The organism is Salinicola endophyticus, assembly GCF_040536835.1.
Classification (GTDB): domain Bacteria; phylum Pseudomonadota; class Gammaproteobacteria; order Pseudomonadales; family Halomonadaceae; genus Salinicola; species Salinicola endophyticus_A.
This window is the reverse complement of sequence record NZ_CP159578.1, coordinates 1990926-2106268: the sequence shown is the minus strand read 5'-3', so window position 1 is coordinate 2106268 and position 115343 is coordinate 1990926. Positions and strand designations below refer to the sequence as shown.

Genomic DNA, 115343 nt, shown 5'->3' with positions numbered 1-115343 from the left:
GAAGCTGCCGGTCTCGACGAGCATCATGAAGGTACGAAAATACTGGGCGTTGAACATGGAAAAACGCGATTCACTCACGCAGGCAGGGTAGGAAGAGCCAAAGAACGCGAAAACGTCGCGTCACCGGGGCTGGATAACGTCTGATTGTCATCATAGCCGCTTACCCATCATAGCAATTTATGGCTCGAGACGCACCGCCGCCGGTGTCACTGCGCCGTGCCAACACCCGTGTTAGCATGCCTGAACCCATTTGTTCGGATAGTTCAGAATCCTATGTCAGATCCCTTCGCGCAACGCGCCCAGGCCGTCCAGCGCACCCTGCTCGAGATGGAAGAGAACGCCGCGGAGAACGACCTGTTCGCTCTCGGCTACATGATTCCGCAGATCGGTCTGGTCCAGGAGATGGCCGACTACGATCCTGCCGAGGTGGTGGCGGAGGATTTCGACGCCACCTACTGGCAGTGGCTCGAGAGCACCTTCGCCCAGGACGGCATGAGCGACGCCGATCGCGCGCAGATCGCCGCGCTATGGCAGCGCGCCGTCGACCGTACCCCCCAATAATCCCCATATCGCCCGCCGCGGCGGGCGCTCTCTGCGCAAGGAAATGGCCATGCCCGAGACGCTTTCCACCATCGTCTCCCCAGAAGGAAGCCTCGAAGTTCTCTCCCAGTCCGAAGTCAACCGCCTGCGCGATACCTCGAGCAGCGGTCTGCACGATCTGCTGCGGCGCTGCGCGCTGGCGATCCTCAACTGCGACACCCCTACCGACGACGGCCTGGCGGTGATGCAGGCGTATCACGATTTCGATATCGAGGTGCTGCAGCAGGACCGTGGCATCCGCCTGAAGCTCTCCAACGCCCCGGCCTGCGCCTTTGTCGACGGCCGCATGATCCGCGGCATCCGTGAGCAGCTCTCCTCGGTCCTGCGCGATATCGTCTACGTCTACAACGAGATTCAGAACAACCCGCGCTTCGACCTCGACACCAACGAGGGTGCCACCAACGCGGTGTTCCATATCCTGCGCAACGCCAGCACCCTGCGTACCGCTCACGAGCCGAGCATGGTGGTGTGCTGGGGCGGTCACTCGATCAGCCGCGAGGAGTACGACTACACCAAGGCGGTGGGCTACCATCTGGGGCTGCGTGAACTCGACATCTGCACCGGCTGTGGCCCGGGGGCCATGAAGGGCCCGATGAAGGGCGCCAACCTGGCCCACGCCAAGCAGCGCCGACGCGGCGGTCGCTACCTGGGGATCTCCGAACCCGGCATCATCGCCGCGGAGTCGCCCAATCCGATCGTCAACGAGCTGGTGATCATGCCGGACATCGAGAAACGCCTCGAGGCCTTCGTGCGCGTGGGTCACGGCATCGTGGTGTTCCCCGGCGGGGTCGGCACCGCCGAGGAGATTCTCTATCTGCTCGGCATCCTGATGCATCCGGACAACCGCGATATCCCCTTCCCGGTGATCCTGACCGGGCCGGCCAGCGCCAGCGACTATTTCCAGCGCATCGACGAGTTTCTCTGCTATACGCTGGGTGAGTCGGTGCGTCGCCACTACCGCATCATCGTCGACGACCCGACCAGCGTCGCCCGCGAGATGCGCCGCGGCATCGACGATGTCGCCGAATTTCGTCGCGCCCAGAACGACGCCTTCTACTTCAACTGGCGTCTCAATATCGAGCGCGGTTTCCAGCAGACGTTCGAGCCGACCCACCAGGCCATGGCAGGCCTGGCGCTGCATCGTGACCAGCCGCGCCACGAGCTGGCCGCCAACCTTCGCCGGGCGTTCTCCGGTATCGTCGCCGGCAACGTCAAAGAGCCGGGGGTGCGCGCGATCGCCGAGCACGGCCCCTTCCGCCTGCATGCCGAGCCCGAGCTGATGGAGCGCCTCGACGCCCTGCTCACCTCCTTCGTGGCCCAGGGACGCATGAAGCTGCCGGGTAGCGAATACGTGCCCTGCTACACGCTCGCCCCACCGCACTGAGCCAGCACCCGCGCGGCGCGGGCGGCAGGCCATGACGCCAACGGGCGACGGGGATCTCCCCGTCGCCCGTTGGCTTTGGTCTCTGCGTTGGCGCCTGCGCCCTTCCGTACTGCTACTCTCCGCGACGCCGCCATAGCCGCAGCACCACGTGCAGCACCAGCCCCAGCGCCATGCCCTGGGAGAGGGTCACCGCCCAGACCACGCCGGCACCGCTGAGCATATGCCAGCCGGCCACCACCACCAGTGCCACCACCAGGCAGATCAGCAGATGACGGATGGCCCGCGGGCAGCGGCCGCGCTCCGCCGTCGACATCAGCCGCCAGATCACCGCCAGCGCCACACTCACCGCCACCACGAAGGCGCCCAGCAGGGCCAGACGGGTCTGGTCACCGAGCAGCCAGTAGCGCGGCAGCGAGAGCAGCATCACCAGCCATAGTCCCAGCAGCGTGCTGAAACGGGTCGCGGTCAATGCCCGCGCCGAGGTGGTGGTGTCACTCATACGCCCAGCCCCTGCTCGGCGATCCACGTCTCGACCCACGGCAGCGCGGCGTCATCCGCCATGAAGGTCTCCATGGCATCGATCTCCAGGCGCTCACACAGACGCTGCGCGCCAAGGTCGGTGAGGATGTCGTCGAGCGCCCGACCGGAGCCGCAGAAGGTGTCGCCATAGGAGCTGTCGCCCAGCGCGATCAGACCGTAGCGCAACCCGTTCAGCGCCGGCGGCGTCTCCTTGAGGGCACGCGCGAAGGCCACGAAATCACCGGGGAAATCTCCACTGCCGGTGGTCGAGAGGCAGAACAGCGCCAGATCGGGACGGTCGTCGACCAGATCGGCCAGCGTCGGCTGCTCGATCACGGCGACCTCGTAGCCGGCCTGCTCGAACAGCGGCGAGATTTGCTCGGCGACATCGAGCGCGCCGCCGTAGACGGTTCCTACGTAGATCTTCAGTCTGGGCATATCAATTCGGTCTAGAGTGGGTGAAAAGCTCGCGCCCACGGCGGCCGCCCGCCGTGGGCGCGAGCTTAGAGTTTGTAAGCAACGTCGGCGAGCGCAGGCATTTTGCGCGCAAAGCCTAGCACAACCGCCCGGGGCGGCTCATCCGACGCCGTCTCAACGCAAGACCGCCCGCCGGGGCTGCCGGCAGGCGGTCTTGGAAGTCGGAGTCGCGCTCAGGGCTCCTGCAGCTCGCCGTCGAAGCTCTCGACCTTGGCCTTGAGCTTCTGCCCGGGTCGAAAGGTGACCACGCGCCGGGCGGAGATCGGTATCTCCTCGCCCGTCTTCGGGTTGCGTCCCGGCCGCTCGCGCTTGTCGCGCAGGTCGAAGTTGCCGAACCCCGACAGCTTCACCTGCTCGTTTTCGCGTAGGCAGCCACGAATCTCCTCGAAGAACGTCTCCACCATGTACTTGGCTTCTCGCTTGGAGAAGCCGAGCTCCGTATGCAGGTGCTCGGCGAGTTCAGCCTTGGTCAGCGCTCCCATCATCGCTCCTTCGCACAGGACGACAGATCAACTGCGCAGCCTGGCGCCGAAACGGGACTCGGCTTCGTCCACCACGGCTGCAATTAACTGATTGATTTCATCGTCATTGAGAGTGCGCGAAGGATGCTGCCAGGTCAAGCCCAGGGCGATGCTCTTGTGCCCCTCGGCAACCCCCTGCCCCTGGTAGACATCGAACAGCTGCCACTGGGTTAGCCACTCACCGGCACGTGCCCGGATCGCTTCCAGCAGCGGTGCCACACCCACCTCGGCATCGACCACGAAGGCCAGATCGCGACGCACCTCCGGATAGCGCGACAGCGGCTGGAAGGCCGCGATCCGCCCTTCGAGCACCGCCTGCTGAGCGACTTCGAACAGATAGACCTCCGGCTTGATGCCCAACTGCGCGCGGATCGACGGGTGCAGCGCACCGATCCAGCCCTGGGCCTGGCCACCCCGGTAGAGTTCGGCGGTACGCCCCGGATGCAGCGCGGGATGGCTGGCGGCGACGAACTGCCACTCGTCGGCGCAGCCGCCGAGCGCCAGCAGGCTTTCGAGGTCGCCCTTGAGATCGAAGAAGTCGACGCTCTCACGCCCCGCGGCCCAGCCCTCGACGTCGCGACTACCGCACACCAGACCGCCGATCATCGGCGTCTGCGTCAGCGCATCGAGCTCGCCCTGGAACACCAGCCCGGTCTCGAACAGGCGCACCCGCTGCTGCTGGCGATTGAGGTTGTGCATCAGCGCCTTGAGCAGCCCCGGGAAGAGGCTGTGACGCATCACCGACATATCGCTGGAGATGGGGTTGGCCAGGGTCGGCGATACCGCTTCCGGCAGCAGCAGCGACTGCAGCTCGGGGGAGACGAAGCTGTAGGTCACCGCCTCCTGATAGCCACGTGAGACGAGATGACGACGCACCCGGCGCAGCGGCTGCAGCGCCTCGTCGGCCGGCTTCAGGCTCAGCCGCGCCTGGGGCCGGCGTACGGGCAACCGGTTGTAGCCGTGGACGCGTGCCAGCTCCTCGATCAGATCCTCCTCGATGGCGATGTCGAAACGCCAGCTCGGGATCTGCACTCGCCAACGGTCGCCGGGCGCCGACGCGGTCATGCCCAGGCCGCGGAAGATACGCTGAATCTCTTCGTCGGGCAGGCGCACGTCGAGGCAGGCGGCGAGGCGTTCGCGGCTCAGCGCGACGTCGTCACGCTGGGGCAGGTGTGCCGGCTTGCGCACCTCGGAGATCGGCCCCGGGGTGCCACCGACGATCGCCAGCAGCAGCTCGGTGGCACGCTCCATCGCCGGACGCGTGATGTCCGGGTCGACGCCGCGCTCGAAGCGGTGAGAGGCATCGGTGTGCAGCCCGAACTCACGCGCCTTGCCCGCCACCGCGAGCGGTGCGAAGAAGGCGGCCTCGAGGAACAGATGGCGGGTCTCAGCGCCGACGCCGCTATCGTCGCCCCCCATGACGCCGGCGATCGCCAGCGCCTTGGCCTGATCGGCGATCACCAGGGTGGTGCCATCCAGCACTACCTCCTGACCGTCGAGCAGGGTCAACCGCTCGCCGTCGTGGGCCCGGCGCACCTCGATGCCCCCTTCGAGCACGTCGAGATCGAAGGCGTGCATCGGCTGCCCCAGCTCGAGCATCACGTAGTTGGTGACATCGACCGCCGGATCGATACTGCGAATACCGCTGCGGCGCAGGCGTTCACGCATCCACAGCGGCGTCTGTGCGCTCAGATCGACGTCACGGATCACCCGGCCGAGATAGCGCGGACAGCCCGCTTCGTCGCTCACCGCGATCGGGAACTGGGCATTGCTGCGCGCCACCACCGGCGCGATATTCGGCTCCACTACCCGGGTCGCGGTAACGCAGCCGACTTCACGGGCGATACCGCGCAGACTGAGACAGTCACCGCGGTTAGGGGTCAGGTCGACATCGATGGTGCTGTCGTCGAGCGTCATCCAGGCACGGAAGTCCTTGCCGACCGGCGCCTCCGCGGGCAGCACGTAGATCCCCTCGGAGTGACCCTCTTCCAGCCCCAGCTCGGAGGCGGAGCAGATCATGCCGTGGGACTCGACGCCCCGCAGCTTGGCACGCTTGATCTTGAAATCCTCGGGCAGCACCGCGCCGACCCGGGCGAAAGGCACCTTCTGACCCACGGCGACATTGGGCGCACCGCACACCACCTGCACCGGTTCACCGCTACCGTCCTGAACCTTGCAGACATTGAGCTTGTCGGCATCCGGATGCGGCGCCTTGGCCACCACCTCCGCGACCACCACGCCTACGAACACCGCCCCGACCGGCTCGATCGCATCGACCTCCAGGCCGGCCATGGTGATGGCATCCGCCAGGGCCTGGGTATCGAGCTGAGGAGAGACCCACTCGCGCAGCCACGCTTCGGAAAACTTCATCTTGATACTCCTTGACTGGCGAAGAACTCAGTTGAACTGGCGCAGGAACCGCAGATCGTTGTCGAAGAACAGGCGCAGATCGTTGACGCCGTAGCGCAGCATCGCCAGACGCTCCGCCCCCATGCCGAAGGCGAAGCCAGTGAAGCGGCTGGCATCGATACCCGAGTGGCGGAAGACCTCGGGGTGCACCATGCCGCAACCCATCACCTCCAGCCAGCCGCTGTGCGAGCAGACCCGGCAACCCTCGCCGCGGCACATCACACACTGGATGTCGACCTCGGCAGAGGGCTCGGTGAATGGGAAGTAGGAAGGCCGGAAGCGGACCTGCAGATCATCACGCTCGAAGAACGCCTGCAGGAAATCGGCGATGGTGCCCTTGAGATCGGCGAAGCTGACCCCTTCATCGACCAGCAGGCCCTCGACCTGGTGAAACATCGGGGTATGAGTCAGGTCGGAGTCGCTGCGATAGACGCGTCCCGGGCAGACGATACGGATCGGCGGCTCCTGCGTCTGCATGGTGCGCACCTGGACCGGCGAGGTATGGGTGCGCAACAGCCGCGTGGCGTCGAAGTAGAAGGTATCCGCCATGCCCCGCGCCGGGTGGTGGGCCGGAATGTTGAGCGCCTCGAAGTTATGGAAGTCATCCTCGATCTCGGGGCCCACGGCGACATCGAACCCGATGTGCTGGAATAGCGCCTCGATGCGCTCCAGGGTCTGGGTCACCGGGTGCAGTCCGCCATTGACCTCTCCACGCCCGGGCAGGGTGACGTCGATACGTTCGGCTTCGAGCTGTGCCGACAGCGCCGCCTGCTCCAAGGTTTGGCGGCGCTGCTCGAGCTCCTGCTGCAGCGCCTGCTTGGCCTCGTTGATGCGCTCACCGGCAGCCGGTCTCTCCTCCGGAGGCAACTGGCCGAGCCCCTTCAACAGCGCCGTGATCTCGCCTTTCTTGCCCAGATAGCGCACACGCACCTGGTCCAGAGCCTGGGCGTCCTCGGCCGCGGCGATGGCCGCACTCGCCTCGTTGACCAGGGCAGGAAGATGATCCATCCGTCGAGCTCCGCTTGTCTCTCGTGACGCACCGCGTATCGCTGCTGCAGTGCACTCAAAAACAGGGTATGGGAAAAAAACAGGGGAAGAGCAGCTGCTCTTCCCCTGGATCGGTCACGCGATTACTCCGACCCGCGAGGGGCCGGGGATGACCGGCTTATGCAGCCTTGGCTTTCTCGACGAGCGCCGTAAACGCGGCCTTCTCGTGAACAGCCAGATCGGCCAGCACCTTGCGGTCGATCTCGATACCCGCCTTCTTGAGGCCGGCAACGAAACGGCTGTAGGACAGGCCGTTGTTGCGTGCCGCCGCATTGATACGGGTGATCCACAGCGCGCGGAACTGACGCTTGCGCTGACGGCGGTCACGATAAGCGTACTGACCGGCTTTGATGACCGCCTGCTTGGCTACACGGAAGACGCGCGAACGCGCACCGTAGTAACCCTTGGCCTGCTTCATGATCTTCTTGTGACGACGACGTGCGACGACACCACGCTTGACGCGAGACATAGTACTCTCCTGACGTTAAAAAAGGTCGACCAACGGGGCTCAGAGGTTCGGCAGCATGCGGGCCACGAGCTGCTTGTCGGCAGCGTGGACCTGCTTCATACCGCGCAGCTGACGCTTACGCTTGGTGGACTTCTTGGTCAGGATGTGACTACGGAAAGACTGCTTGTGCTTGAAGCCATTGGCGGTCTTCTTGAAGCGCTTGGCAGCGCCGCTGTTGCTCTTGATTTTCGGCATGAGTAGAAACTCCGATCCGATTTCTTTAGAAAACCCGAGGCCGGGCGTGGCGAATAGACGCCACACCCCGTTCGACTTGCCCGCGGATCACTTCTTCTTGGGCGCAAGGATCATGATCATCTGCCGGCCTTCCATCTTGGGGAAGGATTCGACAGTCGCCATCTCCTCGAGATCGCCGGCGATCCGTTCCATCAGTCGACGACCGATGTCCTGGTGCGCCATCTCGCGACCGCGAAAGCGGAGCGTGACCTTGCCCTTGTCGCCACCTTCGAGGAAACGTATCAGGTTCTTGAGCTTCACCTGATAGTCACCCTCGTCCGTGCCAGGTCGGAATTTGACTTCCTTGACCTGAATCTGCTTGGTCTTCTTCTTCTGAGCCGATTTCTGCTTCTTCTGCTCGAAGAGGAATTTACCGTAGTCCATGATCTTGCAGACGATGGGGTCGGCATTGGAAATCTGCACGAGGTCCATACCGGCTTCCTCGGCACGCTCCAGCGCCTCCTGCATGGGAACGACTCCCACCTGCTCGCCCTCGGCATCGATAAGGCGAACTTCGTCTGCACGAATACGGTCATTGATGGGCGCGCGCTTTTCCTGAGGACGCCCGCGCTGATTATTACGCTTGATCGTTAGATCTCCGTTTGGCGATTCACGTTGCTGCTCAGTGCTGATCCGGCTTGCCTGCCTGCTCGAGCTGCGCCAGCAGCGTCTCTACCGACAGGGAGCCCAGATCCTCGCCGGACCGAGTACGCACGGCAACGGCACCCGATTCGACTTCCTTATCTCCGACAACCAGCAGATAAGGGATCTTCTGCAGCGTATGTTCGCGAATTTTAAAGCCGATCTTCTCATTCCTCAAGTCCGCTTCGACGCGGAAGCCCGCTTCACGCAAGCGCTTCAGGAGATTCTCGGCATATTCGCGCTGTGCATCGGTGATGTTCAACACCACCGCCTGGACCGGCGCCAGCCACAGCGGCAAGGCACCGGCATAGTGCTCGATCAGGATGCCCACGAAGCGCTCCATCGAGCCGACGATGGCACGGTGCAGCATGACCGGGGTCTGGCGCGAGCCATCTTCGGCCACGTACTGGGCGCCGAGGCGGCCGGGCATCATGAAGTCGACCTGCATGGTACCCACCTGCCACTCGCGACCCAGGCAATCCTTCATATGGTACTCGATCTTGGGACCATAGAAAGCACCTTCGCCGGGCAGCTCCTGCCATTCGACGTCGCAGTTGGCGAGCGCGGCACGCAGCGCACCCTCGGCCCGATCCCAGGTCTCGTCGCTACCCAGGCGCTTGTCCGGGCGCAACGCGATCTTCACCGCGATATCGTCGAAGCCGAAGTCAGCATAGACCTTGAGCGCCTGACGATGGAAGGCAGTCACCTCGGGCTCGATCTGCTCGGGCGTACAGAAGACGTGGCCATCGTCCTGGGTGAAGGCGCGCACGCGCATGATACCGTGCAGCGCACCGGAAGGCTCGTTGCGATGACAGCCGCCGAACTCACCATAGCGGATCGGTAGCTCGCGGTAGCTGCGTAGACCCGAATTGAAGACCTGGACATGGCCGGGGCAGTTCATCGGCTTGAGCGCATACTCACGCTTCTCCGACTCGGTGAAGAACATGTTCTCGGCGTAGTTGTCCCAGTGGCCGGACTTCTTCCACAGCGACACGTCCATCACCTGGGGACACTTGATCTCCTGATAGCCGCCGCTCTTGTAGACCTGGCGCATATACTGCTCGACCACCTGCCACAGGGTCCAACCACGGGGGTGCCAGAACACCATGCCGGGCGCCTCTTCCTGCATGTGGAAGAAGTCGAAGCGCCGCGCCAGCTTGCGGTGGTCACGCTTCTCGGCCTCTTCCAGACGCTGGAGATAGGCCTTGAGCGCTTTCTTGTCGGCCCAGGCCGTGCCGTAGATGCGGGTCAGCATGGGATTGGCGGAGTCCCCCCGCCAGTAGGCGCCGGCCAGCTTGGTCAGCTTGAACGCCTTGAGGTGCCGGGTGTTGGGCACATGGGGCCCGCGGCACATGTCGATGTACTCCTGATGGTGGTAGAGACGAATCGTCTCGCCATCGGGAATCCCCTCGACGATTTCCTGCTTGTAGGGCTCGTCGCGGGAGACGAAGGTCGCCAGCGCCTCGGCCTTGTCGACGTACTCGCGCACGACGTCGTAATCCTGGTCGATCAGCGCCTTCATGCGCGCCTCGATCTGCTCCAGATCCTCCGACGAGATCGACTCGCCAAAGTCGATGTCGTAATAGAAGCCGTCTTCGATGACCGGGCCGATCGCCATCTTCGCCGCCGGATAGAGCTGCTTGATCGCATGCCCCATCAGGTGGGCGCAGGAGTGGCGGATGATATCCACCCCTTCCGGGTCGCGCGCGGTGATGATGGCAACCTCGGCATCGTGTTCGATCAGATCCGCGGCATCGACCTCGACCCCATCGATCTTGCCGGCGATGCACGCCTTGGCCAGACCCGGCCCGATGGACTCGGCCAGCGCCATGATGCTGATGGGGTGCTCGAAGGTTCTCTGACTGCCGTCGGGCAGCGTGACAATAGGCATGAAGACATCCTTATGTTCAGTGGTGGTCCACACCAAGGACCACGTGAACGGTTCGATACGGTGACGTCGCTATCCACGATCAGCCCGCATACGGGCAGGCCGATGTTCGGCGGAAAGGCTTCGACTTGACGATATCGCCGTGAGGCGAGTTTGGGGCCGATAGCGTATCAGTGCCGGCGGCACGACGCCATCGATTACGCGATCGCCCTTGTCTGGCCTAGTAGAAGAGCGGGCGTGGGTGGAGAGCGGGCATGGCAGGAGAGATAGCACGGGACAGGGCTACCTAAAACGACAGAGGGCGCCCGAAGGCGCCCTCTTGATCACATCGATCTAGCGGAGAGCTTACTTCCACTCGTCCAGTTCGACGCGACGGTTCTGAGCACGACCTTCAGCGGTGTCGTTGCTGGCGATCGGATCGCTCTCACCGTGACCGTAGGTCATGATGTTGTCAGCATTGAAGCCCTTGTTGACCAGGTACGCTTTGACGGAGTCAGCGCGACGCTGGGACAGCTTCTGGTTGTAGTCAGCCGGACCCACGGAGTCAGTGTAGCCGTCGAGACGGATACGCAGCTTGGCGTTGGTGTTGGAGCTGGCCATCAGCTTCTGGGAGATACCGTCGAGGATCGACTCGGCCTGCGGAGTCAGCTCAGCGGAATCGAACTTGAAGTTGACGTCACGCAGAATGACGCTCTCTTCACAGCCCAGAGAGTTGACCTTGGCGCCAGCCGGGGTGTTCGGGCACTGGTCCTGGTAGTCAGGCACGCCGTCACCGTCGGAATCCAGCGGGCAGCCTTGAGCGTTGACTTCGACGCCAGCCGGGGTACCCGGGCACTGGTCCATGTAGTCCGGCACGCCGTCACCGTCGGTGTCCAGCGGGCAGCCTACCGCGTCAACCGCGACGCCAGCCGGGGTGTTCGGGCACTGGTCGCGATCGTCCGGCACGCCGTCGCCGTCGCTGTCGACGACATTGGAGGAGTAGTCGGCACACAGCAGGGCACCTGCCGTCGCGCCGGCAACGCCACCCACGGCTGCGCCAGTGTCTTCGTCGGAACTACCGCTGGTTGCGTAGCCCAGACCACCGCCGATCAGACCGCCAGCGATGCCACAGACGAACGGCGAGTTGTACCACGCCTGATCGGAAGAGCTACCGGTGGACTCCATGCCAGAACTGGCACAACCAGAAAGACCGACTACCAGAGCAGAGCCCAGCAGCAGGCCAGTCGTTGATTTTTTCATGTAAGACTCCTTCTTAACACAGCGCTAGTCGTAACGGGCGTTACCCAGCGGCTTCGAGTATAGAAGCCGATTTCGTTGGGAGAAAGTCATTCCCCTCCCTCAACGACAAAGAAATCTCTTGCGATGGAAAGCCATCGAGTCGAGTAGCGGTCAATGTTCCCATTGTCCCTTTTTTCTTTGCAGCTCCGTAACAGCATTGTCGATTCCTTACCGGGATGCAAACCCGCGTCGGAAACACTGTTCTTTTTTAGCATCATTTACGAGATTGGCAAAGCGTGGCGGCGAAAAGTTCATGCCGTTTGCGTGATTGCCGCCCCCTTCTCGGGCCAATCGGCACACAGCGTCTGCAGCGCTCGGGCAGCGTCGTCCAGCCGTCCTTCGTACTGCTCGGCGATCGCCACCCGAGCGAGATCCTCGCGGTGGCGTTGACGCGGCGTCAACTCGCGCCGCGCCTCGTGCGTGCGCAGGTGCGCCGCCTGCGCCTGAACCTCGGCGATCACCTTGAAGCGCTCGTGTGTCACCAACTGGTGATCGACGATGTCCAACAGCACCTTGCAGCGCAGGGCGCCCTCGACCAGGTCTACCTGGCGTTCGAGCATCGCTTGCGAGATCGCCGCCAGGCTATCGATACAGTTGCGATTGGCGCGCGCGATCTCGTCGCGGCGAAACGCTTCGCGTCGCCGCACCTCGCGCCACAGCCGGCGGGCGTACAGGGCAAGCCCCACCACCATCGCCAGAGCCACCAGCAGCAGCGCGCTCACTCCCCATACAGACATCACACTCTCCTGAACCGATCGGTTGTCTTCACTGACGTCGCCGCGCTCACGGCGCCGCCTGCCAAGCCGCCCGCCAGGCTCCCTGGCGGTCGGCACAGGCGACGAAATCCGGGTTGAGCAGTGACGCTTTGGTGTTGTAACGCAACGGTTGCCAGTCTCGTGGATCGACCAGCGCCCCGCCTGCGCCTTCCAGAATCGCTTGCGCCGCCGCAGTGTCCCACTCGCTGGTCGGGCCGAAGCGCGGGTAGAGATCCGCCTCGCCGGCGGCAATGCGGCAGCACTTGAGCGAACTGCCGAAGGCCTCCACCCGGGCTCCAGGCAAATGCTCGAGCAATGCCCGGGTGCGCGCATCGCAGTGATGGCGGCTCACCATCACCCGCGGCGGCGTATGCGACTCGACCGCGAGCCGAATCCAGGCAGCCCCGGCGGCTGGCTGATACCAGGCGCCGCATTCACCGCCGCCGGCCCACACCTCGCCACTCCCGGGCCTGGCGATCACCCCCAGCACCGTGCGCTGATCGCGAATCAGCGCGACATTGACACTGTATTCGTCGGAGCCGCGGATGAACTCCTTGGTGCCATCCAGCGGATCGATCAGCCAGTAGCGCGACCAGCGCCGCCGCGCCTCCCAGGGGGTGGCGGCCGCCTCCTCGGAGAGCACCGGCAAGCGGACATCGCCCAGCATCGGCAGCGCCGCCATCAATACCTGGTGGGCGGCGAGATCGGCCGCGGTCACTGGGCTGGCGTCAGTCTTGAAGCGCGTCTCCAGCCCGTCGGCGGCGATGCTCAGGATCGCCTCGCCGGCACGCCTGCAGAGCGACGCCAAGGCGTCGAAAGAGGGATAGAGAGAAGCGCTCATGCAGTCATCCTAGGTCACCGGCGGCGCTACCGCCGTCGCCGTGCTGCGGGTGGGCGGCCGACCCGAGGACGGCCGCGGCGTGCGCGCATGATATTAGACCACCGCACACACCGCACCCTCGGCGGCAGCCGGCACGCCAGGTGCAGCGTGAAAATCTGTTGATAGACTGGAGTCAATGGGGTTCGAGATGGGGCGCGTGGCCTCCCCCTCGTCATCCGCCCCAACGCTCAGCGCCATCGCCCTGTCAATCGGAGAGACGTCATGACCACCACTCGCACGGAAGCGCATTCGCCCCCCTCCCTCGCCGCCAGGATAGGGCTGATCCTGGGGCCGCTCTGGGTGCTGGCGACGCTACTGCTGCCGCCGCCCGCCGGGATGTCATCCGCTGCCTGGCACTGTGTCGGCCTGGCGCTGCTGCTGGCGACCTGGTGGGCCACCGAGGCGATCCCCATTCCAGCGACCTCGCTGCTGCCGATCCCGCTGGCTCCCGCGCTGGGAATCGCCGAGCTCAAGGGCACCGCCGCCAGCTACGCCAACCCGACCATCTACCTGTTCCTGGGCGGTTTTCTGCTTGGCATCGCGATGCAGCGCTGGAATCTGCATCGCCGGATCGCCCTGCGCATCCTCGCTCTGGTGGGTCAGAAGCCGCGCCAGCAGATCGCCGGCTTCATGCTCGCCACCGGGTTCATCAGCATGTGGGTCTCCAACACCGCCACCGCGATCATGATGCTGCCGATCGGCATGTCGGTGGTGTCGCTGTTCGCCAGCGCCGACTCACGCGAGGTCGAGCGCTACGCTACCGCCCTGCTGCTGGCGATCGCCTACGCGGCGAGCATCGGCGGCATCGCCACCCTGATCGGCACACCGCCCAACGCCATCCTCGCCGGCTACCTCTCCAGCGAGCAGAACATCGAACTGGGCTTCGCCGAGTGGATGACCGTGGGGCTGCCGGTGAGTCTTGCGATGATGGCCGTGGCCTGGTGGTGGCTGACCCGCGGCGGTTTCGATCTGCGCCTGCAGGAGAGTCAGAACAGCAGCGAGAACAACGACGAGGACAAACACGGCCAGGACGGTAACGTCATTCGCGACGAGCTGAGCAAGCTGGGCCCGCTGAGTGCGGCAGAAATGCGTGTCGGCGTGGTCTTCCTGCTCGCCGCGCTGGCCTGGATCACCCGGCCGCTGCTCAACGACATGGGCGTGGGCTGGCTCTCCGACACCTCGATCGCGCTGATCGCCGGGGTCGGCCTGTTCCTGATTCCCAGCGGCAACGAGCCGCACCGTCCGCTGCTGCTGTGGGAGGACACCAAGGATCTCCCCTGGGGCATCCTGCTGCTGTTCGGCGGCGGTCTGGCACTGGCCAGCAGCATCAGCAGCTCGGGGCTCGCCGACTGGATCGCCAATCAACTGAGCCTGTTCGACGTCCTGCCGCTACTCCTGCTGATCGGCGCCGTGGTGCTGGTGATCATCTTTCTCACCGAGCTGACCTCCAACACCGCCACCGCCGCCGCCTTTCTGCCGCTGCTCGGCGCGCTGGCGATTTCACTGGGCGTCGACCCGCTACTGATCACCGTACCGGCTGCGATCGCTGCCAGCTGCGCCTTCATGATGCCGGTGGCGACACCCCCCAACGCCATCGTCTTCGCCACCGGAAAGATGAAGATACAGTCGATGATACAGGCCGGCTTCCTGCTCAATCTGGTCGGCTCCGTGCTGGTGACATTGATCAGCGTGGGGGTGATCGAAGCTCTCTGGCGATAACCCGGTATGAGTCGCGCAGCGTGAAAGCCTTGGGCAAGCCAGGACCTCTTCGGCAGAAGCGCCGGGGCCGCGTGCTCCTTGGCCCAGGACACGCGTTACCTCACCCGCGCACGACGCCCCATGTCGGCGCAGCGACAAACAGTCGGACAGAGAAATCGACACATAAAAAAATGGCCAATCGAAGCGAATCCGATTGGCCATTTTCTCGATTTGGTCGGAGCGACAGGATTCGAACCTGCGACCTCTGCAACCCCATTGCAGCGCGCTACCAAGCTGCGCCACGCTCCGGCTTCACCCGGGCTTGCCCGTGGGCTACCCTGCGAAACGCTGCGTATACTACCTTGCGTTTCCGGAAATGAAAAGCGCTTCTTTCATCTTTTTTATCAATCGCTTGCAGGGCAGCGGCGGGATGCACTTGGTGATCGCCACAATCGACGTACAATAGCCCCCTTTCTGGGCGCCCGCCTGTCATCCCCCCACGCGCGCAAGAGGTCACCATGTCCCTGATCATCGGCATGAGCATTCTGCTCGGCTGTCAATTTCTCGGTGAGGTACTGAGTCTGGCACTGTCGCTGCCGATTCCCGGCCCGGTCATCGGCATGCTGATCCTGCTCGTCGGCCTCGTCATTCGCGGCAGCGTTCCGGCCAGTCTGCGCAGCATGGGTGAGGGCCTGCTCAAGTATCTCACCCTGCTGTTCGTGCCCGCCGGCGTCGGGCTGATCGAGCACGTCGGGCTGATCCAGCAGGAGTTCTGGATCCTGCTGATCACACTGGTGCTCTCGGCGGCGGTGACCCTGTGGGTGACCAGTCAGGTGATGCAGCGGCTCGCCCACCGCAGCGGCACATCCCAGGAGGAGGACGCATGAGCCCGCTGCCTCTCGGCCAGGTGTGGGTCTACCTCGCCGCCAGCCCGCTGCTGCATCTGTTCGCCACCCTGATCGCCTTCGTCATCGCCAGCCGCATCAATCGCTGGGCCGGCGGCACGCCGCTGCTGCACCCGGTGATCCTGTCGATCGCGCTGCTGATCGCCTTTCTGCTCCTCACCCATACCGACTATCCCACCTACTTCGCCGGCGCGCAGTTCCTGCACTTCCTGCTCGGCCCCGCGACCGTGGCACTGGCGATCCCTCTGTTCGACCAGCGCGAGCGCGTACGCCGCCTGCTGTGGCCGGTGTTTGCCGGCACCCTCGCCGGCGTCGCTACCGCGGTGGTGTCGGCGGTGGGTATCAGCCTGGTACTGGGTGCCGACCACGCGACCGTGCTGTCGCTGGCGCCCAAGTCGGTGACCTCGCCGATCGCCATGGGCATCGCCGAGAAGATCGGCGGCATTCCCTCGCTGACCGCAGGGCTGGTTCTGCTCACCGGGGTCATCGGCTGCATCATCGGCCCCTGGGTCCTGCGCCTGGGCCGAATCACCGACCCTGCCATCCGCGGTTTCTCCATGGGCCTGGCCGCCCACGGCTTCGGTACCGCCTACTGTTTCTCCACCTACGGGGCCATCGCCGGGGCCTTCTCCGGCCTGGCCATGGGGCTTTCGGGGCTGGTCACCGCCTTCGTGCTGCCCCCCCTGGTACAGCTTTTCGGCCTCTGATTCCCCAGCGTTAGCGCGGGCACTGCCGGTGGCGGATACGCACCTCCACCGCCGGCTGACAAAACCACACCAAGTCGCAAAAGAGCGTGGGTGGCGAGTCGCGGATAATACTCGGCAAGTTCACGACGCGAGAGTGCGCCCTCATGGAAGTCAAAACCTTCTTCGCCCAGCGCGCTGACGGTCGAGCGCTACCACGCGCCGCCGTCAGCGTCCTGCCCCAGGGCAAGGAGACGCTGGCAGCCGGCCTGGAGGATGGCCGCGGCCAGCCGCTGTCCAACCCATTCCACGCCGATGCGGATGGCCGCATCCAGTTCGCCGCCCCCAACGGCCACTATGTGGTGGAGGTGGCCGATGGCGCCCAGCAGCAGCGCCTGCACGCCCAGTTCTTCGACCAGGGCGAGATTCATTCCGCCTCGGGCACCCAGCCGCTGGCCCAGGCGCTCGATCAGCGCCTGGTGGTGGTCGATAGCGTGGACACCCTGCGCGACTGGCCGGGAGCCCGCGTCGCCGACGGCTGTTGGCTGGTCTGCCGCAGCTTCTATCGCGATCGCCCCTTCGAACTGGATATCCAGCTGCAGCGTGTCACCACCCTTGACGACCCCACGCGGGCCAACCAGATGGCGTGGCTGCCCATTGATCATCCACACCACGACGACTTCCACCGCTTCACCCTGTGGGCCGCCGATGGCGCCGCCTATGTCCAGCCCGGCGACGACATCGACCTGCTCAAGGTGGGCTTTCGCGCCGACTATATCGACGCCGAGGGCCGCGGCAGCGACGAGTCGGCCTGGTTTCAGGAGACCCTGGACAAGACGCCCTATCGCACCAAATACCTGCCCGACCTACCCCAGGGCTGCGCCCTCTATCTGGGCAAACGGCGTATCACACTGTGCTCGGGCACCCGTCTGGTGGGTGCTGGCGCGCGTGCCAACAGCCGCCTGGTCAGCGACTATGTGGCCAGCGGTTTCCGCGACGGCCTGTTCCTGCTGCGCGAACCCCACGTGATCGCCGCCTGGGCCGAGGGGCGACCGCAGGGCGATCTGGAGGCCGCCTTCAGCCACGACATTCATTTCAGTGGACTCACCCTGGAAGCGCGCGACTTCTGCCGCGGCGCGGTGACCCTGGTCTGCGTCCGCGACGTGGTCTACCGCGATATCCATCACGTACGCTGCGGCGGCCTGAAAGTGTTCCACGAACTGGAGCTCAACCGGCGCTATTCCACCCATGAGGAGGACCCGGAGAGCGACAACGCCGTGACCGCCGGCTTCAACCCCGAGGTGCCCGACGACCTGAGCGAACGCATCCGCATCAGCGACCTCTCCGGCGGTGCCGGTCGCTACACCCTCAGCCCCGGCGACAGCAGGCGCGCGGGTGCCGTACGCCTCAATTTCGTGCGCGACTTCAGCATCTCCCATGTGCACATGGACTACTGCAACGTTTCCGGCTGGGGCGGCTCGGCACGCCCGGGCAAGGGCGGCGAACTCAGGTGGATGCGGCGCCTGCGCGACGGTTTCATCCAGGACGTCCACTGCCGCTGGACCAATGGCGCGATCTATTTCAACAATGCCCACAACATCAAGGTCTACGGCTGCAGCGCCAAGGAGGTAAGCGACACCGCCTTCGACCTCGAGGGCTGCACCTACTGTCTGTTCGACGGTCTCTACGCCGAGAACGCTGCCAATTTCGGCATCTCGATCTTCTATGCCACCCGCGGCAACGTGATCAAGAACTTTGTCGCCCATCAGAGCGCCAGTGCCGGCACCCTGCATGAGCGCCTCGAGGAGTCCAAGTTCGGTCCCGGTCTGGGCCGCACCCTGTTCCGCCGCCTGGCCGGGTTCGAGGATCCCGATTTCAGCCAGGACGTGACCCTCGATACCGGCGCCTTCGTCTATGAGGGCGAAGGCTTCGGCGCGGTGATCGTCGACTCCTGGGCCGACGTCACCTATCGCAACATCAGCCACCATGACGTGGTCATGGACCTGCGCGGTCACAGCAACGCCCAGTCGCCCTATCTCAAGGATTGCCGCTTCACCTTCACTCGCCCCGCGCGTGACGGCGATGTACTGGTGGCGCTGGGCACCAACCGCAGCGACTACGGCTACTGGAAAGGCGGCGCGATCGTCTCAGAAGTGCCACAGCCGGCTGGCGTAGTACCACTGCTGGGGCAGCTGCGTGCCTATGCCGGCACCGCGATCTTCGATCTCGACGACCTGCGCATCGACGTCCCCGGGGTCGAGACCGCGATCGCCTTGTGCGATGCGCGTCAAGCCGGGCGCCGCCCAGGACACGCCTTCCGCCTCGGGCGCAATCTGATCCCGGCCCGCAGCGGCATCACGGATCTCGCCCTCAATCGGCAGTCGGGTGGCGATGCCCTGCAGCTCAATGCCGGCGACAATCGCACCCTCGACTTCTCTCCGGTGCAGGTGCAGGCACTGGACGAGGGAGGCACCCGGCGCTATGCCGCGCTCGCCTTCGGCCTCGACGTGGCCCGCGGCGGCGACTGACGCCGACGGCCGCAGTCACCCCGGCACCAACGCAAGACGCCCGCCGAATTCGGCGGGCGTCTTGTGTCGGACGAGCCTAGCGTGCTGGCAGCGCATGGCGATGGCCATGCGCATCGACTCAGCCAAGCATTACCCGATTGGCCTCCCCCACGATTCGCAGGCCACCGGATAGCGGCCGCACCGCACGCTCATCCGGAAGCGTACGCCTCGGCCCTGAGAGCATGGGCACCGCGGTGGTCGCGGCCACGGCCAGCATGGCACTGATGAATTGACGACGTGTCAGACTCATGACCCCTTCCTCGGTATGACGGGTTTAGCGCCCTGGGGCGCACCGGCGATCCAGTGACCCGCGTCCGCCGCGGCGAACGCGGCTTCTGCTCGCGCTAGGGTACGGGCGATACGCGGCGCCGCCAGCTGCGAAAAGGTATTGGTGATGTGATGGTCGTCGCGGTAGAGCAGCACCTTCCCCTGCCGGGGCCGACACAGGCGCTCATCGCAGAACAGATCGCTGATGTCCGCAAAGTAGACGTTGCCGAGGTGATAATCAGCGGTGGGCGAGCGCCGACTGAGCAGCGCATCCCGCGGCTTGGCGCAGGCATCCGGGGCATCCTTGTGCAGATCGACACACTCGGGCACGTCGAAACCGAACCAGGGATTGTCGCGCAGTGCCAGCACCCGCACGCCGCCTTCGGCCAGCGCGCGCCACGCCGCCAGGTAGCCCTCTGGCACATGCTCCGCCGCGCCCTGCCCACGGGTCGAGTTGGTGAACACATAGTCGGGCTGGATCTGGCGGATGCGCTCGATCACCCGCTCGTTCCAGGCGTGGCAGGAGGGATACGCCATGTAATCGGCATCGGCGTCGAGGGAGAGCATGCAGCCCCCCTTGGTCAGGGTGACCAGACGGAAGCGCTCACGCGCCGCCACTCGCTGCAGCGCCGCCAGCCACTGCTGGGCATGGGAGCCGCCGGCCAGCACCACTGTCTTGTCGGCGTCAGGGTCACCGTAGCTGCACTCCACCAGCTCGGCATCCGTCGCGGTCTGATGGCAACCATCCCGGGACGACGGCGGCAGATCCATGCTGGCAATCAAGGTCGGCGGATAGACCGTCGCCTCTGCCGGCCGGGCGTGATGCAGGAACTGATCGAGTGCCGCCTCGGCGCTGGCGCGGCGCCCCTGGTAGTCATGATACCAGCCGCCCAGGGCCGCCATCGGCAATGCAAGCAGCGCAGCGCAGGCCGCATAGGTGGCGAACCTGTGCCGCGACAGCCACGCCGAACGGCGTACGGAGTTCTCGAACCCCCAGGTGGTCAAGCCCGCCAGCAGCGCGGCGCCGCCGATGATCGCCAGCCCCGGCAGCAGCCCGACATCGAAGCCGCCGGTGGCATAGCGATAGCAGGAGAGCAGCGGCCAGTGCCACAGATAGAACGCGAACGAGAGATCACCGAACCACACCACGCCGCGGTTGTTGAGCAGCCAGATGTCGCACTGGTTGCGCGCCGCGATAATGATGCCGCAGGCCGCCAGCACCGGAATCAGCGCCACCACCCCGGGGAACGATGACGACACCTCGAGAAACAGTGCAAAGGTGAGCAGGACCGCCAGCGACACCCAGCCGAGCAGCTTCGCCGCCAAACGCGACAGCGTCATCCGCGTCACCGCGAAGGCGAGCAAGCCGCCGATGGCGAACTCCCAGGCCCGCGCACCGCTATCGAAGTAGGCCCAGGGCTGGTTGCGCGCGGTCATGTAGACGCTGTAACTCAGCGACAGCAGCCCGATCAGTGCCAGCGCGACGATCACCCGTCGGCGATAGCCGTGCTGGTCACGCCGGCCGACGCGGCCCGCCGCCCACAGCAGCAGCGGGAACAGGCAGTAGAACTGCACCTGCACCGCCAGCGCCCACAGCTGCTGGAACGGCGACGGCGGCGAGCCCTGCTGCAGATAGTCGGTGGCGGTGAAAGCCAGCGCCCAGTTCTCGACGAACAGCGTCGAAGCCAGGGCGTGCTTGATCTGATTGCGCCACATCGAATCCGGCATCAACCACAGCGACAGCGCCACCGTGGTCACGATCACCACCGCCGCGCTCGGCACCACCCGGCGCAGGGTCTTGGCGTAGTAGTCGAACAGTCCGCCCAGCGTGGGTGGCCCGCCGCGGGTCAGCGAACCGACGATGAAGAAGGCGGCGACGACGAAGAACACATCGACGCCGCCGGAGACCTTCTGGATCCAGATGTGATAGACGGCGACCATGAGCGCCGCCACCGCGCGCAAGCCCTGAATCTCGTACAGGTAGCTTGAGTGTCTAGCCAACGTTCAGCTCCTTCGAACGTAACGGATGAGGGGTCAAAAGCGCCGTATCAGTAGGCGTTCTGACCGGTGAAGCCCTTGAAGACGGTGAGGAAGATGATCTTGAGGTCCAGCAGCAGCGACCAGTTGTTGATGTACCAGAGATCGTGCTCGACCCGGCGCTGCATCTTGTCCAGGGTGTCGGTCTCACCGCGATAGCCGCACACCTGGGCCCAGCCGGTGATGCCCGGCTTGACCATGTGCCGCTGCATGTAGGACTCGACCAGATCCTTGTAGTAGTCGTTGTGCGCCAGGGCGTGCGGACGCGGCCCGACGATCGACATGCGCCCCTGCAGCACATTGATGAACTGGGGCAGCTCGTCCAGCGAGGTCCGGCGCAGGAAGGCGCCGACCCGCGTGATGCGCGGATCGCGCCGGGTCGCCTGGGAGATATGGCCGGCGGACTCCTGGTGGACCTTCATCGAGCGGAACTTGTAGACCTGGACATCGTGGCCGTTGGCCCCGGTGCGCAGCTGCTTGAACAGCACCGGCCCCGGAGACGACAGCTTCACCGCCAATGCGCAGGCCAGGCACACCGGCGCGATCAACAGCAGAATCAACCCGCCGATCACGATGTCTTCCAGGCGTTTGGCCCACTGCGCGCTGCCGGCGATGGGGCTGACGCTGAGATCGAAGGCGTGATTGCCGGCGACCTGGCTGACCCGATGATTGAGCAGCGGGATATCGGCGAAGTGCGGGATGAAGCGAATCTCCAGCGGCAGATGGCGCAGGTTGTACATGATCGCCTTGACGTGGGCGCCTTCCGAGACCGGCAGGCAGATCCACACCTCGTCGGCGCCCGACTTCTCCACCCGCTGGGCCAGATGGCGCGGCGTCTGCTGACTGCGCAGTACCCGCGCGCGGCAGATACCGGCGAGCGCATAGCCCTGCTCGCGGTGGCGGCGCAGCGAGCGTGCCACATCGAGCAGGTTCTCCTCGGGGCCGACCAGGAACACCTTGCGCCGGTTCTTGGCGCTGGCGTTGTGATAGAGCGTCAGCATCATCAGCAGCGCCCGCGACGCACACACCAGGCAGAACGACAGCAGGAAGGTGAACACCAGCCACTGCCGCGACACGCTCTCGGAGAGCTTGAACAGATAGAGCAGGCTGGCGAGCACCGCGAACACCGCCGCCCACACCCACAGCAGCCGGTAGATACGGCTGCGCAGCCGGGTCGAGCGCCACTTGCTGTAGCCGCCGCCGAACAGATTGATCAGCACCACCGCCAGCGCCACCAGCACCAGCACCAGGGCGTTGCCGCTGTCGAGCCGCGCACTGCCGAAACGCACCTCGCTGGCCAGCACGCCCGCCAGCACTATGGCCATTACATCCATCAGCGGCGCCAGGCGCCGGACCGGATTCAGGCTTTTCATCGTGGTTCTCCCTTGAACGCGTAGGTATTCCGTAACGCGTAGTTCTCCCTGAACGCGTGATTGTCAAAGACCGCTCGCACTCGGTTCGCCATCGCCGGCAACGCCCGTCGCCTCATACGCAGCGCCGGTCCGCGAGGTAATCCACCACCTGCTGCGCCATCGCCGCCGGCGAGCGGCTGCCGTCGTTGTGCAGATGCACCTCGGGCGCCTGGGGCGGCTCATAGGGCGAATCGATGCCGGTGAAGTCAGCGATCTCGCCGGCCCGTGCGCGCCGGTAGAGCCCCTTGGGATCGCGTGCCTCGCAGGTCGCCAGCGGGGCATCGACGAATACCTCGATGAAGTCCCCCGCCGCCAGCCGCCGGCGCACCGCGGCCCGCTCGCTGCGAAACGGCGAGATGAACGCTGACAGCGTGATCACCCCGGCATCCACGAACAGCCCGGACAGCTCGCCGATACGCCGCACGTTCTCGACCCGATCGGCGTCGGAGAAGCCGAGGTCGCCGTTCAGCCCCTGGCGTACGTTGTCGCCGTCGAGCAGATAGGTCAGCTTGCCAAGCTGATGCAGCCGCTCCTCGACCAGCCCGGCGATGGTCGACTTGCCGGAGCCGCTCAGTCCGGTGAACCAGAGCAGGCAGGCGCGCTGAGCGTTGAGCGCCTCGCGCTGCTCCCGGTCCACACGGTGGGCATGCCAGACGGTGTTGTCGCTCATGCACGCTCCTTCTTCTTTGCCTTGCACTGCCTTGCCCTGCACTCCCGCCTCCCTCATTTCTTGAACACACCGACCAGGCGCTCGTGATCGAACACCAGCAGCACACTGATCTGCTTGCTGTCCATCAGCGCCAGTGCATCCTCGACCCGGGCAGTGGGCGCAATCCGCGACGCCTGTGGGGTCATGAAGTCGAACGCCCGGCGGGTGAACACGCGCTCGCCGTACTTCTCGATCGCCCGGCGCAGATCGCCATCGGTGATGATTCCCCAGCGCTCGCCGTGGCGGACCACGGCCATGCCGAGCTGGCCCCGCGACATCGCCTGGATCACGTCGAGTACCTGGGCGTCGGCCTCCACCAGCGGAAGGTTGTCGCTGCGCATCTCGTGCTCGACCCGGCTCAGCAGACGCCGCCCGAGCGAGCCCCCGGGGTGAAAGCGGGCGAAGTTCTCGGGCTGGAAGTCGCGCGCCTTCATCAACGTCACCGCCAACGCGTCGCCCATCGCCAGCGTGGCCGTGGTCGAGGAGGTCGGCGCCAGCTGCAGCGGGCACGCCTCCTCCAGCACGCCGATGTCGAGATGGCTGTGCGCCGCCTGTGCCAGGGTCGAGCCGGGGCTGCCGGTCAGCCCCACCAGATAGTTGCCGTTGTCCTTGAGGAACGGGATCAGCTTGACCACCTCCTCGGTCTCACCGGAGTTGGAGATGGCCAGGAAGACGTCGTGCTCGGTGACCATGCCCAGGTCGCCGTGGTAGGCCTCCCCCGGATGCATGAAGAAGCTCGGCGTACCGGTGCTGGCAAGAGTGGCGGCGATCTTGCGTCCGACGATGCCGGACTTGCCCATACCGCACACCACCACCCGACCCGGCGTGCGCAGGATGGCGTCGACCGCGGAGATCAGGTCGTTGTCGAGCTTGCGCGAGACTTCGAGCAGGGATTCGGCTTCCTTGGCGAAGACCTGCCGGGCGGTATCGAGATAGGTGAGATTCATAGGGACCTCCATGTGTCTCCTGAATGTGTCTCATGAGCGACTGCATGACCGATGGGTAACCCGCGTCAGAGACGCCCGGCCGCGCAGCGGCGCACCCGCCCCGGAATCGGGCAAGGCACGCCGCGCCGGTGCCGGCGTCTGTTGGGGTAGCGCGGGGTCGTGCTGAGTGATGACTGAGTGAGTACCGGATAGCGCGGGATCAGCGCGGGGGTATGCCGTGGCTGGCGCAGGGGCTTGGCCCTGTTGCCCTGGTGGCGATACCCGATGAAAACGTTAGAGAAACGCCGTTTTTAGGCGGGCCCGAGTGGCTCGATCCATTCGGCATTGGCTTGGCGCTGCCACCGCCAGCGGGCGCTGGGCGGTGGCCTGTCCGGCCCCCGTTGGCACCTGGCGCCGTGGGGGGCACGGGGTCGATGGAACGGGGATGCTGGTCGTAGATGCTAGATGTGACCGATCGACTACTGCACCAGATCGCCCAGCGCGTCATCGTCCTCGAGCAGATGGGCGTACATCTCGGCCAGGCTCAGCCCCCGGGCCGCGAGCAGATCCTCGGCGATCTCGCGCGCCACACCGCGGCCGCCGCGACTGGCGGTCACCTGCGTGGCGACCTCGCGCACCAGCGGATGGGCATCCGCCGGCGCATAGGCGACCCCGACCCGGCGCATCACCGGAATATCGATGATGTCGTCACCGGCGAAGGCGATGCGCGCCGGCGGAATCTGCCACTCGGCGCTGATCTGGGCGATCGCCTCCAGCTTGCGACTGAAGCCGAGCTTGACCACGTCCATCCCCAGCTGAGTGGCGCGGGTGAGCAGCGGCTGGCTCGACTTGGCCGAGAGCACCCCGCTCTTGATCCCGTGCTGGCGCAGCAGCCCCACCGCCACGCCGTCGCGGACGTTGAACGGCTTGAGTGCCTCGCCCTCGGGACCGATCAGCAGCGTGCCGTCGGTGAGCACGCCATCGACATCGAACAGCACGAGCTCGATGCCGCTGCGCACATCGCCATAGTCGCCCCCTGCCATCAACGGATCTCCAGCGCGGGGAAGCCCTTGACCAGATCATCCAGCGCCTTGATCTGGGCCAGGAACGGCTCGAGCTGGTCCAGCGGCAGCGCGCTGGGGCCATCACAGCGGGCGCGATCCGGGTCCGGGTGCCCTTCCAGGAACAATCCCGCCAGCCCCACGGCCATGCCGGCACGGGCAAGCTCCAGCGCCTGGCGCCGGCGTCCGCCGGAAGCCTCGCTCGACGGGTCGCGACGCTGCAGGCTATGGGTGACGTCGAAGATCACCGGCGCATTGCCGCTGACGTCCATCATCTCGCGGAAGCCGAGCATGTCGACGACCAGGTTGTCATAGCCGAAGCAGCTGCCGCGCTCGCAAAGCACGATCTGCTGATTGCCCGCCTCGGCACACTTGTCGACGATGTTCTTCATCTGTCCCGGGCTCAGGAACTGCGGCTTCTTGACGTTGATCGGGCGGCCGGTACGCGCCATCGCCACCACCAGGTCGGTCTGGCGGGCGAGGAACGCCGGCAGCTGGATGATATCGGCGACCTCGGCCACCGGTGCCGCCTGGGCGACTTCATGCACGTCGGTGATCACCGGCACGCCGAACTCGCGCTTGACTGCGGCGAAGATCTCCAGCCCATCGTCCATACCGACACCGCGGAAGGAGTGGATCGAGGAGCGGTTGGCCTTGTCGAAGCTGGCCTTGAACACATAGGGGATGCCCAGTCTGCGCGTGACCTCGACATAGGTCTCGCACGCCTTCAACGTACTCTCCCTGTCCTCGAGCACGTTGATGCCACCGAACAGCGTGAAAGGGGCATCGTTCGCAACCGTCAGACCGGCAATGGGTACGGATTTCATCAAGCTACCTCGCTTCGATCCAAAATGGGCAATCGGGCTCTTTCCATCAGCTTGGCGAAGTTCGCCGCGCTGAACGGAGTATCCCGAAAATAGTCTTCGTTCACTAGGTAATGGTCGACATAGGCCGCCAGGCGGCGCTCGTCGAACTGCGCATAGAAGGTGTTGCCGAGGAAGGTGACCGGCTTGTCGAGCAGCTTGGCCTCGAGCCCCACGGTAGAGTTGATCGTCACCACCGACTCGGCGCCATCGAGCAGGCGGAAGGTGTTCTCGTTGACGATCTTGAAGCCATGCTCGCGGCGCAGCCGGGCCAGCACCGCCGGAATCGCCTGATTGATCTCCGCCGGATGCGGCTTGATCACCAGCTCGAGCTCCCTTTCCGCCGCGATCTGGATCGCCCGCTTGAGCCCGTCGATCACGCTGCCCTGGGGGTAGTTGAGAATGATCTGGGCGTCGGTGCTCACCTGCATCGGAAAGAACAGATAGGGGGTCTGCCAATCCATGGTGTCGAGCGCGACGTCATCGGCCTTGCGCAGCTTGGCCAGCTCCGACAGCCCATAGGCGTTCTCGCCGGCGAGCCCGAGCAGGGCCTCGAGCCGGCAGCCGGCCACCTGCACGCACTTCTGCAGCACCGTCTTCAAGTCCAGCTTGCGCGCCTGCCCGATCACGTGCTTCTGCATGCGAGCCTGGGTGTAGTCGCGCTTCCAGCGGCGGAAGGCGTCGAGGTCGACCGCATAGTCGTCGAGCAGCTCCACATGGGCGTAGAGATAGGACTGCATATCGGTGCCCTGGGGGTCGGCGAAGGTCTTGTTGCCGATATTGCCGTACCCCGTGTAGAGCACATCGATCCCCTGGGCACGGGCGTGGGCGGCCAGCGCCGACTGCGACGCCAGCCGGCCGCTGGGGAGAATGTAGAGCTCCCAGCCGCGGCGCGGCTGCTCGCGCTCGATGAAGTCGGCGAAGCCCGAATAGACCCGGTCCGCCTGGCGCTGCGTCAGCCGCCCGGTCTTGATGCTGAAGTTGTCCTCGCGGCAGTGCCGGCCATGGCCGCGGCGCGGCATGAACACCGTCTCGCGCTTGAGCTTCAGGTAGACGTACATGATCAGGTTGTTGGCCACGAAATCGACGCGGCACGCCTGCGCCCCGGGGGCGGCGAAGACCCGTTTGAAGAAGCGGTAGTCTTCGGGGTTGGAGATATTGATCAGGATCCGACTATACATAGCAGTGCTCGCTCGAGCGGTAGAGTTTGAGAAGCGCCGCATTCATGCTGGCGGGCGAGAATTCACGCTCGTAGCGCTCCCGGCAGCGACGCCCCATGGCCTCGCGGTCGCTCGCCTCGAAGCGCGCCAGGGCGGCATCCAGCGACGGCGTGAAATCGTCGAAATCGAACACCTGGCCGGTCTCGCCATCGCGCACCAGCTCCGGCAGCGCACCGCGGTTGGAGCAGATCACCGGGGTCGCGTTACGGTAGGCCTCGAGGACCACGAGGCCGAATCCCTCCCAGCGGCTGGGCACGATCAGCGCCTTGGCCCGGGCGATCAGGCTATCGAGGCTGGCATTGTCGAGCCAGCCGAGCAGGTGCATGTTCGCCTTGGGGGCGAACGCCGTACCGGCATCCACCACGCTGCCGCCGACCACCCGCAGCTCCCCATGCGACTCGCCCCAGCTGGCATAGAGACGATCGAAACCCTTCTGACGATCGAAGCGTCCGATGAACAGGTAGAAACCCTCCTTGTCGGCGCCGATACGCGGTTCACGGGTGTCGCGCACGCAGTTCTTGATCAGCAGCGTGCGCTCGCCCATGCCCGCGGCGTTCAGCAGCGTCTGCTCGTATTCGGAGATGGCCACCAGCGCATCGCTGCGCGCATAGAGTGCGCGCTCCACCCACTGGATCGCGCGGCGCTTGAGCCCGCCGACCCGATGCGGGTCGAAGGCCACCCCGTGGGGCTGGTAGACCAGCTTGGCCCCGCCCAGCGACAGCGGCAGCCCGCGGCAGACGAGTCCGGCGAAGGTGCTGTGGACATGGACCACGTCCGGCCTCTCTGCCGCCACCGCCGCCGACAGCCGCGTGGCCAGGTGGCGCAGGCGGTGCAGCCGACTCTCGCCGGGAAAGTCGTGGATGCGCACCGCCGTCCCCAGCGCGAGCTCCTCACGCTGTGCCGCCGGTAGCACCACAGAGACCCCGCTGACATCGGGATGGCGCAACTGCTCGCCCGCGACATTGTTGAGATAGGTGGCGATGCCGCCCGTCACCGTCTCGCATACATGCATGATTTTCATGGGATCACTCGCTGAAGGAGAGCATTACCAGCAAAGAAAAGATGAGGAAGGTCGGCACCAGTACCAGCGCCGCATCGGAGAAGGTGGCTACCCAGTACATGACGCAGCCGATGCAGGCACCGCGACTCACGGGACGCGAGGGGTCGAACAGGCTGCGTGCCATCACTACGTTGGCGAAGAACAAGAGAAACGGCAGCAGGCCGATCAGCCCCACGAATTCGGCGATCGAGACGTAGGGAATCTCGTAGGACCAGTAGAGCGGCGTGTGCGAGATCAGACCGGCGTCGAAGAAGTACTGCAGGTATCCCGCGCGTCCCCCCAGATCGCTGTCGAACAGAAAGGTCACGTCGCGCCCCATCAGTCCCAGCAGACCGACGATGCCCGGCACCACCAGGCACAGCGCGAAGCAGATCAGGATCAGCTTCTTGACCGAGATGGCACGGTTGAAGAGCAGATATTCGAAGATGCAGTAGACCAGCAGCAGCGCCCAGGCGGTGCGTGACAGCGTCAGCATGATCGTCAGCATCAGCCCCAGCACCCACAGGCGGCGGGTCTCGATCACGCTGTAGAGCGGCAGCAGCATGATCATGCACACAGCGTAGATATTGCCGTTGTTGTAGGTCGAGAAGAGCTTGAACAGGCCGCCGCGGTCGTTCATCTTCGCCTCCAGCGTCAGCTCGGCCCCATAAGTGGTGGTCAGCATGGGGATCGAGAAGTACTGGCCGGTGGCGATCTTGTAGAGGAACAGCGCCAGGCCGAAGACGATAGCGAAACGGATGCAGTGGCGCAGGCAGACGAGCAGATAGGCGATATGCTCTGGCCCCAGGCGTTTCGACCAGACGTAGACGAAGATCGGCACCACGATCAGCGCCATCACGTAGCCGAAGTAGATGCCCACGTTGGCGATACCGTTGAGCAGCGTGACCGCCAGAAACAGCAGCCAGAACGGCACCAGCAGCCACACGTAGCAGGCGTAGCGATCCTGGCGAAAGAGCTTGCCACTCCCCAGCATCGCCTTGAGGAACAGGATCGGGAACGCCACCACGATCAGCAGATAGATGGTATTGAGCGGAATGCCGCCGAGGGCGACACCCGACTTGGGCAGCGCGATGGCGAAGATCGCCACCAGCGCCACGAAAACGCGCTTGGCATCGATGACCAGCATGTCTCGGGTCCATGAGTACGAAAGGGTCATGCGGCGCTCAGGGCGTGTAGCCGAAGATCTCGAAATCGCGCCGGTAGAGGCGTGAGGCGATCGCGGTAAGCTCGCTGTCGTAGTAATCGCGATAGTCCCGGCGTGCAGTGGCGTTGACCACCGCCAGCGGCGCCACGCGACTGATGCGCAGATCGGCGGCGATACGCCGATAGTCGGCATCGATGTTCTCGTAGCGCCCGACATAGTCGACCAGCGGCTGGCCCTGGGCGTCGCACAGGAACTCGGCCTGGGGCCGGAAGTGGACCCAGCGCATCACCCGGCGGCGATAGCGCGGCCGCGACGCCAGCCGGCGCAGAAAATCATCGAAACCGGAGACGCCGCGCAGATACTTGTCACGGAAAGCGCGGTCGTAGCGCCCGATACCGCCCTTCTCGAGGTAGACGTAGGCGGAGACCAGGCGATCCAGCGGATGGCGCACGAAGCCGAACTTGTAGTAGCGCGCGAAGCGCTCGGCATCGAAGCGGCGATAGCGCTCGGCCGGATCGTGGCCGTGGGCCGGCACTCCGAACAGCGCCTGGAAAATACTGTTGCCGGCGGTCTTGGGCACATGCACGAAGACCACGTCGTTGTTCTCCTCCTGCTCCGAATAGGGGTCGACCAGGTGACGATAGAGGCGATCCTTCACCTCCAGCGGCAGGCGGTCGTTGATACCCAGGATCAAGGATTTGGCCAGGGGGCTCTTTTTCAGGCGATAGCGGGTCTGTATCAGCAGGCTCATGGCACTCCCGTCGATGAGTGATCGCAGTGAATCGAGGCGCCCCGGCGGCGTCGGGCGACGCGCCGGAGGCTTGGCATGGCGGTGGGGTTGGGCTGTGTCGCGGCGCGGGTCAGTCGCCGATGCCGCGCAGCACGGTGCGCAAATCCTTCGCTTCCCAGTGCGGGAAGTGCTTGCGGATCAGCGCGTTGAACTCGACCTCGAAGGCCTTCCAGTCGACCTCGCCGCTCGCCTCGCGGCCCGCCGCCGCGCCGCGGATCAGCCCCGCGCCCACGGTGACGTTGCTCAGCCGGTCGATCACCACGAAGCTGCCGGTCCCCGGGCTGCGCCGGTAGTCGTCCAGCGGCACGCTCGCGGTCAGCTCCACCCGGCAGCGCCCGATGGCGTTGAGCGCCAGCTGCTCCGCCGGCAGCTGCGCCAGGCTGTTGACGTCGATCTGGTATTCGATCTCGGCCACCCGCCCGGCCACTTCCTGGGTACCCAGCTTGAAGTCGTAGAGCCGTCCGGGTTCGAGGGCGTTCTCGTGCATCCACACGATGTCGGCCTCCAGCGCGCTGGCCTGGGTCACCTCGGCATCCGCCGCCACCAGCCAGTCACCGCGGGAGAGGTCGATCTCGTCTTCCAGGGTCACCGTCACCGCCTGCCCGGGGTACGCCTCTTCGAGGTCACCGTCGAAGGTGACGATACGCGCCACCCGCGAGCGCTTGCCCGAGGGCAGCGCCTTGACCGCCTGACCGGGGCGCAGGATCCCGGCTTCGAGCGTGCCGCAGTAGCCGCGGAAGTCGAGGTGCGGGCGGTTGACGTACTGCACCGGCAGACGCAGATCAGAGAGGTTGGCATCGTGCGCGATCTCGACCGTCTCCAGCAGGTCGAGCAGTGCAGGGCCCGTGTACCACTCCATCTGCTCGCTGGGGTTGACGACGTTGTCGCCCTCCAGCGCCGAGAGCGGCACGAAGCGGATATCGCGAGCGTCGAGCTTCTCGGCGAAGGCGCGATACTCGGCGACGATCTCGTCGAAGCGCGCTTCGGCGTAGTCGACCAGATCCATCTTGTTGACCGCGATCACCAGGTGCTGGATACCCAGCAGATCAGCGATGAAGCTGTGCCGACGGGTCTGCGTCTGCACCCCGTGGCGAGCATCGATCAGGATCACCGCGAGGCTGGCGGTGGAGGCACCGGTGGCCATGTTGCGGGTGTACTGCTCGTGCCCCGGGGTGTCGGCGATGATGAACTTGCGCTTGTCGGTGGAGAAGAAGCGATAGGCGACATCGATGGTGATGCCCTGCTCGCGCTCCGACTGCAGGCCGTCGACCAGCAGCGCCAGGTCGACCTTGTCACCGGTGGTGCCGCTGGTCTTGGAGTCGCGGGTGATGGCGGCGAGCTGATCTTCGTAGATCATCTTGGAGTCGTGCAGCAGCCGCCCGATCAGGGTCGACTTGCCGTCATCGACGCTGCCGCAGGTGATGAAGCGCAGCAGGTCCTTGTTCTCGTGCTCGTGCAGGTACTGCTCGATATTGTCGGCGATGAGCGAAGACTGGTGGGCCATGTTGAAATCCCGAAATTCAAGAATCAGACGCTGAGCGAAAAGTCAGCGAGCGATGGCCAGACAAGGCGAACAGCGGCGAAAGCGCGGAGTTTACGGGGTGTAAATGAGCAGCTTGAGCCGATGTTCAACACCGTCTGGCCGAGCACAGCGAGTTTTCGCCAGCGGCTAGAAGTACCCCTCGCGTTTCTTCTTCTCCATCGACCCCGCCTGATCGCGGTCGATGGCCCGGCCCGAGCGCTCGCTGGTGCGGGTCAGCAACATCTCCTGGATGATCTCGGGCAGCGTCGCCGCCCGCGACTCCACCGCCCCGGTGAGCGGATAGCAGCCGAGGGTGCGAAAACGCACCCACTTCTCTTCCGGCACTTCACCCGGTGCCAGCGGCAGGCGCTCGTCGTCGACCATCACCTGCATGCCGTCACGCTCGACCACCGGGCGCGGCGCGGCAAAATAGAGCGGCACGATGGGGATCGATTCGAGGTAGATGTACTGCCAGATATCCAGCTCGGTCCAGTTGGAGAGCGGGAAGACGCGGATCGATTCGCCCTGGTTGACCTTGCCGTTGTAGAGCCGCCACAGCTCCGGGCGCTGGTTCTTGGGGTCCCAGCGGTGGTGCTTGTCACGGAAGGAGTAGACACGCTCCTTGGCCCGGGACGCTTCTTCATCGCGCCGCGCGCCGCCAAAGGCAGCATCGAAGCCGTACTTGTCCAGCGCCATCTTCAGCGACTGGGTCTTCATGATGTCGGTGTACTTGGCGCTACCGTGATCGAAGGGGTTGATGCCGGCGGCGCGCCCCTCCTCGTTGATGTGTTCGATCAGCTCCATGCCCACGCTGGCCGCCATGCGGTCGCGGAACTCGATCATCTCCTTGAACTTCCAGGTGGTGTTGACGTGCATCAGCGGAAACGGCGGCGTCCCCGGATAGAACGCCTTGCGCGCCAGATGCAGCATCACCGAGGAGTCCTTGCCGATCGAGTAGAGCATCACCGGGTTGCGGAACTCGGCCGCGACCTCACGGATGATGTGAATCGACTCCGCCTCGAGCTGCTTGAGGTGGGTTTGACGTTCCGGTGTGATTTCCAGCATGAGGGGTTCCGTACGGTTTGATGTCCCTATCCGCGCGAGCCGGCACTCGCGACATCGCGAGCGGCGGCACGCGCCACGGTCAGCGTGCGCGCTGCAGCGCGCTTTCCCAGCGCTCATCGCGCTGCGCACAGACGATGAAGGCAGGATTGACGTAGCTCTCGCCCTGGGTGCAGCGCAACGGCGCCAGCGTCTCGGCCTCGAGCACCTCGCCCCCCGCCGCCAGCACCACCGCCTGGGCCGCGGCGGTGTCCCACTCGCAGGTCGGGGCCAGGCGCGGGTAAAGATCGGCGCTCCCCTCCGCCACCAGGCAGAGCTTGAGCGAGCTGCCGAGGCTGGTGAGGCGATGTGCCGGCAGCCCGGCGCAGAAGGCCTCGAGCGCCTCGGCGGCGTGGGAGCGGCTGCCCACCACCACCCAGGACTCGGCCGCCGGGTCGGGCAGCGCACGCACGCCGATGCGCTCGACCACGCCCGCCCCGATCTGCTTGAAGGCACCCTCTTCGCCGCCCCACCAGGTGGTGGGCCCGGCCGGCAGCGCCGGGGCGTGGACGATGCCGAACACCGGCACCCCCGCCTCGATCAGCGCCACGTTGAGGGTGAACTCACCGTTTTGCTTGAGAAACTCCTTGGTGCCATCGAGCGGGTCGATCAGCCAGTAACGCGGCCAGCCGCGACGGGTCTCGAACGTGGCTTCGGCGGCCTCTTCCGAAACCACCGGATACCCCGGGGTGAGCCGTTCGAGCGCCTGCACCAGCGCCTCATGGGCGGCCAGATCGGCCGCCGTCAGCGGCGAGTCGTCGGTCTTCCAGGTGACCTCGGCGTCGCCGCGATAGATCGCCATGACCCGCTCGCCGGCCGCGTGCACCGCCTCCAGCAGCGCCGCCAGCGGCAGGGTCGCGATATCGGAGGCGCCGGCGGACGAGGTAACGGGCGTTTCCGGCGCCCTGCCTGTCGCGTGTGGGTATCGGCACATGCTCGAGGGACTCCTTGTCTTTCTCACGTATAGGTCTTGCTCACGGATGGGTGTGGCGACGCGGCGTGTCGGCGGTCGCCGCACGCCCGGGCAGCGGCAACGGCAGCATGACGATGCCCATGTCGCGCCAGACGAAGAATGCCGCGACGGCGTTCTGCAACGAGAGCACCAGCGCCAGCGACAGCGCCGCCCCCAGCGCACCCAGCAGCGGGATCAGGACCAGAAAGGCAATCAGTCCCAGGGTGGCGCAGATCAGTGAGATGTTACGCATCAGCCGCTCGCGTCCGGTCATGGTCAGCAGAAAGGCCACCGATCCGGTTGCGACGTTGACCAGATGACCTAGGGCGATGATCCGCAACAGCGGCGCGGCGGCGCCGAATTCGGGCCCGAACCAGCCCAGCACCCAGGCAGGGAAGATCAGGCAGAGCAGCGCCAGCGGCAGCGCCATGGCCGTGGCCACGCGGCTACTCTGACGCGCCAGCCGCGCCAGCGCGCGGTGGTCGCCCTGGTGGTATAGGCGCGAGAAACGCGGCGGGAAGACCGCGTTGATCACCAGCAGAATGAAGCTGATGATCATGCCGACGCGCTCCGCCGACTTGAACAGCCCCAGGTCGACGTGGCTCAACAGCGCCCCGGCGATGAACATCCCCAGCACCTGCTGCAGGAACATCGACAGATTGAGCATGATGAAGCTCTGGGCGGTGGCGAAGAAGGCGCCCTTGTTCGCCAGTGTGGCCGGATCCGGCGCACCGCTGACCGCTGCGGCGTGCCGGCGCAACCAGCGCAGGGTGTGCAGCGCGCCCTGGGCGAAGACCAGCCAGGCGGCGGCGCAGAAGGCCCAGCTCGCCAGCACCAGCGAGCGCGTGTCGCCGACGAGCGCCAGCGCGAGAATGGCGATGGCCGCCCACAGCGAGATGGCGCCATTCTCCTGCAGGCTGGCACGCGCCGGCATGCTGACCCCCTTGAGGAAACCGGCGAGGACGAACGACAGCGTGAAGGCCGGCGTGGCCACGGCGATCGCCGGCAGCATCTCGCCCAGGGTCGGTGCGGCGAAGACGTTGGCGATCGGCGCACGCAACAGCCAGATCGCCAGGGCGAAGAGCACACTCAGCATGAGTGCCCGAAGCAGCGCCCAGCGCAGATAGCAGCGCACGTTGGGGCTATCGCTGTCCTGGCTGACATAGCGCATCAGCGAGCCGTTGAGGCCATAGCAGGCGATGATGCCGGCACCGAAGATCAGGCTCTGCGCCAGCGCGAACAGCCCCACCCCCTGGGCCCCATAGAGCCGGCCCAGCACCACCCCGAGCATCACCGTGCCCAGGGCGGCCACGCCGCGTGCGGCGAAGGTACGGCAGAGGTTGACCACGAGTTCACCGCGCAGCCGGGTGCGGATCGCCGCGAATGCAGGCGTCATGGATATGCCCTCGCGGCCCTTGTCCGCGCCGGAAGAGACGGGCTCCGGGGTCCGGCGGCGTCGACGGTGGTGGGTTTCATGGCGGCTCGCGGGATCACTGATAGTTGTAGTGGTAGTAGCCGTAGCCATAGGCGGTTGCCGCCTTGCGCTCGACCGCGTTGAGGATGGCGCCGCGCGGTTCGACCCCGGCGGTGCGCAGACGACCGATCGCCAGCTCGAGCTCCTTGACCGGATTACGCTCGAAGCGCACCAGCATCAGCGACGTGCCGACCTGCTTGCCGATGATCGCGGCGTCGGTGACCGCCAGAATCGGCGGCGAGTCGACGATCACCAGATCGAAGCGCTCACTGGCTGCGGCGAGGAACGCGCTGAAGCGCGGCCCCATCAGCAGCTCCGAGGGGTTGGGCGGCGCCGTACCCCGCGCCACATAGTTAAGCCCCTCGCACTCGTCCACCCCGCGGATCACCTCATCCAGCGCCAGCCGGCCTCCGAGCACGTCGCTCAGCCCTGACTCCGAGGTCGCGCCGAAAACGTTGTGCACCTGCCCCTTGCGCATATCGGCATCGACCAGCAGCACACGTTGCCCTGCCTGGGCGCAAACCGCCGCCAGGTTGACACTGACGAAGCTCTTGCCCACGCCGGGGCTGGGGCCGGTGATCATCAGACGGTTATCGCTCGCTTCGAGCATCGCGAAGTGCAGACTGGTACGCAAGCCGCGCAGGGCCTCGACCGAGACGTCGGCCGGATTGCGCAACGACAGCAGTCCCCGCGGATGGCGCGGATCGCGCCGCGTGCCACGGCGGCCACGCTGCTCGCGGCGATTGAGCTTGCGCTGTTCGTCCGACAGCGGCACCGTCGCGTAGACTGCCAACCCGGTCTCCTCGATCTGCTCCTGGGTCTCGATACCCCGATGGAAGAGCGCACGCAGGAACACCCCCGCGACGCCGACGATCAGGCCGACGATCACCGCCACCGCCAGCAGCAGCGGCTTGTTGGGTGCCACCGGAGTCGCCTGGACCTGGGCCGAGTCGAGCACGCGGACGTTACCCACGGTGCTGGCTTCGGCGATGCGCGTCTCCTGCACCTTGTTGAGCAGCTGCACGTAGATCTCGTTGTTGACCTCGGCATCGCGCTTGAGACGCAGGATCTCCTGCTGGGTCTTGGGCATCGCCTTGATCTGCTGATCGAGATTCGCTCGCTCACGCTGGAGCTGGGCCTTCTTCTCAAGCAGCGCCTGATAGGTCGGATGACTCTTGGTGAAGCGCTGGGCGATCTCGGCCTCGTTCATCTCCAGCTCGTTGAGCTGGGCTTCGAGATTGACCAGACGGTCGAGCACCGACTTGGTCTCCAGCGACAGATCGACACTGTCCTGGGACTCACGATAGCGATTGAGCTTCTCCTCCGCGCGATCGACCTGAGCGCGGATCTTGGGCACCTGGCCATCGAGGAATTCGAGGCTCTTGCGCGCCTCCTCGGACTGGCGCTGAACGTTCTGCGAGTAGTAGATATCGGCGATGGTGTTGAGCGTTTTCTCGGTCTCCTGCGGATCGGTGCCGGTGAGGCTCCAGCTGAGGATCCCGGTCTCGCTACCCGCCTCGGCCACCGCCAAGCGCCCGCGCAGGGCATTGATGGCGGCGAGATGCGAGCCGTGGCGCAGTTCGAAGGTGGCGCCAGCAGCGGCGTCGATCGAAGTCACCCGCAGCGCCACGCCGCCATGGGCGAAGTTGCTCAGCTCGCCCAGCTTGCCCTCGCCCAGGTCATTGCCGTCGGCATCGAACAGGCGGTAGCGATAGCTGTCGAGCACCCGCAGCCGGAACGGCTGCCCCTCGTAGGCATCGGACACCGGCATCTCGCTGACCGCGATCGACTCACCGCTGAAGGCATAGTGCCAGCCGGCGGCGAAGCCGGGCCGCGAGACATGCTGGCGCTCGAGCAGCCCGCCGATCACCGGCAGCGTCACCGGGTCCACGGAGATGTCGAGGTTGAGCAGATCGACCGCACGCCCCAGGACCATGCGCGACTGGATGATCTCGATCTCCGACAGCGTCGGCGGCTCCTGGCCCAGCAGCGTCGAGACCTCCTTGAGTGGATTGTTACCGGGTGACGAACTCTCGATCTGCACCAGCGCATCGGCGCGATAGATCGGGGTCGCCACGCTGACATAAATCAGCCCCAGCAGGGCGAAGGCAGCGACGCTCGCCAGCACCCACTTCTTGTGATCGACCAGAATCCCGAACAGACGCCGGATATCGATCTCTTCGTGGCTGCGCGGCGCGCTCACCGGGGGCGTCGAGGCTTGAGTTCCCGACAGAGGGTTCGAGGCGTGAGTCATCGTGGGTCCTTGCATCCTTTCATCGTTCCGGCATCTTGCCGATCCAGCCGTCGGCAGCGCTCACCATCAGGCGATGGACGTGCGCGAAGGCGCTCTCGCTCTTGTGGTAGGGATCGGGGATCTCGGGCTCGGCGAGCCAGCGCCCGAACAGCAGGGTCTTGCCCGAAGCCGCCGGTTCGCGCTCGGCGATCGCGCGGCGCTGCCCCTCGCTCATGACCAGGATCAGCTCGGCGTCCTTGAGCATGTCGCCATCGAGCTGACGCGCGATGTGGCCTTCGAGGCTCAGACCGTCGCGCTCGCCCAGCCGCCGGGCCCGCGGGTCGACGCCCTGGCCGACCAGCGCGCCCAGCCCCGCGGACTCGATCTGGCGCCCGGGGAAGCGTTGGCGCAGCAGCGCCGCTGCCACCGGGCTGCGGCAAACGTTGCCGATACAGACCACCAGAATGCGCTGGAACATCGTTCAGTTACCGTCCCGGAGTTCGTCGAAGTCGCGCGTGGCACGGGTCACCTGATAGACCGAGGTGATGGTCGGGGTGAGCTGATTGATCACCCGGTTCCAGCGGCTCAGCGGCGCGGCGGTGACGTAGACGATGTCGGTGGGCTGGAGCATGAACTGGGTACCCAGCACCAGCGCGGTGGCGTTGCGCGCATCGAGCTGATAGACGGTCGCCAGCTTGCCACTGGCGGCCGGCGCCTGGCGGATCACGAAGATGCCCTTGGCGTCGGCTTCGGCCTCGTTCATGCCGCCGGCCTGGGAGAGCGCATCGGTCAGTGACAGCCGTGAATTGCCCATCGGCAGCGAGACCGGGTCGACCACTTCGCCCATCACGAACACCTTCTGGTTGCCCAGGTCGGGCACGTGCACCACATCGCCGTCGCGCAGGCGACGATTGGCGCTGAGGTCGCCGTCCTGGAGCATGGCGTGGACATCGATATGCTCGATCTCGTCGCCGCGGGTCAGCACCACGTCGTGCCAGTTGGCGGTCTCACGCATGCCGCCCGCCTGATTGATGGCGTCGAGCAGCGTCAGCGGCACGTTGGTCACCGGCATGACGCCGGGCTTGTCGACCTCACCGGTGACATAGACCTTCTGGGAGTTGAAGCCGGCCACCTTGACGTCGACCTGGGGTGAGGCGATGTACGCCGTCAGCCGCCGCTGCAGCTCGTCGCGCACCGCGTCCACGGTGCGCCCGGCCACCTTCATTCGGCCCACATAGGGGTAGAAGATGGTGCCATCACTGCCGACGGTGCTACCGGACTCACTGCTGGGGCGCTCGCCGCCGGCGGGAATGGTCAGCTCAGGGTGGTCATAGACGGTCACCGAGAGCACATCGCCTACGCCGACGCGATACTGATAGGCCGAGGCCGGCGACGCCTCTCCGGCGTCTTCGAGCGCGTGGCTGAGCGCTGACGGATCGGGCTTTCCGGCGCCAGCCGCACCGGCCTGTTGGGTCCGAATCAGCCCCAGCGTGATCGGTTCGACATCGACCAGATCGTCGATGGGCGCCGAGTCGGTCTCATAGCCGATATGACCACCGGGAGCGAAGGCGCAGCCACTGAGACCGCTAACCAGCAGCAGTACGGCGAGACCGGCAAGGCCCCGTCCAACGCCGGCCATCCTCATCGAAGATCCGCCTCGCAGCGGCCAGACTACGGCCGACCCCACCCTTTGATGCTTGCGTCTCATCCCTCTCGCCTCTGCCATTGCACCATCCCTGTCGCTCGGTGCCGCTTGCCCGCGGCAGCATTTTCCTTGCCCCTGAATCCCTATTTGCTGACGCCGCTTGCGTGACATCAGTGCATTGACTCAACACGTCAACAAAAACACAGGGCCGACAACTTTAAATTTAAACACGCTACCGCCCCGAGGTTGTCATGGCATTCCCCGAAGCCCTTCATGAAGCTCTATATCTAGTGCATCGCCCAAATCCGGCGCGATTTAAGCTGCGCTATCCTTGGCGGCAACCCGACTTCATTCAAGCAATGCCAAACCCGTGCCAACTTCATAAAAAGATACTTTACTGAAACATTCGAATTACGTAACCACCGACAGAACGGCATGGCATCGGTTAAAAATCATTTTCTTGCGTATTTGACGCCCCCCTTCGCGTTAGCCAGCTGTAACGAAATGGCGACAGGTTATCTGTGACAGGCACCTCGCAGGGGCGACATCCCGACACTCGCGTGACCAACAGCGCGCCCGGCAGCGCCGCCGAGCCCTACCGAAGAAACCTCCATTGCAGCCAATTTTCAATGGCTTACAAGCCATCAGAAGCCACGCCAGGCGGCTTGGCCTTTGGTCTTACTTCCCCTCGCAGCCCGGCGTGATAATGTCGCAACCCTGCCTGCGAATCGGCCCTTTTTGGTGCACGCCTGCCGGCGACAGCGTCGCTGTCGCCAATTGCTGACAATTCGATTTAGGTTTTTACAAAACCCGTTAAAACGTTGCCAAACGACACGCATCAGCGCCCACTCCGGTCGCCGCGATACCGCCTGCTGTCACCGTCCCGTAACAATAACTCGCGATTCCCTTCTCAATGACGCAACACGTTTTTGGATAAAATGACCTATCTGTTGGGGTCACCACTATTTGCAAATCTCTTGGCATCAATGATTTGACAACTTCCGATTGCCCCGCCGCATAATATTGGCAAGAATGTCATCGGTCTTCGGGCCACGGGCGAGGCGTCAATCGCACTCGTTTAACTTTCCACTCAACCAGGAGCTATCTATGAAGAAGCGAGCCATCTTGGCAGTCGCCTTCATGGCGGTCTCTTCGCTCGCTGCAGCCCAGGAAGTCGCCACGGGCAGTGCAGCCGGCGTTGGCACCGCTGCCAGCGCGTCGACGGCCTCGGCCGTGGGCGCCAGCACGACCGCCTCATCGGTGGGCGCGCTGGCTGCCGCTGGCGGCAGCGACGGAAGTGGTGGTACCGGTACCACCGGCACCACCGGTACGACCGGCACACGTTGATGAGCATATCGGCTCAGCGTTGCCGGGAAGGCCGCCCTCGGGCGGTCTTCTTCATAGTTCTCGCGCTGGCGCTGTCGGGCTGCACCATCGGCAGTCAGCGCTCCCCCGGCGATGTCGTCGCCGGCCTGCGGGGGCCCGACGTGGCCGCCCAGGCCGCCGCCCTGCCCTACGCCTCGCTGGCGCTGGACCTGGCCGGCCACGGTGGGCTGGTGGTGCTGGCCAGTCAGCAGGCCAATACCACCTACTGGCAGTTTCGCGATGGCGCTACGCTAGCGCTCGAGGATGGCTATCCGGTGACCACTGCCGGGCTGCGCGACGAGCTGCTGGGCACCCGCATTCTCAGCGCCGAGGGTACACCGCCGCCGCCCTACCCTTGGCGTCGTCCGGGCAGCGAGACGCACTACCGGATCGAACGCCAGTGGCAGGATGCCGAGGGCGATCTGCACCAGGATAGCGCCCAGGTAACGCTCAATTGCGCGGCACCGGCAGCGGTCGAGCTGCCGCTGACCCGGCGCCGACTGGCGCGCTGCCAGGAAATATCGCACTGGGCCGGCGGCGCCATCACCGAAGCGACGCTATGGCGCGACCCCGAAGATGAGCGGCTATGGGCCTATACCGGCCAGCCGTGGCCGGACGCACCGACGCTGACGTGGCAGATCGCCCGCCCCTGGTGACTGTCATGCCGAAGGATCGGCACGCAGCGCCTTTTCACCGTCAGGGAAACGACCGACACATGCGATCCCCTCTCCCCTTCGCGCTTGGCCTGCTGGCGCTGGGCACCCTCGCGTTCGATGCCGCGGCCACGCCGCCGGCCGACGAGGCCCCCGTGACCATCGAGATTCAGGGCCGCACGACCGTGGCCACGACACTGCTGGAGGCGTGGTCGGCACTGTCGCAACAGGCCCGAGTGAACTGGCCATTCGCCTATGTGGGCGCCGAGCGCACCGACATCGCGACACGCCAGATGCAGCGGCGCCTGCGCGCCGAACTCGACGGGCTCGCCATGCAGGCCCGACTGCAGCGCCAGACGGGGCTGGCCGACGGGCTTGGCGAGTGGTCGCGAGCACTCGATGCCCAGGCGCCTGCACGTATCCCTGGGCGGGTCGACCCAAGCTGGCTGATGGCGCATCCGCGCCACATGCCGGCCCTGGCCGATCTCGATCGTGTTGGCTGGTGCGAGACGCCGAGCTGGGTCGAGGCGTGGACGCCCCAGGGGGTGACGCGGCTCGACTGGCACCCCGGCATGACCACCGAGACGCTGCTGAACGCGCTGCCCGAGGCCGCCCGCGCAGAGAGCGAGCGCCTGGCGCTGATCGATCCGCGTGGCGGGATACGTCGGCTGGGCATGGCCGCGTGGAATCGCCAGTCGGCCACGCTGGTGCCGGGTAGCCGGGTGGTGTTGCAACTCCCTCTGGACGAGGTGAGCGCGCGCTGGGTCGACGCCCGCCTGCCCGACTTTCTGGCCACACGTCTGCCCGGCGATACCTGCCACACCTTTACCCCGGACGCCGCTTCACGCCTGACCACCGCCACCGACTGACGACGCCCCGAGCATGATGCTTCCGATCTCCCGCCGTTCCCGCACGCTGCGCCGTGCGACTCCCGCCATGGGGCTTTCGCTGCCCCTGCTGCTTGGCGCTGCGCCCCACGCCGTGGCCGAGCTCGGCTCCGCCCAGAGCGATTTCGGGGGCGTTGGCCTGATGCAGACACCCAGCGCGCGCATGGCGCCGCTGGGCGAAATCTCGCTGCACTACAACCACGTCTCGCCCTATTCGCGCTACCAGGTCAGCGTGCAGCCGATGGATTGGCTCGAGGCGGGTTTCCGCTACACCTCGATCGGTAACCGCGACTACCGCGCCTCCGGCGACGCCGAACGGGACTACCTCGACAAGGGCATCGATTTCAAATTCAGACTGCATCAGGAAGATCGCTACACCCCGGCGCTGGCGCTGGGTTTCCGCGACTTCGGCGGTACCGGGCTGTTCGGCAGCGAGTACCTGGTGGCGAGCAAGCGCTGGAACGATTTTGACTTCACCCTGGGCCTGGGCTGGGGCTATCTGGGCGCCGGCGGCGGGCTCGGCAATCCGCTCTCGGCGCTCTCCGGACGCTTCGACTCGCGCCGCAGCGAGAACCCGGAAGAGGCCGGCGACTTCGAGTTCGGCGATCTGTTCAGCGGCGATATCGGCGTGTTCGGCGGGGTCGAGTACCAAACTCCGTGGGAGCCGCTGACGCTGCAGCTCGAGTACGACGGCAACGACTACCGCTCGGAGCCCCTGGACAACCCGCAGCGCCAGCGCTCACCGCTCAATCTGGGGGCGCGCTGGCGCCTCGGCGACAATCTCTCGCTGGCGGCGGGTTGGGAGCGCGGCGACACCGCCATGCTCGGCCTCACCCTGAGCGCCAACCTGGCCGGCGCGCGCCAGGCCAAGACCGGCGACCCGCGCCCGGTCGCGGTGGCCGAGCCGCCGCCGCGCACCACCGACGACTGGCAGGCGGTCAGCCGCGACCTGCAGGCCAACGCCGGGATGCGCGTGCATCGCATCACTCGGCGCGACGACGAGCTGGTGGTCGAGGCGGAAGCCACGCGCTACCGCTCGCTGCTGGTCAGCGAGGGGCGCGCCAATCGCATTCTCAACAACCATACCGCCGACGATATCGACACCTACCGCTACCGCTGGCAGAGCGTCGGCATGGGTCTGCGCGACGACGTTCACGACCGCCACGCCTTCCGTCGCGCCGCCGCTTCGGCCGCCTATGATCAGCAGTATCACTACGGACTCTACGCCTCCGCCCTGACCCAGCCCGACGACCGCGCACCGGATGGGGAGCGGCTCTACGCCGACGATCTCGAAGGCTTCGACTGGCGGCTGGCGCCGGGGCTCAACCAGAACATCGGCGGCCCGGACGGCTTCCTCTACCAGCTCTACGCCAAGCTCGATGCCAACTACCGCACCGACGCCAACGGCTGGTTCAGCGGCCAGCTGGCGCTCAACCTGTTCGACAATCTGGACCGCTACGACTATATCGCCGACTCCAAGCTGCCGCGGGTACGCACGCGTATCGGCGACTATCTCGACCGGACCAGCCTCGGCATCTACAACCTGCAGTACACGCGTACCGCGCGTCTGGGTGAGAACTGGTACGGCATGGCCTACGCCGGACTGCTGGAGATGATGTACGTCGGCGGTGGCGGTGAGGTGCTCTATCGCCCCTTCGACAGTCCGGTCGCCTTCGGCGTCGATCTCAACTGGGTCAAGCAGCGCGACTTCGACCAGCGCTTCGGCCTGCGTGCCTACTCGACCTGGACCGGGCACGCCACCACCTATATCGAGACCGGGGTCGAGGACGTGCTCGCCCAGGTCAGCGTCGGGCGCTATCTGGCCGGCGACCTGGGGGTCACCTTCGATCTCTCGCGCCAATTCGACTCCGGGGTCCGCGTGGGCGCCTGGTCGACCTTCACCGATGCCGGCGATGACTACGGCGAGGGCAGCTTCGACAAGGGTTTCTACGTCTCGATTCCGTTCGACGCCTTCTTCGACACCTCGAGCCGCAATGCCACCACCATCGCCTGGCAACCGCTGACCCGTGACGGCGGGGCGCGCCTGGCGCGGCGCTACACCCTCTACGGGCTGACCCAGGATCGCGAGATGGGGCACTACTGGCAGGACTACGAGCGGATGTGGGATGAACCCTGAAGGCGAGCTGTTTCACTAGGTGCTGTCTGAAAAGTCGACGAGCGAAGGCAAGGCCGGGGCGCGCAGCTAAGGCAAAAATCGGCGAAAACGGACCGGGCTGGCGCTCCAGTTTACGGGGTGTAAATGAGCATTTTTGACCGGGCTGGCGCTCCAGCCGATTTTTAACGCCGTATGGACGAGCGCAGGCATTTTTCAGACAAAGCGTAGGGTGCCGAATCCGGCGAGTTCGCGCGCTTCCAGGCGCTACACTGGGGTCACCCGCGAACCGCCGGACTCGTAATCCATGCACGACGCTTCCCAACTCAACGTTACCGACGCCAGCACGTCTCTGCCCGACGCCGCCCGGCTAGGCGCCTCGCCTCCCCAGGCAAGCGAGCTCGAAGCGCCGTTCTCGCTCGCCCCCGAGCAGTGCCGTCGGGCGCGCCTGGCTCGCGACGCCCGCTTCGATGGCCGTTTCTTCATCGGGGTCGTCACCACCGGCATCTACTGCCGCCCGATCTGCCCGGTGACGCCCCCGCACGAGGAGAACGTGCGCTACTTCGGCTCGGCGATCGCCGCCGCTGCTGCGGGTTTCCGGCCCTGCCTGCGCTGCCGCCCAGACAGCGCCCCCCGCTCGCCCGCCTGGCGCGGCACCCATACCACCCTGAGCCGAGCGCTGGCGCTGATCGATGCCGGTAGCCTGCAGCGCGGCAGTGTGGCCGCGCTGTGTCGGCGTCTGGGTATCGGTGAACGCTATCTACGCCAGCTGTTCCAGCGTCACCTGGGGGTATCGCCCAAGACCTATGCGCTCTATCGCCAATGTCTGTTCGCCAAGCAGCTGCTCCACGACACCGCACTGCCGATCACCGATATCGCCTATGCCAGCGGCTTTGGCAGCCTGCGCCGCTTCAATGACGCCTTCCAGCGCCAGCTGCACCTCAGCCCCAGCGCGGTGCGCCGCCGGCGTGGCGATCCACAGGCGCCACTGACACTGACGCTCACCTATCGCCCGCCCTACGACTGGGCGCGTCTGCGCCACTTCCACGCCCTGCATCAGCTCACCGGGCTGGAGTGGATCGATGACGAGCGCTTCGGACGCACCTTCCGTCTGGGCGCGGTTACCGGCCATTTCACCGCGTACCACCTGCCCGAGCGCCACGCCTTCGCCGTCAGCCTGGCGCTGAGCGATCTCGCCGCGCTCGACGAGGTGGTCCGCTGCCTGCGCCGGCTGCTCGATCTGGATGCCGATACCCAGACGATCGAAGGCCATCTCGCCGCGGCGCTGCCGGGGCTCACGCCGAGGCCGGGGCTGCGTCTGCCCGGGGTCTGGGATCTATTCGAGGCGGGCGTGCGTGCGGTGCTCGGCCAGCAGATCTCGATTGTCGCCGCCACCCGTCTACTGCAGCAGCTGATCGACCATCTGGGCGAGCAGGATGATGCCGGCCGCCGTCGCTTCCCCACGCCGGCGGCGATCGCCGCCAGCGATCTGGCCTTCCTCAAGCTGCCGGGGGCGCGGCGCGAGACGCTGAAGCGCTTCGCCACCGCCTATCGGGATGGTGAGCTCGGCGACGACCCCGCGAGCTGGCAGCGGCTCAAGGGCATCGGCCCCTGGACCGCCAAGGTCGCGGCCTTCCGTGGCCTCAGCGACCCCGACGTCTGGCTCGATGGCGATGTCGGCCTGCGCCGAGCGCTGGCGCATCAGCCACAGCCGCTCGACCCTGCCCGTGCCGCGCCCTGGCGCAGCTACCTCACCCTGCAACTATGGGACACCGTGATATGAACGCAGCGCTTTCTTTCTTCGCGCCCTGCCCGCTCGCCGGCCACACCGAGGCGTGCCAGCGCTACACCCCACCCGCCGACGTGCCGCTGGGCGAGATCGAGATCCGCGCCAGCGAGGCCGGCCTGACCTGGGTCGGGTTTGTCACCGACGCCAGCGACGACGCCCGGCCGAGCGCCCTGACCCGCCGCTGTGCGCAGCAACTCGAAGCCTATTTCGCCGGCGAGCTCACCCGTTTCGAGCTACCGCTGGCGCCCCCCGGCACCGAGTTCCAGCGCCGGGTATGGCAGGCGCTGACCACGATCGCCTTCGGCGAGACCCGCTCCTACGCCGAGCAAGCCGAGGCCATCGGCCGCCCCACCGCCACCCGCGCAGTAGGGGCGGCCAATGGCCGCAATCCCCTGGCGATCGTGGTGCCGTGTCATCGGGTGATCGGCGCCAACGGCCGCCTCACCGGTTACGCCGGCGGGCTCGAGCGCAAGCGCTGGCTGCTGGGCCATGAGGGGCACGCCATTGCGCGCTAGACACTAGATATCGACGTGACTGCGCTCGCCCCATCGCGGGCGCCAGACGTGCGAATTGCCAAGTGCAAAATCCCCGGCGGTACTCGCGTGCTTTCAAGGTCGAGAGCAGATCCCACCAATGCTTTGTCAACAAGTGTAAACATTCGAGAAAGCTAGTCGACTAACGATGGCAGCGGGCCTTACCTTTGTTCTTACTACCCACGCAGGGGGCCTACGCCATGTTGGAAAAACTACACCAAATCCGAGTGAAATATACGCTGGCTTTCTTGATGGTGCCTATCGCGCTGATCATCCTCGGTGCCGCGGATTATCGTCTCATCGAAGCGCTGAAATCGCGCCTCATGGAGTTCAGCGATACCTTCAACGAGGCGACGAATACCATACTCAATGCCGACAGGGACATCTATCAGGCAAGGGCAGCGGAACTGGCCTATCTCTTGGTATCACCCAGCTCGCCTCGCGCGGAAGAACTCGAGGCTTCTTATCGAGAGAACGCCCAACAGGTCGAGGACAGAATGCTCGCTTTCCAGAAGCTGATGCATAACTATCCAGACGTCGTCCAGTTGACACAGGATTTCAGTCAGCGCTATCAGACCTGGAAAACGGCATCCGAGGAAACGTTCAGGCTGCACGGAGAAAATGACGTAGAGGCTGCAAGAGACCAGGCAGATAACGCTTCTATCGTGGCACTGGATGCCATGAGAGAGCTTCTCGACGTTGCGGAGGGCGCCACACTCAAGAAAGTCCATGCCGTCGAGGATGAAGTGCTGGATTGGGCCGATACCCAAGGCATCTTCGTGATGATATTCAGTCTTGCCATTCTGGCAGTCGCCGTCTCACTGGCCTTTGCGGGGCCGGTACTGATGTCCAAGGCGCTGCGCAAGATCACGGCGCGGGTTCGCGAAATCTCCGAAGGCGATGGCGACCTCACCGCGCGTATTGCCAGTGAAAGAAAGGATGAAATCGGCGATCTCGCCAACCGCGTCGATGACTTCATCGCGCGTATCGATGGCGTCCTACAGGATGTCAGAAGCAGCACCGAATCGGTCAATGTCGCCGCCAATGAAATTGCCAATGGCAGCACCAATCTGGCTGCCAAGACCGAGCAGGCGGCGTCCAATCTGCAGCAGACATCGGCGTCGATGGAACAGATCTCAGCGACGGTCAAGAATACGGCGGACTCATCACAACAGGCCATCGTCCTGACACAAGAGACCTTGGGTGATGCCGAGCTGGGCCAGCAAACCATGCAGGCGGTCATCGCTACCATGAACGACATCCGCCAGTCTTCGGTCGAGATCAGCGATATCGTCAGTCTGATCGACAGCATCGCCTTCCAGACCAATATCCTGGCGCTGAACGCCTCGGTAGAGGCGGCCCGCGCCGGAGAACATGGCCGTGGTTTTGCGGTGGTCGCGCAGGAGGTAAGAACTCTGGCCAGCCGTTCCAGCGCCGCCTCCACTCAGATTCGAGAACTGATCGACACCTCGGTGTCGCATACCCAGAGCGGTGCGAAGCTGGTGGACGAGGCGGGTGACGCGATGAAGAAAATCATGGCGAGCGCCAGACGCGTCAACGACGTCATCGCCGAGATCAGCGCCGGCACCAAAGAGCAGAGCGTGGGCATCAGTCAGGTCAACACGGCGGTCTCCGACCTCGACAGCATGACCCAGCACAATGCCTCGATGGTGGAACAGTCGCGCGCGGCGGCCTCCGAGATGCGCGATCAGGTAGCGCTGCTGAACGACCTGCTCGCAAGCTTCAAGCTGAGTAGCACGGCAGATGAAGTCGCTGCACCGAAGTCTCGGCGCGCTCCGGCAGCGAATCTTCCCTCGGAGCGAGTCATCGCACAGGGGACAAAAAGCCCTGCCAGAGCGGAAGATGAGTGGGACTCCTTCTGATATCGCAAGGGGCAGGCATCCCAATTCCGTGATGCCTGCCAAATCTCAGCCAGGAGATTTCCATCATGAGCAAACTTGCCCTGGTCATCGATGACGACGCCGACATCCGTTCTCTGTGTGAGCATCTGCTGAGTCAGCGGGGCTATCGCGTAGACACCGCCGAGGGCCTCGAAGAGCTGGCGAGATGCCCTCAAAGACTCGATGTCGACTTGATCCTGTTGGATTTCTCCCTCGGCGAGTTCACCGGGCTCGATATTCTCGAGTATCTCTTCGACCTGAAGATCGACGCCAGCATTCTCGTTATCAGCGGGTGCAGCCATGGCGTTGCGGATCGCATCATTCGCTACGGCAATCAGCACGGCCTCGGCATGCTCGGCTTTCTGCACAAGTCGAAGCTCATCGCAGATTTGGATCGCTGGTTGATACCCGCCAGCAGCAAACCCGATACGCCCACTGCGGAGGATCTGGCACGTGGACTGGCCCAGGAAGAGCTTTTCCTGGTCTTCCAACCGAAGTTCGATCTGAGCCTCAACCGCGTGGTTGGCGCCGAAGCGCTCGTGCGCTGGCAGGAGCCGAGTCGAGGCGTGATGTCGCCCGATGTCATCATTCCCCTGGCAGAGTATCACGAGATGATCGTCGAGCTGACCTGGCAGGTGCTCAACCTCGCCTGCCGTCAGCTACAACGCTGGCGGCAATCGCGCTGGGACCTCAGCCTCTCGGTCAATGTACCCGCCGCGTGGATCAAGTCTGCCAATTTGTTCGAGGACTTCGATAGTTTGATCGACCGCTACGACATCGCACCCCGCGATCTTATTCTGGAGGTCACGGAGTCCACCACGCTGGGCTGTCTGGGATATGCCAAGCATGTTCTCGCCGGACTGCGTCAGCGGGGCTGTCGCTTGTCACTCGACGATTTCGGCACCGGTTACTCGTCGCTGATGCAACTTCATCGCCTGACATTCGATGAGCTGAAGGTCGACCGTAGCTTCATCTCTCGTATCGAACAGGACAAGCGAGCCAAGGCGATCGCGCTCTCTATCCTCGACCTGGGGCACCGGCTCGATATGGCCGTGGTGGCGGAAGGTATCGAAACCCCCGAACAGCACGCGCTGCTCAGGGCCGCCGGCTATGATCTGGGACAGGGTTTCTGGCTGGCGCGTCCGCTCTCCGCGCAGGACTTCGACAACTGGTACCAACAGCTCGTCGAACGGGTCAAGCCTGCTCTGCACTAGTGGTCTCGAGACCGGGGAGCGAAATATCCAGGCAGGAGATAACCGCAGCCCGTGAAGGCTCTCCACTGGCGATCAATGCCAGGATGGCTTCGGGCAATTTTGCATCATGACGCTGCTTTGCCAGACTTTCACAGTGGGCAGCGAGCATCGAGAGTGCCTGGCACCCGAGCGCTGCCGCCGCCCCCTTCAGGGCATGGGCTTCCTGCTGAACCGTGACCGGATCCTGTGCCTCGATGGCGCGGTTCAGCGCTGAGAAACGTGCCGGCAAGCGCTGGAAGAACTGACGATATAGCAACTCGACCGCCTGCAGCGACAGAGCAGCCTGCAGCTCCTTCAGGACCGGCGTGCTCAACAGCGGTACCGACCGAACGTCGGCAGCAGACACTGAGGCCAGGTGCATCGTCCGCTCACCCAGTGCCGGCGTATTATCGTCGACCGTGCGCGCATGACGGTTAGCGAGATATTTGGAGAGGTCTTGCAGCAGACTGGCGCGGGTGAACGGCTTGGTGATGACCCCCTGCATACCGCTGTCGAAGCAACGCTGGTGGTCTTCGGGCATGACGTTGGCAGTCATCGCCACGATCGGCAAACGCCGACCCTGCTCGCAGGCACGCCAGCGTCGCGTGGTCTCCACACCATCGAGTACCGGCATCTGCATGTCCATCAGGACGAGATCGAACAGCTCATGCCGGGTGGTCAACAATGACAGTGCCTTACTGCCGTTGTCGGCCAGCGTCACCCGCAGGCCCAGCGACTCCATCAGCCCCTTGGCCACCTGCTGATTGATCGGGTTGTCCTCGACCAGTAGAACGTGGCAGAACTCCAGTTCCATTGGAACGAAGTCGATCTTATCGGCACGCTCGCCATTCGCCTCGATCAACGGCAGACGGAACCAGAAACGGCTCCCCTCGCCTTCTCGGCTCTCGAAAGCGATCTCCCCCTCCATCGCCTTTACCAAGCGTTTGCATATCGCCAGTCCCAGCCCGGTACCTTCGTGACGCCGGGTGATCGAACTATCGACTTGCGAAAACGGCGCGAAAAGTCGATCCCGATCTTGCGCGGGAATGCCACAGCCGGTGTCACTCACCTCGAATCGCAGCCAGCCTGAATCCTCTCTACTCACGTTGAGTGTAATCCGGCCTGACGCCGTGAACTTGAAAGCGTTGTTGAGCAGGTTCATGACGACCTGCCGCAGGCGTGTCACATCACCCACCACCTGCCTGGGCAATTCGGGGGAGAGTGTCGCTGCGAATGCCACGCGGGTGTCACCGAGACGATAGGTGTCACAGATCTGGGACACGAACGCTTCGAGATCGAAGGCGCTACGGTCCAGGACCAGCGTGCCCGCCTCCAGCTTCGAGTAGTCGAGAATGTCGTTGATGATGACCTGCAAGCCAGCTGCGCTCTGTTTCAAGGCGTCCAGATAACGCTCTCCCTGAGACGAACCCACTTCGCGATCCAGCAAATCTGCCATGCCGACGATGCCGTTGAGGGGCGTGCGTATCTCATGGCTCATCATGGCCATGAAGTCCGACTTGACGACACTCGCCGACTCCGCTCGTTCGAGCGCCTCGTTCAAGGCCACGCGCTGGATCTCAAGTTCACGCAGCTGTTTCCGGCTCTCGCTCGCCTCGCGGCACAGCGCTTTGATCAAGACGACAGCGGAGAGCACCGTCATGACCAATTGGAACATCACGAACGCATAGAGCTGGGACAGTTGACGGTGGTCGGAACGGTGCAGCGACTCGACCCGAGCATGCACGCGCCTCACCTGGTCCTCCGAAGCCGCCAGCAGGGGGGTGACCGCACGGAGTAGTTCGGGTATCGCCGCCATACGCCGAGCCTGCGGCAGTGACGAGAGCGAGGAGATTTCTGCTCGTAGCCGCTCCACTGCCTGGCCGAGCGCCGCGCCTGCCGGGTCAGTGGCCAGAGTATCGCTCGCTTTCCCTTGAGCCGGCCGAGACAGACTAGCGGCCTGGTTTGATAGCCCCTCGACGTCGCGCCGCAAAGCACGCCAGTCGGCTTCAGAGGTGAGGGTTGCGATCTGCAGCGCAATCCGACGGCTCTCTCTATCCAACCGATGAACGGCCCACGTCAGCTCATCGAACGACTGTTCGCCGGCGGCGTGCTGCCGCACCAGCGTGATGCCCCCCGTGGTGACGGTGCTGACGAGGAATATCACCGTGACCACGATCACACCGGAAAACCGCCGGGTCAGAGGAAGAATGTCTTTCAAGCTTGGCATCAACGAGTCCTGCAGCGGAACGAGCCATCTCAGGCGCGCGGTGAACGAAGTCCTGGGTCGCGCGGCACCTGCCAAGACAAGAATCGGCGATAGCCGGCGTCCGAGTAGCGTATCCTCCTGGCAACCCCACATTTTTATCGGCATCTTGCCGATAAAGGTTTAAACGTGAGCGTAATGAACTCTCGTTCTCTCCAGTTCGACTGGGAAGTTGTAGGCCGCTGAGGCAGACTGGATCGAAAACGAGACAGATCATTCAAGGACAGGTTGTCGCATGACCTCATCGATACATATCGGCGTACTGGAAGACGATCCCGATCAGCAGGCATTCATCACCATCTGCCTGGAAGGCGCCGGTCATCGCGTGCACACCTACGCCCGTGCCAGCGAGTTCCAGCGTGCGCTGAAGAACCAGCGGTTCGATCTCATCATTCTCGACTGGTATCTCCCCGACGCCAGCGGCATGGATGTGCTGAGTCATCTGCGTACCCACGATGGCTGGCAGGGGCCGATCCTGTTCATCACCGCCAATGACGAGGAGGCGTCGGTGGTCAAGGCGCTGGAGCTGGGTGCCGACGACTTCCTGGGCAAGCCGCTGCGGCCATTGGAGCTGGTGGCCAGGGTCAACGCCCTGACACGTCGGCTGGATCAGAACAGGGAGCGCGAGCGCTATCGCCTGGGGCCCTACGCGCTGGATGCGGATCAGCGTCAGGTGCTGCTCTCCGACTGTCCGGTACCCTTGACCGAACGGGAATATCGTTTGATCAGCCTGTTTTTCGCCCATAGCGGCGAACTGCTGTCGAGGGCGCATCTACTCGAGATCGTGTGGGGGCAGAACGGTAGCCTCTCCACGCGTACCCTGGACACCCACGTCAGCCGCCTGCGCCGCAAACTCGAGCTGGACGGCCGCCACGGCGTGCGTCTGCAGAGCATCTACCAGCACGGCTATCGCCTCGACGGCCAGATGGTGACGCACTGACGATCCAGCCTCTGCGACATAGTTACACACCCCCGGCGCCAGCGATTGGCGCCACCGTCCGGAAGCGCTAGAGTCGCGGGTCGACGACGCGACGGATTCCGGCCATGACCCGCCTGTGGCACCACTGCTACCGACCGCTGACCTGGCTGGCGCTGTTCGCCATGCTGATGGCGTTCGTCGGTCCGCTGGTGAGCCAGTCCCAGCGTCTGATGGAGATGCCAGCGCACGGTGGCATGCCGCTGCACGCGCTGCAGACACCGGCGCATCACGCTGCGTCGCCGTCCGCCGCCATGACCGGCGACATGCGCAGCGCAGCACGCTTCAGCGCCAGCGACCACTGGCATCTGGCGGCCTGCGGCTACTGCGAGCTGTTCCTGCACGCGCCGGGCATCGCCACGCCCGCGGTGATACCGCCGCCCATCGTGTCACCCGCGGCCCCCAGCGTGGCAGCGCCCACGCCGCTGGCGACGCCGCCCGACCCGCACGCCCGCTTTTCGCCACGCGCCCCACCGATCATTGCCGCATTGAGCTGACTTTCCAGCGTCCGCCGCCTCACGGCGTCGGACCCTGTCGGCGCGCCGCACTCAGGCGGCCGACGTCGCCAATTCGGAGATATCCATGTCGACCCCCATGGCAGCGGCCGAGCGCCGCCGCACCCGTCAACTGCTGCTCGCGATGATCACGCGGCTGCACTTCTATGTCGGCCTCCTCGTGGGGCCCTTCCTGCTGATCGCGGCCCTCTCGGGTATCGCTTATGCCCTGACCCCGCAGCTCGAGCAGTGGGTCTACCACGACGCCCTGACCGCCCAGAGCGAGGGCGCGGCGCAACCGCTGGCGCGCCAGATCGCCGCCGCCGAGGCCGCAGCGGGTATCAGCCAAGCCCCCGCCGCGGTGCGCCCGGCGCCCGCCCCGGGCCAGACCACCCGGGTGATGTTCGATGACCCCGGCGTGGGTGAATTCCAGCACCGCGCGCTGTTCATCGACCCGGTGACGCTGGCGGTGCGCGGCGACCTGCCGGTCTACGGCACCAGCGGCGTGCTGCCGCTACGCACCACCATCGATCAGCTCCATCGCAGCCTGCTGCTGGGCGAGCCGGGACGCGTCTACAGCGAACTGGCCGCCTCCTGGCTATGGCTGCTGGCACTGGGCGGCGTGATCCTCTGGTGGCAGCGCCGCGGCGCCCGCCGCGCGCCGGCAGCCAGCCCGCAGCGTCGGCGCCAACGACACGCCACCTTGGGCATCGTCGGCGCGCTGGGGCTGGTGTTCTTCTCCGCCACCGGCCTCACCTGGTCGAAGTGGGCCGGCGGCAATATCGCCGAACTGCGCCACGCCTGGGGCTGGGGCACGCCGAGTGTCTCCACGGCGCTCAAGGGGCAGGACGCGGCCGCCGCCGATCCCCACGCCGCGCATCATCATGCTGCGGGTAGCATGCACATGGGCGCGGCGCAGGTCAGCGATGCCGACTTCGACCGCGCGCTGGCAGCGGCCCGCCATGCCGGCCTGCATGCGGGCAAGATCGAGCTGCTGCCGCCGGCGGCAGCGGATCGCGCCTGGCAGGTACGCGAGATCGGCCGCGAGTGGCCCACCGAGGTCGACCAGGTGGCGCTCGACCCGCACAGCTTCGCGGTGCTCGACCGCACCGATTTCACCACCTTCCCGCTGGCGGCCAAGCTCACCCGCTGGGGCATCGACCTGCACATGGGCGTGCTCTTCGGGCTACCCAATCAGTTGGTGCTGGTGGCAGTGGCCGGCAGTCTGGCGACGCTGATCTGCTGGGGCTATCGGATGTGGTGGCAGCGGCGTCCGGCGAGCGGCACGCGCGCTGCGCCGCAGACCCTGAGCGCGCTCTTCGCACAGCTCGGCTGGAGGCCTCGCCTGGGCGTGCTGCTGGTGGCGCTGGCGCTGGGCCTCGCCCTGCCGGTGATGGGAGCGAGCCTGGTGCTGTTCGTGGCGATCGACTGGCTGCGCTGGCGTCTGTCGAGCCCCGCGAGCGTCGCCAGCACCGCCTGAACTCGATCGCGAGCGCGGCGCCCGGCGCTGCGCTCGCATCGGTCGGCTCTGGTCTGACCGGAGCCGAGTGCTATGGTAGGGCCTCGCTCCCAGCCACGGCTTGCTCTCGATGACCCGCACCCATCATCCCCGCCCCCAGCTCCAGCTGCGCCTGGTCGCCGAGCGCGATATCGTGCTCGGCCCGGGCAAGATCGCGCTGCTCGAGGCGATCGAGCGCCACGGCTCGATCGCCGCCGCCTGCCGCGAGATGTGCCTGAGTTACAAGAAGGCGTGGCAGCTGCTGGAGACCATGAGCCGTCACTTCGACGCCGCGCTGGTCGACACCAGCTCCGGCGGCAGCCAGCGTGGTGGCGCCACCCTGACCCCCTTGGCCCGCGAGCTCATCGGCCATTATCACGCGCTGCTGCAGCGCCTCGACGCCGCGCCGGAGAGCGCGGCCCTGCGTGCGCTGCTGCGCCCGCAGCACGCCCCGACACCCGAGTCCTGAGCGGGCAACGGTTGCCGACACCGGACTCAGCGCCGGCGGGTAAATCGACGCTCTCGCCCGGGTGGTCTATAGTCATTCTCGTTATTTCCAAGCAGACATAGCGAGAACGCCATGCCAGCGCTGCGCACCGCCGCCATCCTCGGCGCCCTGCTGCTCATACTGCTCCCGCTCAGCGCCAGCGCCGCCGAGCGCATCCAGGTGTTCGCCGCGGCGTCGCTCACCGACGCCATGAACCGCGCCATCGCCAGCTACGAACAGACGCATGACGTCGAGGTAGTGCCGGTCTACGCCTCCTCCTCGACCCTGGCGCGCCAGATCGCCAGCGGCGCCCCGGCGGATCTCTATCTCTCGGCCAACGAGCAGTGGATGGACTGGCTCGCCGATCAGGGCACCACGGTCGCTCAGCGTGTCGACCTGCTCGCCAATCGGCTGGTGCTGATCGCCCCGCGCAACAGCCGGATCGCGCCCTTCACCCCCGGGGATGGCAGCGCTATCGCCACCCATCTGGGCCCCGGCGAGCGGCTCTCGGTGGGCAATACCGACCACGTGCCGGCGGGTATCTACGCCAAGCAGGCGCTTCAATCCCTGGGTGAGTGGCCGGCGTTGCAATCACGCCTGGCCAGTGGCGACAACGTGCGCGCGGCCATGGCCCTGGTGGAGCGCGGCGAAGCGCCACTGGGGATCGTCTATCAGACGGATGCCGAAGCCAGCGACGGTGTGCGTCAGATCGGCGTCTTCCCCGACACCAGCCATACGCCGATCACCTACCCCATGGCGGTGGTCACGCCGTCGCCCAGCCCGGCCACCGAGGCGCTGCGCCAGTGGCTGGCCAGTGACGCGGCACGTCGAATATTCACTCGCTACGGCTTCACGCCGCTCACGGGCGACTGAGCCGAGTGCTCTCTGATGCGGAGTGGCAGGCGCTGACGCTGAGCCTCAAGATCGCCGGCAGCGCGGTGGGCTGGACCCTGATCCCCGGGATCGCACTAGCCTGGTTGCTGGCGCGGCACGACTTCCGCGGCAAGTCACTGCTGGATGGCGTCATCCACCTGCCGCTGGTCCTGCCACCGGTGGTGGTGGGCTATCTGCTGCTGCTGGCGCTGGGGCGCCAGGGCTGGCTCGGGCACTGGCTGCAGGCCACGCTGGGCGTCACCCTGCCCTTCACCTGGCAGGGCGCCGCCGTGGCCGGCGGCGTCATGGCCTTTCCCCTGCTGGTGCGCGCGGTACGGCTGTCGCTGGAAGCGGTCGACCCCAAGCTCGAGGCCGCCGCGGCGACTCTCGGTGCCGGGCGCTGGCGGGTGCTGTTCACCATCACCCTGCCACTCGCTCTGCCCGGCCTGCTCACCGGCAGCGTGCTGGCCTTCGCCCGCGCGCTGTCGGAGTTCGGCGCCACCATCACCTTCGCCTCGAACATCCCCGGCGAGACCCGAACCCTGCCGCTGGCGCTCTACACGCTGATCCAGACCCCCGGCAAGGAGGCCGCCGCCGCGCGGCTGTGCGCGATCTCCATCGCCATCGCGATGCTCTCGCTGATCACTTCCGAGTGGCTCGCCCGCCGCGCCCGGCAGCGCCTGCAGGAGCGCGACCGATGACCACCCGCAGCACCCTCTCGCTCGACCTGCGCAAACGTCTCGGCGACTTCACCCTGGAGATGGCCCTGGAGGTGGCGGCGAGCGGAGTCACCGCGCTGTTCGGTGAGTCCGGCAGCGGCAAGACCAGCCTGCTGCGTCTGATCGCCGGCCTCGACCGCCCGGACGCCGGACATGTGCGCCTGGATCAGCAGTGGCTGACCCACTGCCAGCGCGGTATCGCGGTGCCGGTGCATCGCCGGCGACTCGGGGTGGTGTTCCAGGAGCCGCGCCTGTTCCCCCACTATCGGGTGCGCGGCAACCTCACCTACGGCATGCCGCGGACAGCCCGTGGGCGCTTCGACGATCTGGTCGCGCTGCTGGGTATCGAGCCGCTGCTCGAACGCCTGCCGGGTACGCTCTCCGGTGGCGAAGCCCGGCGCGTCGCCATCGGCCGCGCGCTGCTGACCCAGCCGCGCCTGCTGCTGCTGGACGAGCCGCTGACCGGCCTCGATGGCGAACGCAAGCAGGAGCTGCTGCGCTACCTGGTACGATTGACCCGGGAGATCGACATTCCCGTGCTCTACGTCAGCCATGACACCCAGGAGATCACCGCCATCGCCGATCACCTGGCACTGATCGACAGCGGGCGCCTGGTGGCTCACGGCCCGCTCGACGCGCTGCTGCAACGCCTCGACCTCGGCGGCCGCCTGGGCGGCTTCGACGCGGCGTCACGGCTGTGCGGCCGGGTCACCGCCCAGGACTCGCACTACGCGCTGAGCCGGGTCACCCTGGCCGACGGCCAGACGCTGCGCGTGCCGCGTATCGACCAGCCGCTCGGCAGCGAGGTACGTCTGCGCATCGGGGTGCGCGACGTGGCCATCGCCCTGGCCATGCCCGCGGAGACCAGCTATCGCAACGGCCTCGCCGCACGCATCGTCGATACCGCTCCCTCGAGCCACGACCCCAGCGCCCAGGAGCTACTTCTGGCGGTCGGCGAGCAGTCGCTGCGCGCGCGCCTGACCCGACAGGCGTGCGACGAGCTGCGCCTGACACCGGGGCGGGAGGTGATCGCGCTGATTCGCAGTGTCGCCTTCGAGGCGCCGGGCTGACTCAATCCGGCGCAGCGCGAGGCACTGCCTGAAAGCACCGCGCAAAGAGCGTCCTTCACCCGTCACGCGCGTTTGCGGCAGGGTTTTTCTTCAATCGAAACAACGGCTTCTCGTGGCCTGGACCGGCGCACTTATCGAGCACTGTTTCTTTTTGTAATTATTGGATTTTAAACGAAAAAGTCATTAGCGAACGGACTCATCGCTCGGCTAGAATGGGCGTGGCAGGAAGCCGGGCTTCAGGAACCCGCTCAGGGATGCAGCGTGATGGCAGGGATCGCGCCAGGGAAAGCCCAGGGATAGATCCAGAGCAAAAGGAGCTTGCCGGAGCTCAAGGTCGAGACTCGACAGGAGGTCGAGTGCGAAGGGACTCGCTTCCGTCGTGTTTTTCTCGACGTCTCATCGTCTCGTTCCGGTCGTTTTCCCCTCGCAGTCTGGCTTGCCCCCAAGCCCGTCCCTGTACCCCTCTGGTTTATAACCCTCTGGTTTTTCACGCCCGCGTCAGCCCGCACCCCTTCAGAATCACCTGACATAGACAGTCGCTGGCGGCGGCGAAATCGGCATCCGCCAGACCGGCCTGCCCGGTGATACCGAGTATCTGAGCCTCGAAATCAGCGTAGTGCTGGGTCGCCGACCAGATCAGGAAGATCAGCCAGATCGGGTCCACCGGATCCATGCGCCCCTGCTCGGCCCAGCGCTGGAAGATCGCTGCACGCGACTCGACCCACTCGCGCATGCTGCCGGCAAGGGTCTCCTGCAGAAACGGCGCTCCCTGCAGTATTTCATTGGCGAACAGCCGCGAGCTGAGCGGGTGCGTCTGGCTCAGCGCCATCTTGCTGCGGATGAACGTCTCGATCACCGTGGCCGGGTCATCGTCTTCGCTGATATCGCTGAGCGCGGTGTTCCAGCGCGCCATGGTGCGTTCCAACAGTGCCACGTAGAGCCTGCGTTTACTGCCCACGTAATAGAGCACGTTGGACTTGGGTAGCTCGGCGGCGGCGGCGATCGCCTGGATGCTGGCACCACGATAGCCATGGCGCGCGAAGACCTGTTCCGCGGCATCGAAGATCCGCCGTTCGTTGCGCTCGCGAACCGTCGGTTCCGCTGCAATCGAGTCGTTCACGCGCTCTCCTTGAATCGTCGAAGGTCCACGCGCAATCTTACCCGAACCCTCTTGCCTAGGGGCGTGCGATCGGAGAACCTGTAGCGACTTGACCGATCGGTCAGTTTTTACCGGCTCTCGTCACGCACCGCTCGGCTTTCCCGCTGGCTGTGCCGTGTGACGCCCAACATAACGACAACACCACCACCATGGGTGAGCGATGATCGAATTCTTCCTCAACGGCCAACGCCAGTGCGTGGAGGCTGCGCCAGACACCAGCGTGCTGACATTGCTGCGCGAGACCCTGGGTCACTGCGGCACCAAGGAGGGCTGCGCCTCGGGCGACTGCGGCGCCTGCACCGTGGCGATCGCCGAGCCCGACTCGCAGCCGCCCGCGACGTGGCGCACCGCCAACGCCTGTATCACGCCGGCGCACCAGCTCCAGGGCTGCCATCTGGTCACGGTGGAGGGGCTGGCACGAGGAGAGGCGTTGCATCCGGCCCAGGCCGCCATGGTCGAGTGGCACGCCAGTCAGTGCGGCTTCTGTACCCCCGGCATCGTAATGTCGCTGTTCGCCTTGCACGAGTCGCGCCGCCAGACGCCCGGCTCCCCGCTCGCTCCCCAGACGCTGGAAGCCGCGTTGGGCGGCAATCTGTGCCGCTGCACCGGCTACCGCCCGATCCGCGATGCCGCCCACGCCATGGCCGCGCAGCCCGACAGCCGCCCGAGCTGGGCCGACGACCCCGAACTGGAGACGGCCTGGCGCGCACTCGGTCGCGCCAGCCACGCCACGCACTACCACACGCCGCAGCACCTGGCCGAGCTCATGCAACTGCGTCGCGAACATCCGCAGGCGCCGCTGGTGGCCGGCGCCACCGATTTGTGGCTCGGCGCTACCCAACGGCTCGAACAGTGGCCTGTGGTGATCGATCTCAGCCAGGTCGCCGAGCTGCGCCGCATCGAGGCAGAGGACAAGGGGTGGTGGATCGGTGCGGCGGTCACCTACCGCGAGTGGGAGCCACTGCTGCAGACCCACTACACCGCCTTCGCCCATCTGCTCGAACGCCTCGGCTCGGCCCAGATTCGTCACCGCGCCACGATCGGCGGCAATATCGCCAACGCCTCGCCCATCGGCGACACCCCGCCGGTACTGCTGGCACTCGAGGCGCGGCTGAGACTGGCCGGCCCCGAGGGCGAACGCGAACTGCCGCTCTCGGCGTTCTTCCTCGACTATCGCAAGACCGCCCTGCGCCCGGGCGAGTGCATCGCCGCCATCTGGCTGCCGCGCCCCGAGGATGGCGCACAGCTGCGGGTATGGAAACTTTCCAAGCGTCGCGAGGACGACATCTCGACCCTGCTCGGCGCTTTCCACTGGCGTCAGACCGGGGAGCGTCTGCACGACGTGCGCGTGGCCTTCGGCGGCATGGCGGCGACCCCGCTGCGGTTGCCCACGGTGGAGGCCGCACTCGAAGGCCAACCGGCCACGGTGGCGACCTTCGCCGACGCCAAGCGCGCTCTGCGCGCGGCGCTGACGCCGCTGGACGACGTGCGCGGCTCCGCCGACTATCGCCTGACCGCCGCCGTCAACCTGCTCGAGCGCTGGGCGCTGACCCTCGACCCGAGCCGCGACGATACTCAGGAGGTGGCGCTCGATGCGTACGCTCACTAAACGTCTGCAGGCGGGTCACTCCAGCGCCGAGGCGCGTCCGCAGGCGCCCGCCGCCGAGGCCCCGGTGCAGGGCGACGAGCCGCTGGCGCGGGAGGCCATCGACCCCACCCCCGCCGCGGCACGCCACCCTCAGGCCCCGCGCCACGAAAGCGCGGTCAAGCATGTCACCGGTCGCGCCCACTATATCGATGACCTCCCCGCACCGGCAGGGGCGCTGCATGCCATGGTCGGCTTGAGCGAGGTCGCCCACGGCACGCTGCTCAGACTCGATCTCGATGCCGTGGCCCGTAGCCCCGGAGTGGTCGACGTCATCAGCGCCGGCGACATCCCCGGCCATCGCGATATCGGCCCGGTCTTCCCCGGTGACCCGCTGTTCGCCGAGACCCGCGTAAGTTACGTCGGCCAGCCGCTGTTCGCGGTGGCTGCCACCAGCTATGCCGCGGCACGCCGTGCGGTGCGCGCCGCCGTGGTCGAGATCGAAGCGCTGACGCCACGCTTCGATGCGGTCGCCGCCGCCGCGGCCAGTGAGCTCGTGCGCCCCTCCCACCGCCAGATCGGCGGAGACTGGACCCAGGCGCTGGCACAAGCGCCTCACGTGCTGGAGGCGAACCAGTTCGTCGGCGGCCAGGAGCACTTCTATCTCGAGGGGCAGGCGTGCCTGGTCATCCCCAGCGAAGACGAGGGCGTGACCGTCTACACCTCTAACCAGCACCCCAGTGAAACCCAGAAGCTGGTCGCCGAGGTGCTCGACATCCCGTTCCATGCGGTGACGGTGGAGAACCGGCGCATGGGCGGCGGCTTCGGCGGCAAGGAGACCCAGGCCGCGCCCTGGGCGTGCATGGCGGCACTGCTCGCCCGGCGCAACGGACGCGCGGTGCGCCTGCGCCTGCCCCGGGCGGAAGACACCCGCGCCACCGGCAAGCGCCATCCGTTCCACAACCGCTACCGCCTGGGCATCGACGACGACGGCGTGATCCTCGGCGGCGACATCGAGCTGATCGGCGACTGCGGCCACTCGCCGGATCTCTCCGAGGCGGTGGTCGACCGCGCCATGTTCCACGCCGACAACGCCTATTCGCTGGGCGCGGCACGCGTCACCGGCCACCGCGCGCGCACCCACACGGCCTCCAACACCGCCTTTCGCGGCTTCGGTGGCCCCCAGGGGATGATGATCATCGAGCGCGCCATGGACGATATCGCCCGCCATCGCGGCGAGGACCCACTGACCATCCGCCAGCGCAATCTCTATCGCCCAGGCCGCGAAACCACCCACTACGGCCAGCGCGTCGACCAGCACCCGCTGCTGCACCACGTGGTCGAACGCCTGACCCAGAGCAGCGACTACTGGCAGCGCCGCGAGGCAATCACGACGTTCAACCGCCAGAGTCCGGTGATCAAGCGTGGACTGGCGCTGACGCCGGTCAAGTTCGGTATCTCCTTCACTGCCAAGCATCTCAACCAGGCCGGCGCCCTGCTCCACGTCTATACCGACGGCAGCGTGATGATCAATCACGGCGGCACCGAGATGGGCCAGGGTCTGCATACCAAGATATGCCAGGTGGTGGCGCGGGAGCTGGGGCTCGAGCTGGCGGCGGTGCGGATCAGCGCCACGCGCACCGACAAGGTACCCAACACCTCACCCACCGCGGCCTCCAGTGGCGCCGATCTCAACGGCATGGCGGCGCGCGACGCCGCCATCCAGGTGCGTCGGCGGCTGCTCGACTTCGCTGCCGAGCACTACCAGTGGGACCGCGAGGGGCTGACGCTGCAGCAGGGCGCGCTAGTCGCCGGTGACGGCGATGCCGGCCATCGGGTCGCCTGGGGCGAGCTGATCCAGGCCGCCTACCTGGCCCGGGTCTCGCTCTCGGCCACCGGCTTCTACGCCACGCCGCTGATCCACTACGACCGCGACAGCGGCCAGGGGCGCCCGTTCTACTACTTCGCCTACGGCGCCGCGGTGAGCGAGGTGCGCGTGGACACCCTGAGCGGCGAGTACCGGGTCGAGCGCGTCGACGTGCTCCACGACGTCGGCGACTCGCTCAACCCGGCCATCGACCGCGGCCAGGTGGAGGGGGGATTCATCCAAGGGATGGGCTGGCTGACCAGCGAGGAGCTGAAGTGGAACGCCGAGGGCCGCCTGCTCAGCGACGGCCCGGCGACCTACAAGATTCCCACCTTCGGCGACCTGCCACCGGTGTTCAACGTCGAGCTGCTGGAGGGCCACCCCAACTCCCAGGCCAGCCTCTACCGCTCCAAGGCGGTGGGTGAGCCGCCGTTCATGCTGGCGATCTCGGTGTGGTCGGCGCTGCGCGACGCCCTGGCCAGCCTGGTCGACTACCGCGAGAGCCCCGACCTGGATACGCCAGCCACACCCGAGCGCGTGCTGCTGGCGGCCGAGGCCCTGCGCCGGCGAGGCGCTCCATGACCCCCGCAGCCGACGGCATCGCGGCCGGATGGGCACCGGAGCCCTGGCATGCGGCGCTCCATCGCCTGCAGCAGGTAGGCGAGCCCCACGTGCTGGCGAGCATCGTCGCCGCCAGCGGCTCGACCCCGCGGGAGCCCGGGGCGAAACTGGTCGTCACGGCGGAACAGGTGATCGATACCCTGGGTGGCGGCCACTTCGAACAGCAGGTGATCGCGCTGGCGCGGGAAGCGCTGGCGACGCCGTCCGCCACGCCGCAGACGCGTCTGGAGACCTTCGTTCTCGGCGCCCGCTCGGGCCAGTGCTGCGGCGGCTGCGTGCAGGTGCTGATCGAGCATTTCCCCGGCGCCGAGCAGCGTCTGAGCCTGTTCGGCGCCGGCCACGTGGGCAAGGCGCTGGTCGCCCTACTGGCACCGCTGCCGTGGCGGATCGATTGGTTCGACAGCCGCGCCACGGCGTTCGAGGGTGTCGCCGGCGGCCCCCGGGTGCACTGCCACACGGTCGATGCCGACGCTTCGGACGCCGCGCTGGCGGGGCTGGTCGGAGACGGCCACGTGCTGATCATGACCCACGACCACGCCCTCGACCGCCGGCTGGTGGCTGCCCTGGCGCCGCGTGACGATCTCGCCTCGCTGGGGCTGATCGGCTCGGCCAGCAAGTGGTCGAGCTTCCGCGCGGCGCTGGGACGGGCCGGGCTCGGCGAATCCGAGCTCAGCCGGGTGCGCTGCCCCATCGGGCTCGCCGCCAGCGCCGCCAAGCGCCCCCAGGAGATTGCCATCAGCGTCGCCGCCGAGCTGCTGGCGCTCTCCACGCCGCCCGCTGTGGCGGACGACGATCACCATCGCGGCATTCCTGCGGCCACGCTGCGGGATGCCTTCCCCTCCGCCCGCTGACGATGACCTTGCCACCATGACCCACTCGCACCGACTGCTCCGCGGCGCCCTGTTCACCTGCCTCGACGATCCCGGCGAGGACAACACCCCGCTGCCCGATACCACGCGCTATCTCGAGGATGGCGCGATCTGGATCGTCGACGGGAATATCCACGCCGTCGACGACTACGCCGCGCTGGCCGCCCGGCTGCCGCCGGAGATCGAGGTGGTCGACTACCGCGGCAAGCTGATGATGCCGGGCTTCATCGATAGTCATGTCCACTATGTGCAGCTCGATATCATGGCCTCCTACGGCCACCAGCTGCTCGACTGGCTCAACGACTACACCTTTCCCGCCGAATGCCGCTTCGCCGATGCCGAGCACGCCCGGCAATCCGCGGAGCGTTTCCTCGACGAGCTGCTACGCGCCGGCACCACCACCGCCCAGGTGTTCTGCTCGTCGCATCCGATCTCGGTCGACAGCTTCTTCGGTGCCGCCCAGCGACGTCGGCTGCGCATGCTCGCCGGCAAGGTCCTGATGGACCGCCACGCCCCCGCGGCGCTCACCGACGATACCCTCGGCGGGGTGCGCGACAGCGAGCGGCTGATCGCCGACTGGCATGGCCGCGACCGCCTCGCCTACACCTTGACGCCGCGCTTCGCCCCGACCTCCACCCGCGAGCAGCTCGACGCCGTAGGCGGCGTGCTGCGCAGCGCGCCGGACCTCTACCTGCAGACCCACCTGTCGGAGAACCGCGGCGAGATCGCCTGGGTCGCCGAACTCTTCCCGGAGCGGCGCGACTATCTCGACGTCTATGAACACTACGGGCTGGTGGGTCCGCGCAGTACCTTCGCCCACGGTATCCATCTGGATGACGGGCAGCGCCGCCGCCTGGCCGAGCCGGGTGCCAACATCGCCTTCTGCCCGACCTCGAATCTGTTCCTCGGCAGCGGGCTGATGGATCGTCTGGCCTGCCGCGACGCCGGTCTGGCCACCTCGCTGGCCAGCGACGTCGGCGCCGGCACCTCGCTTTCGGGTTTCGGCACCCTGCAGGGGGCGTATCAGGTGGGGGCGCTGCTGGGCCAGCCGCTGACCGGCTGGCAGGGGTTCTATCGGCTGACGCTGGGCAACGCCCGTGCGCTGCATCTGGCGGACAAGATCGGCAGCCTGCAGCCCGGCTACGAGGCCGATATCGTGGTGCTCGATCCGGACGCCACGCCGCTGCTGTCACGCCGCCTGAGCTGTGCCACGACGCTGGCCGAGCGCCTGTTCGCGCTGATGATGCTGGGTGACGACCGCACCGTGGCCGCCACCTGGGCCAACGGGCAGCCGCTGCATGTGCGCGATGCCGCGACCGTGGGCAGCGACTGAGTCGCGCCGTCGGCGCCTCCCGCCGCGCTAGGCGCCGCCCGCCGGCAGTGGATAGCGCCGCTCGGCGGTGCCGGCCTTGACCACCTGGCCGGGCACCGCATGGCCGACCATCCCCGGCAGCGTCTCGGCCACGGCGAGCAGGCGCGACAGATCGACGCCGGTCTCCACGCCCATCTGGGCGAACATGTGGGCCAGATCCTCGGTGCAGACATTACCGCTGGCCCCCGGCGCAAAGGGGCAGCCGCCCAGGCCACCCAGGGCAGCGTCGAAGCGCGTCACCCCCTGCTGCCAAGCGCTGAAGGCGTTGACCAGCCCCATCCCGCGGGTGTCATGCACGTGCAGCGTCAGCGGCAGCCACGGCCAGCGCGCCAGCACTGCACCGCACAGGGTCGCGACCTGCTGCGGATTGGCCATGCCGGTGGTGTCGCACAGGCTGATGCCCTGTATGCCCAGCGCCAGCAGGCGCTCGATGATCTCCATCACCCGCCGCTGCGCCACCGCGCCCTCGAACGGGCAGCCGAAGGCGGTGGAGATCGAGGCATTGACCCGGACCCCGCTGCCGCGGGTAATCTCGACAATCCCGGCGAAGCGCGCCAGCGACTGCTCGGCGCTCATGCGCAGATTGGCGCGGCCGTGGCTGTCGCTGGCGGAGAGCACCAGATTGATCTCGTCGACACCCACCGCCAGGGCACGCTCGGCGCCCTTCTCGTTGGGCACCAGGACCGCGTAGTCGACCCCGGCGACGCGCTCGATCCCCTGCATCACCGCCTCGGCATCGCGCAGCGTGGGAATCGCTTTGGGTGAGGTGAAGGATGTCGCCTCGATCTTGGCCACCCCGGTACGCGACAGCGCATCGATCCAGCGGATCTTCTCCTCCGTGGGTACGAACCGGGTCTCGATCTGCAGGCCGTCGCGGGGCGCCACCTCGTTGAGCGTCACCCGCTCGCTGCCCCGCGGCATGCCGCCGGTCGGTGTCAGTGTGTCACGAGCCATCAGATCACCCCCCGCTCGCGCATCTTGGCCTGGGTCTCGCGGTCGATGCCGAGCTCGTCGAGTACGTCCTGGGTGTGCTGTCCCAGCGCCGGGCCGCCACCGTGGATACGCCCCGGCGTGCGACTCAGCTTGGGCAGCACGCCGGGCACCTTGAGTTCGGCGCCGTCATCCAGGCGCACGCGCGCGATCATTTCACGCGCCAGATAGTGCGGGTCGGCGACGATATCCTCGGCGGTATAGGGATACCCCACCGGTACATGGGCATTCTCGAGGGTGTCCAGGACCTGATCCCGCGGATGCTGGCGGGTCCACGCCTCGATCGCACCGTCGATCAGTTCGGCGTGCCGGCTGCGGCCATCGTTGTGGGCGAAACGCGGGTCAGCGGCCAGATCGCCACGCCCGATCGCCTGCATCAGCCGCTTGAAGATACTGTCACCGTTGCCGGCGATCAGCACGTACTCGCCGCCGGCACAGCGATAGGCGTTGGAGGGGGTGATACCGGGCAGCGCGCTGCCGGCGGGCTCGCGCACCACGCCGGCGGCGTCGTACTCGGGCAGCAGGCTCTCCATCATGGCGAAGACCGACTCGTAGAGGGCGACGTCGATATACTGGCCGCGACCGCTGCGCTGGCGCTCCTGCAGCGCCAGCAGCGCGCCGATCACGCCGTAGAGCGCCGACAGTGAGTCGCCGATGCTGATGCCGACCCGCACCGAGGGCTGGTCCGGGTGGCCGGAGAGATAGCGCAGGCCGCCCATGGCTTCACCGATCACGCCAAAGCCCGGGCGATCGCGGTAGGGGCCGGTCTGGCCATAGCCGGAGATGCGCACCATGATCAGCCGCGGATTGAGCTCGCTCAGCGCCTCCCAGCCCAGATCCCACTGCTCCAGGGTGCCGGGGCGGAAGTTCTCGATCACGATATCCGCCTCCGCCACCAGCCGGCGCACCACCGACTGCCCCTCCGCCGTGCGCAGATCCAGCGCCAGCGAGCGCTTGTTGCGGGTCTGCACGTGCCACCACAGCGAAGTGCCGTCCTTCAGCACGCGCCATTTGCGCAGCGGGTCCCCCGTGCCGGGCGGTTCGATCTTGATCACGTCGGCGCCGAATTCGCCCAGCAGCTTGCTGGCAAAGGGGCCCGCGATCAGTTGCCCCAGTTCGATCACCTTGAGCCCGGCCAGAGCCTGGGCACCGTCGCTTACCGACATCGCCTTCTCCCATGATTGGCAGCGACAGGCGCAGGCACCATACAGGTTGGCGCGCGCCGGCCGCAGATGCCACTCAGCATGGCGTAGCCCAGCGGCGGCGACAATTGCGCAATCGTCAAGCAAGGCTTCGCCAAAGGCGAAAGCTGGGTTAGGCTCTGAGGCCCACCGTCAGCCTGCAGCCCGACCATGAAGCGACTCGATTTCACCACCCTGCGCCTGTTCATCGCCATTGCCGACTCGCACAGCCTGACCCGGGCGGCGGCGCGCGAGCACCTGGCGCTGGCAGCGGTGAGCAAGCGCATCAGCGACCTCGAGACGCAGCTCTCGACCACCCTGCTCTACCGCCGCCCGCGCGGCGTCGAGCTGACCCCGGCAGGCCATGCGCTGCTGCACCACGCGCGCCACATGCTGGATAGCCTCGACCATCTGACTGCGGATCTGAGCGAGTACAGCGTGGGCATACGCGGGCACGTGCGCATGCATGCCAACACCTCGGCGGTGATCGAGTTCCTGCCCGAGGACCTGAGCGACTTCACCTGGCGCTATCCGCAGATCCGCATCGACATGCAGGAGCGCCTGAGCCACGAGATCATCTCCGCGGTACGCGAAGGGCTCACCGATATCGGTATCTTCTCGGCGCATATCCCCGCCGGCGAGCTGCAGACCCGCGCCTATCGCCGCGACCGCCTGGCGCTGGTGACCGCCAGCGACCATCCGCTCGCCGGGCACGCCAGCATCGCCTTTGCCGAGACCCTGGATTACGACTTCATCGGGCTGGAGCAGGACTCCTCGCTGCACAGTCTGCTGCAGCAGGACGCCCAGCGCCTGAAGCGCGCGCTGCGCATGCGCATCCAGGTACGCAGTTTCGAGGGGATCTGCCGCATGATCGATCGCGGCATGGGAGTGGGCATTCTGCCGGCACGCGCGGTCTCGGCCTACCGCGGCAGCCTGTCGCTGGCGACGGTCCCGCTGAGCGACACCTGGGCCGAGCGCGAGCTGGTGATCGGCATGCGCGACTACGACTCGCTGCCGCTGATCGCGCGCGAGATGGTCGACCACTTGACCGCGGCCGCGGAGCGTAGCGGCGCCTCGAGCCAGGGCGAGGCACGCACCACCGCTACCGAGCCGCCGGCCTGACCCGCTCAGTCGCGCCGATAGACGTCGTCGAAGCGCTCGATGTCGTCCTCGCCCAGATAGCTGCCGCTCTGGATCTCGATCAGTTCGAGCGGGATCTTGCCCGGGTTCTCGAGCCGGTGCACCACCCCCAGCGGGATATAGGTGGACTGGTTCTCGGTCAGCAGGAAGGTCTCGTCGCCACAGGTCACCCGAGCGGTGCCGCACACCACCACCCAGTGCTCTGCCCGATGGAAATGCTGCTGCAGCGAGAGGCGCCCGCCCGGCGCCACGCAGATATGCTTGACCTGGTAGCGCGCGGCGCGATGCACGCCATCGTAGCTGCCCCAGGGGCGATGCACGCGACGGTGGAGATCCCACTCGCTGCGGTTGTCGCGCTTGAGCGCCGCGGCGATCCGCTTGACCTCCTGGGCCTGCTCGCGATGGGTCACCAGCACCGCATCCGGGGTCTCCACGATCAGCAGGTCGTCGACCCCCACTGCCGTGACCAGGCGGCTCTCGGCGCGGATCAGACTGCCGTGCACATCCTCGGTGATGACGTCGCCACTGAGCGCATTGCCCGCGGCATCCTTGTCGGCGATCTCCCACAGCGCCTGCCACGAACCGACATCGGACCAGCCGGCGTCGAGCGCCACCACGCAGCCCTCGGCGGTATTCTCCATCACCGCGAAGTCCACCGACTCGGTTTCGCAGGCGGCGAAGGGCGCCGGTGCCACGCGCAGGAAATCGAGATCCGACTGGCGCGCTTCCCAGGCGGCGGTCACCGCATCGAGCATGTCCGGACGGTGCGCCCCCAGCTCCTCCAGATAACGGTCGGCGCGCATCAGGAACATGCCGCTGTTCCACAGATAGCGGCCGCTGGCGAGATAGGCTTCGGCGGTCGCGGCGTCGGGCTTCTCGACGAAACGCTGGATCGGCACCGCCAGCTCCGCGCTCGGCGGCTCGCTCGCCTCGATATAGCCATAGCCGATCTCGGCGCGGGTCGGCATCACCCCGAAGGTCACCAGCCGGCCCTGGCGGGCCGCCGCCTGGGCCGGCCCCAGCGCCTCGCGCAGCGCCTCGGGGTCACGAATGGCGTGGTCCGCCGGCAGCACCAGCAGCATGGCGTCGGGGTCGCGCACCATCGCCTGCAGCGCGGCCAGGGCAATGGCCGGCGCGGTATTGCGCGGCGCCGGTTCGAGCAGAATCTCTGCGCGCCAGCCGGCCTCGCGCAGCTGCTCGGCGACCACGAAGCGGTGCGCCTCCTGGCAGACCACGATAGGATCGGCGGGCTCGATGCTGGCAAAGCGATCCAGGGTCTCGAGCAGCATGCTGCGCGGCCCCACCACGGGTAGGAACTGCTTGGGAAAGCTTGCCCGCGACATCGGCCACAGCCGGGTACCGGCGCCGCCGGCAAGCACCACGGGGATCAACATGCGCTGGCGTCCTTACTGGGTCGATAACCGAACGGTCGATAGATGAGCGCTCTCGGTGCAGATCTCATCTGGCCTGCACCGAGATCATCGCGGCGTACCGCTTTCACCGCGCGCGCGGCGCCTTCTGATCGAGCGAGTCGCCGCGTCCCACGGCAAAGTAGAGCAGCCCGGCGTCGCGCACCGCCGCCGGATCGAACAGATTGCGACCGTCGACGATCACTGGCGTGGCGAGTGCCTGCTTGAGCTGGCCGAAATCCACCGTGCGGAACGACTTCCACTCGGTGCAGATGACCAGCGCATCGGCCCCCACCACGGCCTCGTCACGGGCGTCGACCAGGGTGAGATCGTCGCGCTCGCCGTAGAGCCGGGCACACTCCTCCATCGCTTCAGGGTCGAAGGCGCGCACCTTGGCACCGGCGGCCCACAGCGCCTCCATCAGCGCCCGGCTCGGCGCCTCGCGCATGTCGTCGGTATTGGGTTTGAACGCCAGCCCCCAGATCGCCACCACCTTGCCCGCCAGGGCGCCATCGAACGCCTGTTCCAGCTTGGCGAACAGGGTGGCCTTCTGACGCTCGTTGACCGCTTCCACCGCTTCCAGCAGCTGTGCCGGATAACCGATCTGTGCCGCGGTGCGCGACAGCGCCTGGACATCCTTGGGAAAGCAGGAGCCGCCGTAGCCGCAGCCCGGATAGATGAAGTGATAGCCGATGCGCGGGTCACTGCCGATCCCCCGGCGTACGTTCTCGACATCGGCGCCGAGGCGCTCGGCCAGGTTGGCGATCTCGTTCATGAAGCTGATCTTGGTCGCCAGCATGGCGTTGGCCGCATACTTGGTCAGCTCGGCGCTGCGCACGTCCATGAACATCAGCTTCTCGGCGCGCCGGTTGTAAGGCGCATAGCACTCGCGCATGAGCGCCTTGACGCGTTCGGCGTCGGTCCCCACCACGATCCGCGCGCCGTGGGTGAAGTCCTCGATCGCCGCGCCCTCCTTGAGGAATTCGGGGTTGGAGCAGACATCGAACGACAGCTCGACGCCACGCCCGGCGAGGGTCTCGGCGATCGCCTCGTGCACGCGATCGGCGGTGCCCACGGGCACGGTGGATTTATCGACCACCACCTTGTAGGCGTCCATATGCTCGCCGATCGAGCGCGCCACCGCGAGCACGTACTGCAGATCGGCGCTGCCATCCTCATCCGGCGGCGTGCCCACGGCGATGAACTGCAGCGTGCCGAACGCCACCGCCTCGCGGACATCGGTGGTGAAGGTCAGCCGCCCATGGGTCACGTTCTCGGTGACCAGCGCTTCCAGCCCGGGCTCGTAGATCGGAATCTCGCCACGCTTGAGCCGCGCGACCTTGTGTTCATCGATATCCATGCACATGACGTCGTGGCCAGCATCCGCCAGACAGGCCCCCGTGACCAGGCCAACGTAGCCCGTGCCGAAAATCGTGATTCGCATTGCGGTTCCTTCGACTTCGAATGAGAGCGCCCGAGCGTCGCGATACTTCTCTCGTGCGACGGCCACCGAGCACAGGATAACTGGTGCCAATGGTAAAGGGTTTTGGCCCTCGTGGCGCGCTCCGAAAAGATCAAAAACGCCAGCCGCCGCCTGCCCGGCCCACGCTATCGGTGGCTTGACGACGCCACGTCATAGCACGCCGGACGAGGCTTGATCAGCAGGCAATGGTTTACTGATAAGCAGACGCTGGCATGCTTAAAACTACGAGGCAAGAGTATAAAACGCCACCTGACGTCGCGAAATGCTTTAATTCGCGATAATCGCATGTGCGAACTTCGGCAAAAGATTTCGCAGCCCATATTTTTACATAACGCGACGCTACGTCCTCACATAACGCAACGCTACGTTGCCAGGCGGAAACAGGGCAGAATGACAACCGTCAGGCTTAAAAGCGTTACCACCGGAATTCAAGAAAGATGTTTCAGCCGAGTCAGCGTCGTCAGCATATCGAGCACACACTGCTGACTCAGCGCATATTCCGACATCAGCGCGTGGAGGCGATCTTCGAACCGTGGGCGTTCATCGACGGGGGGCGCAGAGGCCTGACGTGAACCACCATCGAGCTCTCGTAGCGCCTGCGCGAAAGCGTCATCCAATTCTCGGAACTTACGGAGTTTATCGCGTTCGTTCATGTGTTGGCGTGGCATAGAGTAACGATCGTTGGCTGCAGTGGCCAGACACCGTCAGGTGTAGGCAGTTAGGAGAAATGACCTGAACAGGAATGCACCTGTGACGGCCGGGCGAACCACTCTAGACAGGGCCGCACAGGGCCCAGCAACAGGCTTTCAGCGGGTCGTCGAAAAGCATAGCGGAATTCTGCCGCGAAATCATCTACCGCGTAGACGTCCTAAATGGCACTCGCCCCAGCGCTCAACCGATCGACAAGGATGCGGCAAGGTCTTGGAAAGGCACGACGACATTCGAGGGCGCAACAACAAAGAGCGCCCACCCTAGGGGGTAGACGCTCTTTCGACGCTCTTTCTATGGTGATCTGATCGAGCCCGGCAAGTGTCGCATCGGAAGACTATTCAGCCCCCTGCCACACTCGCCGGGCACCGAATCGGATCACTCTTCGGTGCGCACGACCCAGGATTCCACGGTATCGCCGCCGTGCTCTTCCTTCCACGCTTTCAGCGTCTTGTGGTTACCACCACGCGTCTCGACCACTTCACCCGTGTTGGGGTTCTTGTAGATCTTGAGCTTGCGTTTGCGGCGACCACCCGTGCTGGCGGGTTGAGCACTGCCGGCAGCAGCGCTGCTGGGGCGCGGGCTGAGCAGTTCGATGACGTCGGAGGTGGACTTACCATATTCCGCCATCAGGGCCTCGAGCTTCTCCTTGAATTCGAGCTCGGCCTTGAGGCGCTGGTCACCTTCCATACGCTTCAGCTCTTCTTCTAACTGCTTAAGGAGCTGTTCCTTTTTGACGTAGTCACTGAGAAGAGACATTCTGAGTTCCGTTGCAGATTGATTGGCCCTCACATTATTGCGCTAAAATCGTAATATGCAACCCTTTTGCAATGATATTTTTTTGCTTACCGCTGGTTAATAAGAGATCTACCGGATACCCATCGCGCAGCGCGGATAACGCAACTCGGGAAACGCCGTATAATGAACTTTCTCGTACCGGCTGAATCGATCAAACGGACCATTTGGTACGTATTCTTTTGCCGCGGGCAACATCCGTTCACTGCCCGACGCAGAGATGTGTCGTGGCCGCTACTCTAGCGCCTGCCACGCGCCCGAGCGGCTGACTGCCGCGAATGCCAGACATCGGCAACTCGGGAGCTGGCCCCGGTCACTCGCAGCATGGGAAACGACATACCGTGATATCTCAGAGATACAAAACCTTGCGCGCAGGTGCCGGGCGCCTTGGGCTCCTCGCTGCCCTGCTCTCCGTCATCGCCGGCTGTGCCAGTTCCGGCCTGGTACAGCGCGACGGCTATGTGGTCGATCGCCGCCAGCAATCGAGCGCGTTCAACGAGCGTGTGCGCTATGTGGTATTGCATTACACCGATTCCGAGGCGCCACGCGCACTAAAAACGCTGATGGGCCCCAAGGTCAGCGCCCACTATGTGGTCGCGCGCGCGCCGGAGCAGCGGGGTGGCAAACCGGTGGTATGGCAGCTGGTCGACGAGCAAAAGCGCGCCTGGCACGCCGGCGTCAGCGCCTGGGAGGACCGCACTCAGCTCAACGACTCATCGATCGGCATCGAGATCGTCAACCGTGGCCCGAGCGGCGACACCACGGCACAGCGCTGGGCGCCCTACTCCGAGAAACAGATCGCGGCCGTCATCGCGCTCGTCGGCGATATCCTCCGCCGCTATCGGCTGCCGCCCACGGCGGTCGTCGGCCACGCCGATATCGCCCCCGAACGCAAGATCGACCCGGGCCCGGCCTTCCCCTGGCAACGCCTCCACGCCGCCGGCATCGCCGCATGGCCGGATGCCGGCAGCGTCGCTCGTTATCGGCAACGTTTCGAGCGCTGCCCACCGACACTCGCTCAGTTGCAGCGCGCGCTGGCCGCTTACGGTTATGCGCTACCCGTCAGCGGCGAGCGCGACGCGCGGACCCAGGCGGTGCTGCGCGCCTTCCAGATGCACTTCCGAGCGTCGGATTACCGCGGCGAGCCCGATGTCGAGAGCGCGGCGACCGCCTGGGCGCTACTCGCCAAGTACCATCCCGAGGCGCTCGAGGATACGCGCCTGGCAACGCTCACATGCCCGCCGGATAGTGGATCAGATCGTGGATTCGCGCCCTAGGCGCATCGAGATTGCGGTAGGCATGGGGCCGGTCGGCGGCGAAGCGCATGGCATCGCCGGCCTCGAGACGATGCCACTGCCCTTCGATCGCCAGCTCCATGGCGCCCTCGATGACCACCACGTGTTCGACGATCCCCGGCGCATGGGCCGGCGACTCGCTGAACGTGCCCTGGGGAAGATCGATGACGAACATCTCGAATCCCAAGCCAGGGTCGAAGGCGAACAGCGGCAGCACTGTCATGCCGGAGGCATCCTGATGCCAGGGGATCGATGATCGACTGGCCGGGGTCAGGCCGGGCGCCAGAAAGTAACTCATCGGGACACGCAAGCCGCTGGCGATCTTCCACAGCGTGGCTACCGTAGGCGTCGACTCCCCGCGTTCGATCTGCCCCAGCATCGCCTTGCTCACACCGGTCTCCCGGGCGACGCCATCCAGGCTCAGCCGGCAGGCCTGACGACGCGCCTTGAGTCGCTCACCCAGGGCCGCGAGATCGGCTTCCATGGCCACTCCTATTTCAGTCACGTGGTGGTTCACACAGCATCTTCGGCAATGCGTACGTCGGAAGCAATGTACGTTATAGCGCACGTTGCTTCCGACTGACTCGTGCGTTATAACGCACAGACCTTCTTCGAGATCCCCGTCATGCCTCACTCCCACTTCTGGCGCGACAGCAGCCCCGCCCATATCACCGCCGGATTCGTCGCCGTGCTGGTCGGCTATAGCAGTTCAGCGATCATCATTTTCCAGGCCGCCGCCGCCGCGGGCGCCTCGCCGGAACAGATCGGGGCCTGGCTGAGCGCGCTGGGGTTAGCGATGGGTATCACCTCGATCGGACTCTCGCTGCGCTATCGTCAGCCGATTCTCACCGCCTGGTCGACACCTGGCGCCGCACTGCTCGCGGTCAGCCTGCCCGGCAGCTCGCTCAACGAAGCGATCGGGGTATTCATGTTCTGCGCCCTGCTGGTGCTGATCTGCGGCATCACCGGCTGGTTCGCGCGAATGATGCAGGTGATCCCGCAGTCGATCGCAGCGGCGATGCTGGCTGGCGTACTGCTGCGCTTTGGCCTCGATGCCTTCCTCTCGCTGGGCCACGAGTTCACCCTGGTGCTGGTGATGCTGGCGACCTATCTGATCGCCAAGCGCTGGCTGCCGCGCTACGCCATCCTGCTGGTGCTGGTACTGGGGCTCGGGTGCGCCGCCGCACTGGGCAAGGTCGATACCGCGGCGGCGCGCTGGTCGTTCGCGCTGCCGCTACCGGTCATGCCCCATGTCAGTCTCGCCAGCCTGCTCGGCATCGGCCTGCCGCTGTTCGTGGTCAGCATGGCCTCGCAGAACGCGCCCGGCGTCGCCACGCTGCGCGCCGCGGGCTACGACACCCCGATCTCGCCGCTGATGATCTGGACCGGGCTGGCCACGCTGCTACTGGCCCCCTTCGGGGCTTTCAGCGTATGTCTCGCCGCCATCACCGCGGCGATCTGCATGGGCAGCGACGTTCAAGCCGATCCGGCGCGCCGCTATCCGGCGGCGGTCTGGGCGGGGCTGTTCTATCTGCTCGCGGCGGTGTGCGGCGGCTCGATCGGCAGCCTGTTCGACGCCCTGCCGCGGGAGCTGGTGGTGGCCCTGGCCGGTCTGGCGCTGCTGCCGACCATCGCCAGCAGCCTGCACCGGGCACTGCGCGAGGAAGCCCAGCGCGAGCCGGCACTGATCACCTTCCTGGTCACCGGCTCCGGCGTGAGCCTGTTCGGCATCGGCGCGGCCTTCTGGGGGCTGGTCGCAGGCATGTTGGCTCTGGGTATCGCCGGTTTTCACCGCAGATCAAGAGTTTAGGCGGGATCAACAGCCAAAGGTTCCACATCCACCGCCACCTCGAGCGCATGCGAGCCGCCGCCGCTCATCACCCCTTTCAGGGGCGGCACGTCGCCGTAATCACGGCCCCAGCCGGTGATCAGATGCCGCTCGCCAGGCAGCGTGCCGTTGGTCGGATCGAACTCCAACCAGCCCCAGCCAGGCAGATAGAGCGCACTCCAGGCGTGGGAGGCGTCCGCACCCACCAACCGCGACTGTCCCGGCGGCGGTCGGGTTTCGAGATAGCCGCTGACGTAGCGCGCGGCGAGCCCCAGCGAACGCAGGCAGCCGATCATCAGATGGGCGAAGTCCTGGCACACGCCGCGGCGCGCCTCCAGCACCTCCAGCACCGGCGTCGCCAGCGTGGTGTAACCGGGATCGTAGACGAAACCTTCAAAGATGCGCTGGTTGAGTTCGGCGGCGGCCTCGAGCAGCGGTCGTCCCGGGGTGAAGCTGATGGCGGCGAAGTCGTGCAGCGCCGCATGGCGGGTGACGAACGGCGAATCGAGCTGATAGAGCCGGCACGCCACCCGCTCGCGGCTGGTCTCGCGCACCGCCTCCCAGGCGCCGACTGCCGGCGGCTGCGGGCGCGCGCCGGTGGTGAGGCAGGTTTCGGCGATCACCGTCAGGCTCTGATGCACCTCCTGGACGCTGAAATAGTTGACCTCATTGCCGAACACGTCGCGCCGCGTTTGCAGCACGGCCGGCGCCGGCGTCACCGTCAGGCGAGTCGGCTCGGGGTGCTGCCAGGTCAAGCGCCGCGGCGTCAGACGCGCCTCGTTATGGCATAGCGAGACCGAAGCCGCGTAGTCGTAACGGGTGCTGTGGCTGACACGATAGCGCATGACATCCCTTTCTCTCTCGCGCGTCACCCGCGACTCCTCTCTAGACAACGCTACACCCTGGACAATGCCACACCCTGGACAACGCCACGCCTCGCCCATCCCTATGGTCAAACTGGCACCATGCCGAGCGTCGCGCTTCGCTCAGGGCGCCTGCATCGGAATCAGCTGGCGCGGCGCCTCGGCATGGCTGAAGTGGCTGTACTCGATCGCCTGCGACAGCGCCGCCAGCGGCTCGGCCAGAGCATCCAGCAGGGTCGCCAGCGTCTGCCTCGCCTGCGGCAGCAGAGCACTCTCCGCCAGCGAGTCGAGATCCGCCAGATGCAGCGCGGCGCGCGCGCGAATCAGCAACCGCGCCTCGTCGCTGCGATAGGGCGTGTCCTGCGGCTGCGGCAGATGCGCGATCTGGCGCTCCAGACGCTTGAACATATAGCCGATCGAGCGCGGATTGCCCTCATCGAACAGTAGCAGATCGAGAATCGCCGCCGGATAGAGCTCGCTGCGGTAGCGTCGGCGGTAAGCGCTGGCATTGTCGGTGGTCGCCAGCACCACCTCCCACAGGCCGTCACCGGTCGCTGGCGCATTGTCACCCTGGGGCGCGGACTGAGGTGCTTCGATCAGCGCCACCCGCAGCAGCCGCAGGGTGAGCATGGCGCGCTCGATGAAACGCCCGATGTCGAGGAAGCGCCAGCCGTAATGGTGCGGCATGGTCTCGTTGCAGAAGCCGAAGAACGCCGCCGACTGAGTGATCAGCGCTTCTACCGCGCGCCGCCCTTCGTGAATGCCCGCCTGCGGCAGACGCGCGCCCTCCTGATGCAGCTGGTTGAACACCCGCCAGGCGTCGTCGCCGAGATGGTCGCGTACCGCCCGCCCATTGGCCACCAAGCGCGCCAGCAGGCTGGGCAGCGCCTCCGGATGGCCCTCCTTGAACAGCGACAGGAGCTGCTCGCGGTCATGCTGGAAACGGTTTCGGGCGGGATCGGCCAGCTCCCGCTCGAGCCCCAGCAGGCGGAGCAGATCGTCCAGCGCCGGGTCGGCGAGGGTCTCCTGGTCCTGCTCCATCAGACGATAGATCGCTTCACGCAGCAGCCGCGCCTGGCCATCCAGGCGCTCACCGTAGCGCCCCAGCCAGAACAGGCTCTCGGCCACCCGACTGGGCAGATCGGCGCCGTCCCGGGTGACCACGAACGCCTGCGACGCGCGCCGCAGGCGACTGACGTGGGGCTGGGGCGAGGTCGCGCTGACCCACACGTCCTTGACGCACTGACTCGTCGCCATCTCCGCTCCGGGCAGCCCTTGCCACGCCACGCCGCCCGGCATCGCCTCGAAGCCCGCCGGCCGGCGCTGGTCGTCGTAGCGCGCCTGCACGAAGCAGCGCAGATTGAAAGTCGCCGGCGTCAGCCCGGCGCCGACGTGGGTCATGAACGGCGCCGTGGCGCCCTCCAGCGGACGCGATGCCACATAGCGCTCGGGATGCGCCACCAGCGCCGCGCGCAGCGCCGCCTGTGCCGCCGGTGCCAGGCTCTTGGGTTCGATGATCGCGTGGCCGACGTCGATGCGCTGAAAGCGCAGGCGCTCGAAGTCGGCGAGCGACCAGGCCAGCCCCGCCGCCTCGCCGCACCAGTGCGACTCGGGCCCCGAGATCGCCAGCGGCTCACCCAGCAAGCGCTCGCACAGACGCGGCAGAGAGGCCGCGATCAGCGGATTTTCGAGTACGCCGACACCCGGAGGGTTGGCCACCCCGACACCGCCGCCGCGAATCGCGGCAAGCAGCCCGGGCACGCCGATCAGCGAGTCGGCTTCCAGCTCCAGCGGATCACTCCAGGCGTCGCCGATCTGCTTGAGCAGCACGTCCACCGGCTCCAGCCCACCCAGGGTGCGCATCCATACCCGCGCATCGCGCACTACCAGGTCACTGCCTTCGACCAGTGCCAGGTTGAGATAGTTGGCCAGGTAGGCGTGTTCGAAATGGCTGGCGTGCGCCGAGCCCGGCGCCAGCAGCGCAATCCGCGGCTGGTCCAGCGTCAACGGCGAGAGTGCGCCCAGGGCGTGGTGCTGGCGTTCGAGAAAACCCGCCAGACGGCGCAGCGGCGCATTGCGATAGACACCGGGGAAGGCACGTGCCATGGCGATCCGGTTCTCCAGCGCAAAGCCCATGCCGGTCGGTGTCTGCAGATGATCGGCAAGCACGCACCAGCGGCCGTCGCTGTCGCGGCTCAGATCCACCGCCAGCAGAGAAAGCGCCGGCCCGCGCTTGCCGTAGAGACGGTCGCAGGCGAGCAGGAAGCCCGGATTGGCGAACAGCGCATCGGCGGGCAGCACACCCTCCTCGAGCATGCGCCGAGGGCCATAGATATCCGCCAGTAGCGCGTCGAGCAGACGCATGCGCTGAAGGAGCGCGCGCTCCAGATGCTGCCACTCGGTCGGCGTGATCACCAGCGGCAGCGGATCGAGCCGCCACTGGCGCAGGCTCTCGGGGTCGTCGGCCGAGCGCCCGTAGGTGACACCGTTCTCGTGCAGCAGGCGCTGAATCTCTTCGACCCGCTGGGCCAGGGTGTCTCGGTCGAGGCGCTCCAGTGCCGCCAGCAGCGGCTGCCAGCGTCGCCGCAGCGAACCGCGCGGGGTCACCAGCAGATCAAAGCCCGACTCGGTCTCATAATCGCCAAGCCAGGGCGTAGTGCGGATATCGATCTCGGCCATCGTCGCCTTGCTACCTTTGCTCGGGCACATCCGGCCAGCGTCGCGTCCGGCCTCCTGCCGAACCATGCGGGTCACCCAGGGGCGGCCCGTCCATTGTCACGCAGGGCGCCGGCCCGCTACCCCAAAGCCGACTGCGGCGCACGCAACCTACCCCGCGCGCCCTGGCGCCAGCTTAATCGCACCACTGGCCGGCGTCACCTCTGATCACCTTATCGGCCACCGGTGCCGTCACTGCAGCCCGGCTATCCGCAGATCGCTCACCCGCTACCTGGTCTGCAGCGGCGGAAAAACTCAGACACCACCGCCGCACGTCGCAGGTGACAGCCTGGCCAGACGCTCACTATGCTGAGACAACGACACAACAACACGACGACCGGCCAGACCGATTCGCCGGCAGGAGCTTGAGCGATGGGCAATGTGGATTGGCAGCAGTACCCCGGCAAACACTTCTACGACGAACTGATCGCTGCCGGCGGCGCACCACGGCCAGCCGCAGCACCGCTGTGCGACATGCTGGAGAGTTTCACCCCGCGCGAACTCAATGAGCGCAAGCTGGCCGCCGAGGTGGCGATCCGCACCATGGGCATCACCTTCACCGTCTACTCCGAAGGCAGCACCATCGACCGCGCCTGGCCATTCGACATCGTGCCGCGCATCATCCCCGCCAGCGAGTGGCGCGGCATCGAGGCGGGCCTGAAGCAGCGTGTCGATGCCCTCAACCTGTTCATCGATGACCTTTATCACGACCAGAAGGTGATCAAGGACGGTATCCTGCCCGGTGAGATTCTGGCCCAATCGGTCAACTTCCGCCCCCAGTGCTGCGGTATCGACCCACCCCACGGCATCTGGGCCCACATCTGCGGTTCCGACCTGGTGCGCGACGGCGACGGTACGGTCTACGTGCTCGAAGACAATCTGCGCGTCCCCTCCGGCGTCTCTTACATGCTCGAGAACCGCAACGTGACCAAGCGTGTCCTGCCGGAGCTGTTCCAGACCGGGCGTATCCTGCCGGTGGATGACTATCCGGCGCAGCTCTACGACACCCTGGCCAGCCTCTCGCCGCGCCCGGGCGACGATCCCCAGATCGTGGTGCTGACTCCTGGCATCTACAACTCCGCCTATTACGAGCACGCCTACCTGGCGCAACAGATGGGCGTGGAGCTGGTCCAGGGTTCCGACCTGATCGTCGACGACGATGACGTGGTCTACATGCATACCGTCGACGGGCTCAAGCGGGTCGACGTGATCTATCGCCGGATCGACGACCTGTTCCTCGACCCGGAAGCCTTCCGCCCCGATTCGATGCTCGGCACGCCGGGCCTGCTACGCGCCTGGCGTGCCGGCAAGGTGGCACTGGCCAATGCCCCCGGCGCCGGCGTCGCCGACGACAAGGTGGTCTACGCCTTCGTGCCCAAGCTGATTCGCTACTATCTCGACCAGGAGGCGACGCTGCCCAACGTGCCCAGCTATCTGTGCATGTTCGACGACGACCGCCGCTACGTGCTCGATCACCTCGACGAGCTGGTGGTCAAGCCGGCCAACGAATCCGGCGGCTACGGTATGCTGATCGGCCCGCGCTCGACCGCGGCGGAACGCGCCGCCTTCGCCGAGCGCATCCAGGCCGACCCGCGCAACTACATGGCGCAACCGACACTGGCACTGTCCACCGCCCCAACCCTGTTCGACGGCGCCCCCGAGCCGCGCCACGTCGACTTGCGCCCGTTCATCCTCTCGGGACCGGAGACCCACGTCACCATGGGCGGCCTGACCCGGGTGGCGCTGGTCAAGGACTCGCTGGTGGTCAACTCCTCCCAGGGTGGGGGCAGCAAGGACACCTGGATCGTCGACACCGAGGAGGATTGAGCCATGCTGTCACGCGTCGCCGAAAACCTGTACTGGATGGCCCGCTACGTCGAGCGCGCGGAGGACACCGCGCGCCTGATCAGCGTCAACAGCAACCTGCTGCTGGACATGCCGGCACGTGCCGCGCTGAGCTGGTCGACCCTGATCGACATCACCGGTAGCGAAGAGATCTTCGATGCGCTCTACAGTGAGCGCAGCGAACGCAATGTGATCGACTTCCTATGTCTGTCGCGGGATCACTCCGGCTCGATCCTCTCCTCGCTGGCCAATGCGCGCGAGAACCTGCGCACCACTCGCGATGTGGTACCGCGGGAGATCTGGGAAGAGATCAACCAGTGCTACCTGGATATCCAGGAGCAGACCCAGGCTGGCCTGAAACCACGCCATCGTGACGCCTTCCTCAAGAGCGTGGTGCGTGCCTGCCAGACCCTGACCGGATTGATAGAAGGTACCCTCAGCCACACCGAGGCACGTACCTTTCTCTCGCTGGGACGGCATCTGGAGCGCGCCGACATGACCACGCGGATCCTCGACGTTCGTTCCGACAATCTGCTGCCACGCAGCCCGGAAGAGCTGATCCCGTTCGAGCATCTGCAGTGGATGAGCGTGCTCAAGTCGCTCACCGCCTACCAGATGTATCGCCAGGCGGTGAGACTCAGAGTGCGCGGGCCCGATGTGCTGCGTTTCCTGCTCCAGGATCACGATCTGCCGCGCTCGGTGCTGCGCAGCCTCGAGGAGGTGAGCTGGGAGCTGCAGTCCCTGCCCAACCACGACCGGCCGCTGGCGGTGGCAACGCTGGTGCGCGCCGAAGTCGCCGAAGCCGACGTCCAGACACTCGCCCGCGCGCCCGAGCAGCTGCACCAGCTCATCGACGAGTTCCAGATCGGCTTCAACAACCTGCACGAAGCGATTGCCGGTGCCTACTTCGTGGTGCGTCCGGTCAAGAGCGCCAGCACCCAGGAACGTACCCTCGGCGACGACGACGATTGAGCGCCACCCTCACCCGCGCGGCGACGTCGCTGCGCGGGTCACCAGATCGTGGACATAGGCGAGCTTGTCGCGGATCGCCGGGGTGATGATCACCGGCACCACGTCGAGCAGCCCCATTTCTCGGTTGAGTTCGTTGAGACCCACACCGACCCGCTGGAAGACCACAATCATGGCATCGATACCGCTATCCAGCGTCACCTTGGGCAGTCCCAGGTCGCCGGCGGTGTCGAGCACCGACACGATGTCCTCGTAGAGCGAGAAGGTCTCGGCGAAATCCTCCCATGGGTGCATGGTGGCGTAGGCCGACACATAGCGCGCGCGCCAGTCCGCTACTGGACCCTCGGCATAGTAGCGCTCCAGCGCTTCGGCGTAGGGAGGCGCGTCGTGATCGCCGAACACGGCCCGACTCGCCGCCTCCTCGCGCCCCTTGATCAGCAGATCCCAGTAGTAGTGGCCGATCTCGTGGCGAAAATGACCGATCAGGGTCCGCTGGGGCTCGTCGAGGTCGACCCGCAGGCGCTCGCGCTCGACGTCATCGGCCTCCTTGAGATTGATCGTGATCAACCCCTCGGCATGCCCGGTATACACCTTGTCGCCACTGTCCGTGGCGCGCCATAGCCCCTGGTCCGGCAGGGCGTCGGCCATGAAGGCGAAGCGCAGCGGCAGCGGTGCGGCGTCCTGCGGCGCCGGGTGCGGCAGGCCCATCAGGTCCAGGGTGTAGAACAGCCTTCGCTTGGCCGCCTCCAGCGCTGCCCAGCGCTCGCGGTGGCCGTCGATGGAGAGATCGGGAATCACCGTATTGTGGCGACAGCAGTCGCACAGGCTCTGGTAGCGGGACGCTTCCAGCGGTGTCAGCAGGCGGTTGCAGACGCCGTGGTGGGCATTGTTGAAGCACTTGACCAGGGTCACAGCGCAGACAGGGTTGGCGCAGCGATAGTCCGTCCCCTGCGGGATCAGCGCCGTCACGCTGCAGCACACCGGACACCAACCGACCTCGGCCTGGCACACGGTACAGCGGGTATTGTCGAAGAACAGCCGGCTCGGCGGCTGACAGCAGTGACACTCGAAGGTGCGCATGCGCTCTCTCTCTCAAAACGGCGTCGAGCGCGGCGGCCAGCCCGGTTGGCGACTACCCGCCACCCCAAACCGTGGCAGTGATAGCGTTGGAGCGCCGCCGCGCCTCTGCCTGAGAGCTTAGCAGAGCCAGACACTGCCAAGAGCGCGAGGCGGGTCTCGCCGCCGAGACTCAGCGCGCGGCGAGATCGATCCGCGACGTCTCGATCCAGGCCAGCGCCTGACCCAGATCTCGCGGCCGTTCGACCCGTACCACCTCGCCCTGCCAGCCCTGCGGAAGCCCGCGCGAGGCCAGCAGTGCATCGACCTGGGCGGTATCGGCAGGGTCGTCGAGATGGGTGGCATCGATACCCGCCCCCGCCTCGCTGGGGAGATAGATGGTGTTGTTGGAGAAGTCGATAGCGTAGGCGATCACCCCGGGCACGATGAAGAACAGCAGGCCGATGCCATCGGCGATGGCCACACCGGGGTCGATACGCCCCGGCAACTGGCCCTTGCGTTCGGGGTAGAACAGCGTGCCGCAGCCGGCGAGCGAGAGCGTCAAGCTGGCAGCGAGCGCGATGGCGGTGGCACGCCTGGCGTTGATCAGTGACATCGTTGGATCCCGCGATAAAGGTCGGGCCTTAACCTAATGTAACGCAAGCTCGACGTCTACCGCCGGCAAGACGAAGACGCCCGCCGCAGACGACGGGCGTCGGGAACGCCTAGGGTGGCAGACGCCGGTGCGGCAGGCGCCTGGCACCCGGCCGATCACACCAGCGCGGCACCGTAGCTCCACAGCAGGACGGTCAGCGCCAGCAGCGCCTCCAGTACCAGGATACCGATCGCCAGGGCCGCACTGGAAGCGCGCAGGCCCTCGCCGCGGTCGATGCCGAGAAACGACGGCAGCCCGGCGAACAGCAGATAGGCGGTATAGCAGAGACCGACGATACCCGCGAGCAGGCACAGCCAGACAATGGGATAGAGGGCGACGATACCGCTCAGAAACATCGGTGTCGCCATATAGCCGGCGAACACCACGCAGCGATTGAGGCTTGGTCGCGACGGATAGCGCCGGGCCAGCCAGTGCACCACGTTACCCATCAGCCAGACCGCGGCCAGAATCAGAGCATAGAAGATGATCGCGAGCAGGACCGCGGTGGAGGGCGCCACCTGCACGCGCTCCGCCAGGCCGGTCTCCGCGGTGCCGAAGTGCCACCCCACCAGCGTGGTACCGATGAACGAGCACACCACCGGCACCGCTGCCAGTATCAGCACGTGGTGTCCATAGAGGTGGGAAACGGTCTCGTTCTCGCTGCTGATCTCCTGCCACTCGCGATTGGGATGCGTGAGAAGTCCCCAGACATGGTTGATCATGACGCGCCTCTCCACCGCCGCGGGTCGCCAACGACGGCCTCCGTGAATGCCACCGCTCGCCCGGCGGGCGATGTCGGTCGCGACCCTGAATTCACTATAGAAAAGAATCCGCCATGCGGCAGGTAGACCTGTGGCTAGGCCGAACTCGCGTCGACACCCCAGGGGATTTTGCCCGGCCCCCTCCCCGTGGGCGGCTGCCATCTCTATACTGGCCGGCTCATGATCGACTCACCCCCGGGCCGCAGTCGGCTCGCCGCCGATCCCGGACATCGCTGCTGAATACAGGAACGAACACGCCATGCGCGCCAGCCAACTACAGATCTCGACCCTCAAGGAAACGCCGGCGGATGCGGAAATCATCAGCCATCAGCTGATGCTGCGGGCCGGCATGATCCGCCGTCTGACCTCGGGGCTCTATACCTGGCTGCCAGTGGGTCTGCGCACCCTGCGCAAGGTCGAGCGCATCGTGCGCGAGGAGATGGACCGGGCCGGTGCCCAGGAAGTGCTGATGCCGGCGGTGCAGCCGGCCGAACTGTGGCAGGAGTCGGGGCGCTGGGAGGAGTACGGTCCGGAGCTTTTGCGTCTCAAGGATCGTCATCAGCGCGACTACTGCGTCGGCCCGACGCATGAAGAGGTGATCACCGATCTGGTGCGGCGCGAGCTGTCGAGCTACAAGCAGCTGCCGACCAACTTCTATCAGATCCAGACCAAGTTCCGCGACGAGATCCGTCCGCGCTTCGGCGTCATGCGCTCGCGCGAGTTCATCATGAAGGACGCCTACTCCTTCGACGTCGACGAGGCCGGGCTGGCGCGCTCCTATCAGAAGATGTACGACGCCTACGTGCGTATCTTCACCCGTCTGGGGCTCGACTTCCGCGCCGTGCTCGCCGATAACGGCTCGATCGGCGGCACCGGCTCCCACGAGTTCCACGTTCTCGCCGACTCCGGCGAAGACGCCGTGATCTTCTCTACCGGCTCGGACTACGCCGCCAATATCGAGAAGGCCGAAGCGCTGCCCCCGGTGGGGGCCGAGCGCGCAGCGCCGCAGGAGAGCCTGCGCCAGGTGCCCACCCCCGGCGTGCGCACCATTGCAGCGCTGGTCGAAGGGTTCGACCTGCCGATCGAGAAGACGGTCAAGACGCTGATCGTGCACGGCGCCGAGGGCGGACTGGTGGCCCTGATGGTGCGCGGCGACCATCAGCTCAACGAGATCAAGGCAGAGCACCTGCCCCAGGTCAAGGCGCCGCTGACCATGGCCGAAGAGAGCGAGATTCGCGCCGCGGTGGGCGCCGGCCCCGGCTCGCTGGGTCCGGTGGGGCTGCCGATGCCGCTGATCGTCGACCGCAGCGTGGCACTGATGAGCGATTTCGGCGCCGGCGCCAACATCGATGACCAGCACCTGTTCGGGATCAACTGGGAGCGCGATCTACCGCTGCCCGAGGTCGCCGACCTGCGCAACGTGGTCGAGGGCGACCCCTCGCCGGACGGCCAGGGTACCCTTGCCATCACCCGCGGCATCGAGGTCGGCCACGTGTTCCAGCTGGGTCAGAAGTACTCGCAGGCGATGAACGCCACCGTGCTGGGTGACAACGGTCAGCCCGCCACGCTGCACATGGGCTGCTATGGCATCGGCATCACCCGCGTGGTCGCCGCCGCCATCGAGCAGAACCACGACGCCGGCGGCATCATCTGGCCCGACGCCATCGCCCCGTTCCAGCTGGCGATCGTGCCGATGAACGCACACAAGTCAGAGCGTGTACGCGATACCGCCGAGGCGCTCTACACCCGCCTCACCGCCGCCGGTATCGATGTGCTGCTCGACGACCGCGATCTGCGCCCCGGGGTCAAGTTCGCCGATCAAGAGCTGATGGGCATCCCCCACCGCCTGGTGATCGGCGACCGCGGCCTGGACAACGGCGAACTGGAGTACAAGGGGCGCCGCGACAGCGAAGTCACCATGGTCGCCGTCGAGAACCTCGATGCGTTCCTCGCCGAGCGCCTGGGCTGATCATCGCCTGACCGGGCGAGCGCTTGCCGGCACGCTGGCGCAGGCGATGGCCGCGGAACCCAACAGCGGCGACCACTTCGATGCCCAGGTCTGGCTGCTCGACATGCAGTCGCGCCTGGCCCGGCGCCAACCAGCGGCCTATCCCGATCGTCAGGCACGCTTGAGCCTGCTGCAGCGCATTCACGCCGAGGCGCGCCGCGCCGCCCTGCCGCCCGAACTGGTACTGGCCCTGATCGACGTCGAGAGCCGCTTTCGCCCCACGGCTCGCTCGCCCGTCGGTGCCCGAGGACTGATGCAGGTGATGCCGTTCTGGAAAGATGAAATCGGCCGCCCCCGGGACGATCTGACGGATGTCGCCACCAACCTGCGCTACGGCTGCACCATCCTCGCCCACTACCTGTCCCGCGAGAATGGCGACTGGACCCGCGCCCTGGCCCGCTACAATGGCAGCCTGGGACGCACTACCTATCCGGAACAGGTGATGGCGGCCTGGTATCAGCGCTGGTGGGTGACACGTTGAGTGCCACGCGATCGGCGGCGCCCACCCATAGGGTTTTTACAAATTCGGCGAGTGCAGGCCTGTCGTAAATTCCCTCTCAGACCTGCTTGCGGTCCTCGACCTCGGTGTGTGAAGTCCCCGGCGGCAGGGGATGCCCCTTGACCCGCTCGGCGCGGGTGGCCTCGCGCACGTCGAGGACCTCGATCTCGTAGCTCAGCGTCTGCCCCGCCAACGGATGGTTGGCATCCACGGTGACGCTGTCGGCATCGGCGGCGATCACCGTCACCGTATGTGGCCCCTCCGGCCCCTGAGCCTGAAAGCGCGCGCCCGCATGCAGCGGCTGGTCGAGGGGAAAGGCGCTGCGCGCGGTCTCGCTGATCAGCGCTTCGTCACGCTCGCCATAGCTCTCCGCCGGGCTCAGCGTCACGCGCCTCTGCGCGCCGGGCGCAGCATCCACCAGGTGCGCTTCGAGCGCCGCGAACAGGTTGCCATGGCCATGCAGATAACTCAGCGGCTGCTGGCGCGCGCGGGAGTCGTCGAGGATGCGCCCGTCGGCATCGCACAAGCGGTAGTGCAGTGTGGCGACACGCCCGGAGGTGATGGTCATTGCCGTCATGGGTCGTTCCTGAAGGTCGTTCCTGGAAAGAGATGAATCTGGGCGGCGTCTCTTGCCAACCCTGGGGTTTGTACGAAAAGTCGGCGAGCGCAGTACTTTTCAGCCAGTGCCTAGGTGCTGTCTGAAAAGTCTACGAGCGAAGGCCAGGCAAGGCAAAAATCGGCGAAAACGGACCGGGCTGGCGCTCCAGTTTACGGGGTGTAAATGAGCATTTTGAGCCGATTTTTAACGCCACATGGGCGAGCGCAGTACTTTTCAGCCAGTGCCTAGGAAACCGGCTTGCGCAGCGCCTCTACCGGCAGCTCAAGCCGCTGGGTCTGCTGCAGCAGGTTGAGCAGCACGATGGCCCGCTCCTCGCCCTTCTGGGCGTCGAATACCGCCTGCAGGGCGCGAAACGGCCCGTCGGTGATCTCCACCAGGTCGCCACGCCGGTAGTAGACGTTGGCGCGCTCGCGGCTGGTATCGGCGGCGACCCGGTCGCGCAGGGTCGTGATCAGCGCATCCTGCACCGCCACCGGCTCGTGGCCGAAGCCGACCAGCCGCAGCACGCCACGGGTGGAGCGAATCGGACGCCAGTTGCTGGCGAGGCGGTCGAGGCGAATGAACAGATAGTGGGGAAACAGCGGCTCAGCCACCCAGATCAGTTTGCCGCGGCGACGGCGCTGCACTTCCAGCACCGGGTGGAACACCTCATAGCCCTGGTTGTCCAGATGTTCGCTGGCGCGAAACGACTCACCGCCCTTGCACTGGATCACGTACCAGCGCGGCAGCGCGTCGCCATCCTTCATCGACTCCGTGGTCATGCTCGTCTTCCTGATCGCGATCACAATCGCGTGGCGTGTCCGGACGGGGCAGCGTGGTAACCAGATCCCCCGCGCCAGACGCGACACGATCGGCTAGAGTAGCATTTTTCGCGTCACCACGTCCGCCCGCAACACGGCGGACCCTATCTGGAGGTTGCATGCAACGCGAGCCACGCGACTGGCTGACATCGTGCCGGGTCTATCTGCGCGCCCCGGTCATCACCCTGCTGTTTCTGGGGTTTTCCGCGGGCCTGCCCTATCTCCTGGTGTTCTCCACCCTGACTGCCTGGCTCGAGGACAGCGGCGTCGACGTCGCCGCCATCGGCTTCTTCAGCTGGATCGGCATGCTCTACTCGATCAAGCTGTTCTGGGCGCCGATCGTCGACCGCGTGCGCCTGCCGCTGCTGGGGCGTGCACTCGGCCAGCGGCGCAGCTGGATGCTGCTGGGGCAGGCGCTGATCGCCGCCGGGTTGTTCGGTCTTTCCGGGGTCGATCCGCTGGGGCATCTGCCGCTGGTCGCCGCCTTCGCCCTGCTCACCGCCTTCGGCGCAGCGACCCAGGATATCGTCATCGACGCCTACCGTATCGAATCAGGGGAGGCCGAGATCCAGGCGGCGATGGCATCGACCTACATCATCGGCTATCGCATCGGCATCATCGTCGCTGGCGCCGGGGCGCTGTATATCGCCGACGCCGCTTCCTGGTCGGTGGCCTATCTGAGCATGGCGGCACTGGTCGGCATCGGCATGCTCACGGTGCTGCTGCGCCCCGAGCCGCCGCGCCAGCAGGGGCTGGGCCGGGTGCTGTTCCATCCGCGGGTCAGGCGCTTCCTGCGCGCCGGCGCCTCGCGCCCCGAGTGGCAGCGCCGCGCTGGAGTATGGCTGATCGCCGCGGTGGTCTGTCCGGTGGCGGACTTCTTCCAGCGCTACGCACGCCTGGCCTTCGCCCTGCTGCTGTTCGTGGCGATCTACCGTATCGGCGACATCGTGATGGCAGCGATGGCCAATCCGCTCTATCTCAGCCTGGGCTTCAGCAAGAGCGAGATCGCCAGTGTGACCAAGGTCTTCGGCGTCGCCATGACTATCGGTGGCGGCGTGCTCGGCGGGCTACTGGTGGTGCGCTACGGCCTGGCGCGTATGCTGGTGGTCGGCGGTATCGCGGTGGCGCTGACCAACATGGCGTTCGCGGTGCTGGCCCTCGGCGGGCAGAGCCTGCCACTGCTGGTGCTCACCATCACCGGTGACAATCTTGCCAACGGTCTCGCCAGCACGGTGTTCATCGCCTTCCTGTCGAGCCTTACTTCACGCGCCTACACCGCGACCCAATATGCGCTGTTCTCGTCGCTGATGACACTGCCGGGCAAATTCATCGGCGGCTTTTCGGGGGTCGCCGTGGCCAATCTGGGCTTCGCGCCCTTCTTCGTGCTGAGCGGACTGCTCGGGGTGCCGGCGATCGCCCTGGCGTGGTGGCTGGGACGACGCCTGCCGGCACTCGGTGGCGCACGCGACACGCCGGCGCGCTGAGCCGGCGGCCTCCCGTGGGGGATCAGCGGCTGCGGCGGCTCTCGCCGGCGCGCGCGCAACTCTGACGCGAGAGCCACTCCAGCGCGCCGTCCGAGGCGGCCCACTGGTCGCGCATCAGTTGGCGATACTGCCAAGCCTCGGCGCGGGTGCCGGGCTCGGGCATATCGACGCTCAGGCGCGCCGGACGTGGGCGCTCCTCGCACAGTACGCGCACGATATAGGGGTTGGCCGCACACACCTCACCAAGCACCGCGCGCGCGTCGTCGTGGCGGGCCAGACGATAGAGCGCCAGCACCCGCCCCATCTGTACCCCGAGCATGTCGGCCCCCTCCGGCCCGGCCTCGCTCACCGCCAGCGCCTGGTCGTCGTTGCCCTCGCGCAGCAGCTGATCGATCACCAGCTCGCGCAGGCCCAGGCTATCCTCGGCATCCAGCGCCAGCAGCCGCTGCGCCAGCGCTCGCGCCTGGGGACCGGCACCGCGCTCCATCCCGATCACCAGCGCCAGGCCGGTGCGCAGCAGCGTGGCATTGTCAGCGTCGTGCCAGGAGAAGGTACCGCCGGCATCCTCGAGCTGAGTCAACCAGGCAGCGTAGCGCTCGGCCAGCGGCGTGAAGAAGGTGTCGACCATCCACGGCAGGCTGCCGAAGCGGCTCGCCAGCGCGAGGGTCAGTGCCTGCATCACCTTGGGCGCATCGAGCCATTCCGGGTTGGCGCATAACCCCTGCAGCCACTGCGGCGCAGTGACCCAGGGGTCGCCGAGAAAGCCGAGTGCGGCGTCCTCGTCGATCTCGACCTCGCAGGCCTCGATCCAGCCGGCGTAGAGTGACGCTTCGCGCCGGCTGGGCTCATAGAGCAGCGCGCCCTCCGGCGAGCGCGACAACACCAGCCGCGGCGGACGCTGCTGGGTGTGGAGCAGCGCCTGCAGCGCGGTCAGCGGACCGGCCAGCGCCTCTTCGGAGTTGATCACCTGTTCGGCCAGGGTCGACTCGGGGTCGTCGGCCAGCTCGGCGATGAAGTCGAGCTGATCGGGATCGGCCTGGTGCTGGCGCGCCAACCGCCGCCACCAGAAGGCCGCGCGCTGACGCGCCTTGCCCACGTTGCCCTCGTGCAGCAGCACCATGGCTTCGATATAGGCCAGCGAGGGGGAGTCCGGCAGGGTACGCTGGGCGTTCTGAAAGGCCTCGCGGGCACTGGCCAGGTCACCGCTGTCGAGATGCATCAGACACAGCCGCTCGTAGGCCGCCCCGCTGAGAAAGTCAGGGCCACTGGCGATGACCCGCTCGATCAGCGCTGCACGCTTGCGCAGGAATCCGCGCTCCTGGTAGAGATCGATCAGGATCTCGAAGGCCGGCTCGATCTGCTCGGCCAGCGCCTGCCAGTCGCGCTCGCCAGCAAACAGCGACTCGAGAATCTGCTGGGCGCGGCCATTGTTGCCGCTCTCGGCGGAGACGATACCCGCCTCGAGCAGCGCCTGCGCCGGTGCCTTGCGGCTTTCCAGCGCGGCTTTCAGCGTCTCGCCGCGCCATTCGCGCAGCGACAGCATCCACATCAGATGCGTGGGCACCACACTGGGCAGCTCCACCCGCAGGCAGCAGTCGCGGTAGGCGCGGCCCGAATCGCACCAGCAGGGTTCGTCGGGCCGCGGTTCGGCCAGCGGCTCGCAGTCGAACTGGCGCCGCACCAGCGGCGTCTGGTTCCAGATGATCGGCGCCAGCGCCTGAGCCATGTCCAGACTGCCACCGCACTGCTCGGCCCCTTGCGTGCGTGCCCATGCCATCAGTGCCGGGTAGTGTTCGTTGTCGCGAATTGCCTCGAGGGCGCCGCTGGCATACCCCAGCAGCTGTTCGACCCAAGCAGTCAGCATGGCGTTCCTCCGTTCGATTGGCCCCATCCTAGCATGCTCGGCAACAGCGCTGGCGACGCTCGACCTGGGGTGCTAAGTTAGCCGCCGCCCGCTCTGTCCGCTGTCGTTTGCAAGGAGCAAGCTTGCTCTCGTTGATCCCCCCCACGCTTCGCCGCCGCCCCCATGCCGCCGCCAGCGACACCCCCCAGGTGCGTCTGGAGCGCGAAGGGCACGACGAGATCCGTCGTATCACCGCCGCGGTGGAGAAAGTGCCGTGGACCGTGAGCCTGCTGCAGATACTCTGGACCGCCGGCCCGGTGACCCTGCTCGGCGCCTGGGGCGGCTACCTGCTCGGCTACGGCAAGGCGCCGACGATCGAGAATTACATCTTCTTCATCTCGTTCACGGTGATCACCGGCATCTTCGGCGTACTCGCCAACCTGATCCATCATCTGACCCGCGGGCGACGCGTCGAGCGCACCTCGCAGCGCATCGAGCGAGTGATCAAGACGCTGCCGGAGCTGCTCCTGGCGACCCGCAACCTGATCGTCGAAAGCCTCGACGGCGACGCCCGCCGCCGCGAGGCCGCGGCCATGCTGCTGCGCAAGCAGGACCTGTCGCCGGCGGGGGTCGAGCTGGCCGCGCTGGAGCTGCTCGACGATCCCGAGAGCGCGCGCCTGATCGGCCAGATCGAGGTCTATCGCCGGGTCGGCCTGCATGCGCGCATCAGCGATCTGTTCACCACCTACCGCGAGCGTGTCGAGCCGCAGTTCGGCGAGCTGTTCGACCTCGCCCCCCAGGCCATCACCCTGCTGCGCGAGCGTTTCGAAGGCCGTGCGCCCGATCCGCGCTACGGCGTGGCGCGGGACGAGAACTTCATCGAGCGCGTCATGGCGGCGATCGAGAATGACAACGACCTGCTGATGACGCTGCAGGACGTCGAGGAGATGGTGATTCTCGCCTTCGAACTGATCAGCGGCCGCGAAATCCCGGTACTCTCGTTCGAGTATCGCGGTCGCTGGAAGCTGGCGCGCGCCTTCGACAATCTCGAGGACGCTCGCGCCCGCCACCGCATCGCCCAGGCCACCGGGCTGTCGCGTCTCAAGGCGCTCAACACCTATCTCACCGAACGCTCCGCCACGCCGCTGGCCGAGAGCGTCTCCGGCCAGCGCGCCGACGCCCTGCTCGCTCACAGCGTGGCGGCGATCGACGACCTCAGCGCGCGCATCGACGCCCAGGTGCGGGCGATCCAGAACGGGCGCAAGGAGCAGCGCCAGACACTACGCGAAAACGCCGAGGTGCTGACCAACGCGATCAAGCTCTACAAGAGCGTCTCCAGCGCCTATGAGTCGGTCGGCCGCAGCCACGCTCATCGCCTGCGCATGGCCGAGCGCTGGGAAGCGCTCAGCGCCAATCTCGCCGACAGCACCACCCGTCTGCGCCTGGGCCCGGGGCGGCGCGGTCTACGCATCCGCGAGAGCAAGATCGCGCTCGACGACGAGGCCAAGGCGGAGGTGTGCAAGCTGCTCGGGCGTCACATGGAGAAAGCCAACATCGGCACCTTCCGCGACCGCTTGCGCCAGGCCGAGCGTGACACCCAGTTGAGCGTCGGCGTCGATACCGCCAAGCGCGTGGCGGTGGAGATCTTCCTCGCTCTGGAGCCCCACGTGCAGCTGTCGCGCCCAGCGGTGCAGCGCGCCATCAACAGCTCCAACGCGGCGGATTTCGGCCAGCTCGAACCCAATCTCTCGGCCGCCGCCAAGGCGGCCATGGGCTCGGCGATGGTGCGCGAGATCGAGATCGATCTGTCGCGTACCGCCGAATCCCTGGCATTGGCGCTGGTCCGCCACTATCGGGTGGCGCTGGAACCCGCGGCGATGGCCTTTCTGCAGCGCCAGTACGGCGCCCGCGAGGCCACACTGACGATGCTCACCAACGTCAACCTGGAGCGCAGCGAAACGCCCAACGTCAGCTATCTGAGCATGGCGCCACCGGCGGTGGGCACGCCCCACCGTCAGTGGTACCGCGCCCTGGTACGGGCCCGCCGGCACCTGGAGAAGTGAACCGCGAATGCGTCTGATCGTCGCCGAAAAGCCCAGCCTGGCCCGGGCCATCGCCGCTGCCCTGCCCACCCCGGCGATGCGCCGCGAGGGCTACCTGGAAGCCGGCGACACCTGCGTCAGCTGGTGTCTGGGCCATCTGCTGGAGCAGGCCCCACCCGAAGCCTACGACCCGCGCTATCAGCAGTGGCGGCTCGACGATCTACCGATCGTGCCGAGCCGCTGGCAGCTGGTGCCACGCCCCCAGGCCCGCGGGCAGATCGCGATACTGCGCAAGCTGCTCAAGCGCGCCACCAGCGTGGTCCACGCCGGCGACCCCGACCGCGAGGGGCAACTGCTGGTGCAGGAGGTGCTCGATCACCTCGGCTGGCGGGGCCCGCTGCAGCGCCTGCTGGTGCAGGATCTCAACCGTCCGGCGGTGGCCAAGGCGCTCGCCCGGCTCGAGGACAACCAGCGCTATCAGCCGCTGTTCGCCGCCGCCGAGGCGCGCTCGCGGGCGGACTGGCTCTATGGCATCAACTTGACCCGGGCATGGACGCTGGTCGGCCGCCAGGCGGGTTACGACGGCCTGCTCTCGGTAGGCCGGGTGCAGACTCCGGTGCTGGGATTGGTGGTGCGCCGCGATCGCGAGATCGCCGCTTTCGAACCCTACCCTTTCTATCCGCTATGGGCGGATCTCGCGGTCGCCGCCGGCGAGCTGCGCGCCTGGTGGCTACCCGGCGAGAACCAGCCGCTGGATGCCCAGGGGCGCCTGCTCGACCCGCAACCGGCCCAGGCCCTGGCCGCGCGCCTGCCCGGCAGTCAGGGCCGGCTGGCAACCCTGGAACAGCGCCGCCAGCGCCAGGCAGCGCCACTGCCCTACTCGCTCTCGGCGCTGCAGGTGGACGCCGCGCGGCGTTTCGGGCTCTCCGCCAAGCGGGTGCTGGACGTATGCCAGGCGCTCTACGAGCGGCATCAGTTGATCACCTATCCGCGTTCGGACTGTCGCTATCTGCCGGCGGCACACCATGGCGAGGCCGCACGCACCCTGGCGAGCGCCTGCCAGCATGACACGACACTGGCACAGTGGGTGCGCGGGGCCGACTTCGACCGGCGCTCCAAGGCCTGGGACGATGCCAAGGTCGGCGCTCACCACGCCCTGGCACCGAGCGGGCGCCCGGCCGATATCGAGCGCCTGACCCGGGACGAAGCCAACCTGTTCCGGCTCATCGCGCGTAACGTGCTGGCGCAGTTCTACCCGCCGCTGGAGACCTTCGAGACCCGGGCACTGTTCGAGATTCTCGGCGAACGCTTCCAGGCCAAGGGGCGCGAGATCCTCGAGCCGGGCTGGAAGCCGCTGTTCACCACACGCGACGACGTACCCACGCTGCCCGCGCTACACCAGAGCGAGACGGCCCACGTGCTGGGCGCCGAAGTCGAGAGCCGCGAAACGCGACCCCCGGAGCCGTTCAACGACGCCAGCCTGATCAAGGCGATGATGAACATCGCGCGCTATGTCGATGATCCGGCGGTCAAGCGCACCCTGCGCGAGACCGACGGACTGGGCACCGAGGCGACCCGAGCCGGCATCATCGAAACCCTGCTGACCCGCGGCTACCTGGTGCGCGAGGCCAAGGCGCTGCGTGCCTCACGAACCGGCCACGCCCTGATCGATTCGCTGCCGCCAGCGGCCTCGCAGCCGGAACGCACCGCACTATGGGAGCAGCGTCTGACCAGCATCGCCGAGGGCAATGCCGCGGCGCAGCCCTTCGTCGACGCCCTGCTCGCCGATCTGCGTCAGCTGCTCGGCCAGGCCAGTGCGGGTAAGCTCGACCAGGCGCTCAAGGCGGCACGCCAGAGCGGCGCGCCGGATGCCCCCAAACCGACCCGCGGCAAACGTCAGACGACCAAACGCGGCAGCAGCGGGCAGTCGCGCCGGCGCTCCGGCACCAAGAGCAGCACCGGCGCCACGAGCAAGCGGCGTGCCCGTCGCGGCAGCCGTACCAAGGGTTCCAGCTCATGACCGCAGGACCCTGGCTGGTGCTCGGCGCGGGTGCACTGGGCCAACTGTTCGCGGCACGCCTCGCCACGACGAACGACACTGGGTCAATCGCGCTGCTTGGGCGCCATGGCGCGTTGAATCAGGTACGCCTGCAGGAGACCGACGGCAACTGGCAAACTCGGACGCTGGCGTACCCCACGATGGCGCCGGCGCTGGTGATCGTCGCCACCAAGGCGTTCGATGCCGAGCAGGCGCTGAAGCAGGCGCAGCTGGCCCCCGGCACCCCTCTCTTGCTGTTGCAGAATGGCTTCAGCGTCCAGCCACGTCTGAGCACACACTGGCCGGGGCCGGTGCTGTGCGCGGCGACCACCGAAGCGGCCTACCGCCAGCCTCCGCCGGCGACCGGCGTAGTCCACGCAGCGGCGGGCCACACTTGGCTCGGCGATCTGGCGGCAACCCATGGGGCGCTGGCCGAGACGGTCGCCGCGACCCTCACCCGCGCCGGCCTGGCGGCCAGTGCCTGTGACGACATCGGTGAACGGCTGTGGCACAAACTGGCGGTGAACGCCGTGATCAATCCGCTGACAGCACGCCATCGCGTGCACAACGGCGCCCTCGCCGCGCCGCCGTTCAGCGCCGAGGTCGAGGAGCTGTGCGCAGAGATCGCGCAGCTGATGGCGGCAGCGCAGATATCCCCCCCGACCGAGGGGTGGCGGGGATGGGTCAGCGCGGTGATCGAGGCCACCGCGGGCAACCGCTCGTCGATGCTCCAGGACGTGCTGGCCGGGCGCCCCACCGAGCGCGACGCCATTCTCGCGCCGCTGCTCGCGCTCGCCGACACCCACGCCCTCGCGGTACCGCGGCTACGCGCCTGCTACCACGCCACCCCGGGCTGAGCGCCCGCGCCGAATAGCCCTGGCGTGAACGCGGCTCAGGCTGAGCCGCCCTCGACGCGCCGGCGCAGCGCCTCGAGCTCCTCCATCAGCTCCAGGGCAAGTGCGGCACCCGCCAGATTGACTCCCAGATCGCGCTGCAGGCGCCGGACCGTGCGCACCCGCGCCAGGCTGCTGCCGTAGAAGCGCCACTGTTCGTGGTGGCGCCCTGCCGGAGTGAGAATACCCTCGTCGACCAGCTCGATCACCCACTCGGCATGCACGGTGCAGCTGCGGCAGAGATCGCCCAGCGTCAACAGCGGGCGCTCGTCGAGGTTGTCCCCCTCGAGCACCGAGTCGGCTGATGAGAGATGTCGCGTCATGATCCGTTACCTCCCAGTTCGGCACGGGGGTCGAAAGCGCTGGCCTCGGCGAGCTGACGATAGGCCGCGGCCACCGCCTCACTCTCGGCCGGTGGTGTCACCAGCGTCAGTTCGACGTAGAGATCGCCAGGCGGCGTGCCGGGGAGACCGCGCCCCTTGAGGCGTAGACGGCGCCCGCCGCGGGAGCCCGCGGGCACCTTCAGAGTGACCTCGCCGCCCGGCGTCGGCAGCGACAGCGTAGTGCCCAGCGCCGCCTCCCAGGGCGCCACCGGCAGCGTCATGGCGACATCCCGACCGTCGACCCGGTAGCGCGAATGGTGGCGGAACTCCACCTCCAGGTAGAGATCCCCGGCGGCGGCACCGTTGGCGCCAGGACCACCCTGCCCGGCGAGGCGGATGCGCTGCCCCGCCTTGATGCCCTTGGGGATGCGCACCTTGAGCGTGCGTTCCCGCGGTTGCAGACGACCCTGCGAGTCGAACTCGGCGCGCTGCAGCGACAGGGTGCGGGTGGCACCCTGATAGGCATCCTCTAGCTCGATCAGCACCTTGGCATGGTGATCCTCGCCGTGCAGCGCCTGCCCATGGGATCGGCCAGCGCCCTCGAAGCCGCCCGCGGTGTCGAACCCTGAGAATCCGCCCCTGCCGCCACGGCGGCCGAACAGCGTCTCGAAGAAGTCGCTGAAATCGGCACTCTCGCCATGGGTATAGCCGCCGCCGCTGAACTCGAAGCCGGCATCCCAGTCGGGCGGTGGCTCGAAGCGTTCGCCCTCGCGCCCGCCGAGACGATCATAGGCAGCGCGCTTCTCCGGATCCTTGAGCACCTCGTAGGCTTCCCCCAGCGCCTTGAAGCGCGCTTCGGCGTCTTCCTCGTGGCTGACATCGGGATGATACTTGCGCGCCAGCTTGCGATAGGCGCGCTTGATCTCCTCCTGGGTGGCGTCGCGTTCGACGCCGAGTACCGCATAGTAGTCCTTGAACTCCATGGGCCATCTCCCCCTGTTCGACCCCGGGGCGATCACTTCGCCCCGGCCCGGCACCCCGCCTCAGCCGGTGTTGCGCAGTCCGGCAGCGATGCCCGCCATGGTGACCATCAACGCCCGCGAGAGCGCCGGGCTGATGTCGCCGTCGGCATCGCGGTTACGCTGCAGCAGCTCGGCCTGCAGCCCATGCAGCGGGTCGATATAGGGGTTACGCACCTCGATCGCCTGACGGATCAGGGGCGTGTCCTCGAGCAGCGTGCGCTGATCCAGAATCTGCAGCAGCACCGCTTCCAGGTCGACCAGACGCTGGCGCAGTACCCCGCCCAGCTCGCGCAGCGCCGGGGCATCGACCAGTCGCTCCTCGTAGTAGGCGGCGATCTGACCATCGGATTTGGCCAGCAGCATTTCCAGCATGTCCAGGTAGGTGCGGAAGAACGGCCACTGCTGGCGCATTTCGCGCAGCCGGGCCAGACCGCCCTCCTCGGCCACCCGCGTGGCGAAGGCTTCGCCACTGCCCAGCCAGGCCGGCAGCATCAGCCGAATCTGCGTCCAGGCAAAGATCCAGGGAATCGCGCGCAGCGTCTCGATGCCCCCCTGTTGACGCCGCTTGGCCGGGCGCGAGCCCAGTGGCAAGCGGCCCAGGGCGCTCTCCGGGGTCACCGCGCGGAAGTAATCGACGAAGTCCGGGTTCTCGCGCACCACGCCGACATAAGCCGCGTGGGCCACATCGGCCAGGCGGTCCATCTCCTCACGCCAGGCCGGCTGCGGCGCCGGCGGCGGCAGCAGGGTCGCCTCCAGCACCGCGCAGGTGTAGATCTCCATCGAGCGCAGCGCGATATCCGGCTGCCCGAACTTGAAGCGGATCATCTCGCCCTGCTCGGTGACCCGGAGACTGCCGTTCACCGAGCCCGGCGGCTGCGACAGGATGGCGGCGTGGGCCGGGCCACCGCCGCGCCCCACGGTACCGCCACGGCCGTGGAACAGGGTCAGCGCCACGCCCCCCTCGCGGCACACTTCGACCAGCCGCTCCTGGGCCCGGTACTGGGCCCAGGCCGCCGCCAGCTGGCCGGCATCCTTGGCCGAGTCGGAGTAGCCGATCATCACTTCCTGATAGTCGCCGGCGATCGCTCGGTAACCCGGCAGCGCCAGCAGACGCTCGATCACCGCCCCGGCGCGATCGAGGTCGTCGAGGGTCTCGAACAGCGGCGCGATGGGGAGTTTCAGGCCCTCACCGGCCTCTTTCATCAGCAGCGCCACCGCCAGCACGTCGGAGGGCTGCTGGGCCATCGAGATGATGTAAGTGCCCAGCGCCTCGCGCTGCTCGCGGCCGATCACGCGGAAGGTGTCGAGTACCTCGCGCGCCTCCGCGGAGCAGGCCCAGCGCGGCGGCACCAGCGGCCGCGGCGAGGACAGCTCGTCGAGCAGGAACTGCTGGCGCTGCGCCTCCGGCCACTCCAGATAGCTGCCGAGTTCGAGATGACGGGTCAGCTCGTCGAGGCACTGGGCGTGGCGCGAGCCATCCTGGCGCACGTCGAGCTTGGCCAGGGTCACCCCGAACACCCCGACCCGGCGCAGGGTATCGAGCAGCACACCGTTGGCGATGGTCTCCAGACCGACGTCACACAGCGAGCGGTAGCAGGTCAAGAGTGGCGCATGCAGCTGGGCGCGGGTCTCGATGATCGGGGCGTCGGCCACTGGTTCGCCATCGAGCCGGGCACGGGCCCAGGCGCGGGTCGCCTCCAGCCGGGTGGTGAGCTGCTTGAGCAGCGCGCGGTAAGGTTCGGGATCATCGCCCACCTCGGCGCGCAGGGCGTCGCTGGCCTGCCACATCGACAGCTCGGCACGCAGCTGCTCGAGATCGCGCAGGTAGAGATCCGCGGCCATCCAGCGGCCCAGCAGCAACACTTCCTGGGTGACCGCCGCAGTGACGTTGGGGTTGCCGTCGCGGTCACCGCCCATCCACGAGGCGAAGCGGATCGGCGAGGCGTCCAGCGGCAGGCGTTCGCCGGTGGCATCGAGCAGCAGCGCATCGAGGTCACGATGGAAGGTCGGCACTGCCTGCCACAGCGCGTTCTCGATCACCGCGAAGCCCCACTTGGCCTCGTCCACCGGCGTCGGCCGCTCGTGACGAATCTCATCGGTATGCCAGGACTGGGCGATCAGCTCCTCGAGCCGCCCCTGGGCGCGCTGCAGCACCTCGGGGTGTTCAGCGCTGGTCTCGATCCGACTCAGGCATTCGTCGATGGCATCGTATTTCTGGATCAGCGTGCGCCGGATGACCTCGGTGGGGTGCGCGGTCAGCACCAGGTCGACACGCATCCCGGCCAGCGCATCGACGACCTCGCGGGGCGACTTGCCCGCAGAAGCGATACGCTCGATCAGTTCGCCCAGGTCTGGCTGGGTGCCGGGACGGTAGTCCTCGACCCGGCGAAAGCGCGCCCGATAGTGCTGCTCGGCGATATTGGAGAAGTTCAGAAACTGGTTGAAGGCGCGGGTCACCGGCAGCAGCTCGTCATCGGGCAGCGCGCGCAGATAGTCGATCAACGCGTGGCGATCGGATGCCTCGGCACGCTGGCGCCCCTGCTTGGCCAGCGCGCGGATCGCCTCGATCCGATCGACGAAATCGGCGCCCATGTCGTTGGCGATGGTTCTGCCCAGGCTGTCACCCAACAGCCTGACGTTTTCCCTGAGCGATTCGTGCAGCGAAGTGTCGTGGTCCGACGTCATGGTGTCTTGCTCTGAACTCATGAAAGTTCCTCTGCGGGCGGCGATGGGCGATGGCGACGCCCGGCCTGACGACGACAGATGCGCCGGCAACAAGCCGGATGACGCAGACAGTATGATCCAGAATAGCCACAAGCGAGGCACACCTGGCAAGCGCCCTCGCCCACTGATTTTCCCGCCGAGGGGCAAGCACCGCTGTCGCGTTCGGCTAGCGCACGCCCATTCCTGCTGGTGCTCCCGCGGCTAGTCCTGCTGGCGCTCCCGCGGCTAGTTCTGCTGGCGCTCCCGCGCCTTGGCCGCCTGCCAATGGTGCTCCATCTGTGCCAGCGTGGCATCACCGGGCGTAGTGCCATCACGCGCCAAGGCATCCTCGACGTGGCGGAAGCGGTGCTCGAACTTGTGGTTGGTGCGCCGCAGCATCTGCTCGGGGTCGCACTTCAGCCGCCGGGCCAGATTGACCACCGCGAACAGCAGATCGCCCACCTCGGCCTGGGCGTGCTGGCGATCACCGTCGGCGAGCGCCGATTCGACCTCCGCCAGCTCTTCCCGGATCTTGTCGATGACGCCGTGCTCGTCGGGCCAGTCGAAGCCCTGGCCGGCGGCGCGCTTGCTCAGCTTGGCCGCGCGGGTCAGCGCCGGCAGCGCGGCGGGGATGTCATCCAGCGCCGAGGGCCGTTGCGTCGCCTGAGCGCTGCGCGCCTCGCGCTCCTCGGCCTTGAGCGCCTCCCAGCGCGCCTTGACCTCGGACTCGGCGATGGCGCCATCGCTACGCCGTGAGGCCAAGGTCCCGTCGGGAAACACATGCGGATGGCGACGCAGCATCTTGGCGGTGAGGGTGTGGACGATGTCGGCGAACTCGAAGCGCCCCGCCTCGCGCGCGAACTGGCTGTAGTAGACCACCTGGAACAGCAGGTCGCCGAGCTCGCCGGGCAGCTCGTCGAAGGCGCGGCGCTCGATCGCGTCGGCCACCTCGTAGGCCTCCTCCAGGGTGTGCGGGACGATCGAGTCCCAGTCCTGCTTGAGATCCCACGGGCAGCCGTCACGGGGGTCGCGCAGCACGGCCATCAGCGTCAGCAGATCGCCGAGGGTGTAGCGTTGGGTCGCGGTGCTCTCGTCGGTCAGGCTCACTGGATCTGTCCCTGGCGCAGGCGTTTGACGTCGATCACGTTGGGCAACTGCTGGATACGCGAGAAGATACGCTCCAGCGCCTCGAGCCCATCGACCTCGAGGGTGATGCGCATGCGCGCGATGTTGTCGTGCTTGTCGGTGGCGGTGTTCACCGAGGTGACGTTGATCCGATCGCTGGAGAGCACGTGGGTGACATCGCGCAGCAGCCCCGAGCGGTCCCAGGCTTCGATCTCGATATCCACCGGATACTGGGTTCGCGCGCGGTCGCCCCACTCGACGTCGACGATGCGCCGCGGCTCTTCGCTGCGCAGCTGCAGCACGTTGGCGCAGTCCTGGCGGTGGATGGTGACCCCACGCCCCTGGGTGATATAGCCGATGATCTGATCGCCGGGCACCGGGTGGCAGCAGTTGGCCATCAGCGTCTTGAGGTTGCCCACCCCGAGGACGGTGATGCCATCGCCGGCCTCCCGCGATGGCTGGCGCTTGGGCTTGGTCAGCAGGCGGTCGAGCTGCTCCTGGTCGTCGCTATCGCCGAACTTCTGCTGCGCCTGGTGCAGCACCTGGCCGATGCGCAGGTCGCCGGCGCCGATCGCTGCGTACATGTCCTCGGTGCTGGTGTAGTTGACCGTCTCGGCGAGCCGGGTGAGATCGATGCCTTCGATGTCCAGGCGCCGGAACTCGCGGTCGAAGATCGCCTTGCCCTCTTCGAGGTTCTGCTCACGCGCCTGCTGCTTGAACCACGCCTGGATCTTGGCCCTCGCCCGCGAGGTGCGCACGTAGCCCAGATTGGGGTTGAGCCAGTCACGGCTCGGTGCGCTCTTGGTCGCCGTGAGGATCTCCACCTGCTGGCCGGTCTTGAGCAGGTAGGTCAGCGGCACGATGCGTCCGTCGACCTTGGCCCCGCGGCAGCGATGGCCGATCTCGGTGTGCACGCGGTAGGCGAAGTCGATCGGCGTCGCCACCTGTGGCATGTCGATGACGTGACCATCGGGCGTGAACACATAGATGCGATCCGGGGCCACGTCGCTGGAGAGCCCTTCGCGGAAGTCGCCGACGTCGCCGACCTCCTCCTGCCACTCCAGAACCTGGCGCAGCCAGGCGATCTTCTCTTCGTAGCTGCGGCTCTTGGGGTCGAGATCGGTGCCCTTGTAGCGCCAGTGGGCGCAGACGCCGAGCTCGGCCTCCTCGTGCATGGCGAAGGTGCGCACCTGGATCTCCAGCACCTTGTTCTCGGGGCCGAAGACCGCGGTGTGCAGCGACTGGTAGCCGTTCTTCTTGGGGTTGGCGATATAGTCGTCGAACTCGTTGGGCACGTGGTGCCAGCGCGAGTGCACCACCCCCAGCGTGGTGTAGCAGTCGGCGATCTCGGGCACCAGAATGCGCACCGCACGCACGTCGTAGACCTGAGAGAAGTCGATGTGCTTGCGCTGCATCTTGCGCCAGATCGAATAGATGTGCTTGGCGCGGCCGTCTACCTGGTACTGGCTGATCCCCTGACGCTCGAGCAGCGTCTCGAGGGTGGCGACCACCTCCTTGATGTAGCGGTCGCGGTCGAGGCGCTTCTCCGCCAACTGCTTGGCGATCGACTTGTACTCGCTCTCGTGGAGATAGCGGAAGGCCAGATCCTCGAGTTCCCACTTCACCTGACCGACGCCAAGGCGGTGTGCCAGCGGTGCGTAGATATCGAACACCTCGCGCGCCACGCGCAGACGCTTCTCGCGCGAGGCATCCTTGACCTGACGCAGAGCGCAGGTGCGCTCGGCGATCTTGATCAGCGCCACGCGCACGTCGTCGACCATGGTCACCAGCATCTTGCGCAGGTTCTCCTGCTGGTTGTGCTGGGAGAGCCCCTGCTTGGGCGCCTGCAGCTGACTGATCGCAGCCATGCTGAGCACGCCTTCGATCAGCTGCGCGACCTCCTGCCCCAGGCGCTTGGCCACGCCCTCGACGCTGATCAGGCCCCGGCGCACGCTGCGATAGAGTACCGCCGCCTCCAGCGTCGGCTGATCGAGCCGCAGCTGGCTGAGGATATCGGCCATCTCCAGACCGGTGAGCAGGCTCAGCCCGGGCACGCTCTCCAACGTCGTCGCCTGCGGGTTCTCCCCTACGGCGCGCGCCAGCTCGCACGCCTGACGCATGCGCTGCGGGTCACGCAGCGTCACTTCGCCGTTCAATCGCTCGAGCCACCCCTCGAGATCGATACCGCCGGGGCCGACCGACGGCTGATCCTCACGCACCTTGACCATGCCTGTCCTCGCCTCCTGGAGCCTCTTGATGCCGCCGCCTGCCGCTTAGCGACAGGCCCCGCGGCGCCGGGCTTTCGTTGTTCGTGATAATAGCTTTCTAGTCGCTTTCGTGGTGATTCGCGTCAGTCGTGATCGGGGCCGCCGGCCTCGACCGCCACACCCGGGCGCGTGAACAGTGCCAGCGACTCCAGGTGCGCGGTGTGCGGAAACATGTCGGCGACCGCCAGCCGCCGCAGCACCAGGCCGCCGGCGACGAGATGCGCTGCATCACGCGCCAGCGAGGCCGGGTCACAGGAGACGTAGAGCACCTGCGCCACCTCACTCTGCGCCACCCGCCGGCAGAGCGCATCGGCGCCATCCCGCGGCGGGTCGAGAATCAAGGTGTCGTGGTCCGCCAGCAGTGCCTCGAGACCGGCATCCGGTGCACTCAGGTCCGCCTGCACCGCCGTCACCGCGGGAAGTGCATTGGCGTCGGCGTTGGCTCGCAGGCGCTCGACCATCGTCTGACTGCCCTCGACGGCGGTCACCGCAGCCACCTCGCCGGCCAGCGCCAGCGAGAAGTTGCCGATGCCGGCGAACAGATCGAGTAGCCGCATGCGCGGTGTCGGTGTCAGCCAGGCACGGACCGTATCGATCAGACGCTGATTGATCTCGGCGTTGACCTGGACGAAATCCCCTGGCGCCAGCGCCAGCGTCACCGCATGGGCGGCGCCCTGCACCCTCACCGCCAGCGTTGGTACCGCGCCCAGCCAGTGCAGCTGCGGCTGCTCACGGCCCTGCAGCTGGGCCACCGCGACGCCATGGCGCTCGCCGAAGCGTCGCCAGCGCTCGCTGTCCTCGCTCACTTCACGCAGTTGGCGCACCACCACCACCGGCATGGCGTGGTCATCCAGCAGCAGCTCCAGGTGACCCACGTGGCGCGGCACGGCCAAGGTCGTGAGCAGCTCGCGCAGCGGTGCCAGCAGCGCGGCGAGCGCCGGCGTCAGCACCATGCAGCCGACGATATCGACCAGTTGATCGCTGCCGCGGGCGCGAAAACCGAGATGCATGCGCCCCTCGCCGTCACGCTTGACGCCGAGCCGAGCGCGCCGGCGATAGCCGATATCGGCGCCGGCGATCAGCACCACCTCGCCGGGGGGCTCGATGCCCTGCCGGGCGAGCAGCTCGCTCACCACCCGGCGCTTGTGCTCGCGCTGGGCGGCGATATCCATGTGCTGCAGGTCGCAGCCACCACAGCGGTCGAAATAGACGCAGGGCGGAGTGACCCGCTCGGGCGCGCTGACCAGGCGCTGGCGCACGTGGGCCTCATCGAAGCGCCGCCGCTCGCGGTGCACCGCCACCTCGACCCGTTCGCCGGGCAGGGCACCGCTGACGAACACCGTCTTGCCGCTGGCCGCGCGGGCTATGCCGCGACCGTCGTGGGCCAGGCGCTCGATATACAGCCCCGGCTTCTCGGCTTCCCCGCCGGCGGCGACGGTGGTCTCTCGTTTGCGCACCGGTGTGCGGCGTTTCCCCAGCATCGCCATCTCAGGCGTCCGGGGCGTAGAGGCCGGTGGAGAGATAGCGATCGCCGCGATCACACACGATGAACACGATCACCGCGTTGTCGACCTCCTCGGCGATGCGCAGCGCCCCGGCCAGGGCTCCGCCCGAGGAGACACCGGCCAGGATGCCCTCCTCGCGCGCCAGCCGGCGCATGTGATGCTCCGCCTCGTGCTGCTCGATATCGAGGATGCGGTCGACCCGGGCGGGCTCGAAGATGCTCGGGCGGTAGGCCTCTGGCCAGCGCCGGATACCGGCGATGCTGGCGCCGTCCGCCGGCTGCAGGCCGACGATCTCGATCGACGGGTTGCGCTCCTTGAGATAGCGCGACGTACCCATGATCGTGCCGGTGGTGCCCATGGAACTGACGAAATGGGTGATGCGCCCGGCAGTCTGCTCCCACAGCTCGGGGCCGGTGGAGTGATAGTGCGCCAGCGGATTGTCGCCATTGGCGAACTGGTCGAGAGACTTGCCCTCACCCCGGGCGATCATCGCATTGGCGAGATCGCGCGCGCCTTCCATGCCCTGCTCCTTGCTCACGCCGATCAGCTCGGCGCCATAGGCGGCCATCGCCTGCTTGCGCTCGCTGGAGGCGTTCTCCGGCATGATCAGAACCATGCGATAGCCCATCACCGCCGCCGCCATGGCCAGCGCGATGCCGGTATTGCCGGAAGTGGCTTCGATCAGCGTATCGCCGGGTACGATATCGCCGCGCGCCTGCGCCTCGCGCAGCATCGACAGTGCCGGCCGATCCTTCACCGAGCCCGCCGGGTTGTTACCCTCGAGCTTGGCCAGCAGCGTATTGTCGCGGCCGGCGTTGATGCGGGCGAGCCTCACCAGCGGCGTGTTGCCGACGGTTTGCGCGAGCGTGGGAAATGCCATGGCAGATGTCCTAGCAGTCGGTATAGATGACGCGCCGTCACCGCCGGTGGCGGTGAACGCGAAAAACATCGTCCCAGTATATCGAACGCAGCGTATATCGAACACGACGCGCCGCCTGGGTCGCGACGTCGCACGCCAGCAGCCGGGGTCGCCACACCACCGGCCAACGCAGCCCCGAGGATCGCAGGGCACACGCCTGGCGGGCAGCGCTAGCCTGCCGCGACACGCTGGAAAACGCAAAACGAATTCGCAACGCCGCGTAGTGATGGTTCAATAGGCAGCCGTGTAGCGCCCGGCCGAGAGACCCAATCAGTGCTCGGCGGCAAGCCGCAGGCGTGCGCCCCGCCTGCCCGCGCTACGGATCGCGCCGTATCGGCCGATAGATGCAACCTAATCGACATCATGGGGTTCGTTGCCGCCGATGCTCTCACGCTGGTTGACACGTCTTGCGCTGATCCTGGTGATCGGGGTCCTGATCCTGAGCGGGCGCCACCTGTGGCAGCTCGAGCAGGCGCGTGGCCAGCAGGTGCCGGAACACCTGGGAACGATGGGTCGCGTGCTGGTCCCGGCGCTCACCGAGGCCCTGCGCGACGAGGACCACGCCACCATCCACCGGCTGTTGATGCAGCTCTCGAACGATCCCGACATCCGCAACGTCACCCTGCGCAACGATGACGGCAGCGAAGCCGACTGCAGCGGCGAGACGCCCGGCCCGCCGCCGCGCCCGCTGAGTGCCGATGCCCGTGGCTGGCACGCGGAGTCCGCACAGCGCTGGCTACTGCCGATCGACTGGCTCACCCCCGCACAGCTGCCGCAACGTCTGTGGCTGGACATCCGACTGAGCCCCGACGCGGTCGACATCGATGAGCGATCGCGCTACCACATCCTGACCCTGTCACTCTCGGGCCTGTGTTTGCTGCTGCTGCTGGGCGCGGGCGCGGCCCGGCGACACCACGGGGCTTCGCTTCACCAGGCCGCGGACCGGCGCGCTGAGGCAGCTGGCGACCCGAGCGCTGGCGGGCGCGCTCCCGGCGAGACGGCCCTTGGCGCGATCGCCCCCGCGCCCATCGCGGTGGATGTCCCACCCGCCCGCTGGTCCGATGCCGCCACCGCCTCTGGCGGGACCGATAGCGCCTCATCAGCTGCTTGGCCCGATTCCGCCAAGGAGATCAGCGATCTAGCCTACGTCAGTCACGAACTGCGTGCCCCGCTCTCCGGCGTGCTCGGGCTCTGTCGGCTGCTCGAGAACAGCCCCCTCGACGCACGTCAGCGCGAGTGGCTGCGGCATATCCATCTGGCTTCCAACGGTCTGCTCGATACCGTCGATCACGTGCTCGGCGACGAGCGCCGCCGGCAGACGGAGACCACCTTCGATATCGCCGATCTACTGTGGGAGGTGAACTGCCTGCAGACGCCGCTGGCGCAGGCCCGCGGCATCACGCTGCTGGGCATGGTCTACGACGACGTGCCACCGCGTCTGGTAGGCCAGCCGGTGGCCCTACGTCAGCTGCTGACCAATCTGATCAGCAACGCGGTCAAGTACGGCGCCGCAGGTGATGTGGTGACACGTGTCACGCTGTCGAGCCGCGAGGGCGAGCGCGTACGACTGACGATCAGCGTCAAGGATGCCGGCTGTGCCGAGGGTAGCGACCGCGAGCAGCTGCGCCGTGCCCTGGCCGCACCCATGGAGACCGCGGGACGCGGCAGCGGTCTCGCCGTGTGCCGGCGTCTGACGCGCGAGATGGAGGGCGAGCTACGTCTCGGCAACGATGGCAGACACGGCAACAGCGTGGTCGCCAGCGTCACGCTGGGCGCCTGCGAGCCGTTCATCAGGCCCGCCGAGTTCGACCTCGGCCAGGCGCGGATCGGCCTCTATCAGCGCCATACCCGCCTCGATCATCTGCTCGCCTACGCACTCAAGCGCTGGTCGGCCCGCGTGCAGCCGATCACCCACGCCGACACTCTGACCCAGGACGACGAGCCGCCGGTGCTGACGCTGATCGGGCTCGATCAGCAAGACCTCGAGCCGGCGGCGCGCGACGCCTGGCAGCGCCACTTCGACGCCATGGCCAGGCCCTGCCTGCTGGTGGTCAACGCCGAGCCGACCCAGCCGCTGCCGTGGCGTCTGCCGATCGGCAGCAGCGTGCTGCGGCTGCCGATCTCACGCTATCTCCTGGGGCGCACCCTGGCGGGCATGCTCGATGCCGCCGGGCGCCAGGCGAGCAGCGATCAGCCACGCATTCTGGTGGTCGACGACGACGAATTGAGCCAGCACTACCTGGATGCGATGCTCCCGATCGTCGGCGCCAGCTCACTGGTGGCGGGCAGCGCCGAGGCGGCGCTGGCGCTGGCCGCCGGCCACGTCATCGATCTGGTGCTGATGGACCTGCGCCTGCCCGACGCCTCCGGCGCCGCGACCATTGCCCGTCTGCGCGCGCTCGGCGGCCGCTGGTCGCATCTGCCGATCATCGCCATGAGCGCCAGCCCCGGCGCCGAGCTGCCCGAAGAGGGGCCCGGCGGATGCCAGCAGTTGCTGACCAAACCGATCGACGAGCGTCAGCTGCGGGCGCTGCTGATGCGCTACCTACCCGGCGTCAGTGAGCCGGCCGGCGAGCCAACCCTGGCGGTGGTCGACCCCGACCTCGCCCTGCAGCTGAGCGGCGGCCGCGAAGCGCTGGCCGACGAGCTGCTGACCCTGCTGCTGAGCGAGCTGCCGAACCACCGCCTGACGCTGGCGCAGGCGTGGCAGGCGGCGGACGCCGAGGCCCTCAGGGAGGCCGTGCATCAGCTCGGCGGCGGCTGCCGCTACTGCGGTGTACCCGCACTGAGCGCCGCCTGCAGCGCACTGGAGACACGCCTGCAGCAGGCACCGCTGGCCGACTGCCGGCACGAGTGGATGCAGCTCACCCATGCCTGCGACCAGCTCGCCGCCTGGGCCGAGCGGCATGCCGCGTCGCGCTGACGCCCCGGCCGGCGTCTCGCTCGCGAAGAGGGTGTCATCGGGCGAGAACGCCAGCCTCAGTGATGGTGGTGAGCGTGGCCGTGATCGTGATCGTGATCGTGATCATCGTCATAGGATTCGAGCTGTGCCACCAGTCCGGCCTCCTGGCCGGCGACCATCAGCCGCTTCATCTCCGCCACCGCCTCCTTGAGCCCCACGAACAGCGCGCGGGCGATGATGCTGTGGCCGATGTTGAGCTCGTGGATGCCGGGAATCGCCGCGATCGCCTCGACATTGTGATAGTGCAGACCGTGGCCGGCGTTGACCACCAGCCCCAGCTCGCCGGCCAGCTCCGCCGCCGCGGCGAGACGCGCGTACTCCACGCCACGGGCATCGCCCTGGGCTTCGGCATAGGCGCCGGTGTGCAGCTCGATCAGCGGCGCTCCCACCGCCTGGGCGGCGGCGATCTGATCCGGCTCCGGATCGATGAACAGCGATACCCGGCACCCCGCGGCAGCGAGCCGACGGCAGGCGTCTGCGATCGCGTCGCGCCCGCCGATCACGTCGAGACCGCCCTCGGTGGTCAGTTCCTCGCGCTTCTCCGGCACCAGGCAGACATCCGCCGGGCGCAGGCGCTCGGCCAGCGCGATCATCTCTTCGGTGACCGCCATCTCGAGGTTCATGCGGGTATTGAGCACCGCCGCAATCAGCTCGACATCGCGCTCCTGGATATGCCGGCGGTCCTCACGCAGATGCAGTGTGATGCCGTCGGCACCGGCCTCCTCGGCCAGCAGCGCCGCCTGCACCGGGTCCGGGTAGCGAGTACCGCGGGCCTGACGCAGGGTGGCGATATGATCGATATTGACGCCCAGTTGGATGCGGGTAGTGAGCATGGGGTAACTCCTCTGGTTAAGGCGTGGGGGCGTAGTCAAGGGATGCGGCGGGCGGCGCGTTCGGACAACGCCCGCGCAAGAGTCAGGAGAGCCCGCGTCGGCGCTGGCTCAGGCGCTGCATCAGCTCGCGCGAGCGCAGCGGCTGCGGCCCCAGCAATGGCGCCAGCGCCGCCCGGGTCAGCGCCTTGCTGAGCCCGGCCAAACCGGGGGCGTCCCAGTCGCCGCGGGCGAGCAGCTTGAGCGTGCGCCCGTCCCAGCCCGGCGCGTCCGCCGCCACCGGCGAGAAACGCCGGCTCGACGGGCTGTAGGTGTAGCGTGTGGCGGGATCGAGCGCGCGCTCATCGATATCGGCGAACACCGGCTCGGCGTCGAGCGTCTCGAGCAGGGTGATCTCCAGGCGGCGTAGCGCCGTGGCACGCTCGGCGGGCCGGGTCAGGCGCTCCAGGGTCCAGGCATAGATGGCGAAGAGCTCACCCACCGGCAGCCCCACGGGCAGCGAACGGGTCAGCAGCTCGTTGGCGTAGAGCCCGCACAGCAGCCCCTCGCCGGCCAGCAGCACTGCACTTTGGGTGGTCTCCATCATGCGCAGGCGCTTGAGGTCGCCCTCGCCGATCCAGGTGAGATGCAGCGGCGCGAACGGCTGCAGCTTGGCGCGGGACTTGCTGCCGGCACGCTGTACGCCCTGGGCCACGGCACGGATGTGGCCGTGTTCCAGGGTGAGCACGTCGACCAGTGCGCTGGTCTCGCGATAGGCGCGCTTGTGCAGCAGATAGGCCGGCTGGGGTTGCATGCCGCCTGCCCTAGTCGAGATCGTAGCCGAGACTCTTCAGCGCGCGATCGTCGTCGGACCAGCCGCGCTTGACCTTGACCCACAGGTTGAGCATGACCTTGGCATCGAAAGCGCGCTCCATCTCCTGGCGCGCCTCGGTGCCGATCTTCTTGATCCGCTCGCCCTTGTCGCCGATCAGGATCTTCTTCTGCCCCTGCCGCTCGACCAGGATCAACGCGCTGATATGCACCACCCGGCCCTCGTCACGAAACTCCTCGATCTCCACCGTCATCTGGTAGGGGAGCTCGTCGCCGAGCTGGCGCATGACCTTCTCACGCACCAGCTCGGCGGCCAGGAAGCGCTGGCTCTTGTCGGTGACCTGATCGTCGGGGAAGTAGTGAACCCCTTCCGGCAGGCGCTTGGCGACCTCGGCCTCCAGCTCCGGCACATTGGTGCCGTGCTTGGCCGACAGCGGCAAGATCGCGGCGAAGTCGCGACGCGCCGAGAGCGACTCCAGCCACGGCAGCAGCGAGGCCTTGTCCTCGAGCCAGTCGACCTTGTTGACCGCCAGGATCACCGGCGCCTCGACGTGGACCAGCTTGTCGAGCACCACCTGGTCCTCGTCGGTCCAGCGCGTGCGGTCGACCAGGAACACCACACAGTCGACGTCGCGCAGCGCCTGCGACGCCGCCTGGTTCATGAAGCGGTTGATCGCCTTGTTGCGATCCCGGGTCTGGAGATGCATGCCGGGGGTATCGACGTAGATGAACTGCGCCGTGTCGACGGTCTTGATCCCCATGATCTGGTGCCGCGTGGTCTGCGGCCGCCGTGAGGTGATCGAGACCTTCTGTCCCAGAATCCGGTTCATCAGGGTCGACTTGCCCACATTGGGGCGCCCGACGATGGCCACGAAGCCACAGGTCTCAGTCATCCGCGCTTGCTCTTGGTAGGTTCGAGTTTGGCCAGCGCCAGCTCCGCCGCCTGCTGCTCGGCGAGACGCCGGCTGGTGCCCTCGCCGAGGGTCGGCGATTCGCCGAGCATGGCGACATGGCACTCGACGCTGAACGTCTGGGCGTGCGCCTCGCCCTCCACCGAGGTCACCTCGTAGCGGGGCAGCGCCTGCTGGCGCGACTGCAGAAACTCCTGCAGTCGGGTCTTGGGGTCCTTCTGGGTGTTGTGCAGATCGATCGACTCGAGCCGGGTGCCGAACCATGCCAGTACGCGGCTGCGCGCCACGTCCATGCCGGCGTCGAGATAGATCGCACCGATCACCGCCTCGAGCGCGTCGGCGAGGATCGAATCACGCCGGTGGCCGCCGCTCTTCATCTCCCCGGAACCGAGCCGCAGGCAGGCACCGAGTTCGAACTCGCGCGCCACCTCGGCCAGCGTCTGGCCCTTGACCAGACCGGCACGCAGGCGCGACAGCTGCCCTTCACGCGCCGCCGGGAAGCGCTTGAACAGCGCCTCGCCGATCACGAAGTTGACGATCGAGTCGCCCAGAAACTCGAGCCGTTCGTTGTTGGCACCGCCGACACTGCGGTGCGTCAGGGCCAGCTCCAGCAGCGACGGGTCACGAAACTCGTGGCCGATACGTCGCCGGAAGCCTTGCAGAGGATCACTCACGTCATTCCCATTTTCATTGTCCGACGCAAAGCGGGCGCGGGGTATCCCGTCGCCCGCTGAGCGAGTGCATCGTGGTCGGATCGTTGGTCGATCCGCCGTGGCGACACCGCGCCGACGGCGACCTCGATGGGCCGCCGCCGCCGGTTCGCGCTATACGATTCAGTGTATCTGGCGCACCGTGCTGAAGCTAGGCAGACCGCCGTCCCAGTGCATCCACACCGCGAACGCCTTGCCCACGATATTGTCCTCCGGCACGAAGCCCCAGTAGCGGCTGTCGTTGGAGTGGTCGCGGTTGTCGCCCATCATGAAATACTCATGGTCGGGCACCACGATCTCGCGCATCTGCGGCCCCGGCATGCTCGGGTTGTTGTAGATATTGTGCTCGACATCGCCCAGGTGCTCGCGCAGCAGCTCCTCACCGGGGGCCTGCGCCGGGTCGGCGTCGACCAGAGTCTTGGGTACCGGCTTGCCGTTGACGTAGAGCTGCTTGTTCTCGTAGCGAATGTGATCGCCCGGCAGCCCGATCACCCGCTTGATGAAGTTGACCGACGGGTCTTCCGGAAAGCGGAACACCATCACGTCGCCGCGCTGGGGCTCGCCGAGATCGGCGATCTCGGTGTTGATCACCGGCAGGCGCAGACCGTAGGCGAACTTGTTGACCAGGATGAAGTCACCGACCTTGAGGGTCGGGCGCATCGAGCCCGAGGGGATCTGGAACGGCTCGACGACGAAGCTGCGCAGCACCAGCACGATCAGCAGCACCGGGAAGAACGAGCGCGCGTAATCGATCGGCCACGGGTCCTTGTAGGTCACCGCCTCGCGACTGCCCTTCTCTTCGGCGGCGGCGCGCTGACGCTGACGGCGGGCACGGCGCCAGAAAAGACTATCGAATAACCACACCAGCCCCGTGATGGCGACCGCCACCACCAGTAACAACGAAAAATCCATGAGACCGCTTCCTACTCATTCACTTTGAGAACGGCGAGGAACGCATCCTGGGGGATCTCCACACGCCCCACCTGCTTCATGCGTTTCTTGCCGGCTTTCTGCTTCTCCAGCAGTTTCTTCTTGCGCGTGACATCGCCACCGTAGCACTTGGCGGTGACGTTCTTGCGCAGCGCCTTGACCGTGGAGCGCGCCACCACGTGCCCGCCGATCGCCGCCTGCACCGCGACGTCGAACATCTGACGCGGGATCAGCTCTTTCATCTTTTCGACCAGCACGCGGCCACGGGTATGGGCGTGGTCACGATGGATGATCAGCGCCAGGGCATCGACGCGATCGCCGTTGATGAGAATGTCCAGACGCACCAGCTTGGCCGCCTCGAAGCGCTCGAAGCTGTAGTCGAGCGACGCGTAGCCCTTGGAGATCGACTTGAGACGGTCGAAGAAGTCCATCACCACTTCCGCCATCGGCAGCTCGTAGACCAGCTGCATCTGGTTGCCCAGCACCTGCATGTCGAGCTGCACGCCGCGCCGATTGACGCACTCGCTGATGACGTTGCCGACGAACTCCTGCGGCACCAGGATATTGGCGCGCACGATCGGCTCGCGCATCTCGTCGACGTTACCCAGGTCGGGAAGCTTCGACGGGTTGGAGATATAGACCAGCTCGCCATCGTCCATCAGCAGCTCGT

98 protein-coding genes and 1 tRNA gene (2 of these 99 cut by a window edge) are annotated in these 115343 nt (G+C 66.5%); 37 read left to right on the top strand and 62 right to left on the bottom strand.

Going from position 1 to position 115343, the window contains the following annotated elements:
* Positions 1-57, bottom strand: the beginning of a protein-coding gene (locus tag ABV408_RS09475; RefSeq protein WP_353982141.1) for a LysR family transcriptional regulator. It extends 864 nt beyond the left edge of the window; 57 of the gene's 921 nt are visible here — the first part of the coding sequence; the start codon lies at positions 55-57; the stop codon falls past the left edge of the window.
* Between the two features lie 216 nt (positions 58-273).
* Between ABV408_RS09475 and ABV408_RS09470 the strand changes: the two genes are divergently transcribed.
* Positions 274-561, top strand: coding sequence for a YfcL family protein (locus tag ABV408_RS09470; protein WP_207035435.1), 288 nt, complete (start codon positions 274-276; stop codon positions 559-561).
* A 49-nt stretch (positions 562-610) separates the two neighbouring features.
* Positions 611-1984, top strand: coding sequence for a nucleotide 5'-monophosphate nucleosidase PpnN (gene ppnN, locus ABV408_RS09465; RefSeq protein ID WP_353982140.1), 1374 nt, complete (start codon positions 611-613; stop codon positions 1982-1984).
* A 112-nt stretch (positions 1985-2096) separates the two neighbouring features.
* On the opposite strand, the gene ABV408_RS09460 is transcribed toward ppnN, so the two are convergent.
* From ABV408_RS09460 to cysQ (ABV408_RS09405), 12 genes are all read right to left on the bottom strand, one after another.
* Positions 2097-2483 carry a hypothetical protein gene (locus ABV408_RS09460; RefSeq protein WP_353982139.1) on the bottom strand — a complete coding sequence of 129 codons (387 nt, stop codon included), beginning with the start codon at positions 2481-2483 and terminating at the stop codon, positions 2097-2099.
* Positions 2480-2941 carry a flavodoxin domain-containing protein gene (locus ABV408_RS09455; RefSeq protein WP_353982138.1) on the bottom strand — a complete coding sequence of 154 codons (462 nt, stop codon included), beginning with the start codon at positions 2939-2941 and terminating at the stop codon, positions 2480-2482. Before ABV408_RS09455 ends, ABV408_RS09460 begins: the two co-directional genes overlap by 4 nt.
* A gap of 212 nt (positions 2942-3153) precedes the next feature.
* Entirely contained in the window at positions 3154-3462 is a 309-nt protein-coding gene (gene ihfA, locus ABV408_RS09450; protein ID WP_353982137.1) for an integration host factor subunit alpha, read from the bottom strand.
* Positions 3463-3489: 27 nt separating this feature from the next.
* On the bottom strand, positions 3490-5871 hold the full coding sequence (gene pheT / locus ABV408_RS09445; RefSeq protein ID WP_353982136.1) for a phenylalanine--tRNA ligase subunit beta: 2382 nt from the start codon (positions 5869-5871) through the stop codon (positions 3490-3492).
* Positions 5872-5898: 27 nt separating this feature from the next.
* Positions 5899-6918 carry a phenylalanine--tRNA ligase subunit alpha gene (gene pheS / locus ABV408_RS09440; RefSeq protein WP_353982135.1) on the bottom strand — a complete coding sequence of 340 codons (1020 nt, stop codon included), beginning with the start codon at positions 6916-6918 and terminating at the stop codon, positions 5899-5901.
* 157 nt (positions 6919-7075) lie between these two features.
* A complete protein-coding gene (rplT, locus tag ABV408_RS09435; RefSeq protein ID WP_035470930.1) occupies positions 7076-7426 on the bottom strand; it encodes a 50S ribosomal protein L20 in 351 nt (116 codons plus the stop codon).
* 39 nt (positions 7427-7465) lie between these two features.
* Positions 7466-7660 (bottom strand): 50S ribosomal protein L35, encoded by a 195-nt coding sequence (gene rpmI, locus ABV408_RS09430; RefSeq protein ID WP_035470931.1) that lies wholly within the window; start codon positions 7658-7660, stop codon positions 7466-7468.
* Positions 7661-7747: 87 nt separating this feature from the next.
* Entirely contained in the window at positions 7748-8287 is a 540-nt protein-coding gene (gene infC, locus ABV408_RS09425; protein ID WP_110677949.1) for a translation initiation factor IF-3, read from the bottom strand.
* 34 nt (positions 8288-8321) lie between these two features.
* Positions 8322-10232: a threonine--tRNA ligase gene (gene thrS, locus ABV408_RS09420; RefSeq protein WP_353982134.1), complete on the bottom strand. Its 1911-nt coding sequence runs from the start codon at positions 10230-10232 to the stop codon at positions 8322-8324.
* Between the two features lie 342 nt (positions 10233-10574).
* Positions 10575-11468, bottom strand: coding sequence for an OmpA family protein (locus ABV408_RS09415; protein WP_106420249.1), 894 nt, complete (start codon positions 11466-11468; stop codon positions 10575-10577).
* Between the two features lie 290 nt (positions 11469-11758).
* Positions 11759-12244: a DUF2489 domain-containing protein gene (locus ABV408_RS09410; RefSeq protein WP_353982133.1), complete on the bottom strand. Its 486-nt coding sequence runs from the start codon at positions 12242-12244 to the stop codon at positions 11759-11761.
* Positions 12245-12290: 46 nt separating this feature from the next.
* Positions 12291-13103: a 3'(2'),5'-bisphosphate nucleotidase CysQ gene (cysQ, locus tag ABV408_RS09405; RefSeq protein ID WP_353982132.1), complete on the bottom strand. Its 813-nt coding sequence runs from the start codon at positions 13101-13103 to the stop codon at positions 12291-12293.
* 261 nt (positions 13104-13364) lie between these two features.
* Between cysQ (ABV408_RS09405) and ABV408_RS09400 the strand changes: the two genes are divergently transcribed.
* Positions 13365-14861 carry a DASS family sodium-coupled anion symporter gene (locus ABV408_RS09400; RefSeq protein WP_353982131.1) on the top strand — a complete coding sequence of 499 codons (1497 nt, stop codon included), beginning with the start codon at positions 13365-13367 and terminating at the stop codon, positions 14859-14861.
* 211 nt (positions 14862-15072) lie between these two features.
* Here the strand turns inward: ABV408_RS09400 and ABV408_RS09395 are convergent.
* Positions 15073-15149, bottom strand: a tRNA-Pro gene (locus ABV408_RS09395).
* Positions 15150-15358: 209 nt separating this feature from the next.
* On the opposite strand from ABV408_RS09395, the gene ABV408_RS09390 reads away from it, so the two are divergent.
* From ABV408_RS09390 to ABV408_RS09380, 3 genes are all read left to right on the top strand, one after another.
* Positions 15359-15727: a CidA/LrgA family protein gene (locus tag ABV408_RS09390; RefSeq protein WP_353982130.1), complete on the top strand. Its 369-nt coding sequence runs from the start codon at positions 15359-15361 to the stop codon at positions 15725-15727.
* Complete coding sequence (locus ABV408_RS09385) at positions 15724-16452, top strand: LrgB family protein (RefSeq protein WP_353982129.1); 729 nt, start codon at positions 15724-15726, stop codon at positions 16450-16452. The genes ABV408_RS09390 and ABV408_RS09385 overlap by 4 nt, the downstream gene beginning before the upstream one ends.
* 143 nt (positions 16453-16595) lie before the next feature.
* Positions 16596-18956 carry a right-handed parallel beta-helix repeat-containing protein gene (locus ABV408_RS09380; RefSeq protein ID WP_353982128.1) on the top strand — a complete coding sequence of 787 codons (2361 nt, stop codon included), beginning with the start codon at positions 16596-16598 and terminating at the stop codon, positions 18954-18956.
* 118 nt (positions 18957-19074) lie between these two features.
* Here the strand turns inward: ABV408_RS09380 and ABV408_RS09375 are convergent, their stop codons facing one another.
* The 18 genes from ABV408_RS09375 to ABV408_RS09290 all read right to left on the bottom strand — a co-directional run bounded on the left by ABV408_RS09375 (position 19075) and on the right by ABV408_RS09290 (position 39411).
* Positions 19075-19245, bottom strand: coding sequence for a hypothetical protein (locus ABV408_RS09375; RefSeq protein ID WP_353982127.1), 171 nt, complete (start codon positions 19243-19245; stop codon positions 19075-19077).
* A complete protein-coding gene (locus tag ABV408_RS09370; protein WP_353982126.1) occupies positions 19242-21263 on the bottom strand; it encodes an acyltransferase family protein in 2022 nt (673 codons plus the stop codon). The genes ABV408_RS09375 and ABV408_RS09370 overlap by 4 nt, the downstream gene beginning before the upstream one ends.
* Positions 21264-21310: 47 nt before the next feature.
* A complete protein-coding gene (locus ABV408_RS09365; RefSeq protein WP_353982125.1) occupies positions 21311-22672 on the bottom strand; it encodes an undecaprenyl-phosphate glucose phosphotransferase in 1362 nt (453 codons plus the stop codon).
* A 112-nt stretch (positions 22673-22784) separates the two neighbouring features.
* Positions 22785-23381: an adenylyl-sulfate kinase gene (gene cysC, locus ABV408_RS09360; RefSeq protein WP_353982124.1), complete on the bottom strand. Its 597-nt coding sequence runs from the start codon at positions 23379-23381 to the stop codon at positions 22785-22787.
* A 53-nt stretch (positions 23382-23434) separates the two neighbouring features.
* Positions 23435-24367 (bottom strand): SIS domain-containing protein, encoded by a 933-nt coding sequence (locus tag ABV408_RS09355; RefSeq protein ID WP_035470948.1) that lies wholly within the window; start codon positions 24365-24367, stop codon positions 23435-23437.
* A 458-nt stretch (positions 24368-24825) separates the two neighbouring features.
* Positions 24826-25389: an HAD hydrolase family protein gene (locus ABV408_RS09350; RefSeq protein WP_353982123.1), complete on the bottom strand. Its 564-nt coding sequence runs from the start codon at positions 25387-25389 to the stop codon at positions 24826-24828.
* Entirely contained in the window at positions 25389-26234 is an 846-nt protein-coding gene (gene kdsA / locus ABV408_RS09345) for a 3-deoxy-8-phosphooctulonate synthase (RefSeq protein ID WP_353982122.1), read from the bottom strand. The genes ABV408_RS09350 and kdsA overlap by 1 nt, the downstream gene beginning before the upstream one ends.
* A complete protein-coding gene (locus ABV408_RS09340; RefSeq protein WP_353982121.1) occupies positions 26234-27451 on the bottom strand; it encodes a hypothetical protein in 1218 nt (405 codons plus the stop codon). The genes kdsA and ABV408_RS09340 overlap by 1 nt, the downstream gene beginning before the upstream one ends.
* Positions 27444-28511, bottom strand: coding sequence for a glycosyltransferase family 4 protein (locus tag ABV408_RS09335; RefSeq protein ID WP_353982120.1), 1068 nt, complete (start codon positions 28509-28511; stop codon positions 27444-27446). The genes ABV408_RS09340 and ABV408_RS09335 overlap by 8 nt, the downstream gene beginning before the upstream one ends.
* A 4-nt stretch (positions 28512-28515) precedes the next feature.
* The gene (locus ABV408_RS09330; protein ID WP_353982119.1) at positions 28516-29676 is read right to left on the bottom strand and encodes a hypothetical protein; all 1161 of its coding nucleotides are present in this window, start codon (positions 29674-29676) and stop codon (positions 28516-28518) included.
* Between the two features lie 37 nt (positions 29677-29713).
* The gene (locus ABV408_RS09325; protein WP_353982118.1) at positions 29714-30445 is read right to left on the bottom strand and encodes a sulfotransferase family 2 domain-containing protein; all 732 of its coding nucleotides are present in this window, start codon (positions 30443-30445) and stop codon (positions 29714-29716) included.
* Between the two features lie 109 nt (positions 30446-30554).
* On the bottom strand, positions 30555-31988 hold the full coding sequence (gene cysN, locus ABV408_RS09320) for a sulfate adenylyltransferase subunit CysN (RefSeq protein ID WP_353982117.1): 1434 nt from the start codon (positions 31986-31988) through the stop codon (positions 30555-30557).
* 165 nt (positions 31989-32153) lie between these two features.
* Positions 32154-33071: a sulfate adenylyltransferase subunit CysD gene (gene cysD / locus ABV408_RS09315; RefSeq protein WP_353982116.1), complete on the bottom strand. Its 918-nt coding sequence runs from the start codon at positions 33069-33071 to the stop codon at positions 32154-32156.
* 79 nt (positions 33072-33150) lie between these two features.
* The gene (gene cysQ, locus ABV408_RS09310) at positions 33151-34041 is read right to left on the bottom strand and encodes a 3'(2'),5'-bisphosphate nucleotidase CysQ (RefSeq protein WP_353982115.1); all 891 of its coding nucleotides are present in this window, start codon (positions 34039-34041) and stop codon (positions 33151-33153) included.
* 40 nt (positions 34042-34081) lie between these two features.
* Positions 34082-35455, bottom strand: coding sequence for an oligosaccharide flippase family protein (locus tag ABV408_RS09305; RefSeq protein WP_353982114.1), 1374 nt, complete (start codon positions 35453-35455; stop codon positions 34082-34084).
* A gap of 94 nt (positions 35456-35549) precedes the next feature.
* A complete protein-coding gene (locus ABV408_RS09300) occupies positions 35550-37787 on the bottom strand; it encodes a polysaccharide biosynthesis tyrosine autokinase (protein ID WP_353982113.1) in 2238 nt (745 codons plus the stop codon).
* Positions 37788-37806: 19 nt separating this feature from the next.
* Complete coding sequence (locus ABV408_RS09295) at positions 37807-38244, bottom strand: low molecular weight protein-tyrosine-phosphatase (protein ID WP_353982112.1); 438 nt, start codon at positions 38242-38244, stop codon at positions 37807-37809.
* Between the two features lie 3 nt (positions 38245-38247).
* Positions 38248-39411 (bottom strand): polysaccharide export protein, encoded by a 1164-nt coding sequence (locus tag ABV408_RS09290; RefSeq protein ID WP_353982111.1) that lies wholly within the window; start codon positions 39409-39411, stop codon positions 38248-38250.
* Positions 39412-40518: 1107 nt separating this feature from the next.
* Here ABV408_RS09290 and ABV408_RS09285 point away from each other — a divergent pair.
* From ABV408_RS09285 to ABV408_RS09250, 8 genes are all read left to right on the top strand, one after another.
* Positions 40519-40758, top strand: a complete 240-nt coding sequence (locus ABV408_RS09285) for a hypothetical protein (protein WP_081918900.1) — start codon at positions 40519-40521, stop codon at positions 40756-40758.
* Positions 40758-41432, top strand: a complete 675-nt coding sequence (locus ABV408_RS09280; RefSeq protein ID WP_353982110.1) for a YjbF family lipoprotein — start codon at positions 40758-40760, stop codon at positions 41430-41432. Before ABV408_RS09285 ends, ABV408_RS09280 begins: the two co-directional genes overlap by 1 nt.
* A 59-nt stretch (positions 41433-41491) precedes the next feature.
* Positions 41492-42298 (top strand): capsule biosynthesis GfcC family protein, encoded by an 807-nt coding sequence (locus ABV408_RS09275; RefSeq protein ID WP_353982109.1) that lies wholly within the window; start codon positions 41492-41494, stop codon positions 42296-42298.
* 13 nt (positions 42299-42311) lie between these two features.
* On the top strand, positions 42312-44453 hold the full coding sequence (locus tag ABV408_RS09270) for a YjbH domain-containing protein (RefSeq protein ID WP_353982108.1): 2142 nt from the start codon (positions 42312-42314) through the stop codon (positions 44451-44453).
* A 283-nt stretch (positions 44454-44736) separates the two neighbouring features.
* The gene (locus tag ABV408_RS09265) at positions 44737-46212 is read left to right on the top strand and encodes an AlkA N-terminal domain-containing protein (protein ID WP_353982107.1); all 1476 of its coding nucleotides are present in this window, start codon (positions 44737-44739) and stop codon (positions 46210-46212) included.
* Positions 46209-46733: a methylated-DNA--[protein]-cysteine S-methyltransferase gene (locus ABV408_RS09260; RefSeq protein WP_353982106.1), complete on the top strand. Its 525-nt coding sequence runs from the start codon at positions 46209-46211 to the stop codon at positions 46731-46733. The genes ABV408_RS09265 and ABV408_RS09260 overlap by 4 nt, the downstream gene beginning before the upstream one ends.
* Before the next feature lie 218 nt (positions 46734-46951).
* The gene (locus ABV408_RS09255) at positions 46952-48634 is read left to right on the top strand and encodes a methyl-accepting chemotaxis protein (protein ID WP_353982105.1); all 1683 of its coding nucleotides are present in this window, start codon (positions 46952-46954) and stop codon (positions 48632-48634) included.
* A 65-nt stretch (positions 48635-48699) separates the two neighbouring features.
* On the top strand, positions 48700-49866 hold the full coding sequence (locus ABV408_RS09250) for an EAL domain-containing response regulator (protein ID WP_353982104.1): 1167 nt from the start codon (positions 48700-48702) through the stop codon (positions 49864-49866).
* Here ABV408_RS09250 and ABV408_RS09245 read toward each other — a convergent pair.
* Positions 49847-52111 carry an ATP-binding protein gene (locus tag ABV408_RS09245; protein ID WP_353982103.1) on the bottom strand — a complete coding sequence of 755 codons (2265 nt, stop codon included), beginning with the start codon at positions 52109-52111 and terminating at the stop codon, positions 49847-49849. The genes ABV408_RS09250 and ABV408_RS09245 overlap by 20 nt on opposite strands.
* 271 nt (positions 52112-52382) lie before the next feature.
* On the opposite strand from ABV408_RS09245, the gene ABV408_RS09240 reads away from it, so the two are divergent.
* The 7 genes from ABV408_RS09240 to modC all read left to right on the top strand — a co-directional run bounded on the left by ABV408_RS09240 (position 52383) and on the right by modC (position 58264).
* Positions 52383-53087: a response regulator transcription factor gene (locus tag ABV408_RS09240; protein ID WP_353982102.1), complete on the top strand. Its 705-nt coding sequence runs from the start codon at positions 52383-52385 to the stop codon at positions 53085-53087.
* A 104-nt stretch (positions 53088-53191) separates the two neighbouring features.
* On the top strand, positions 53192-53620 hold the full coding sequence (locus ABV408_RS09235) for a DUF2946 domain-containing protein (RefSeq protein ID WP_353982101.1): 429 nt from the start codon (positions 53192-53194) through the stop codon (positions 53618-53620).
* Between the two features lie 85 nt (positions 53621-53705).
* Positions 53706-55097, top strand: coding sequence for a PepSY-associated TM helix domain-containing protein (locus ABV408_RS09230; RefSeq protein WP_353982100.1), 1392 nt, complete (start codon positions 53706-53708; stop codon positions 55095-55097).
* Positions 55098-55206: 109 nt separating this feature from the next.
* A complete protein-coding gene (locus ABV408_RS09225; protein WP_353982099.1) occupies positions 55207-55584 on the top strand; it encodes a LysR family transcriptional regulator in 378 nt (125 codons plus the stop codon).
* A 111-nt stretch (positions 55585-55695) separates the two neighbouring features.
* Positions 55696-56475, top strand: a complete 780-nt coding sequence (modA, locus tag ABV408_RS09220) for a molybdate ABC transporter substrate-binding protein (protein ID WP_353982098.1) — start codon at positions 55696-55698, stop codon at positions 56473-56475.
* Between the two features lie 5 nt (positions 56476-56480).
* Positions 56481-57176, top strand: coding sequence for a molybdate ABC transporter permease subunit (modB, locus tag ABV408_RS09215; RefSeq protein WP_353982097.1), 696 nt, complete (start codon positions 56481-56483; stop codon positions 57174-57176).
* Positions 57173-58264 (top strand): molybdenum ABC transporter ATP-binding protein, encoded by a 1092-nt coding sequence (modC, locus tag ABV408_RS09210; RefSeq protein ID WP_353982096.1) that lies wholly within the window; start codon positions 57173-57175, stop codon positions 58262-58264. The genes modB and modC overlap by 4 nt, the downstream gene beginning before the upstream one ends.
* 487 nt (positions 58265-58751) lie before the next feature.
* On the opposite strand, the gene ABV408_RS09205 is transcribed toward modC, so the two are convergent.
* Positions 58752-59384 carry a TetR family transcriptional regulator C-terminal domain-containing protein gene (locus tag ABV408_RS09205; protein ID WP_353982095.1) on the bottom strand — a complete coding sequence of 211 codons (633 nt, stop codon included), beginning with the start codon at positions 59382-59384 and terminating at the stop codon, positions 58752-58754.
* A gap of 199 nt (positions 59385-59583) precedes the next feature.
* Between ABV408_RS09205 and xdhA the strand changes: the two genes are divergently transcribed.
* Genes xdhA through guaD form a run of 4 tightly spaced genes read left to right on the top strand, consistent with a single transcriptional unit; the run spans position 59584 to position 65698 of the window.
* Positions 59584-61032 carry a xanthine dehydrogenase small subunit gene (gene xdhA, locus ABV408_RS09200; RefSeq protein WP_353982094.1) on the top strand — a complete coding sequence of 483 codons (1449 nt, stop codon included), beginning with the start codon at positions 59584-59586 and terminating at the stop codon, positions 61030-61032.
* On the top strand, positions 61016-63457 hold the full coding sequence (xdhB, locus tag ABV408_RS09195; protein ID WP_353982093.1) for a xanthine dehydrogenase molybdopterin binding subunit: 2442 nt from the start codon (positions 61016-61018) through the stop codon (positions 63455-63457). The genes xdhA and xdhB overlap by 17 nt, the downstream gene beginning before the upstream one ends.
* Positions 63454-64347 (top strand): xanthine dehydrogenase accessory protein XdhC, encoded by an 894-nt coding sequence (gene xdhC, locus ABV408_RS09190; RefSeq protein ID WP_353982092.1) that lies wholly within the window; start codon positions 63454-63456, stop codon positions 64345-64347. The genes xdhB and xdhC overlap by 4 nt, the downstream gene beginning before the upstream one ends.
* Positions 64348-64363: 16 nt before the next feature.
* The gene (guaD, locus tag ABV408_RS09185) at positions 64364-65698 is read left to right on the top strand and encodes a guanine deaminase (RefSeq protein ID WP_353982091.1); all 1335 of its coding nucleotides are present in this window, start codon (positions 64364-64366) and stop codon (positions 65696-65698) included.
* Positions 65699-65725: 27 nt separating this feature from the next.
* Here guaD and ABV408_RS09180 read toward each other — a convergent pair whose 3' ends face one another.
* Positions 65726-66691 (bottom strand): hydroxymethylglutaryl-CoA lyase, encoded by a 966-nt coding sequence (locus ABV408_RS09180; RefSeq protein ID WP_353982090.1) that lies wholly within the window; start codon positions 66689-66691, stop codon positions 65726-65728.
* Positions 66691-67893, bottom strand: a complete 1203-nt coding sequence (locus tag ABV408_RS09175; protein ID WP_353982089.1) for a CoA transferase — start codon at positions 67891-67893, stop codon at positions 66691-66693. Before ABV408_RS09175 ends, ABV408_RS09180 begins: the two co-directional genes overlap by 1 nt.
* Before the next feature lie 186 nt (positions 67894-68079).
* On the opposite strand from ABV408_RS09175, the gene ABV408_RS09170 reads away from it, so the two are divergent.
* Positions 68080-69030, top strand: coding sequence for a LysR family transcriptional regulator (locus tag ABV408_RS09170; protein WP_353982088.1), 951 nt, complete (start codon positions 68080-68082; stop codon positions 69028-69030).
* A 5-nt stretch (positions 69031-69035) separates the two neighbouring features.
* Here ABV408_RS09170 and ABV408_RS09165 read toward each other — a convergent pair whose 3' ends face one another.
* The 4 genes from ABV408_RS09165 to ABV408_RS09150 all read right to left on the bottom strand — a co-directional run bounded on the left by ABV408_RS09165 (position 69036) and on the right by ABV408_RS09150 (position 73407).
* Positions 69036-70442: a mannose-1-phosphate guanylyltransferase/mannose-6-phosphate isomerase gene (locus tag ABV408_RS09165; RefSeq protein ID WP_353982087.1), complete on the bottom strand. Its 1407-nt coding sequence runs from the start codon at positions 70440-70442 to the stop codon at positions 69036-69038.
* 103 nt (positions 70443-70545) lie between these two features.
* Positions 70546-71901, bottom strand: coding sequence for a UDP-glucose/GDP-mannose dehydrogenase family protein (locus tag ABV408_RS09160; protein ID WP_353982086.1), 1356 nt, complete (start codon positions 71899-71901; stop codon positions 70546-70548).
* Between the two features lie 467 nt (positions 71902-72368).
* On the bottom strand, positions 72369-72593 hold the full coding sequence (locus tag ABV408_RS09155) for a hypothetical protein (RefSeq protein WP_353982085.1): 225 nt from the start codon (positions 72591-72593) through the stop codon (positions 72369-72371).
* A 433-nt stretch (positions 72594-73026) separates the two neighbouring features.
* A complete protein-coding gene (locus ABV408_RS09150) occupies positions 73027-73407 on the bottom strand; it encodes a histone-like nucleoid-structuring protein, MvaT/MvaU family (protein ID WP_353982084.1) in 381 nt (126 codons plus the stop codon).
* 401 nt (positions 73408-73808) lie between these two features.
* Here ABV408_RS09150 and ABV408_RS09145 point away from each other — a divergent pair, with 401 nt between their 5' ends.
* On the top strand, positions 73809-74720 hold the full coding sequence (locus ABV408_RS09145) for an N-acetylmuramoyl-L-alanine amidase (protein WP_353982083.1): 912 nt from the start codon (positions 73809-73811) through the stop codon (positions 74718-74720).
* Here ABV408_RS09145 and ABV408_RS09140 read toward each other — a convergent pair.
* Entirely contained in the window at positions 74674-75222 is a 549-nt protein-coding gene (locus ABV408_RS09140) for an XRE family transcriptional regulator (protein ID WP_353982081.1), read from the bottom strand. The two genes, ABV408_RS09145 and ABV408_RS09140, sit on opposite strands and share 47 nt — an antisense overlap.
* A gap of 141 nt (positions 75223-75363) precedes the next feature.
* Between ABV408_RS09140 and ABV408_RS09135 the strand changes: the two genes are divergently transcribed.
* Positions 75364-76548, top strand: a complete 1185-nt coding sequence (locus ABV408_RS09135) for a benzoate/H(+) symporter BenE family transporter (RefSeq protein WP_353982080.1) — start codon at positions 75364-75366, stop codon at positions 76546-76548.
* Here the strand turns inward: ABV408_RS09135 and ABV408_RS09130 are convergent.
* Positions 76545-77411 (bottom strand): transglutaminase family protein, encoded by an 867-nt coding sequence (locus ABV408_RS09130; RefSeq protein WP_353982079.1) that lies wholly within the window; start codon positions 77409-77411, stop codon positions 76545-76547. The genes ABV408_RS09135 and ABV408_RS09130 overlap by 4 nt on opposite strands.
* A 141-nt stretch (positions 77412-77552) precedes the next feature.
* Positions 77553-80108 carry a circularly permuted type 2 ATP-grasp protein gene (locus ABV408_RS09125; RefSeq protein ID WP_353982078.1) on the bottom strand — a complete coding sequence of 852 codons (2556 nt, stop codon included), beginning with the start codon at positions 80106-80108 and terminating at the stop codon, positions 77553-77555.
* 408 nt (positions 80109-80516) lie between these two features.
* Here ABV408_RS09125 and ABV408_RS09120 point away from each other — a divergent pair, with 408 nt between their 5' ends.
* Entirely contained in the window at positions 80517-81971 is a 1455-nt protein-coding gene (locus ABV408_RS09120; protein WP_353982077.1) for a circularly permuted type 2 ATP-grasp protein, read from the top strand.
* Between the two features lie 3 nt (positions 81972-81974).
* Positions 81975-82961 carry an alpha-E domain-containing protein gene (locus ABV408_RS09115; protein ID WP_353982075.1) on the top strand — a complete coding sequence of 329 codons (987 nt, stop codon included), beginning with the start codon at positions 81975-81977 and terminating at the stop codon, positions 82959-82961.
* A 9-nt stretch (positions 82962-82970) separates the two neighbouring features.
* Here the strand turns inward: ABV408_RS09115 and ABV408_RS09110 are convergent, their stop codons facing one another.
* The 3 genes from ABV408_RS09110 to ABV408_RS09100 all read right to left on the bottom strand — a co-directional run bounded on the left by ABV408_RS09110 (position 82971) and on the right by ABV408_RS09100 (position 85391).
* Positions 82971-84038: a putative zinc-binding metallopeptidase gene (locus ABV408_RS09110; RefSeq protein ID WP_353982074.1), complete on the bottom strand. Its 1068-nt coding sequence runs from the start codon at positions 84036-84038 to the stop codon at positions 82971-82973.
* A gap of 169 nt (positions 84039-84207) precedes the next feature.
* A complete protein-coding gene (locus ABV408_RS09105; RefSeq protein WP_353982073.1) occupies positions 84208-84630 on the bottom strand; it encodes a hypothetical protein in 423 nt (140 codons plus the stop codon).
* A gap of 155 nt (positions 84631-84785) precedes the next feature.
* Positions 84786-85391, bottom strand: coding sequence for a Yip1 family protein (locus ABV408_RS09100; protein WP_353982072.1), 606 nt, complete (start codon positions 85389-85391; stop codon positions 84786-84788).
* Positions 85392-85689: 298 nt separating this feature from the next.
* Here ABV408_RS09100 and ABV408_RS09095 point away from each other — a divergent pair, with 298 nt between their 5' ends.
* Both ABV408_RS09095 and ABV408_RS09090 read left to right on the top strand, forming a co-directional pair.
* The gene (locus ABV408_RS09095; RefSeq protein ID WP_353982071.1) at positions 85690-87399 is read left to right on the top strand and encodes a proline--tRNA ligase; all 1710 of its coding nucleotides are present in this window, start codon (positions 85690-85692) and stop codon (positions 87397-87399) included.
* Complete coding sequence (locus ABV408_RS09090; protein WP_353982070.1) at positions 87371-87919, top strand: transglycosylase SLT domain-containing protein; 549 nt, start codon at positions 87371-87373, stop codon at positions 87917-87919. Before ABV408_RS09095 ends, ABV408_RS09090 begins: the two co-directional genes overlap by 29 nt.
* A 76-nt stretch (positions 87920-87995) precedes the next feature.
* Here the strand turns inward: ABV408_RS09090 and ABV408_RS09085 are convergent, their stop codons facing one another.
* A complete protein-coding gene (locus ABV408_RS09085) occupies positions 87996-88505 on the bottom strand; it encodes a peptidylprolyl isomerase (protein ID WP_353982220.1) in 510 nt (169 codons plus the stop codon).
* 275 nt (positions 88506-88780) lie between these two features.
* On the bottom strand, positions 88781-89317 hold the full coding sequence (gene rfaH / locus ABV408_RS09080; RefSeq protein WP_353982069.1) for a transcription/translation regulatory transformer protein RfaH: 537 nt from the start codon (positions 89315-89317) through the stop codon (positions 88781-88783).
* 158 nt (positions 89318-89475) lie between these two features.
* Here rfaH and ABV408_RS09075 point away from each other — a divergent pair, with 158 nt between their 5' ends.
* Entirely contained in the window at positions 89476-90840 is a 1365-nt protein-coding gene (locus tag ABV408_RS09075) for an AmpG family muropeptide MFS transporter (RefSeq protein WP_353982067.1), read from the top strand.
* Between the two features lie 22 nt (positions 90841-90862).
* Here the strand turns inward: ABV408_RS09075 and ABV408_RS09070 are convergent, their stop codons facing one another.
* Complete coding sequence (locus ABV408_RS09070) at positions 90863-92704, bottom strand: SEC-C metal-binding domain-containing protein (protein WP_353982066.1); 1842 nt, start codon at positions 92702-92704, stop codon at positions 90863-90865.
* A 122-nt stretch (positions 92705-92826) separates the two neighbouring features.
* On the opposite strand from ABV408_RS09070, the gene ABV408_RS09065 reads away from it, so the two are divergent.
* The 3 genes from ABV408_RS09065 to ABV408_RS09055 are packed head-to-tail and all read left to right on the top strand — an operon-like array spanning position 92827 to position 97620.
* Positions 92827-94746 carry a hypothetical protein gene (locus ABV408_RS09065; protein WP_353982065.1) on the top strand — a complete coding sequence of 640 codons (1920 nt, stop codon included), beginning with the start codon at positions 92827-92829 and terminating at the stop codon, positions 94744-94746.
* A gap of 7 nt (positions 94747-94753) precedes the next feature.
* On the top strand, positions 94754-96745 hold the full coding sequence (locus tag ABV408_RS09060) for a DNA topoisomerase III (protein ID WP_353982064.1): 1992 nt from the start codon (positions 94754-94756) through the stop codon (positions 96743-96745).
* The gene (locus tag ABV408_RS09055; RefSeq protein ID WP_353982063.1) at positions 96742-97620 is read left to right on the top strand and encodes a 2-dehydropantoate 2-reductase; all 879 of its coding nucleotides are present in this window, start codon (positions 96742-96744) and stop codon (positions 97618-97620) included. Before ABV408_RS09060 ends, ABV408_RS09055 begins: the two co-directional genes overlap by 4 nt.
* Before the next feature lie 35 nt (positions 97621-97655).
* Here the strand turns inward: ABV408_RS09055 and ABV408_RS09050 are convergent, their stop codons facing one another.
* From ABV408_RS09050 to cysM, 7 genes are all read right to left on the bottom strand, one after another.
* Positions 97656-97979 carry a chaperone modulator CbpM gene (locus tag ABV408_RS09050; RefSeq protein ID WP_353982062.1) on the bottom strand — a complete coding sequence of 108 codons (324 nt, stop codon included), beginning with the start codon at positions 97977-97979 and terminating at the stop codon, positions 97656-97658.
* Positions 97976-98962, bottom strand: a complete 987-nt coding sequence (locus ABV408_RS09045) for a DnaJ C-terminal domain-containing protein (RefSeq protein WP_353982061.1) — start codon at positions 98960-98962, stop codon at positions 97976-97978. Before ABV408_RS09045 ends, ABV408_RS09050 begins: the two co-directional genes overlap by 4 nt.
* Before the next feature lie 60 nt (positions 98963-99022).
* Positions 99023-101707 (bottom strand): phosphoenolpyruvate carboxylase, encoded by a 2685-nt coding sequence (ppc, locus tag ABV408_RS09040; protein ID WP_405049933.1) that lies wholly within the window; start codon positions 101705-101707, stop codon positions 99023-99025.
* 243 nt (positions 101708-101950) lie between these two features.
* Positions 101951-102748, bottom strand: a complete 798-nt coding sequence (gene mazG, locus ABV408_RS09035) for a nucleoside triphosphate pyrophosphohydrolase (RefSeq protein ID WP_353982218.1) — start codon at positions 102746-102748, stop codon at positions 101951-101953.
* A 59-nt stretch (positions 102749-102807) separates the two neighbouring features.
* Complete coding sequence (gene relA, locus ABV408_RS09030; protein ID WP_353982060.1) at positions 102808-105057, bottom strand: GTP diphosphokinase; 2250 nt, start codon at positions 105055-105057, stop codon at positions 102808-102810.
* Positions 105058-105179: 122 nt separating this feature from the next.
* On the bottom strand, positions 105180-106583 hold the full coding sequence (locus tag ABV408_RS09025) for a TRAM domain-containing protein (RefSeq protein ID WP_353982059.1): 1404 nt from the start codon (positions 106581-106583) through the stop codon (positions 105180-105182).
* 1 nt (position 106584) lies between these two features.
* Entirely contained in the window at positions 106585-107481 is an 897-nt protein-coding gene (cysM, locus tag ABV408_RS09020) for a cysteine synthase CysM (protein ID WP_353982058.1), read from the bottom strand.
* A gap of 421 nt (positions 107482-107902) precedes the next feature.
* Between cysM and ABV408_RS09015 the strand changes: the two genes are divergently transcribed.
* Complete coding sequence (locus tag ABV408_RS09015) at positions 107903-110443, top strand: response regulator (protein WP_353982057.1); 2541 nt, start codon at positions 107903-107905, stop codon at positions 110441-110443.
* 56 nt (positions 110444-110499) lie between these two features.
* Here the strand turns inward: ABV408_RS09015 and pdxJ are convergent, their stop codons facing one another.
* The 6 genes from pdxJ to lepA form a co-directional block, all read right to left on the bottom strand.
* Entirely contained in the window at positions 110500-111315 is an 816-nt protein-coding gene (gene pdxJ, locus ABV408_RS09010; protein ID WP_353982056.1) for a pyridoxine 5'-phosphate synthase, read from the bottom strand.
* An 82-nt stretch (positions 111316-111397) separates the two neighbouring features.
* Complete coding sequence (gene recO / locus ABV408_RS09005; RefSeq protein ID WP_353982055.1) at positions 111398-112105, bottom strand: DNA repair protein RecO; 708 nt, start codon at positions 112103-112105, stop codon at positions 111398-111400.
* Positions 112106-112115: 10 nt separating this feature from the next.
* Positions 112116-113015, bottom strand: coding sequence for a GTPase Era (era, locus tag ABV408_RS09000; protein ID WP_353982054.1), 900 nt, complete (start codon positions 113013-113015; stop codon positions 112116-112118).
* Entirely contained in the window at positions 113012-113707 is a 696-nt protein-coding gene (gene rnc / locus ABV408_RS08995; RefSeq protein ID WP_353982053.1) for a ribonuclease III, read from the bottom strand. The genes era and rnc overlap by 4 nt, the downstream gene beginning before the upstream one ends.
* A 159-nt stretch (positions 113708-113866) precedes the next feature.
* Positions 113867-114655 (bottom strand): signal peptidase I, encoded by a 789-nt coding sequence (gene lepB, locus ABV408_RS08990; protein WP_353982052.1) that lies wholly within the window; start codon positions 114653-114655, stop codon positions 113867-113869.
* Positions 114656-114666: 11 nt separating this feature from the next.
* Positions 114667-115343: the end of a translation elongation factor 4 gene (gene lepA / locus ABV408_RS08985; RefSeq protein ID WP_353982051.1), read on the bottom strand. It continues 1141 nt past the right edge of the window; only the last 677 of its 1818 coding nucleotides appear in the window; its start codon lies off the right edge, out of view; the stop codon is at positions 114667-114669.

Coding starts and splice junctions, on each gene's coding strand:
- ABV408_RS09470 (WP_207035435.1), top strand. CDS start 274: ATGTCAGATCCCTTCGCGCAACGCGCCCAGGCCGTCCAGCGCACCCTG.
- ppnN (WP_353982140.1), top strand. CDS start 611: ATGCCCGAGACGCTTTCCACCATCGTCTCCCCAGAAGGAAGCCTCGAA.
- ABV408_RS09460 (WP_353982139.1), bottom strand. CDS start 2,483: ATGAGTGACACCACCACCTCGGCGCGGGCATTGACCGCGACCCGTTTC.
- ABV408_RS09455 (WP_353982138.1), bottom strand. CDS start 2,941: ATGCCCAGACTGAAGATCTACGTAGGAACCGTCTACGGCGGCGCGCTC.
- ihfA (WP_353982137.1), bottom strand. CDS start 3,462: ATGGGAGCGCTGACCAAGGCTGAACTCGCCGAGCACCTGCATACGGAG.
- pheT (WP_353982136.1), bottom strand. CDS start 5,871: ATGAAGTTTTCCGAAGCGTGGCTGCGCGAGTGGGTCTCTCCTCAGCTC.
- pheS (WP_353982135.1), bottom strand. CDS start 6,918: ATGGATCATCTTCCTGCCCTGGTCAACGAGGCGAGTGCGGCCATCGCC.
- rplT (WP_035470930.1), bottom strand. CDS start 7,426: ATGTCTCGCGTCAAGCGTGGTGTCGTCGCACGTCGTCGTCACAAGAAG.
- rpmI (WP_035470931.1), bottom strand. CDS start 7,660: ATGCCGAAAATCAAGAGCAACAGCGGCGCTGCCAAGCGCTTCAAGAAG.
- thrS (WP_353982134.1), bottom strand. CDS start 10,232: ATGCCTATTGTCACGCTGCCCGACGGCAGTCAGAGAACCTTCGAGCAC.
- ABV408_RS09415 (WP_106420249.1), bottom strand. CDS start 11,468: ATGAAAAAATCAACGACTGGCCTGCTGCTGGGCTCTGCTCTGGTAGTC.
- ABV408_RS09410 (WP_353982133.1), bottom strand. CDS start 12,244: ATGTCTGTATGGGGAGTGAGCGCGCTGCTGCTGGTGGCTCTGGCGATG.
- cysQ (WP_353982132.1), bottom strand. CDS start 13,103: ATGAGCGCTTCTCTCTATCCCTCTTTCGACGCCTTGGCGTCGCTCTGC.
- ABV408_RS09400 (WP_353982131.1), top strand. CDS start 13,365: ATGACCACCACTCGCACGGAAGCGCATTCGCCCCCCTCCCTCGCCGCC.
- ABV408_RS09390 (WP_353982130.1), top strand. CDS start 15,359: ATGTCCCTGATCATCGGCATGAGCATTCTGCTCGGCTGTCAATTTCTC.
- ABV408_RS09385 (WP_353982129.1), top strand. CDS start 15,724: ATGAGCCCGCTGCCTCTCGGCCAGGTGTGGGTCTACCTCGCCGCCAGC.
- ABV408_RS09380 (WP_353982128.1), top strand. CDS start 16,596: ATGGAAGTCAAAACCTTCTTCGCCCAGCGCGCTGACGGTCGAGCGCTA.
- ABV408_RS09375 (WP_353982127.1), bottom strand. CDS start 19,245: ATGAGTCTGACACGTCGTCAATTCATCAGTGCCATGCTGGCCGTGGCC.
- ABV408_RS09365 (WP_353982125.1), bottom strand. CDS start 22,672: ATGAAAAGCCTGAATCCGGTCCGGCGCCTGGCGCCGCTGATGGATGTA.
- cysC (WP_353982124.1), bottom strand. CDS start 23,381: ATGAGCGACAACACCGTCTGGCATGCCCACCGTGTGGACCGGGAGCAG.
- ABV408_RS09355 (WP_035470948.1), bottom strand. CDS start 24,367: ATGAATCTCACCTATCTCGATACCGCCCGGCAGGTCTTCGCCAAGGAA.
- ABV408_RS09350 (WP_353982123.1), bottom strand. CDS start 25,389: ATGGCAGGGGGCGACTATGGCGATGTGCGCAGCGGCATCGAGCTCGTG.
- kdsA (WP_353982122.1), bottom strand. CDS start 26,234: ATGAAATCCGTACCCATTGCCGGTCTGACGGTTGCGAACGATGCCCCT.
- ABV408_RS09340 (WP_353982121.1), bottom strand. CDS start 27,451: ATGTATAGTCGGATCCTGATCAATATCTCCAACCCCGAAGACTACCGC.
- ABV408_RS09335 (WP_353982120.1), bottom strand. CDS start 28,511: ATGAAAATCATGCATGTATGCGAGACGGTGACGGGCGGCATCGCCACC.
- ABV408_RS09330 (WP_353982119.1), bottom strand. CDS start 29,676: ATGCTGGTCATCGATGCCAAGCGCGTTTTCGTGGCGCTGGTGGCGATC.
- ABV408_RS09325 (WP_353982118.1), bottom strand. CDS start 30,445: ATGAGCCTGCTGATACAGACCCGCTATCGCCTGAAAAAGAGCCCCCTG.
- cysN (WP_353982117.1), bottom strand. CDS start 31,988: ATGGCCCACCAGTCTTCGCTCATCGCCGACAATATCGAGCAGTACCTG.
- cysD (WP_353982116.1), bottom strand. CDS start 33,071: ATGCTGGAAATCACACCGGAACGTCAAACCCACCTCAAGCAGCTCGAG.
- cysQ (WP_353982115.1), bottom strand. CDS start 34,041: ATGTGCCGATACCCACACGCGACAGGCAGGGCGCCGGAAACGCCCGTT.
- ABV408_RS09305 (WP_353982114.1), bottom strand. CDS start 35,455: ATGACGCCTGCATTCGCGGCGATCCGCACCCGGCTGCGCGGTGAACTC.
- ABV408_RS09300 (WP_353982113.1), bottom strand. CDS start 37,787: ATGACTCACGCCTCGAACCCTCTGTCGGGAACTCAAGCCTCGACGCCC.
- ABV408_RS09295 (WP_353982112.1), bottom strand. CDS start 38,244: ATGTTCCAGCGCATTCTGGTGGTCTGTATCGGCAACGTTTGCCGCAGC.
- ABV408_RS09290 (WP_353982111.1), bottom strand. CDS start 39,411: ATGAGGATGGCCGGCGTTGGACGGGGCCTTGCCGGTCTCGCCGTACTG.
- ABV408_RS09285 (WP_081918900.1), top strand. CDS start 40,519: ATGAAGAAGCGAGCCATCTTGGCAGTCGCCTTCATGGCGGTCTCTTCG.
- ABV408_RS09280 (WP_353982110.1), top strand. CDS start 40,758: ATGAGCATATCGGCTCAGCGTTGCCGGGAAGGCCGCCCTCGGGCGGTC.
- ABV408_RS09275 (WP_353982109.1), top strand. CDS start 41,492: ATGCGATCCCCTCTCCCCTTCGCGCTTGGCCTGCTGGCGCTGGGCACC.
- ABV408_RS09270 (WP_353982108.1), top strand. CDS start 42,312: ATGATGCTTCCGATCTCCCGCCGTTCCCGCACGCTGCGCCGTGCGACT.
- ABV408_RS09265 (WP_353982107.1), top strand. CDS start 44,737: ATGCACGACGCTTCCCAACTCAACGTTACCGACGCCAGCACGTCTCTG.
- ABV408_RS09260 (WP_353982106.1), top strand. CDS start 46,209: ATGAACGCAGCGCTTTCTTTCTTCGCGCCCTGCCCGCTCGCCGGCCAC.
- ABV408_RS09255 (WP_353982105.1), top strand. CDS start 46,952: ATGTTGGAAAAACTACACCAAATCCGAGTGAAATATACGCTGGCTTTC.
- ABV408_RS09250 (WP_353982104.1), top strand. CDS start 48,700: ATGAGCAAACTTGCCCTGGTCATCGATGACGACGCCGACATCCGTTCT.
- ABV408_RS09245 (WP_353982103.1), bottom strand. CDS start 52,111: ATGCCAAGCTTGAAAGACATTCTTCCTCTGACCCGGCGGTTTTCCGGT.
- ABV408_RS09240 (WP_353982102.1), top strand. CDS start 52,383: ATGACCTCATCGATACATATCGGCGTACTGGAAGACGATCCCGATCAG.
- ABV408_RS09235 (WP_353982101.1), top strand. CDS start 53,192: ATGACCCGCCTGTGGCACCACTGCTACCGACCGCTGACCTGGCTGGCG.
- ABV408_RS09230 (WP_353982100.1), top strand. CDS start 53,706: ATGTCGACCCCCATGGCAGCGGCCGAGCGCCGCCGCACCCGTCAACTG.
- ABV408_RS09225 (WP_353982099.1), top strand. CDS start 55,207: ATGACCCGCACCCATCATCCCCGCCCCCAGCTCCAGCTGCGCCTGGTC.
- modA (WP_353982098.1), top strand. CDS start 55,696: ATGCCAGCGCTGCGCACCGCCGCCATCCTCGGCGCCCTGCTGCTCATA.
- modC (WP_353982096.1), top strand. CDS start 57,173: ATGACCACCCGCAGCACCCTCTCGCTCGACCTGCGCAAACGTCTCGGC.
- xdhA (WP_353982094.1), top strand. CDS start 59,584: ATGATCGAATTCTTCCTCAACGGCCAACGCCAGTGCGTGGAGGCTGCG.
- xdhB (WP_353982093.1), top strand. CDS start 61,016: ATGCGTACGCTCACTAAACGTCTGCAGGCGGGTCACTCCAGCGCCGAG.
- xdhC (WP_353982092.1), top strand. CDS start 63,454: ATGACCCCCGCAGCCGACGGCATCGCGGCCGGATGGGCACCGGAGCCC.
- guaD (WP_353982091.1), top strand. CDS start 64,364: ATGACCCACTCGCACCGACTGCTCCGCGGCGCCCTGTTCACCTGCCTC.
- ABV408_RS09180 (WP_353982090.1), bottom strand. CDS start 66,691: ATGGCTCGTGACACACTGACACCGACCGGCGGCATGCCGCGGGGCAGC.
- ABV408_RS09175 (WP_353982089.1), bottom strand. CDS start 67,893: ATGTCGGTAAGCGACGGTGCCCAGGCTCTGGCCGGGCTCAAGGTGATC.
- ABV408_RS09170 (WP_353982088.1), top strand. CDS start 68,080: ATGAAGCGACTCGATTTCACCACCCTGCGCCTGTTCATCGCCATTGCC.
- ABV408_RS09165 (WP_353982087.1), bottom strand. CDS start 70,442: ATGTTGATCCCCGTGGTGCTTGCCGGCGGCGCCGGTACCCGGCTGTGG.
- ABV408_RS09160 (WP_353982086.1), bottom strand. CDS start 71,901: ATGCGAATCACGATTTTCGGCACGGGCTACGTTGGCCTGGTCACGGGG.
- ABV408_RS09155 (WP_353982085.1), bottom strand. CDS start 72,593: ATGAACGAACGCGATAAACTCCGTAAGTTCCGAGAATTGGATGACGCT.
- ABV408_RS09150 (WP_353982084.1), bottom strand. CDS start 73,407: ATGTCTCTTCTCAGTGACTACGTCAAAAAGGAACAGCTCCTTAAGCAG.
- ABV408_RS09140 (WP_353982081.1), bottom strand. CDS start 75,222: ATGGAAGCCGATCTCGCGGCCCTGGGTGAGCGACTCAAGGCGCGTCGT.
- ABV408_RS09135 (WP_353982080.1), top strand. CDS start 75,364: ATGCCTCACTCCCACTTCTGGCGCGACAGCAGCCCCGCCCATATCACC.
- ABV408_RS09130 (WP_353982079.1), bottom strand. CDS start 77,411: ATGCGCTATCGTGTCAGCCACAGCACCCGTTACGACTACGCGGCTTCG.
- ABV408_RS09125 (WP_353982078.1), bottom strand. CDS start 80,108: ATGGCCGAGATCGATATCCGCACTACGCCCTGGCTTGGCGATTATGAG.
- ABV408_RS09120 (WP_353982077.1), top strand. CDS start 80,517: ATGGGCAATGTGGATTGGCAGCAGTACCCCGGCAAACACTTCTACGAC.
- ABV408_RS09115 (WP_353982075.1), top strand. CDS start 81,975: ATGCTGTCACGCGTCGCCGAAAACCTGTACTGGATGGCCCGCTACGTC.
- ABV408_RS09110 (WP_353982074.1), bottom strand. CDS start 84,038: ATGCGCACCTTCGAGTGTCACTGCTGTCAGCCGCCGAGCCGGCTGTTC.
- ABV408_RS09105 (WP_353982073.1), bottom strand. CDS start 84,630: ATGTCACTGATCAACGCCAGGCGTGCCACCGCCATCGCGCTCGCTGCC.
- ABV408_RS09100 (WP_353982072.1), bottom strand. CDS start 85,391: ATGATCAACCATGTCTGGGGACTTCTCACGCATCCCAATCGCGAGTGG.
- ABV408_RS09095 (WP_353982071.1), top strand. CDS start 85,690: ATGCGCGCCAGCCAACTACAGATCTCGACCCTCAAGGAAACGCCGGCG.
- ABV408_RS09090 (WP_353982070.1), top strand. CDS start 87,371: ATGCGTTCCTCGCCGAGCGCCTGGGCTGATCATCGCCTGACCGGGCGA.
- ABV408_RS09085 (WP_353982220.1), bottom strand. CDS start 88,505: ATGACCATCACCTCCGGGCGTGTCGCCACACTGCACTACCGCTTGTGC.
- rfaH (WP_353982069.1), bottom strand. CDS start 89,317: ATGACCACGGAGTCGATGAAGGATGGCGACGCGCTGCCGCGCTGGTAC.
- ABV408_RS09075 (WP_353982067.1), top strand. CDS start 89,476: ATGCAACGCGAGCCACGCGACTGGCTGACATCGTGCCGGGTCTATCTG.
- ABV408_RS09070 (WP_353982066.1), bottom strand. CDS start 92,704: ATGCTGACTGCTTGGGTCGAACAGCTGCTGGGGTATGCCAGCGGCGCC.
- ABV408_RS09060 (WP_353982064.1), top strand. CDS start 94,754: ATGCGTCTGATCGTCGCCGAAAAGCCCAGCCTGGCCCGGGCCATCGCC.
- ABV408_RS09055 (WP_353982063.1), top strand. CDS start 96,742: ATGACCGCAGGACCCTGGCTGGTGCTCGGCGCGGGTGCACTGGGCCAA.
- ABV408_RS09050 (WP_353982062.1), bottom strand. CDS start 97,979: ATGACGCGACATCTCTCATCAGCCGACTCGGTGCTCGAGGGGGACAAC.
- ABV408_RS09045 (WP_353982061.1), bottom strand. CDS start 98,962: ATGGAGTTCAAGGACTACTATGCGGTACTCGGCGTCGAACGCGACGCC.
- ppc (WP_405049933.1), bottom strand. CDS start 101,707: ATGAGTTCAGAGCAAGACACCATGACGTCGGACCACGACACTTCGCTG.
- mazG (WP_353982218.1), bottom strand. CDS start 102,748: ATGGCCGTGCTGCGCGACCCCCGTGACGGCTGCCCGTGGGATCTCAAG.
- relA (WP_353982060.1), bottom strand. CDS start 105,057: ATGGTCAAGGTGCGTGAGGATCAGCCGTCGGTCGGCCCCGGCGGTATC.
- ABV408_RS09025 (WP_353982059.1), bottom strand. CDS start 106,583: ATGGCGATGCTGGGGAAACGCCGCACACCGGTGCGCAAACGAGAGACC.
- cysM (WP_353982058.1), bottom strand. CDS start 107,481: ATGGCATTTCCCACGCTCGCGCAAACCGTCGGCAACACGCCGCTGGTG.
- ABV408_RS09015 (WP_353982057.1), top strand. CDS start 107,903: ATGCTCTCACGCTGGTTGACACGTCTTGCGCTGATCCTGGTGATCGGG.
- pdxJ (WP_353982056.1), bottom strand. CDS start 111,315: ATGCTCACTACCCGCATCCAACTGGGCGTCAATATCGATCATATCGCC.
- recO (WP_353982055.1), bottom strand. CDS start 112,105: ATGCAACCCCAGCCGGCCTATCTGCTGCACAAGCGCGCCTATCGCGAG.
- era (WP_353982054.1), bottom strand. CDS start 113,015: ATGACTGAGACCTGTGGCTTCGTGGCCATCGTCGGGCGCCCCAATGTG.
- lepB (WP_353982052.1), bottom strand. CDS start 114,655: ATGGATTTTTCGTTGTTACTGGTGGTGGCGGTCGCCATCACGGGGCTG.